This is a genomic window from Yoonia sp. SWMV100, assembly GCF_056108365.1.
Window position 1 is genome coordinate 1 of record NZ_JBWBAQ010000008.1, and the last position, 88,262, is coordinate 88,262.

Below are 88,262 nucleotides of genomic sequence, written 5' to 3' on the forward strand. Positions count from 1 at the left end.
ATGTTCTATAACCCGAAACGCAAACATGCCAGAAACGGTATGCTGTCGCCCGTCGACTTTGAAAATAGACAGCATAATGCGAACCAAGAAGGTGTCTAGGAAACTAGGGGCTATTCAGAGAAAAGTACTTTTTCCACGCCCAGGAGGAGCCCAAAGAACCGTGACGCCATCGTCATTGACTGCCCGAGAAAAGAAATCGTCGGAAAAGCTCTCGTCCGGCACGCGGTAGTCTTTTGGCACAGTGAAATCTTGGAGAAGGGGCGTAGCTCTTTCTGGAGAAAAAGCTTGCTGGAGATGAACGTAACGGATACGCCCGTCAGGTCCCGGCCAATTTTTTTGCGTCGCCCAAAGTTGGAGCTGCTTCTGGAATAATGCCCAGCCAGCGCTGTCCGTGTCAGATGCTATACGCGCCCAGAGGGTCGCTTCAAAGTCCTCAAGTATGGGCTGTGAGTGAATGAAGTCAAAGTATTTAAAGAACTTTTGAGCGGCTGTAGCCGACCCGAGTTGCGCAACGACCCGCGAACGAATTGGCGAGGGAATTTTTGAATAATTGACGCGACTGCCCTTAAGGGACTTAGAAAATTCCGAATCCGGTTTTCTATCTGTCATCAGACGAGCATTCGCCAGAAGACCCTCATCCAAAATCTTCAAGACCGGCTCAGCCCAGTGCTGAAGGAAAGACTTTCCTTTGGGTTTCGCGTCTAAGAGCCATTCCCAATCAAGGGCTGTTTTTGGGTTTTCCGGATCGACCGCAAACTTGACCTGCGTAACTTCGAGCCGGCCATCAGCTAGGCACGCAACCACGTCATCCACGGCCCGGAATGAAGGGTCGGATGCTTCTACCTGGACCCACGAATATTTTTTGGGGTTGCGATAGAAATCAAGCAGGGTCTCGGCGGCAGCCAAGTCCTGGTATGCGAAGCCAACTCTTGTGATTGCGGTTGGTTTGTAGTTGTGACCCATGCCTCATGCTCTCTGATCTGGGTCTTGTTCCAACGCCCAGCATATTTGACTAATTGCATAGATCTCGGCCGCATTCCAAGACAACAGACTATTCTCTCGCATGTGGCCCTAGAACTAAGACCAGTCATGCGCCTTGTTGTTCAAGGATGAATGGTATGGTGAAGGGTCGATCAGGCGTCGCGGTCGTTAAGGGTGGAATTCGGGAAGTCGCTAAGGGTGTAAGCTAAATTGGCCAAAAACTGTTATGGGCCGCAAAACTACATAAAGACGGCCTAGCCAGTTGCAGCACAGTTCAGCTTTACGGGTAGATAGGCGGGTACCGCATAAATACTAATAAACAACTGTTACAAATAAGGGACTTTTGGCGGAGAGACAGGGATTCGAACCCTGGGAACGCTTGCACGCTCAACGGTTTTCGAGACCGCCCCGTTCGACCACTCCGGCACCTCTCCGTGGGGTGGTGCGGGCCTCGTAATATGCGGTTGGCACGGGCGCAAGGGGGATTTCGACCTTGCCGCAATTTTAAGTGGGCCGGATTTTGCTGTCAGCCGCTTGGACGGCTTGGAATTTTGATATTGCGGCGTATGGTGCACGTGGAAAATCAATATTGAGGAGTTTGCAGTGTTCAAATTGAAAGCTGCCATCGTCACATGCGCCTTGCTTGCGGGATGTGATCAAACCCCACCGATTGTGGTTGAAGACAACCTGCCGATGGATGATCCGCGCCAGGCGTCATTGGTCGTCAGCGAGTGCGCGATTTATTACGCCGCTGTCGCTAAGTTGGCGCGTGATGGCGATGCCCCGATTGGCAACCCCACAAAGGATTGCCCTGTGTCTGCACAATCCCGTTCGGCGGACATCAATCCGATGGTCAGTGTCCCGCCCGTAACGCCCGGATACCCGCAGACGCTGTACCAGCGGATGATCGCACGCGGTATTCCATCGGCGATGGCAGATGATATTGCGAAGTCAAAAGCGTTCTGGGATCTGGTCGCGCAACGCGACTCGGCTTACGCGACATTCTGATCAAGAGGATACCGGTTTGGGGTGGCGTGTGACGGTGCAGCTAGGCATAGACCATCAACGCCACCACCAATGCGTCGGGGCTGTTTTGATATAGCGCAAGATCCGAGCGCAGTTGGATAAACCGGGCAGGGCGGTCAGCGGCAGGGACACCGGCGATATCCATTGCATGTGACAAAGTTGGCCCGCCTTCATTGGCGATATCCATCAGTATGGCAGTGTAGTTCGTTTTTACAAACACCTCGACCGCGCCGCGCCGTTGGTTATAAGCCGCATTGCCAAACCCGGTGCTCAGGGCTGAAAACGGCAGCAAGGCGGGGTTGCCCAAGTGATTTGCCTCGGTGCTACACCCGCCAAGCAGGCATAGGGCAATCATGATACATCGCATTGGCTGTTCTCCCTTATTTTGGGTTGACATATAACGGTATTGGTCAGATAAGCCGCCATCCGCACAAGGGTTTTGTGCGCGTGTATGCGAAATGACGCCCAGATGGGCGCGCTGTTCACAGGCGGCAATTGCCACTAACGCCGGTTTTCCGGGGCCTCAGAGACGCGAAAAACGAAGGAAGATCATATGTTTGCGGTTTTGAAAACCGGCGGCAAGCAGTACAAAGTCGCCTCTGGCGATGTGCTCCGCGTCGAAAAGCTGGCAGCTGCTGCTGGCGAAACTATCCAATTCAACGAAATTCTGATGGTTGGCTCCACTGTGGGCGCACCTTTGGTTGAAGGCGCAGGCGTACAAGCCGAAGTCATCGACCAGATCAAAGGTCCAAAGACGATCAATTTCGTAAAGCGTCGCCGTAAGCACGGTTCGCAGCGCAAGAAAGGCCACCGTCAAAACCTGACACTGGTCCGTATCGGCGATATCCTGGAAACAGGCGCAGATAAATCCGGCGTAAAAGCTGCTGTAAACGGGTCTGCACCTGTGACGGCTGCTGCACCCGCTGCGAAGCCTGCGAAAAAATCTGCTGCGCCAACTGCCGCTGCTGGTGGTGACGATTTGACAAAAATCAGTGGTGTTGGTCCCGTGATCGTGAAAAAGTTGCACGCGCTTGGCGTCACAACATTTGCGCAGATCGCAGCATGGACACCTGAACAAGTGGCTGACATGGACGAAAAGCTTTCGTTCAAAGGCCGCATTGATCGCGACGAGTGGCTGAAGCAAGCCGCTGAACTCGCTCAAAGCTAAGGAGAGACACCAATGGCACACAAAAAAGCAGGCGGTTCATCCCGTAACGGACGCGACTCAGCTGGTCGTCGTCTTGGCGTGAAAAAATTCGGTGGCGAAGTTGTCATTCCTGGCAACATCATCATGCGCCAGCGCGGCACAAAAATGTGGCCGGGCATGGGCGTTGGCATGGGCAAGGATCACACGATCTTTGCAACCATTGAAGGCAACGTACAGTTCCACACCGGCCTGAAAGGCCGCACCTTTATTTCGGTTCTGCCAGTGGCGGAGGCCGCTGAATAAGCCGAATACCTCAGGTGATGACATTTAGGGGATCGGCAACAGCCGGTCCCTTTTTTTGTTCATACGAATGCTACTTTATCGCGCTAAGCGATCGGCATGCGGTCATGTTTTCGAGGAGGGAAACAATGATTCACGATGAGATTACGATACAGCCCACGATCAAAGCAGACCGCTTTGTTTTGCGTCCTTGCCGCAAGTCCGACGCAGGTCTGATTGCCATGTACGCCGCAGACGAGCGTGTCGCCCGCGGCACACGCTCTATTCCACACCCCCTGCCGCCCGGTACAATCGAAGCGATGATCGTGCGTGCGGGACAACATGACCGCACAGAGGATATATGGGTCATTGATGGATCAGAGCATGGTCACGTGGAGGCATTAGGCCTGATCAGTCTCGAGCGTATGGACCGTAACCAGTCCGAGATTTTCTATTGGATCGCGCCCGCATTCTGGAATACCGGCATCGCGTCCGAGGCGGTGACCGCACTGATTGCCGCAAATCCGCATCAGGCTGACAGCATTTTTGCCGAGGTGTTTCAGGACAATCCCGGTTCGGCCCGGGTACTGACCAACTGTGGTTTTGCATATTTGGGCGATGCCGAAGCATATTCTGTCGCGCGAAATGCGACAGTGCCCACGTGGACGTATACCTTGAAGATCGCAAAGTAGTGCCGTGTCGGCCGGGTGATCTGCAAACGGAGTGAAGAATTTGGTGTGGCGTTTTGTGTTCGTTTGCGCGCTATACGTGATGCATTTACAGTCGGTGCAGGCTCAGCCGGTGGCGAACGCGCACACGGATCGCGCCGTTGTCTTTGATATTGATGGGACGCTGACGCCAAATGTCTTTGCAATTTGGCTTGCGCGCCACAATGCAGCCGCGTCTGTGCAACGCTACGCCGATGCAGGGTTCGAAATCATTTACCTCAGTGCGCGGGTACGGATGTTTCAAGCGGGCGTCGATGATTGGTTAACCGAGAACGGGTTTCCGCAGGGACATCTGCACCTTGCTGTTACCGATGCAGCCCAGGATGCACCGGCGCAATTCAAGGCGGATGTTCTGAATGCATATCGTGCGCGGGGCTGGACGATTGCTGCGGCTTACGGTGATTCCACTTTGGATTTTGAAGCCTACGCGCGCGCAGGGATACCTGCTGATCATGTGTTTGCTTTGCGCCGCGCATTCCACGGATCGTGCAAAACCGGAGACTGGCAGGGATGCTATGCGACGTGGGTCGACCTGCAACCGATGATTAATGGTATTATCGCGACGGCTGGTCAGTGAGGGGGCTATGTTGGAAACCTTAAAGACACGCCGGCTCACGCTGCGCCCGGTTGGGCCAGAGGACGCCGCTGTTATCACGCATGCCGTCAATAACCTTGCTGTCAGCCAGTGGCTGACGCAGGTTCCATACCCCTATACACCAGCAGACGCTGCGTGGTTCATCGCGGAAAATGTCGCGGGACGGATGCACGCGCGGCTGATATGGGAACAGGATCGGTTCATCGGCGCCATCGGCATCGACGGCGAACTTGGGTATTGGCTGTCCGAAGATGCGTGGGGCGCAGGATATGCGACCGAAGCCGCAATGGCAGTGGTCAGCGATTTCTTTGCGCATACGGATGCAGACGGGCTGTTTGCGCGACATCATACAGAAAACAAAGCGTCTTGTAACGTTCTGAATAAATTAGGATTCATTGATATTTCTGCGGTGACGCTTTATAGCAGGGCTCTGAACAAAGACATGGCCGGGCGGTTGGTTCATCTGACACGGTCGGCTTGAGAGGCACTAACCAATGGATGATATCACATATCGCAGCTTGCGCCCGCAAGACGCCGATGCCTTGCATGGGCTTGTCAGCGACTGGGATGTGGTGCGCCAGCTTGGCAGTTGGCCTTGGCCGCCGCAGCGCGCGTTCACCCAATCGCGTTGCAAGACATATGCAGGCAATGGATTTGTCTGGGGTATCTTTGCAAAAGACCTGATCGGGACGGTTGCCATCACCGAAGGCGAATTGGGGTATTCTTTGGTGCGTGCACAGTGGGGTAAAGGTATTGTGACCTATATCGCTGGTGTTGCGATCGACCATGGCTTTCGCGACCCGGCGCGCCAATCAATCACCGCCAGCATTTGGTCGGATAATGCCGGATCACGCAAAGTGCTGACCAAACTTGGTTTTCTTATGGACCGTGTCGGGACAGAGCACGCGCTGGCGCGGGGCGCGCCGACAGAAACGATTTATTATTCGCTCACGCGTGCCGCATGGCACCGCTTGAGAACCGGCGCACAATAGACTATCGCCACATTTGAACAGCGCGGAAAGCAAAAGCTATGAAATTTCTTGATCTCGCCAAGGTCTACATCCGGTCCGGTGCCGGTGGTGGTGGCTGCATTTCTTTTCGGCGCGAAAAGTTCATTGAATACGGCGGCCCTGATGGTGGCGACGGCGGTCATGGCGGTGACGTTATTGTCGAAGCAGTCGATGGCCTGAACACATTGATCGATTTCCGCTATCAGCAACACTTTTATGCCGGGAATGGCCAGCATGGCATGGGCAGTCAGCGCACCGGAAAAGACGGTGAAGACAAGGTTTTGCGCGTCCCCGTCGGGACGGAAATCATCGATGAAGACGAAGAAACCATTATCGCTGATTTGACCGAGGTCGGCCAGCGGATCGTGATTGCCAAGGGCGGCAACGGAGGCTGGGGCAACCTGCATTTCAAAACCGCCACCAATCAGGCGCCGCGACGGTCCAACCCCGGACAAGAAGCGATCGAGCGCACAATTTGGCTGCGCCTGAAACTGATTGCCGATGTGGGTTTGCTGGGCATGCCAAACGCGGGAAAATCGACGTTTCTGGCAGCGACTTCGAACGCCCGGCCCAAAGTCGCGGATTACCCGTTTACCACGCTTGTGCCAAACCTTGGCGTGGTTGGCATTGACGAGGTCGAGTTTGTGGTTGCCGATATTCCGGGCCTCATTGAAGGCGCGTCCGAAGGGCGCGGGTTGGGTGACATGTTTCTTGGCCACGTAGAGCGCTGCGCTGTGTTGCTGCATCTGGTTGATGGAACCTCCGGCGATCCGGCCAACGACGTTGAGGTGATCATTGGCGAACTTGAGGCCTATGGCGGCGAACTCGCGGACAAGCCACGCATCACTGTGTTGAATAAAATCGATGCCTTGGACGAAGAGGAACGCGCGTTCCTGAAGGCCGAGTTGGAGGCCGTGGCCGTCGGACCGGTCATGATCATGTCCGGCGTCACCGGCGAGGGCGTGCCGGATGTGCTGCGCGCACTGCGTGCCGAAATCGACGACAATCGCCTGCGCCACCGCACAGCAGCGGAGGAAGCCGAGGGGGACGCTACATGGCAACCCTGATCGACGCAAAACGGCTTGTTGTTAAAATCGGATCAGCACTGTTGGTGGACGCAAAAACCGGCACGCTGCGGCAGGATTGGTTGACGTCGCTTGCCGCTGATGTCGCCCGCATCCGGGCGCGCGGCACCGATGTTGTGCTGGTGTCATCGGGGTCAATCGCGCTGGGGCGCGGCGTCTTGGGGCTGCCCGCTGCGGCCTTGCCGTTGGAACAATCGCAAGCGGCTGCCGCTGTCGGGCAAATTCGTCTGGCCCGCGCCTACGAAGAGGCATTAGCGCCGCACGGGATTATCGCGGGGCAAGTCCTTGTGACGCTTGAAGATTCTCACGACCGTCGCCGGTATTTGAATAGCCGCGCCACGATGGAAACCATGTTGACCATGGGCGTCACCCCGATCGTAAACGAGAACGACACCGTCGCCACCGATGAGATACGCTATGGCGACAATGACCGGCTGGCCGCGCAGGTTGCGGTGACGACGGGTGCAGACCAATTGATTTTATTATCGGATGTTGACGGGCTTTATACCGCTAATCCGCGGATTGATAATACCGCACAACACCTTGCTAATGTTGCAAAAATCACGCCAGAGATCGAAGCGATGGCAGGGGATGTTGGTTCCAGCCTGTCGAAAGGCGGAATGGTCACCAAGATTATGGCGGCTCGTATGGCGACCGAAGCAGGCTGTGCGATGGCCATTGCTATTGGCACCGAAAACAATCCGCTGTTGGCGTTGGAAAACGGGGCGCGGGCAACGTGGTTTGCCGCGCAAACAGACCCTCAGGTTGCGCGCAAGCGCTGGATCGGGTCAATGAAGCCTGGTGGCAAAGTCACGATCGACGATGGCGCACGGGCGGCGCTTGAACGTGGCAACAGTTTGCTGCCTGCTGGCGTCACGCAGATTTCGGGTCATTTCGGCCGCGGGGATGTTGTGGCGATTGTTGACGCAAAAGGCGTGCAGCTGGGGCAGGGTCTTGCCCGCTATACCAGCGCCGAGGCACGCGAAATTATGGGCAAACGGACCGCTGATATCGCCGCAGTCTTGGGCTACGAAGCCCGTGCCGCACTTATTCACCGCGATGACATGGCGCACTAGCCAGGAAGATGAAACGATGAATGATACATTAGACATCACTGCAATGATGGACGAAATCGGTCGGACCGCCCGCGCGGCAGCCACTGTTCTTGCGACAGCCAGTTCCGAGCGTAAACATGCGGCCTTGATCGGCGCCGCAGATGCAATTTGGGAAAACCGCCAACAAATTATCGACGCCAACGCCGAAGATCAGGTTTACGGAGAAGAAAAGGGACTGAGCCCGGCGATGATGGACCGGCTCATTCTGACCGAGGAGCGTGTGCGCGCAATAGCCGAAGGTTTGCGCAATGTTGCAGCGCAAACTGATCCTGTGGGCGCCTTGATGACCGAATGGGACATGCCATCGGGGATCAATATTCGCCGCGTTCGCACGCCTTTGGGTGTGATTGGCGTGATTTATGAAAGCCGGCCGAATGTGACGGCCGATGCGGGCGCGCTGTGCCTGCAATCGGGCAATGCCGTTATTTTGCGCGGCGGATCAGAAAGTTTTCATTCGTCAATGGCGATCCATAAGTGCTTGCAAACAGGCCTAAAGCAAGCGGGGCTTCCTGCTGGTGCGATCCAGCTTGTGCCGACACGCGACCGCGCAGCCGTATCCGCCATGCTGACTGCGACCGATTATATTGACGTAATCGTGCCCCGTGGCGGCAAAGGGCTGGTTGGGTTGGTGCAACGCGAGGCCCGCGTGCCCGTTTTCGCGCACCTTGAGGGTATTTGTCACATCTATGTCGGGGCAACGGCAGACCCTGCTATGGCGCTTGAGATTGTGTTGAACGCAAAGACCCGGCGCACGGGCATTTGTGGCGCGATGGAATGCTTGCTGATCGATTGGCGTTTTTATACGCAACATGGCGCCATCTTGGTTGATGCCTTAATCAAGGCGGGCGTCGAAGTCCGCGCCGACGGCGAACTGGCGCAAATCGCGGGGACGGTTCCCGCGAACCCGGACGATTTTGGCAAAGAGTTTCTGGATATGATCTGCGCGGCCAAACTGGTTGACGGGGTGGATGCGGCAATTGATCATATTCGCACGTTCGGGTCGAACCATACCGATGCGATCATCACCGCAGATGACCAAGCTGCTGATCACTTCTTTAAGGAACTTGATAGTGCAATTTTGATGCGAAATGCGTCGACCCAGTTTGCTGATGGTGGCGAATTTGGGATGGGCGCCGAAATCGGGATTGCGACCGGAAAACTGCATGCACGCGGCCCGGTCGGTGCCGAGCAACTTACCAGTTTCAAATATCTTGTCACTGGCAATGGCGCCGTGCGGACCTAAAATTGCGCGGTTAGGGTGGTGTCGGTTGCTGAAAAAACCAGTTGCCGACCTGCCTCTGCCAAGGCGGCGGGCAACAGGGCAAATTGTACGTTCGCGGCGGTGTGCGTAAAATCGCTATCTGACCCGTGCAATGTCCCCCAAAGGGCGGGATTAACGTTGATACGTGATGCTTTCGCGGAAAAATGCCATGTGCTGTCAGTTTGCGCAATGTTCATTGTCCCGCCGACGGGCAACGCGGTTTCAAAGCAGAGCAAAGTCAGCAGTGCAGCGCGGACCAAATCGCGCGGTTGGTCACCAACGATCTGCCAGCCGTAATCATTACGCCCCCCGTGCGCGACGTCACTTAATATGCTTTGTATTTCCGATTGACTGACGCTTTGACTGGGGGCTGCGGCACCAAAGGCAATGCGAAACAAACGGATGCGCGCATTGGCATTTTGAACAGAGTCCGCAATAAGCGCCATTTCAGGCGTATCTGCACCATGCGTCAGCCCAAGAAGTTCGACCCCATTGCCGATAGCGCCGATTGGGCTGATAAGATCATGACATATACGCGAACCCACCAAAGCGGCCAAATTAGGGTGCATAATGAAAACTCCGATACAAGGGACTTGATATGATTGGGATAAACGCGATTCTAGAGCCGGGCATGTTTGTAAGGCACCCGACCCAGCCTGACTGGGGCGATGGGCAGGTACAATCCACTGCCAACGGAAAAATTACCGTGAACTTTCGTGAGGCAGGGAAGGTGGTCATTGATGGGTCACAGCTCGCTTTGGTTCTGATTGATCGTTAACCGTATGTTAGCCACTAGATCTAGCGCCTGAATGGTTGTCAAAGTGTTAACGCCAAAGTAAATGTCCCCACCCAAGATCAGGTCAGTCAAAGCAATTTATGTCGCATCACACGCCACAGTTCGCAGTCGATCTTGCGCGGTCGCAACACGATATCCGGTCTGCGCAACACCTGCGCTACCGAGTTTTTGTTCAAGAACTTGGCGGGGGCGGGGATTTGGTCGATGACGATAGCCAGCTAGAGCGTGACCGCTTTGATGACCATGCCGCACATTTATTGCTACGCGACCTGACGCGACCTGACGACGATCAGGTCGTTGGTGTTTACCGGATCATGACGCAGGATCACGCAGACAGTGCGGGTCAATTTTACTGTGCAGATGAATTCGACCTGTCCATTTTAACCTGTAGCAACAAGCGCCTGCTGGAATTGGGGCGCTCTTGTTTGCATGCCGATTATCGCGGCGGCGCTGGGATGATGTATCTTTGGTCGGGCTTATCCGACTATGTCGCTGCCCACAAAATTGATGTGATGTTTGGCGCGGCATCCTTTCATGGCACGGATACCACAGGGCTGGCGGGTCCGCTGAGCCTGTTATATCACCGCCACCTTGCACCGCCCGCGCTGCGTGTCACAGCCCGCGGCCCCGCAACTGTGCCAATGAACGTCGTGCCAGAAAATGAAATTGACCGCATTGCCGCGATGCGTGACACCCCATCGTTGATCAAAGCCTATTTGCGGTTGGGCGGGTGCGTCGGGGACAGAGCGTATGTCGATCACACCTTTAATACCACCGATGTCTGCATGATTTTGGCGGCCGACGCCGTTTCATCGCTGCAACGGGGTATTTACAGTCGGGGCCCCGGCCGTGGCTGAGCCCTGGACCAGTGATGACCTGCCGCCTGCGACGTCGTTTGGCGCGACAGATTGGTTGCGCATCATTTGCAGGGCAGTGCCTTTGGTCATTGTGCTGTTTGGTGGTTTGCTGGTTCTTTTGCTGATACGTTTGCTGGAACGCCCGCTCTATGGGCTGCGTCGGCCGGTGACCCCGTTTATCGTGCAATACGTCAGTCGCGGTGCTCTTTTTCTAGTGGGCCTGCGGTTTCACACCGTCGGCTGTCCGATGCGCTCAGGTGGCGCCATTGTTGCAAACCACGCATCCTGGTTGGATATTTTTGCGCTGAACGCCCGCAAGCGGATCTATTTTGTTGCAAAATCAGAGGTCAGCGGCTGGGCTGGCATCGGCTTTTTGGCGCGCGCGGCAGGAACCTTGTTTATCAGGCGCGACCCGCGCGCGGCGCGTGAACATATCGCATTGTTCAAAAGCCGCCTTGCTGTGGGGGATCGGTTGCTGTTTTTTCCAGAAGGCACATCGACCGATGGACGACGGGTCCTTCCGTTTAAGCCCACATTATTTGCTGCATTTCTTGACCCTGCATTGCGCGATTCGATTGCGATTCAACCGGTCAGCGTCGTTTACCACGCGCCCGCAGGGGCGGATCCCAGATTTTATGGTTGGTGGGGCGATATGGAATTCGCGCCACATTTACTGACCATACTGGCCGCAAAACGGCAGGGCGGCGTTACGGTGATTTATCACCCCCCCGTGCAGGCCGCCGCGTTCACCGACCGTAAGGTGCTGGCCAAAAGGTTGGAAAACACGGTCCGGTCCGGCTTAGCCGACCATTGCGGTGCGCAGATCGCCTAAGGTCTTGGCAGGGTCGTCGGTACGCCAGATTTCGTCGCCGATTCCGAAAAAATCCACATGCGGTGCAAGCGTGCGGATAAGATCAATATCAAGAGCGCCCTCTGCAACCACAGGCACTTCGATCATCATCGACCACCATTCAAAAAGGTCCAATCCCGCTTGCTGGCCTGTGCCCAAAGGCGTCTTTCCGGCCGGGCCAAAGCTGACATAATCTGCGCCCAATTCGCCCGCGGTCATCCCGTCGTGGCTGGAATTGCCACAAAAAGTGCCGACAATCGCATCTTCGCCCAGATCTTTGCGGACTTTTTTGACGGACCGCGCGGCATCCAGCAGGTGCACACCATCAAGCCCCAGTCGCTCGACCATCTGTACATGGCTTTCGATGACCAGAGCCACATCGCGGGCATGTGTGATTTCGCGCAGCGCGTCAGCCGCTTTGGCGATGCGGGTGTCGTCTTTGCTGCCAAGCGCTAGGCGCACGCAACCGACCTCTGTGGTGTCAAGACAGGCCGACAGCAGGTCAGGGTAGGTCGATAAATCAAACTCTGACGGGGTGATCAAATAAATCTGTGGATGGTCAAGGGCGTCGGTCATGAGATATTCCAAATTGCGTCAGCGTTGTGCGCGTTCTAACGATGTTTTCTGGGCTTGGCTATGGCGCGGCGGCGACCGTTCCTTGCTTTGGCTGCGCGACCAGCGTATCACGCCAGCCGATATCAAAGGAAGCCCCATGCCCAGTCCCGACCCACAGCCGACGTTTGTTTTGATCCGCCCGCAAATGGGCGAAAACATTGGGGCGGCCGCAAGGGCGATGTGGAATTTTGGGCTGGACCGGATGCGGATCGTGGACCCGCGCGATGGATGGCCAAACCAGAAAGCCGTCGCAATGGCGAGCGGTGCAGGCCGGTTGCTGGATGAAGCGCAGTTATTTGACACGACACCGGCGGCGATTGGCGATTGTGATTTTGTTTATGCCACCACCGCACGCCCGCGCGATTTGACCAAACCTGTCTTTACCCCGCAAGCCGCAATGGCAGATGCGCGCGCGCGCATCGCGGCTGGTGGCCGGGTTGCTGTGATGTTCGGACCCGAGCGGGCAGGGATGGAAAACGACGATATTGCACGCGCCAATGCGATTATTTCTGTGCCTGTGAACCCAGAGTTCGCGTCGCTGAACCTTGCGCAATGCGTTTTATTGACAGGGTATGAATGGCGCCGCGAAACCGTTCCAGCCGTGCCGACGATGGTTGCGGCAGTAGAGCAGTGGGCCGAGCAGGTCGAGATCGAAAAGCTGAGCGATCATTACGAACAGCGGCTGGACGAAGCGGGTTTCTTTTTCCCCGAACACAAGGCCGCAAATATGAAGATCAACCTGCGCAACCTGTGGTCGCGCATGCCGATGACGCGCGCGGATGTGCAAATGTTGCATGGGATTATGCGGCAAATGGTACGCTGGAAAGACCGCAGCTAGGGTGGATCAATAGCGACCTTACGGTGCCTTGCGTCACACTGCCGCTTGTAGTGACGTGGGTGTCGCCCTAGGTTTCAGCCAAGCAAGTTTCGGAGACGATAATGACAACAAAGCGTTCAATTTTTCAAGAGGTTGGTGACACCCCAAAGCAGGTCGCTGCGCCCGGTGCAATTGATCGCGCAGGCCATCGTTCGCGTGGTGTGATCCGCGGGTGGCTGTTTGGTCTGCTGGCCATGATCGTTGTGATGATTGCCGTCGGGGGTCTGACCCGCCTGACCGACAGCGGTTTGGCGATCACCGAATGGAAACCCGTCACAGGCGCGATGCCGCCATTGGATGATGCTGCTTGGGCGGCAGAGTTTACGAAATATCAGGCGATTCCAGAATACCAGCTTCAAAACAAAGGCATGACGCTTTCCGAGTTCAAATCCATCTATTGGTGGGAATGGGGCCATAGGCAGCTTGGACGTTTGATCGGCGTTATTTGGGCGGTTGGATTTGTCGCGTTTTTGGCGCTGCGTAAGGTTCCCGCCGGGTGGACCGGGCGGCTGTTCACGATTGGCGTTCTGATTGGGGTGCAGGGCGCCATCGGCTGGTGGATGGTCTCGTCGGGTTTGGGGGGGGCGATGCTGGATGTGGCATCCTATCGGTTGGCGACCCACCTTGGCCTTGCTTTTATTCTGTTGGGCCTGATCGGGTGGTATGCCTTCCGGCTTGGCAGGACGCAGGCGGACTTGTTGCAAGCGCGCCGCAATGCTGATCGCGGGTTGATGCGGCTTGCGTCGGTGTTGGTCGTTCTGACCTTTGTCCAAATCATGTTGGGTGCGCTTGTTGCAGGGATTGACGCGGGGCGTGGTTATCCGGATTGGCCGCTTATGGCGGGGGGATTTCTACCGCCGAACCCGCTTGATATCACGCCAATCTGGCGCAATTTCTTTGAAAACGACGGGTTGGTGCAGTTTATGCACCGTATGGCAGGCTATACGTTGTTTGCTTATGGGCTGTTCGTGTTCTTGCGCGCCCGCAAATCCGCAAACCGCAAAATCAAGGCCGCGTTTCATGGCGTGATGGGCATGATGACGCTGCAAATGGTTCTGGGTATCGTCACGGTGATTTATTCCGCACCTTGGCATATCGCGATTGTGCATCAGTTTGGCGCGGTTGTGCTGTGGCTTTTGCTGTTGCGCGCCCGTTTCCAAACCCAATACCCCATTTCACAATCTGTCCGAGGCTGACCCATGACCGCATATCAAGAGCTGATGCAATTCCAACGCGAAACAGAGGCTTTGGCCCAGATCGCGGGCCGTTTGGGGTGGGATCAGGAAACCATGATGCCCGAGGGCGCGACGGCGCAACGCGCAGAGGAACATGGTGCCATGGCCAATATCTTGCACGCGCGCCGGATCGATCCGCGTGTCGGCGACTGGCTGCAAAAGGCCGAGGCTGCGGACGACGTCGCCGCTGCCAACCTGCGCCATATCAAACGCAGTTACGAACGCACCGCCAAGGTTCCTGCCGAACTTGCTGCTGAACTTGCAAAAACCACGTCGCTGGCCCACCGGATTTGGGCGCAGGCCCGCGCCGACGAAGATGTAGCCGCATTTTTGCCGATCCTGCAAAAGGTGGTGGACCTGCGCAAACAAGAGGCAAAGGCCGTGGCAGGCAACGCCGAACCCTATGATGCGCTGCTCGATGATTACGAACCGGGGGCAACGGGTGCGTCACTGGGCGCGATGTTTGATGCGTTGCGTCCGCGATTGGTTGCGTTACGCGCCGCGATATTGGACAGTGCTGCGCCTGCGCCGTTATCGGGCACCTTTGACGAGGCAGGACAGCTGGCGATTTCAACCAAGCTCGCGCAGGCGTTCGGGTATGATATGACCCACGGCCGGATCGACAAAGCCGTGCATCCGTTTTCGTCCGGCTCTGGCCTGGATGTGCGCATCACAACCCGGACAAACCTCAGCGATCCTTTCAACTGTTTTTATTCGACGATCCACGAGGTCGGCCATGCCGCCTATGAGCAGGGTATCGACCGCCAGCATCTGCTGACGCCGCTAGGGGCAGGGGTGTCGATGGGCGTCCACGAAAGCCAAAGCCGGATATACGAAAACCAATTGGGCCGTAGTCGCCCGTTTACGGGCTGGCTGTACGGGCAGATGCGGGATGCGTTTGGTGATTTTGGCATTGCGGACGAGGATGCATTTTATGCGACCGTAAACCGGGTCAATAACGGTTTCATCCGCACGGAAGCCGACGAGGTGCAATACAACCTGCATGTTTTGCTGCGCTTTGACTTGGAACGCGCACTGATTTCGGGCGATCTCGCTGTGGGTGACCTTGAGGCGGCGTGGAATGATCGCTTTGCTTCTGATTTTGGCTATGCCGTTGATAAGCCGTCAAACGGCGTGTTGCAGGATGTGCATTGGTCCGAGGGGCTGTTTGGCTATTTCCCGACATATACGCTTGGCAATGTGTATGCGGGCTGCCTGCATGACGCGCTGCGCAAGGCGGTGCCGGATCTGGATGCGGGGCTGGCGCGTGGCGATACCACAGGCGCCACCGGTTGGTTGCGCGAGAACTTGCAGCAATTTGGTGGGTTGCGCACGCCGGTTGATACAATTTCGCATGCGACGGGTACATTACCGACAGAATTGCCATTGCTGGACTATTTGGAACGCAAGTTTGGTGACATCTACGGATTGTAACCATTGGCCGAAAAAAAGGGCCGGATCAAATCCGGCCCAGTCAGGAAGATACAAACCGATTTAGGTTTGCCAGAAAGGCTTGGCGGCTTCTGACCTGGCAGTCGTCGCATCCAAGCCAATATCATTCAAAAGATGTGGGCTGATGTGTTTCAGGTGGCGTCGCGTGGTGCGGCGCATATCCCATTCGGTCACGGCCACGGCAAACCGTACCGCAAGGCGTGCCAAAATCGGCATACCAGAGTGGGGACGAAGCGCGGCGATCTGCGCCGCTGGGAGCGCGTGTGACATGGAATATTCCTTGAATTGTATTGACACAATATAGCGGTGTGCTATGCCATATCGATACAATGTGATTTCAATAAGGTCTACAAAATGATTGTAACCGATACAATTTGGCAGCCAAATCTTCCTGACAGCACGTTGCCGAAATATCAGGCGCTTGCTGACGCTATCCGTGAGGCGATTGTAGCGGGAAAATTGACACCGGGCGAAAAATTGCCGCCGGTGCGCGATCTTGCCTACCGTGTAAGCGTCACACCGGGCACCGTTGCGCGCGCGTACAAAGAACTTATTGATGAGCGGTTTTTGAACGCGGGCGTCGGGCGCGGGACGTTTGTTGCGGATGTTGCCACCAGCCGGGTGCGCAGTATGCCCGCTACGGCTGCCTTTTTTGATCCGTCACTGGAACGGGACGGCCAAGCGCATTTGCTAAGCCCGAAGATGCCTGATGTGGGGCAGGCTGCGTTGATCAGGCAAATTTTACACGAACTGGCTGATGTCACGCCTGCGGATATGCTCTTGCGCTATCCATCACGGTTAACGGACCTTCCGGCGCGCGCAGCCTTTGCGGCAACGATTGATCCGGCGCAGGTTGGCGCGTTTACAGCAGAAGATGTTGTGACATCCCACGGTGGCCAAAATGCGATTCTCATGATTTTACAAAGCGTGCTGCATGGCGCAAATCCTGTCATTGCGGTCGACGAACTGAGCTATGGCGGGTTTCGATCTGCTGCCGTTTTATGCCGTGCAGAGGTGGTTGGTATCCCGTGGGACGACGAGGGGCCGGACCCCGTCGCACTTGAGGCAATGATCAAGGAACACGGCGTTCAAGTGTTTTGCACCTCGGCCGAGGTATGCAATCCCACAGCGATACAAACGACGCCCGCACGGCGTCGCCAAATCGCGCAGATCGCGGAACGCCACAATGTGCATGTGGTCGATGATGATTGCTATCGCCTGATGGATACCCCGCGTTTGGGTCCCAGCTACCGCGCGCTTTTGCCGACATTGGGTTGGTATCTGACGTCACCGTCGAAATCGATCACATCGGCGCTGCGAATAGGGTTTGCGATTGCGCCCGAAGGTTGGGTGACGGTCCTGGCGCGAACGGCAACTTTTACATCATTTGGGGTCACCCGTTTGGTGACGGACCTTTACGCAGCACTGATGCAACACCCGGAAATTGGCGCGGTTGTTGACCGCACCAAAGCGCGCATACGCCAGGATATCGAAGCAGCAGTGCAGATGCTGGAAGGCTACAACCTGCGCTCTGCCGACTATGTGCCTTTCTTATGGCTGGAACTGCCGATGGGCTGGCGGGCAGGAGAATTTTGTCAAGCGGCCGAAACAGCAGGTGTTTTGATCAAGTCGGCCGAAGACTTTGCCCTGCGAGAGAGCAGATCGGTCCACGCAGTGCGGATTGCTGTCAACGGTCTGGTGCCGCATTCCCAATTTGTGGAGGCAATTGGGCGCCTGCGTGATCTTTTGGCGCACCCGCCAGAGAGAATTTCGATCTGACAATGGGGTATTTTAATACCTATTTTGTAAGTTATTGATTTTGCTTGCTTTATACATGTGCGCCGCGCTTGACTGTAGGTTGCGCCCCTATATAACGCCCCAATCCGAATGACTGTGGCCGCGCGCCACCCCAAACCATTGGTGAGATATGAAAACCTTTACCGCTACCCCAGCGGATATCGACAAGAAATGGATCCTGATTGACGCTGAAGGCGTTATTCTGGGCCGTCTTGCGTCGATCATCGCGATGCGCTTGCGTGGCAAGCACAAACCATCCTTCACGCCGCACATGGATATGGGCGACAACGTGATTGTCATCAACTGTGAAAAAGTACAGATGACCGGCAAAAAACGTGAAGAAATGTACTACTGGCACACAGGCCACCCCGGCGGGATCAAAGAAAAGACCAAAGCCGACATCTTGGAAGGTGCGCACCCCGAGCGCGTCGTGATGAAAGCCGTTGAGCGTATGTTGCCTGGTGGCAAACTGTCCCGCCAGCAAATGACTCACCTGCGCGTTTTTGCAGGCACAGAGCATGGCATGGAAGCTCAAAAGCCCGAAGTTCTGGATGTTAAGTCCATGAACAAAAAGAACACGAGGACTGCATAATGGCTGATCAAGTGAATTCTCTCGAAGAGCTGGGTCAAGTTGCAACCGGTCAAGAGGCCGTTGTTGCTGTTGCCGCCCCGCGTGAACCTGTCCGTGACGCGCTTGGTCGTGCTTATGCGACTGGTAAGCGTAAGGATGCGGTTGCCCGTGTATGGATCAAACCAGGTTCCGGCAAAGTTGTCGTGAACGGGAAAGAGATGGCCGTTTATTTTGCACGCCCCGTGCTGCAAATGATCCTGCGTCAGCCGTTTCAGGTCGCTGGTGTTGATGGTCAGTTCGACGTGATGGCAACGGTTGCTGGTGGCGGTTTGTCTGGTCAAGCGGGTGCTGTGAAGCACGGCGTTTCCAAAGCCCTGCAACTGTACGATCCAACCCTGCGCGCAGCATTGAAAGCTGCCGGCTTCCTGACACGCGACAGCCGCGTTGTTGAACGGAAGAAATACGGTAAAGCAAAAGCGCGTAAGAGCTTCCAGTTCTCCAAGCGTTAATCGCCGGGTATTGTTTAAAAAGAGGGCGGTCCATTGGGCCGCCCTTTTTGCATTGAACGGGTGCGTCATACGCGTAAACCTTTACCTGAAACCGAGGGTCCAAAATGTATATGCCTGCGCACTTTGAAGAAACCGATGCCGTCGCGGTTCAGGGGCTTATCGCGGCTTTTCCTTTGGCGACGGTTGTCGTGCATGCAGATCATGGGTTGGTCGCGAACCATTTTCCATTATTGGCCACATCTGCGGACATTTTGATCGGTCATTTGGCGATCGCAAATGATTTGCACCGATTGGTTGCTGACGGGACTGACGTTTTGGCGATATTTCAAGGTAATGATGCCTATATTTCGCCCAATTGGTATCCATCCAAGGCCGCGACACATAAGGCTGTCCCCACCTGGAACTACAGCACTGTTCATCTGCACGGTAAAATCAGCTTTCAGCATGACGAAAAGTCAAAGATTGCTGCTGTTGGCCGCCTGACCCAAAGGTTCGAGCGTGAAACGAATGGCGCCGATGGATGGCGCATGGCTGACGCACCGACCGATTATATGGCGACCATGCTTGCCAATATTGTGGCATTTAAGATCGAAGTGACGCGCGTATTGGCGAAATCAAAGCTGAGCCAGAATCGGGAGGATGCGGATTTTGGCGGCGTTGCCAACGCTTTGGATCAAAATGGAAATAAAGATATGGCACAACGGATGCGCGCACTGCGACGGGATACATAACCTGCCACAATTTCCCGCATTCGCCGCCATAGTATGCGATTGCTGTGCGACATCCACACTTTGGTTATTGATCTTTCCCGTCAGTCGGTGAATTCATACCATATGTGGCGAAAAATGATCTCTTCTGAAAATGGGCGCGGGCTTTTGATGGTAAGCCCGCCTTTTCTTTATGCGTTGATCATGATGGCTGTCCCATTGGCGGCAATTTTCATGTTCAGCTTCTGGACGCAGAACTTTATGGACGTTGATACAACGTTCACGCTCAACAACTACCGCAAGATCATTGAAGAACCGATTTACGCGGCATTGTTAAAGCGGTCGCTTTTCGTTTCTGGGTCGGTGACGTTGGTGACGGTGTTACTTGCATTTCCAGTCGCATATTTTGTGTCTTTTCATGTGCGCCCTGACCGCAAATCGCTGTGGCTCTTCCTCATCACAATTCCCTTTTGGACGTCCTATTTGATCCGGGTTTTTCTATGGAAAGTGATCTTGGGATATAACGGTGTGATTAACACGGGGTTGATGAACCTTGGGATCATCGACGAACCACTGACGTTTATTCTGTATAACGTGAACGCGGTGATCATCACGTTGGCGCATGCCTTTGCGCCGTTTGCGATCCTGCCGATCTTTGTTGCGCTTGAAAAAATTGACAGGTCTTTGCTTGAGGCATCGCAGGATCTGGGCGAAAGCAAATTCATGACATTTATCCGCGTCACCTTGCCGTTATCGATGCCCGGCTTGGTGGGGGCAGTACTGATTGTGTTCATCCCGACGATTGGTGATTACGTAACCCCCGAACTGATGGGCGGTGCCGGCGGCAAGTTGATCGCCAACATGATTCAAACGCAATTTTTGGCACTGAATAATGCCCCCTTGGGTGCGGCACTGGCGATTGTCGCGATGCTTAGCGTCACAGCCATTAGCCTGATTTTCGTGCTGTTGAACCGCCGTTGGCTGAAGGGCCGATCATGAGCTTACGCATTTACGCGATTACCTATCTTGTGTTTTTGTATGCACCCATCGTGCTGTTGCCGATTTTTGCGTTTAACGATGCGACGATTATTGCGTTTCCGCTGAAAGGATTCACGACCGAGTGGTTCACAGAGTTGGCCGCCAATAGATCGCTGCATGCCGCCGTCAAAAACTCGCTTTTTATTGCTGTGGTGACGGCGTTGACATCCACGCTGCTCGGCGTTTGCGCTGCGCGGGCAGGGGCGATGTACCGGTTTCAATTCAAGGCAGGCATTATGGGCTTTATCATGCTGCCGCTGGTCCTGCCCGAAATTATTGTGGCCGTATCATTGCTGGTGGTCGTTGTTCAGTTTCTTGATCTTGGGTTGTCCAACTGGACGATTATCGCCGCGCACATCCTGATTTGTACGCCATTCTGCATCGCAATCCTGAACGGCGCATTTCAAAACCTTGACCCGTCCATGGAAGAGGCCGCGATGGACCTAGGAGAAAGCAGGTTTTCCGCCTTTCGCCTTGTGACATTGCCGCTGGTGATGCCGGGGATCATTTCGAGCATGCTGATTGCGTTCACCATCTCGTTGGATGAATTCATCATCGCGTTCTTTTTGTCTGGCGCCAGCCCGACGATGCCCGTCTATATCTGGGGCTTGCTACGCTTTCCGGCATCGCTGCCGATTGTGATGGCGCTTGGGACTATTCTCGTGGCGCTGTCCATTGTTCTTTTGACTATTGCAGAGCTTTTACGTCGCCGTGGCTTGGCCCGGGCGGGTGTGAAAGACAAAGGGGGCTTTCTGTGACAGCTTTGATCACGCTCACCGGGGTAAATAAGTATTACGCCGACTATCACGCACTGCGCGATATCAACCTGACAATCAACGAAGGCGAATTCTTTTCGCTGCTTGGTCCGTCTGGCTGCGGAAAGACGACGTTACTGCGCACCATTGCCGGGTTTGAAAGCGTGTCGGACGGGGTTGTGATGATTGGCGGCAAGGACATGAACAATGTCCCCGCGAACTTGCGGCCAACAAATATGGTGTTTCAGTCCTACGCAATTTTTCCGCATCTGACCGTGGGCGAAAACGTCGCATTCGGGCTGCGTAAGCGGTCGGATCTGAATAAGCAGGCGGTGAAAACACTGGTGGATGACGCATTGAATATGGTTGGCCTTGATGGTTATGCCAAACGCGCGTCACATGCGTTGTCAGGCGGGCAACGCCAGCGTGTCGCGCTTGCCCGCGCACTCATCCTCAAGCCCAAGGTGCTGTTGTTAGACGAGCCGCTATCGGCGCTGGACAAAAAAATGCGTGAACAGATGCAGGTGGAATTGATCCGTTTGCAGCGTCACGTCGGCATTACCTTTATCTTGGTCACGCACGACCAAGAAGAGGCGCTGGTGATGTCCGACCGGATTGCGGTGATGTTTGAAGGCGAGATCGGGCAGTTGGCGGACCCGGAAACGCTGTATCGGCGTCCAAATTCGCGCCGTGTCGCAGATTTTATCGGCAAAATGAACTTTCTCGATGCGGATGTGACCGCCGTTGGCGATATCATCGACGTTACCGTCGCAGGCCTTGGCCCGCTCAAGATTTCGTCCGAGCAAGCGCCCGACCTGATGCAAGTGGGGGGCGCGGTCGCGGGCATCCGTCCGGAAACGCTGGGTATTTTGTTCGACGGGGAAACGACCGACCGAAAGCTGGCCGATGGCGTCGTCGACGAGGTCGTTTATTACGGCGACATGACATATTATGATGTGCGCGTGGACGGCATTGCAAAGCCGCTGAATATCGCGATGAAGAACCTGATTGGACGCCCCGTTTTGGATGTGGGGACCAAAACCAAAGTTATCTGGGACGAGCGGTCTTTGGTGCTGTTGAAATAATCTGTTCTAGTTCAATGCAAATGCATATCGGATCGCGATTGTTTCCAACCCGGGGTTAACATCGTTTGTGTCTGCATTTGAACGGTGATCGTACAATACTGACAGTGTAGCACCGTTATCAAAGGTATATCCGCCACCCACGGCAGACCGAAATTGCAGGTTGCCGCCCAAATCAGGGCCATCGCCACGGGCATAAAGTCCGGGCATGACAGAGGCTTCGAAAAAGAACGGGCCTTCGCTGATCCGCCGACTTGTCCATTTTGCACCTGCACCAACCCATGTCGCACCTTCGACGGTGACTGACGCGGCAAATGTGGGTTGGAACGGGCCATATTGACGGTTCATGTCATAGCCGACATAGATTTCTTCGCTGATGTGGTCTTCTTGGAAAATCACATTTGCAGCTTGTAATGACACGCGTGCGACGGCGTCACCCTGCTGTAGACAACCCCCGCTGCGGCAATCATTTACCCCCATATCTGTGAGGCTGGTAATCAGAAAAATCAGCGCAAGTGTGCCGTCCATCGTTTATCCTTCGCTATCGGGCGCGATCAGACCAAGACCGCGCAAATATATGCCAATTCCGCTTTCCAGCAGGTCCTCGGACGCGAATGGGCTTTTTGATCCAGGGTTACCCCGAGAAAAAAGTTCGACCACGCCATGCGACATCGCCCAGATATGGGCGCTGAACATCTGCGGCGGCGGGCGCCTGTCAGCTGGAATATGTTGGCTCAGCTCCTCGGCCGCTTTTTCCAGAACGCCCATCGCGGCGGTTGCCACAGCATGGAGTTCCGGCGTGCGATTGGTTGAAATGCCGGATTCAAACATCGCGATATAGTGGCCCGGATAGTCGCGGGCAAATGTCAGATACGCACTCCCCGTGGCCTCAAATGCAGCAAGCGCCGAAGGAAGACCACTGGTATAAGCGGTTTCCATCGCCTCGCCGAACATTTCATAGCCTTGGTGGGCAGCAGCCGCAATGAGATCCTCGCGCCCTTCAAAGTGGCGGTAAACGGCGGCGGGTGTTACCCCTGCTTCCCGCGCAGCTTCGGAAAGCGTAAAACCGGTTGGCCCACGTTTTTCGATCAGCGACAGGCAGCCGTCGATCAGCGCCTCGCGCAAATTGCCATGATGATAGCCGCGTTTAGTCATGCCAAAGATCGGGGCCGCCCACAATTCTCGGATCGACCGCGCCCAGCGCGTCGGCGTCTTTGTGGGTGTAATCCAGCTGGGTCAGAATAAACCGAAGAGCTTCGACCCGTGTGCGTCTTTCGTCGTCAGACCGCACGATAGTCCAGGGCGCCGCGGTGCTATGCGTGCGGGTGACTGTTTCAGAAATCGCTGCCGAATATGCGTCCCATCTTGCCAGTCCGCCGACATCGATCGGGCTGAGCTTCCATTGTTTCAATGCGTCCTTTTCCCGGTCCAAGAAACGCCTGAGTTGGGATGCTTGCCCGACATTGAGCCAGATTTTAATCAGCGTGATTCCTTCATCAACCAGCATTTGTTCAAATGGGGGCACCTGACTGAACCAGCGTTCGCGTTGCGCGGGCGTGCAGAACCCGAACACATGTTCGACAACGCCACGGTTATACCAGCTGCGGTCAAAAATGGTCATTTGTCCTCTGGCTGGCAGATGCGCAATATAGCGCTGGAAATACCATTGCGCGGCCTCTGTTTCGGTCGGCTTTGACAGCGCGACAACATTTGCAACGCGCGGGTTCAGATTTTCGCGAAACCGTTTGATAGTGCCGCCTTTGCCAGCGGCGTCGCGCCCTTCAAAAACGATGGCGATACGTTGGCCAGTATCACGCACCCATGCTTGCATGCGGACCAGTTCGACCTGAAGTGCCGCAAGCGTGTCTTCGTAGATGTCTTTATCCAGACGCTGCGTATACGGGTAATGGGGGTTAAGAATATCCGATTTGGACGCCCCCTTTATTTGCTGCCTGACATGTTCTGGGGCGTCTTCCAGAAAATAGCGGCTAATCTCGCCATCAAAGGGTAATTCCATCTGTTCTCTCCCGATCGTCCTGCGCGGTTACTATGGGGGGCTGCGCCCGCTAGTGCAATCCGGCGCGCACCGCTGCGCGTTCTATTGCTGCAATCACGTCATCAGGATTGGTTTGTTGTGGCATATGACCCACGCCCGGTAGCGGGACCAGATTTGCCGTCGGCGCGATCTTGATCACCTCTTCGGCATGAATATGAATGGGCACCGTGGTGTCTGCTGTCCCGTGAACGATCTCGATCGGCAGTACCAGTTCCGGGTAACGCGCCGAAAGCGTCACCACATGCGGGCGGAGCGTATTCACCTGTCTCGCGTTCGCGCGAAAACTGTCTGGTCGCAGGGTCAGCCCCGCACCGATATAATCGACATAGCCCGGCGGTGCAGGTTGGGGTGTAAACGTATCGGCAACCCGATCATTCACGAGCGTGCGTGGGACAAATGCTGAAATCAACGGGACAGCGACGGCGCCGCCAATGGCACTGCCACTGACCGTATAGAACCGCCCCAGATCACCGGGCCACGGCATGGTCACGCCGGAAACTGACACAATGGCCACAGGGTTAGCCACGCTTGGGGTGTCAAGCGCCTCAACAGCCCAAGCATAAGTCACGATGCCGCCATAGCTGTGCCCCAAGATGATCGGGTTTTGGATTCCCAATTCTTCGGCAGCGCGGCGCAACAGACGCGCCTGATCCTGCGGACTGTCACCTTGCGTTGATGTGGGGGCCGTGGGGACGCCCGGCACCTGATCGGTATAGCCTAACCCAGGCCGATCAAATGCAGTGACCGTGTAGCGTTCGGTCAACTGATCCATCAATGAAAAAGTAAACTCGCGCAGGTTGCCACCGGCGCCGTGCAAAAGAATCAAATCGGGGCCTTTGCCGCGCTGCACGTAATGCACGCGCGCGTCGTCGACGGTGACAAAATCGCCCAACGGCGGGAATTTCGTCTCGGCAAGGTCACTGCGATACTGGGCTCCACAGCCCGTCAGCGCAGCACCAAAGCCAAGAATAAGCGTTGCTAGCTTAAGCGTCTTGCGTCCCAATTTTTTCCAACTCGTATGGTGTGGTCTGATAAATCTGATTGATCCAGTTACCATATAGAAGGTGGGCGTGGCTTTTCCACCGATTGAGCGGATGTTTCGTCGGGTCATCGTCGGGGTAGTAATTGACGGGGACGTCAATAGCTGTCCCCGCGGCAATATCGCGGTCGTATTCTTGCTTGAGTGTGCCGCTGTCATATTCGAAGTGGTTAAAGATATAGAGTGCGCGGTGCGCACGGTCCTCGACCAAGCAGGGCCCGGTTTCGTCGCTGGTGATCAGTGTTTTCAGTCCGGTGGCCGCATCGATTTCATCTTGGCGCATTTCTGTCCAACGACTGACGGGTACCACGCAATCATCCGAAAACCCCATGAGGTATGGCGATGTGTCTTCGGTCAGGTGGTGGCGATAGCAGCCGAACAGCTTGTGATCCAAGAGGTGCTTTTGCACGCCGTGAAAATAGTTGATCATCGCCATCCCACCCCAGCAGACCCCGAAAGTGGAATGCACATGGGTTTGGGTCCACTTAAAGACCTCGGTCAGTTCCTGCCAATAGGTCACATCAGTGAAGGGCAGATGTTCGATCGGCGCGCCGGTAATGATCAGCCCGTCAAACTTGCGATCCCGCACCTCGCTAAAGGGCACATAGAATTCTTCCATATGCTCGGCGGCGGTATTTTTCGTTTGATGCTCGGTCATCCGGATCAGGGTCAGCTCGATTTGTAGCGGGGTCGCCCCGATGAGCCGCGCAAACTGGTTTTCGGTCTGGATTTTCTTGGGCATCAGATTCAAAAGCGCAATCCGCAACGGGCGGATATCCTGAATGGCGGCTTGCTCCTCTGCCATGACCATGACCCCTTCGCGTGATAACACGTCAAAGGCGGGCAGGGCGGATGGCAATTTTATCGGCATGGATTTCGTCCTAAGCAACAAGGAGTTAGAAATAGGGGTGTTACCCGCGCATCTCAAGTGCCTGAGCGATCATGTTTACAAAGCCATCTGAGTCTTTGACTGCAGAAACGGCATCCATAGGCACGGTCAGGCCCCAACGATCAGCCATCGCCTTGTAGCGCGGCTGACGGTGCGCCAACGCCTTTGCAAAGGCCCAGCGGATAAACGTATCGGGGTCAACTTTGTCAGGCGCCACATTGAATTCGGCCAGATACGCATTCCACGTGTCCAGCAAAAATACCGGATCATATGACATCGGTTTGGGTTCACGGTCAAAACGGCGCACCAGTTCGGCGGTGTGATCATCAGACCCTTCAATCCAAACCATGAGCGTTTTGGACGCAAGGTCGGCCATGATGGGGTCGTTGGGGTCAGTCACATCCACCCATTCGCAGATCGACCCGCCCGTATCGCAGATGAAATGCGGGTATTGGTACAGATCATAAGACCGTTCAATAAAATGTCCTGTGTCGTGCAACGCCGCAATTTCTGCGCGCTGAAACTGATCCTGCCTGCGGGTATATTCGTCCCACGGCAGTCCACCACGGTCCGGATCACCCGGTTTACCCAAGTAAGACGACATCGGCTTAAGGTCATTAAAAGAGATGTTCGACCCGATATAGATGCTGTCAGAGCGCAAGAGATCGCGCAGGAACGGCACCTTCATCGCTTCGCGTTTGGCGTTATCGGCAATAAGTTCACCCATGTATCGGGTACCAATGCGGTAATCGATAGAATAGTGAAACCAATCACCTTGTTCACGCAACATGGACGACAGATAGGTTTTGCCCAAGCCTGACATAGCAAAGAGCAAAACGCGTTTTTGCGGGGCGTCACGCCACTCGGATGCAGAATTATAAATCATGTCGCTTGCGTAAAGCTGTCACAAAAGATGTGCCAGCAGATTTTAACCCTAACAAACGAATTTGTCGGATTCGTTCACGGCGCGGATCACTGATTCAACCGGCTTGGTGACTATATCACCGACAGTGCCGTTTGATTCTTGTAGGAACCGATCTGAAACCGCACTTATGGAGGCGCCTCATGGCCTATACTGAAAAATTTCAATCCCTCGCTGACGCCGCCCGTGCACAGGTCGACGAAGTTGCTGCGCAGGATGTTGATGCATTGATTGCCGCCGGCGCCGTGGCGTTAGATATTCGTGATAAAGAAGAACATGACGCTGGCCATATTCCCGGGGCCATCAACATCAGCCGTGGCAAGCTTGAGATGAATGTCGAAGGTGTGATCAGTGACTTGGATACAACGATCTTGTGCTACTGCAATGCGTACAATCGCGGCGCTTTGTCTGCGGCAACACTGCGGGAAATGGGTTATAAGAACGCCAAATTCATCGCAGGCGGGCTAGGTGCGTATCGCAAGCTTGAGACGAAATAACCGCTGAGATCGCGCGATACGCCGCTTTTATCGTGGATTACGCCCTGTGGAACAGGGGGCCCATTCCGGTCATGCCGGACGGGTTCCCGCGTGTTAAACCTGCGGTTCAGGCGCCACGCCAGATCCAGCCTCCGCCTAGCACCCGCGTACTATCTGGGTCATAGAACACGCAGGCTTGCCCCGGAGATACGCCTTGTTCGGCAACCAGCAGTTCGACTTCGGCTTCAGTCGCCGAGATAGGGCGCAAAATTGCGTCTGTGGGCGGGCGTGTTGACCGCACACGTACCATAATATGGCGCTCTTTCATATCCGTGAAGGCGCCATCGCCAAGCCAGTTCACTTCGCGGATCGGCACGCGGCGTGTCGCCAGCATTTCCTTCGGGCCAACGACGACATGCCTGTTGTCCACATCCAGTTTCACCACATAAAGAGGATCGGCAAGCCCGCCAATGCCAAGCCCGCGCCGCTGACCAATGGTGTAATAGATCACGCCTTTATGGCTGCCTAACACAGTGCCGTTGGTGTCGACGATGTCGCCCGGCTCGGCTGATCCTGGACGCAATTTTTCGATCAGTTTGGCGTAGTTACCATCGGGTACAAAACAGATGTCCTGGCTGTCGGGCTTGTCTGCAACGCTTAGCCCGTATTTAGTAGCCAATGCGCGTGTTTCATCCTTGGATTTCAGGTGCCCCAACGGGAAGCGCAAATAATCCAATTGGTCCTGTGTGGTCGAGAACAAAAAATAGCTTTGATCGCGATTGCCGTCAGCGGCGGCATGCAGTTCTGCACGGTCCGCACCCACTTTGCGTTGGATATAGTGACCTGTCGCCATACAATCCGCGTCCAGATCTTTGGCCGTTTCCAACAGGTCCTTGAACTTGACCCGTTCGTTGCAGCGAATGCACGGCACAGGGGTGGCGCCGGCAAGATAGCTGTCGGCGAATTCATCAATCACAGCTTCGCGGAACGTGTTTTCATAATCGAGAACATAGTGAGGAAAGCCCATTTCTTCGGCGACGCGACGCGCATCGTGAATATCGCGACCGGCGCAGCAGGCCCCTTTTTTCGCGAGCGCTGCCCCGTGATCATAAAGTTGTAGGGTTACGCCCACGACGTCATAGCCTTCTTCAGCCAATTGTGCGGCCACCACCGAACTATCGACACCGCCCGACATGGCGACGACCACGCGCGTTTGCGCTGGGGGCTTGGCAAAGCCAAGCGAGTTGAGTGTCGAATCAAGTGACATAGCTGGTTCCAGACGTATCATGTTTAATGTGAAATATAGGAAAATGCGACGTACTCTCAAGGGCGCGCTATACCTCTCGTTAAGTGATTGCCCTGATAACTGCCTCCGGGAGCATACGCAAAGGGGTGCATTATGTATTTACGAAAAGTTGAGGGACCACGTTCGGTCACGCTGAGCGATGGGACAGTGATGACGCGCGCGGATCTTCCAAGCGCGAAAACAAGGCGTTGGGTCGCATCACGCAAGGCCGCGGTTGTGCGCGCTGTGTCCGCTGGATTGATCCTTCGCAAAGAGGCCCTGGAGCGGTACGCCCTGTCGGAGGAGGAGTTTTCCGAATGGGAAAACGCGGTATCTCAACATGGTGTCGCAGCTTTAAAAGCAACAGCCCTACAAAAATATAGACAACCGTGACGGGAAACGGCATATTTACTTACGTTGGTAACGGGTGGTTAACCTTTATTTGGCTAGGTTAACAAGACAACGAAAGATAACGGAGAACCCGGATGCGTGTACTGCTGGTTGAAGACGATCCCACTACATCAAAAAGCATTGAATTGATGCTGACCCATGCGAACCTGAACGTCTATGCAACCGACCTTGGGGAGGAAGGGATCGATCTTGCCAAACTTTATGACTATGATTTGATCCTGCTTGATCTCAATTTGCCCGATATGAATGGTCACGAGGTGCTGCGACAGCTGCGTTTGAGCCGCATTGACACGCCAATTTTAATTCTTTCGGGCGATGATGGGACAGAAAGCAAAATCAAGGGTTTTGGGTTCGGGGCGGACGACTATTTAACAAAACCTTTTCATCGCGAAGAACTGGTCGCAAGAATTCATGCCATCATCCGGCGTTCAAAAGGACATGCCCAATCGATTATTAAAACCGGGCAAATTTCAGTCAACCTTGACGCAAAAACTGTAGATGTTGCTAGCAATACTGTTCACCTCACTGGAAAAGAATACCAGATGCTTGAACTGCTGAGCCTGCGCAAGGGTACGACGCTGACAAAGGAAATGTTTCTAAACCACCTGTACGGCGGAATGGATGAACCAGAGCTTAAGATCATTGACGTGTTCATTTGCAAATTACGCAAAAAACTGAGCGAGGCGACCGCTGGCGACAACTATATTGAAACGGTTTGGGGCCGTGGTTATGTGTTGCGTGATCCCGAACCAGTGACGAGCTATGACAAGATTGCCATTGGGGCATAACCATTTATCGTGCCACTGCGCGTAGATACGTCGCTTCATCGTATGCCCTCTGGACCTCTCGCTTAGGCTTGCCTAAGAATTGCACAGGGTGTCAGCCATAGCTGATGACCTGCGTTATGGGGACAAAAGTGGCACAGAAAATGCATATCCAGCACGGTATTACGGGACATTTGTCGGTTGGGGACCTCAGCAAGGCGCAGGCGGCGAACGAACTGGCTTGGCTGGCTAGCCAGATCAAGGCCGCGAACGATGCATATCACCGCGATGATGCGCCCGAGATGTCTGATGCTGACTATGACGCGCTCAAGCGTCGCAATGCAGCATTAGAGGCGGCATTTCCCGAGCTGAAGCGCGAAGATAGCCCAAGCGACCAAATTGGCGGCGCGCTGGCTGAAGGCTTTGGGAAAGTGCAGCACGCCGTTCGGATGTTGTCGCTCGGGAATGCGTTTGACGACGAAGATATTTTTGAATTCGATGCGCGCATCCGCAAATACCTTGGCATGTCAAAGAGTGCCCAGCTTTTGTACACAGCCGAGCCAAAGATCGACGGTCTTTCGCTGTCTGTGCGTTATGAAAAAGGTATCTTGGTTCAGGCCGCGACGCGAGGTGACGGCGAAGTCGGTGAAAACGTGACTGCAAACGCGCGCACGATTACTGATATCCCCCAAAAAATTACCAATGCACCAGAGATCCTTGAAGTGCGTGGCGAAGTTTATATGAGCCATGATGACTTTGCCGCGCTTAACATACGGCAGACCGACAAGGGTGGAAAGTTGTTTGCAAACCCACGCAATGCCGCGGCAGGGTCGTTGCGACAGCTGGACGCCGCGATTACCAAGGCGCGACCGCTCCGGTTCTTTGCCTACGCGTGGGGCGATATGTCGGCACCGCTGGGCGATACGCAGTCGGGTTCAATGCAGCAATTGAAAAGTTTTGGTTTTTCGATCAACGACTTGACGGTGAAATGCAGTGGGCCAGCGGAAATGATTTCGCACTACCGCAACATAGAATCCCAACGTGCCCTTCTGGGATACGATATTGATGGTGTCGTCTACAAAGTCGACGATTTGGACTTGCAACGCCGCTTGGGGTTTCGGTCCACCACGCCTCGCTGGGCGATTGCGCATAAATTTCCTGCGGAACTGGCATGGACGACGATAGAAGCCATCGACATTCAGGTGGGGCGCACTGGCGCACTATCGCCGGTTGCGCGGTTGTCGCCGATCACGGTCGGCGGCGTTGTCGTGTCAAACGCGACTTTGCACAATGAGGACTATATTCAGGGGCGCGACGGAGACGGGAACCCGATCAGGGGTGGACGCGATATACGGGTCGGCGATTGGGTACAGGTGTACCGTGCCGGCGACGTCATCCCGAAGGTCAATGATATCGACCTATCACGTCGCCCCAATAACGCCGTACCCTTCGCATTTCCCCATACCTGCCCAATCTGCGGGTCTGATGCAATCCGCGAAGCAGGCGATGCTGTGCGTCGTTGCACCGGCGGGATGATTTGCGCGGCGCAAGCCATTGAAAAATTGAAACATTTTGTGTCCAGAGGTGCCTTTGATATCGAAGGGCTTGGCGCAAAGCAAATCGAACAATTTTACGCAGACGACTGGATCAAAACGCCGGCTGATATCTTTACGTTGCGTGATAGGTTTGGGACAGGGTTACAGCAGCTAAAAAACCGGGACGGATGGGGTGAAAAAAGCGCGAATAACCTTTTTGATGCCATTGATAAAAAACGTAAAATCGGATTGGCGCGTTTGATATTTTCTTTGGGCATTCGCCATGTCGGTGAAAGCTCTGCCGCGCTTTTGGCGAACTATTATACATCATGGGATGCCTTTGAGGTGGCGATGACAAAGGCCAAAATCGGCAGCGGTCCCGAATGGGACGCATTGCTGAACATTGACGGCGTGGGCGCGGTCATGGCAACGTCTTTGATCACGGCCATGCAGCAAGATGCAGAGCGCGCGTCGATTGATAAGCTGGTGGCGCACCTCGACGTCCAAGACGCCGTTGCACTGGTGAGCGATAGCCCGGTTTCTGGCAAAACTGTCGTTTTCACAGGTACACTGGAAAAAATGACCCGGGCCGAAGCAAAAAGCCGGGCCGAGGCTTTGGGCGCCAAAGTATCCGGGTCGGTCAGCGCGAAAACGGATATTCTGGTCGCAGGTCCGGGCGCTGGATCAAAGGCAAAAAAAGCGGCTGAACTCGGCGTCGCGACAATGGACGAAGATGGCTGGTTGGCCTTGATTGGCGGCGCATGAGCAGCCGGCCAGAGGTTTTATTTCCGCTGTTTGGCGCACTGACGAAATTGGATGGCGTCGGGCCCAAAACGGCGCAAATCCTCGAGGCCGCAGGGGTCGCGCGCCCGCGCGACCTGATCATGACATTGCCAATATCGGGTGTCGACCGCCACCGCCGTGCGTCGATCCGCGATGTAAGTGCACCTGCCGTTGCAACTGTCGAAGTGACGGTGGGGGAACATTATCCGCCATCGACCCGCGGGCGGCCATACCGCGTGCAGGTCAGCGATGCGCAAACGACGTTTCAGTTGATATTTTTTCATGCCCGCGCGGACTATTTGCAAAAACTCCTTCCGACAGGGCAAAAGCGTGTAGTTTCGGGCAAAGTCGAGATATTTGATAGCATCGCGCAGATGGTCCATCCTGATCATGTTGTTACGATTGACGACGCGGATGATATCCCCGCGTTCGAACCCGTTTATCCGTTGCATGCCGGGATCAGCCAGAAACTGATGTATCGTGCAACGCGCGCTGGTCTTGAAATGGCGCCGGATTTGCCTGAATGGATTGATGCAGCGCTGAAAAGTCGTGAAGGTTGGCCTGACTGGGCATCGGCGTTGCAGGCTGCGCATTGCCCACAATCGACAACGGATTTGTCGCCGCATTCACCTGCGCGGCTGCGTCTGGCCTATGACGAATTGATGGCGCATCAGTTAACGCTCGCTTTGGCGCGTGCTGTGTCGCGTCGCGCAAAAGGTCGCCCGTCCAAGGCATCAGGTGCGCTATCAGCCAAGGTTTTGGCAGCTTTGCCGTATCAGCCAACGGGCGCGCAGACGCGCGCAGTTGCGGAAATAAATGCGGATTTGGCGTCTTCGTTCCGTATGAACAGGTTGCTTCAGGGGGATGTGGGTGCCGGCAAAACGCTGGTCGCATTTCTGGCATTGCTATCGGTCGTCGAAGCCGGCGGGCAGGGCGTGATGATGGCGCCAACGGAAATTCTGGCCCGCCAACACTATGAGGCGTTACAGCCTTTGGCGGCAACTGCCGGTATCACGTTGGAGGTTCTGACCGGACGTGACAAAGGTGCCGAGAGGGCCGCAAAGCTGAACGCCTTGTCGTTGGGCGAAATCGGCATCTTGGTCGGCACCCATGCAGTATTCCAAAAAGACATCGTATTCAATGACTTGCGCCTTGCTGTGATTGATGAACAGCACCGCTTTGGGGTTGCGCAGCGCATGGAGCTGGGCGCGAAGGGGCGCGCGACGGACGTTTTGGTCATGACCGCCACGCCAATCCCACGGTCGCTTGCCCTTGCGCAATATGGCGACATGGATGTGTCAATCTTGGACGAAAAACCCCCGGGGCGTACACCTGTCCAAACCGCGCTTGTGTCAACATCACGTATGGATGAGGTGGTTGAGAAATTGCGCCACGCCGTGGCAGAGGGGCGGCAGGCCTACTGGGTCTGTCCCTTGGTCGAAGAAAGCGAGTTCGTCGATATGACCGCTGCAGAAGAGCGGTTCAAGCAGTTGCGCGCGGCCTTGGGCGAAGGCGTGGTTGGTTTGGTGCATGGCCAAATGCCCCTAGCGGAAAAAGATGCTGCGATGGCGCGATTTGTGGCAGGCGAAACCAAGGTGCTGGTTGCAACAACCGTGATTGAAGTCGGGGTCAATGTCCCCAACGCGTCCATCATGATGGTAGAGCGCGCTGAAAGCTTTGGTTTGGCACAGTTGCACCAACTGCGCGGCCGCGTTGGGCGCGGATCAACGGCGTCAACCTGTTTGCTCCTTTATCAGGCACCACTCAGCGAGACCGGTCGTCGCCGGCTTGAAATTTTGCGTGAAACCGAAGACGGCTTTCGGATTTCCGAAGAGGATCTGGCGATGCGGGGCGCAGGCGATGTGATTGGAACCGCGCAATCTGGGATTCCGCGATTTCGGATCGCTGATCTTGAACGCCAGGCCGCGTTAATGGCTTTGGCGCAAAGCGATGCACGCAAGTTGTTGCATGACGACCCAAAACTTGAAACTGCGCGCGGGCAGGCGGCCCGCACACTGCTTTGGCTCATGGAACAAGATAAAGCAATTCGTTTAATTTCAGTGGGTTAATTATTTTGTTCTCAAATGTTCTTAAAAAGTTCTTTACAGGTGGTTAATGGTGTGAGAACAAAGTAGCAACAGAACAAAGGAGCAACACCATGGCCAAGGAATTAAAAGAGATTATCGTCCGGTCCCGTGACACGATCTTGGCTGATGCGCTTGGTGTTGTTGCTCTGATGGTGATGTTGTTTGTTGGACTGTCTTTGCCTGGACTTGTCTGACGTGCCCCGCGTGGCGCGGGTTCAACCAGCGTTATTGCCCTGTCCCACCTTGGTAATAAATGCGACCTGCCTCTTTGATGTCCTGACCGGGGTTTTGCCTCCTCCGATGGAACCTGAAAATTGAACCCGTGCCGCGTATCCTGCCGCCGCCATCCTGTCCCGGATGTGCGGCGGTTTTTTTATGCCTGCGTATTCAGTCCCGCCAGTGCGTCCAACGTGGCATCAAAAGCCAGCAAGATCGACGCATGCCGGTTTTTATAGTCTTTGGCAGGTTGCAGCACCTCAAGCCCTTCGAACGGGGCCGATGGTACCGGGCCGTCCTCCTTCAGCATGGCAAACAGCTGGTCGCGTCCCGCCTGCACGGCGTCAGGGCGCAGACCAACGATATTTGCACCAATGACGGCCGCCGCGGCTTGTCCCAGCGCGCAGGCTTTGACGTCTTGCCCGTAGTCGCTGATGATGCCGTCGGTCAGGGCGACATCCACCGTCACGGTCGACCCACAAAGCGGGGCGCGTTTTTTGGCGGTGGCGGTCGCATTCGTCAGCCGTGAAGTCCGCGGCATATCAGCAGCCAGCGCCAGAATCCGACTGGAATAGAGTTTGATCATGTCGGTTTCTGCTGTCATCTTATTTGCCCTTTTGCATCGTCCCCCCTAGATAGGGCGCAGACAATAAGATGCAAAGGGTTTTGCCATGACATTTGATCCGGCAAGTTTGAAATATAACGACGCGGGGCTGATCGCTGCGATTGCCCAAGACAGCACATCAGGCGAAGTGTTGATGATGGCATGGATGAACGCGGACGCCGTCGCACGAACCTTGGAAACGGGGCGCGTGACCTATTGGTCGCGTTCGCGACAGGAAATCTGGATCAAGGGCGAAACCAGTGGCCATATCCAAGAACTGGTTGATTTCAAGATCGATTGCGACCGTGATTGCGTGTTGGTGACGGTCAAGCAAACGGGTGCCGCCTGTCATACCGGCCGCCGCACTTGCTTTTATACCGATGTGAAGGACGGCGCCGAGATTGTGACACAGGATCCATTGACCGACTAGACCGTACCCCGCACCGGCGTATCCTTAGCTAATTGCTGCGGGAAGCCCGACCAATCTGCGAATGTCGTTTGGCGAAAGCCCTTCGGCGCGATATTTGCCAAGCGCTTTGGACCTGTCGATTTTGGCAAGCCTTTTGCCCGCGGCATCGGTAATCAGGTCATGGTGATGATAGTACGGGGTTGGCCAGCCCATCACGGTCTGGATCAAGACGTGCAACGGCGTCAACGCCCAAAGGTCCATCCCGCGCACCACATGCGTGATATTCTGCAGCATGTCGTCATGCGTGCACGCCAGATGATAGGCCGGATCGCCGCTGTCTTTGCGTCGCAATACGGGGTCCCCCAAGGTCTGGCGCAGACTATCCGGATCGACATCATGCCACAGATGTTGATCAATGAACCGCATCGGGGCGTTAATTTGCGCCAGTGCTGCATCAATATTCAGGCGCAGCGCGTCCGTGGCACTTGCGTCTGTTACCGCGCGGTGGCGGCAGGTGCCCGGATAAACCAAGCCCTCAGCGCCAGTTTGCGCACCTGCGGCGGCAATGTCGGCACGGGTGCAGCTGCATGGGTAAATCAGGTCTCTCGCCGCGAGTTTTGAAAGAACAGTTTGGTAGTCGCCGTTATGCTCTGATTGCCGCCGCACCGGGGTTGGCCAATGCAGCCCAAGCCATGTCAGATCCTCGTAAATCGTGGCCTCGTGGGATGCACGGGCGCGGGTGCTGTCTGTATCTTCAATCCTCAGCAACGCTGTGCCGCCCAGCGTCGCCGCCATTTCCCATACGGTGAAAGCCGAAAACGCATGCCCCAAATGTAGCGGACCCGTGGGTGACGGGGCAAAGCGCGTGATCATTTCGCCGATTGTGCTAACCAGTTTTGCCAGTCAGCTTTGGCGCGGTCAGTGTACGCCTTATAGCGGTCCTTGCGTCCGCGACGCCCGCCCTTGACCCCATCAAGCGGCGGAAAAAGACCAAAATTGACGTTCATCGGTTGAAATGTCTTTGCCTCTGCGCCGCCGGTGATGTGCGTGACAAGCGCGCCCATGGCGGTGGTATTTGGCACTGGGGGTAACACTTTGTCCGTCAATTCCGCGACGGCCAAACGGCCCGCCAGCAGGCCCATTGCAGCGGATTCGACGTATCCTTCGACGCCGGTGATCTGTCCCGCAAAACGGACATTCGGGCGTGATTTCAGGCGCATCTGCGCGTCCAACAGTGTCGGGGAATTGATGAACGTATTACGATGAATCCCGCCAAGCCGCGCAAATTCAGCATTCTCTAGCCCGGGAATCATTTTGAAAACAGACTTTTGCGCGCCATACTTCATCTTTGTTTGGAAGCCGACGATATTGTAAAGCGTTCCCAACGCGTTGTCGCGTCGCAACTGGACGACAGCATGGGCTTTGTTTTGCGGGTCATGGGCATTGGTCAGGCCAACGGGCTTCATCGGGCCGAACCGCAGGGTTTCGCGGCCACGTTCGGCCATCACTTCGATCGGCAAACAACCATCGAAGTAACCTGCTGTTTCGCCTTCTTTGAATTCTGTTTTTTCGGCTGCCAGCAACGCATCGATAAAGGCTTCATACTGGTCCTTGGTCATCGGGCAGTTGAGGTATGCGGTCTGCTCTGCGACGGTTTCACCCTTGTCATAACGCGACTGCATCCAAGCAACGTCCATATCGACGCTTTCATGGTAAACGATCGGCGCAATCGCATCGAAAAAAGCAAGCGACTCGGCGCTGGTTTCTTCCTGGATCGCGGCCGCCAGCGCACCCGACGTCAATGGGCCGGTCGCGATGATCCACTGGCCGTCCTTCGGCAGGGCGGTTATTTCATCGTAAGATACGGTAATATTGGGATGTGCTGTCAGCGCCTCGGTCACGCTTTGTGCAAAGGGGTCGCGATCAACCGCAAGCGCGCCACCTGCGGGCAAGCGGTGTTTATAAGCGGTCTGCATGATCAATCCGTTTGCTTGCAGCATTTCCCAATGCAGCAGGCCCACAGCATTTTGTTCGCTATCATCCGACCGAAAAGAGTTAGAGCAGACCATTTCACCCAAATTTCCGGTGCGATGGGCAAATGTTTCGACTTTGGGGCGCATTTCGTGAATGACAACCTGAACGCCCGCATTCGCGGCCTGCCATGCTGCCTCTGATCCGGCCATACCGCCGCCGATGATATTGAGTATTTTTTCCATGGCCGAGATGTAGAGCGGTGACTGCAAAATGAAAAGCCCCGGGATGATCCCGGGGCTTTCATTTGAAACGCGTATGCGTGTTATTCGGCGGCTGGTTCTGCTGTGCTGTCGTCTTCATCGCCCTGATCTGCGATCCAAGCGACGCTTACGACGGTTTCACCTTTGCCCGTATCAAACACCTTCACGCCACCAGCGCCGCGTGACCGGAACGAGATGCCTTCAACCGGCACCCTGATCGACTGTCCGGTCGAGGTGACAAGCATGATCTGGTCGGCCATTTCGACGGGGAACGATGTCACCAGTGGCCCGCCGCGCATTGCCTTGTCCATCGCGGCCACACCCATGCCACCGCGTCCGCGGATCGGGTAATCGTGGCTGGACGACAGTTTACCGGACCCTTTCGCCGTAATGGTCAAGATCAGGTTTTCGGCCGCCGACATTTCAGCATAGCGTTCTGGGCTGATTGCGCCGGGTGCGGTGTCTTCGTCGTCGTCGTTTTCGGCGTCATCGGCCAGACCGGCCATTGCACGGCGCATTTTCAGATATGCGGCGCGTTCTTCGGCTTCGGCGCGGAAGTGGCGGATGATCGACATTGACACGACCTTGTCGTCGCCTTGCAGACGGATACCGCGCACCCCGACAGACGCCCGCGAGTTAAACACACGCACATCGGTGGCAGGAAAGCGGATCGCGCGGCCTGAATCAGTGATCAACATGACATCGTCATCATTGGATGCGATGCGGGCGTTGATCAGGATCGTGTCCGCATGTTCGTCTTCGAACTTCATCGCGATCTTGCCGTTGCGCATCACATTTGTGAAGTCTGACAGCTTGTTACGGCGCACAGTTCCAGCAGAGGTTGCAAAGACGACTTGCAGGTCGTCCCATTCTTCCTCGGGACGATCAACCGGCATAATGGCGGCAATCGACACGCCCGGCACGATCGGCAGAATGTTCACAATCGCCTTGCCTTTGGCGGTGCGGCTGCCAAGCGGCAAGCGCCATGTTTTCAGTTTATAAACCATCCCATCCGTTGTGAAGAACAGCAATTGGGTGTGGGTATTGGCGACAAAAAGCGTTGTAACAACGTCTTCGTCTTTGGTCGCCATCGACGACAGACCTTTGCCGCCGCGCCGTTGCGCGCGGAAATCAGCAAGAGCGGTCCGTTTGATATAACCGCCTGATGTCACCGTCACGACCATGTCTTCACGCTCGATCAGGTCTTCGTCGTCCATATCGGCCGCCCAATCGACGATCTCGGTCCGACGTGGGACTGCGAACAGGCTGCGGACTTCGTGCAGCTCATCGCGGATAATTTGCATGATCCGATCGCGCGAGCCCAGAATTTCAAGGTATTCACGGATCTTGCCGGCCAGTTCTTGCAATTCGTCGGTGACTTCGGTGACGCCAAGCTGCGTCAAACGCTGTAGGCGCAAATCAAGGATCGCACGGGCTTGGGTTTCCGACAGGTTATAGGTGCCATCGTCATTGGCGGTGTGGGTCGGATCGTCGATCAGTTTGATATATTCAAGGATACTGGCGGCCTGCCATTTGCGTGTCATCAACCGATCACGTGCCGTCGCCGCATCCGCAGAAGAGCGGATGGTGGCAACGATTTCGTCGATATTTGTGACGGCCACGGCCAGACCACACAGAACATGGGCGCGTTCGCGGGCTTTGCGCAATTCAAACGCGGTGCGGCGGGCCACGACCTCTTCACGGAAATCGACAAAGGCGACAAGGAAGGCGCGCAGCGTCAATTGTTCGGGCTTACCGCCATTCAGCGCGAGCATGTTACAGCCGAAATAGGTTTGCATCGGCGTAAAGCGGAAGAGCTGGTTCAAAACCACCTCTGCGGTGGAATCGCGCTTCATCTCGATCACCACGCGCACGCCATTCCGGTCGGATTCGTCCTGCACGTGGGCGATACCTTCGATGCGTTTGTCGCGCGCAGCTTCGGCGATCCGGTCGATCATGGTCGCCTTGTTCACCTGGTAAGGGATCTCGTCGATCACAACGGCATAGCGGTCTTTGCGCAGTTCTTCGATATGGGTCTTGGCACGCACGATCACCGAACCACGACCTTCAAGGTAGGCTTTGCGCGCGCCTGCGCGGCCAAGGATCACACCGCCTGTCGGGAAATCGGGGGCAGGTATGTACTCGATCATCTCTTCGCTGGTCATATCGGGGTTGTCGATCAACGCGAGCGTGGCGTCGATCACTTCGCCCAGATTATGCGGCGGGATGTTTGTCGCCATACCAACAGCAATACCGCCAGCACCATTGACCAGCATATTGGGGAAACGGGCAGGCAGAACCGACGGTTCACGTTCCTTGCCGTCATAGTTGTCCATGAAATCGACGGTGTCCTTCAACAGGTCTTCCGTCATATATTTCGCGACTTTGCCCAAACGGGATTCCGTGTACCGCATCGCGGCGGCGCCATCACCGTCCATGGACCCAAAGTTGCCTTGGCCATCAATCAGTGGCAGCGACATCGAAAAACCTTGCGCCATACGGACAAGGGCCTCGTAGATCGCGCTATCACCGTGCGGGTGATAAGACCCCATCACGTCGCCCACGGATTTCGCGGACTTACGGTACGATTTATCGGCCGTAATGCCCTTTTCATACATCGAATAGATGATCCGGCGGTGCACCGGTTTCAACCCGTCTCGCAGATCGGGGATTGCCCGGCTGACGATCACGCTCATTGCGTAATCCAGATAGCTGGTTTTCAGTTCGTGTTCGATGGTGACTTGCGGGCCGTCATACACATAGCGTGCCGGCACATTTTTGTCATCATCCTCAGGGGTTTCTGGAGTATCGTTCACGTGGACCGCCTGTTGTTATTTTTACTGCTAGATATTGCTCACGCTACCTTATCAGACACTTGATATAGGGTGCAATGGAAGATGCAGATTTGGGGCGGTCTGGCTGAAAACCTATTGTCACTTCACCCGGCGCATCTGTCGCAGGATGATGACGATGACCAACACATTAATGGCGCTGAGCAGCAAAAGCATGGTACCGCCTTTGATCCACCAATCGCCCATCTGATAGATGACGCGTTCGGTGCAATATCTAGACTAGCGCGCGCGCTTGATCATCCCAAACAGGTCACGCGGGTCGTCGGGGTCCGCGATCAGGTCAATATCAACGTAATACGGCGTGTCTTTGATCTGCGTATGAACATACCGCAAGGCGCTGAAATCTTCGATTGCGAACCCGACGCCGTCAAATAATGTCACCTCGGCTGCTGACGTCCGCCCTGCGGCCTGACCCGTCATCACGTGCCACAATTCTGTCACCGGGTGATCCGCAGGCATTTGCTGAATTTCGCCTTCGATCCGGGTTTGTGGTGGATATTCGACAAAGGTGGTCGCGCGCGCAACGATATCGCGGTGCAATTCGGTTTTGCCGGGGCAGTCGCCGCCAATCGCGTTAATATGGACGCCTGCGCCGACCATGTTGTCGGTCAGGATTGTTTGGGCTTCTTTGTCCGCGGTGGCGACAGTGATGACGTCCGCACCCTCGATTGCGTCTTCGGGTGATGCACATTTGGTGATCTGTATCCCAAGCCCCGCAAGGTTGCGCGCACATTTTTCGGTTGCGGTGGGGTCTATATCGTAAAGCCGAATGTTTTCGATGCCACAGACCGCCTTGATCGCGAGACACTGGAATTCGGACTGCGCCCCGTTTCCGATCATCGCCATGGTTTTTGCATCCTTGCGCGCAAGATGCTTGGTCGCAACGGCCGACATGGCACCGGTGCGCAACGCCGTTAGGACGGTCATTTCTGAAAAAAGCACCGGATACCCTGTGTAAACATCGGACAGCACCCCAAAGGCGGTTACCGTTTGCAGGCCTTCTTTCATGTTTTTCGGGTGGCCGTTGACGTATTTGAACCCGTAAAACGTACCATCCGAGGTTGGCATCAGCTCAATCACGCCGACGTCTGAATGGCTGCCGACGCGTGGCGTTTTGTCGAACCGGTCCCAGCGCGCAAAATCTGTCTCGATCTCGGCCGCGAGGTCGGCCAAAAATTGTTCGATGCCAATATGATGCACAAGCCGCATCATATTATCGACGCTGACAAAGGGCACCAGGGCCCGCGCAGATGCTTTCATGCTCATTTAAAGCTCCGGGTGGGGCGGTCAAACACACGACGCCCCAAAAGTGATGCCGTCAAATCAACCATCAGATTTGCCGTTTGGCCGCGGTCATCCAGAAACGGATTGAGTTCAACCAGATCAAGTGACGTCACGAGTTCTGAATCCGACAGCATTTCCATGACAAGATGGCCTTCGCGCACAGTGGCGCCACCCGGAACGGTGGTCCCTACAGCGGGCGCAACAGATGGATCCAGAAAATCCACATCCAACGACACATGCAGCATCCCATTCACAGCCGCGACCTTGTTGAGAAAAATCTGCAATGGCGCGCGAATGCCTTCTTCGTCGATGCGCCGCATGTCGACGCACATGACATCGCCGTCATCCAGTACCGCATGTTCGGCAGCATCGACAGATCGCAGGCCGATCATACAGATATTGGCCGGATCGACGCGCACGGGCAGGGGCGGATAGGCGTCAAAGCCCGGGCGCCCGGTCACATACCCCACAGGCGTCCCGTGCAAATTGCCACTATCGGTGGTGTCAGGCGTATGAATGTCGCTGTGCGCATCCAGCCAAAGCGCAAAGAACGGGCGGTTTTGCGTCTGGGCATGCGCGGCCATCCCGGCAACGGTGCCCGCCGCCAGCGCGTGATCCCCGCCCAAAAAGATCGGCATGCCCCGCGGTGCGGCGTCGATTGCAGCCGCCATGAGCGTTTGTGTCCAACCGACATTTTCGGCAAGCTGGTACACCAGCGGATTGCGCGGTGCGGCCACGTCGACCTGTGCGGGGGACAGGTTGCCCATGTCTTCGACTGTGTGGCCAAGGGCGGTAATCGCCTCAGAAAGTCCAGCGGTACGGTATGCGTCGGGGCCCATGAGACACCCGCGACGGCGTTTTCCGCAGTCCACAGGTGCCCCAATCAATATGCAGTGTTTTTGTGTCATCCTGTGACTATTGGCCAAAACAGCGGGTGGTGATAGCCAGCATTTTGTGCAAAATGGAACCAAATTGCGCAGATTGGATGTATGTAATGGACGAATTGGATGGTCAGCTCATTGGTGCATTGCGGCGGAACGGGCGGGCGTCGCTCTCTGAACTGGCGGCCTTGTTGGGGGTGACTCGCAGTACGGTGCGCGTGCGACTGGACCGGCTTGTCGCGGGTGGTGAAATCGCGGGCTTTACTGTCCAGACGCGGTCTGACTTGCGGCCTGATGCCGTGCGCGGGCTGATGATGTTAGAAATCGCGGGTCGCGGTGCCGAAAAGACGATGCGCAGCCTGACGCAAATGCCGCAGGTTCAGATGGTCCATTCCACCAACGGTACGTGGGATTTGATCGCGGAAATCGGCACTGCCACGCTGGAAGAATTTGACCAGGCGCTGTTTGCGATCCGCCGCTTGGACGGTGTCACGCGGAGCGAGACAAGCCTGCTTTTGTCGTCGCGCCGCTAAGGACCACCGCATAGATCCAGAACCCGACAAGAATAAAGGAAAGCAGGGCGTTCCAGCTGGGCATAGACAGGGTGAACAACTCCCATGATACCTGATCGCACATGATGACCTTTGGGCCTGCGACTGACAGCATATCGGCGCCACCCAACCCATCAAGGCTGCCGTTTCCGGTGCAACTGGTCGGGCCATCCCACCAGTCACGTTCCACGCCGGTATGGAAAACGCCTAACGCGCCTGTCGTGGCTGCGGCCAATGCCCCCAACACAGGCAAAAGCCGGCCACGGATTTTCCACGCCAACACGCCGATCACAATGGCGATCACATGCGGCCAGCGTTGCCATAGGCACATCGCGCAGGGGGGATAGCCAGCAAGCTGAAAGATAAATGCGCCAGCCAGCAAAGCAGCAGAACCACCAGCGGCCAATAGGATCATCAGATTTCGTGTCATAAAAGCCCCACCAGTGCGAATCCTCCGACAAGAAGAACGCAAAAAAGAATAAACATCAGCCCCAAACGGCGCTCGATGAAGTCGCGGATCGGCGCGCCGAATTTCCACAGCAGCGCCGCGACCAAAAAGAACCGCAAGCTGCGCGCGATAATCGCGAAAATTACAAAAATCGGAAATGACAGCTGCGTGACCCCGGATGCAATGGTGATGACCTTGAACGGAAACGGCGTGACGCCTGCGATCAACACGGCCAATGGCCCCCATTCGTTGTATTGCAACGCAAATACATCGAAAGAATCAGCTTTCCCGTAGAAGTCCAGGATCGGGCGGCCGACTGTCTCGAACAGGCCATAACCAATGTAGTAGCCCAACATCGCCCCCAAGACAGAGGCAACCATCGCCACAAACGCAATCAAAAATGCGCGGGATGGGCGGGCAATGATCATCGGGATCATCAGGACATCGGGCGGAATCGGAAAGAACGACGATTCCATAAACGCAATGACAGCAAGCGCCCAAAGCGCATAGCGCGATTGGGCCAAAGACAGTGTCCAAGCATAAAGAGCACGCAACATTGCGGAACCTTCCTGTATTTTCCCGCGTTAGGCCACGCTTGCGTGCGCGGGTCAAGCTTGTGCGTTTAAATTGGGCGCGTAAGATAGAGCAACCAAACGGAGATCACATCATGAAATGGCAAGGGCGGCGCGGCAGCGGCAATATTGAAGATCGGCGGCGCAGTAGTGGTGGCCGTGGGGCAGGTGGCATTACCGGCGTTGGCGCTGTCGTCGTGCTATTGGTTGGCTGGTATTTCGGCGTTGATGTCAGCCAGTTCGTGAATTTGGATGGCACAGGGCAGGGATCCGCACAAACTGCAACGATCACACCCGCTGATGAACGCGCAGCGCAATTCGTTTCGGTGACCCTCGCTGACACAGAAGAAGTCTGGACAGATATTTTCCGCACGCAGGTCGGGCAGCGCTATGTCCCGCCCACGTTGGTGTTATTCAAAGACCAAACGCAATCCGCCTGTGGCGGTGCAAATGCGGCATCCGGCCCGTTTTATTGCCCGCCCGAGAAAAAGGCGTTTCTGGATACTGCATTTTTCACGATCCTCGAAGACCGTCTTGGTGCGGGAGGCGACTTTGCAGCGGCCTATGTGGTTGCGCATGAAATTGCGCACCACGTACAAAACGAACTGGGTATTTTAAGCCAAGCAAATCAACTGCGGTCGCGGGTGTCCGAGGCCGAATCCAACGCGATTTCCGTGCGGATCGAACTGCAGGCAGATTGTTACTCCGGTATTTGGGCGCAAGCGGCCGAAGAAAAATTTGGCAGCATCGAACGCGGAGACATCGCCGAGGCAATGAACGCGGCACGGCAAATTGGCGACGACACCTTGCAACGCAATGCCGGTCAGCGGGTGCAACCGCACACATTCACCCACGGCACAAGCGAACAACGCCAACGCTGGTTTGCGCGCGGCTTTGACAGCGGAAATCTGACAGATTGCGATACGTTTTCCGCAGCCCAACTTTAACTCTAAAAAATTGAAAACGGGCGATTGACGTTGTCCGTTCTCCTGTTTAGGAGAAGCGCACTGGCCGATGTGGCGGAATGGTAGACGCAGGGGATTCAAAATCCCCCGGTGGTAACATCGTGAGAGTTCGAGTCTCTCCATCGGCACCAGTATTCACAAAGAGACACTGTATAAGTGTGTTATTTGTAAGGGAAAGACCCGGATGTCCGAGGGCGCCCTGTCAGGTTTGGCAAACGATGCCGCCACCTGCGTTGAATTTTTGCATCATCAGCTATAGCATAAATCAAACCACCTTTTGGCGTGTCAGCCATTGATAGACCTTACTATTGGATAGGTTGTATTCGCGTCTTGATCAGAGCTTATGTAAGTTGCGTTATCACTGAACCGAATTGCCCAGATTTAGACAAAAAGTTCGCGCTTTTGTATGAAATGGTAAAATCAGTCGTAACTGCAGAACGGTAAAAGTGAATGTATCAACGCATTTTACATATGTAATCTTTTATCTTAGTAACGATAGCTGGTGACAAAAGCAGATGGACATGGAACGAAACATAAGCGCCAAGCCACACGTTAGGGGTTGCACACAGCGGCAATTGTTAAGTGTGATGGTGTCGCCGTGTTTCACGCCGGGCACAGCAATCGCGACCCCGAAGGGCGAAAAAAACGTCGAGACACTGAAGATTGGTGACCGCGTGTTGACGCGCGATAATGGTATTCGCCACGTCAGTTGGGTCGGGCACAAAACACTGTCTGCTGCTGATCTGAAAGCGTCGCCCGAACTTCGTCCCATCTATATTCCCGCTGGCGCCTTGGGGCAGGGGTTGCCAGAACGCGACATTGAATTGTCCCCCTACCACCGTGTTCTTGTGGTGTCTGAACTGGCGCAGGTCTATTTTGAGCAGGCAGAGGTTTTGGTCTACGCAAAGGATTTGACGCGTCTTGATGGCATCAAGGTCAGCGCCCCCAAAGACACCACCTACATTCACTTTATGTGTGAACACCACGAGATCGTGTTGTCGAACGGGATGTGGACCGAAACATTCCAGCCCGGCGATTATTCGCTGCGCGGGGTCGACGACGAACAGCGCCAGGAATTGTTCCGCCTCTTTCCAGAGTTGGCGACGATGGAAGGGCTAAAGCAATATCGTGCGGCCCGTAAAACCCTTCAGAACAAAGAAGCGCGGGTCTTGTTCAAGTCGTAGTGGCTGACCGCCACGCCGCCCATTCTTCTGGTGTGTCCAAATCAAGCAAGGCTTGCGGCCCTAGCGGCACGTGCCAGGTGTGACCGCTATGACGTGTGACAATCCCGCGTGCCCCAGTGTCGCCGGACAGATTTGCGAATTCGGATCGCAGGCTGGCATCAAAGATGACGGGGTGTCCGGGCTTGCCATTTCCTGTGGTCGCTTGCCAGATTTTAAGATCTGGGTGGGATTGCCGCGCGCCCATCACTGCTGCCATATCCGCCGCCGCCATGTCGACCAGATCGGCAGGAATGACCATGAATGCATCACATGCGGGCAACTGCTGGACTGACGAACGCAAGGTTTCGCCAAGGCCAAGTGCTGCGTGTTGCACCCTTAAAATCTGCACGTCGAGGTCACGTATCAACGCGGTGCGCAGCGTATCTGACGCAGGTAAAGCCACGAATACAGTGGCCCCTGTGGCCAGCGCACGCAGACACTGAAGACGCAACAGCGGCAAATCGTTCACGGTCTCAAATAATTTGTCGCGTCCGCGCATCCGCGATGACTGACCGGCGGCTAAAATCAATATCGGGCAATCTGTCGTGGGGGTTCTAGTCATCTATCTTTTCTGTGCTAGGTCATGTCACAAAGTCTGCACCCAAACGGGACGACAATCTAGCGCCGATACAGGATACACTGCATGCAAAGACTGAACAAACTTCCCGTAACGCTTGTCACTCTTGGGCGGCGCTTGCGGGCGGCATCGCGCAACCTTTGGACGCGGGTAACGCTGATTTCAGGGCTTGGGCTGCTGGCGGTCGGAATGGCCAAGTTTCTTGGCCCCTTCATTCCCGACGGGTTTGCGCAAGTTGTGGGTGCTGACTCTGTCACAAGTCTGCTGACGATCATCGCGAATGCGATGTTGGCGGTGACCACATTTTCACTAAGCGTCATGGTGGCTATTCACCGGTCGGTGTCCAGCCAGTGGACACCACGCGCCCATCTGATGTTGCTGCGCGACACGCCGACACAGACAGTGCTGGCGACCTTCATCGGGGCCTATATCTTTGCGCTTACGTCGTTGATATTGCTGTCGACCCCGTTTTTTGGCGAGGCGGAGGTCGTTGTTTTATTTGGCATGACGCTGTTGGTTATCGCGCTGATTGTTGCGATGATTTTAAGATGGATCGCACATCTTCAGACGTGGGGAAGCCTGTCGCAGACAGCAGAAACGATCGAAGCCGCCGCTGCGCGCGTGTTGCAACAACGGGCGCAGCGCCCATGTCACGGATGTCAGGCGCTGACCGCGAACACTGTTATTCCGGTTGATGCGCGCAATCTTCTGGCGCCGTCCACAGGATATATCCGTGAAATTTTGTTCGAAAAGATTGAAAATGTTGCGGCCTCGGGGCACGCGCAAATCTATTTTATCGCGCCGATTGGTCGCTTTGTGCACCAGGGTGATGTGATCGGTCACATTGCCGGCGGCGATCCGTTGCTGGCGAACCAGACGCTGCAATGGGTTACCATCGGTCCGTCGCGCAGCCCCGACCACGATGCGAGGTTCTGCCTGATCATGCTAAGCGAAATGGGATCAAAAGCCTTGTCTCCCGGCATTAATGACGCTGGCACGGCGATTGATGTGATCGGTCGTTTGGCACGGTTACTCGAAGAATTCACGCCTGACAATGAACACCACGCGGGCGCAGATTACACCCACATCTGGACGCCTGCGTTGACGGCTGATGATTTGATTTCGGATGCATTTGCGGCGATCGCCCGCGACGGGGCACATTTGGCAGAGGTCCAGATCATTCTACAAAAACGCCTGCGCGGCATCGCGCGGCACGCCCATCCTGAAATGGTCACCGCCGTGACCACATTTTTGCAAGACGCGCTGCACATTGCCAATGACGCTATTGCCGGCGAGGCGGATCGCACGCGTCTTGCTTCGGAAATTGGATTTGCCCGTAAGCAGGTAAATCCAGACACCATCAGGGAATGACGCGGGTGTATTTTGCACCTTCAAGTGTGGCGCCCAGCCGCAGACCTGTCTGGGCAAACACAACGGCAATCACGGGTGACATCGATGTTGTTGTTTCGGCCCGCAGCATATCGCTTTGATCGTTGATGGCGTATTCGATATCCGCACCTGCGGCCCATCCGGGTGACTGGCGGAACTCCATCAGTGCCTCTTGGGTCATGAAAAACAGGACGTGGCTGAACTGCTGTGCGCCGATTTGCAGGCCCGCGCTACCAGATGCCATCGCGTAATAGTCGACCGTTGACGGCCCAATGCGCAGCGCACCACGCCCGAACGACCCACCAAGCCCCAGGCCGACTTCGGTAATCAATGGCATTACCAACATACCCGATGACCGGCTGGCCAAATCTTGTGTGCCGGGAAAACGCGCATACATTGCGTTAAGGGTCGTATCAACCCGCGCGTCAATTGTTGCCGCGCCATTGCTGCCAATCCCGTTACTACATGCCGCGAGTGTGGATGTTGCCAATGCGCCAAGGGTAAAGCTGCGCCGTGTGTATCTGCTCATCTTAGGTCCGCCTTATTTGCCTGTGCTGAGGCTTTGTCGCCTCTTATGGGCGCAACTATAGGCGTCGAACGCGACCCTGTCACGCACAAGGTTGCGTATCGGCGGTGCAGCGCACGCTGGCGGATCAATGTCCCGTTTGATCTGCAAAGTCACCCGAATTGGGGCAGGTCGGGGCGATCACTGTTCGTTGGGCAACGCGGGTGTCATCAGGGGACCCTGCGGTTTCGCAACTTGGATATTTGGGATGTTGCCTCGCGGATCGAAACCGTCCGAAAAATATCCCGCATCATCAGCACATCCGATTTTGTGCCGTGCCAGATCCCCTGTTTTGCGGCCTTTGACGGGCTGGCCACTTTGGGCAGTTTGACGACCGCGATACGGTGCGTCGCACCAAGCAAGAGCCGGTTAAGAAACACTTCAAAGCCGAACTTTGGCAAGGTGTCGAATGCAGACATATGCGGCACCAACATGTCGTAAGGTAGCGCACGTTCCCCCGAGATATAGTCCAATCCGATGGCACGCCACACCCACGGTGAATTGCCGCGCAGTGAGATCGACGCGATTGCTTTGCCGATCATGACCGGCGCGATAAGGGCAGAAACATCGTCTGGTGTCAGCCCCGTCAAATCGGCATCCAGCAGCAAGACGTGACTGGTGGTAATACCGCGAAGTCCGAAGCCCAATGCGCCTGTTTTGCCCAAATTGCCCGCTGTCCGCAAAACGGTGACGTCAAAGTTCTGCGCGACTGCGGCGGTCCCATCCGTCGACCCGTCGTCAATGACAATGATCTGCTGGACATCCGGATGGCCCACCACCGCGCCCAACACATACCCGATCCGGGGTGCTTCGTTATAGGCTGGTATCACGCAGGTGAATGTTGGATGTGTCACGGTGACATGCTCCGTTTGCGCCACGAAAACCAGATCAAACCCGCAAGCCCCGCAACACCGACAAGAACAACGCCGCCTGTTGAAATCCAGTCGGCAATCGTTTCATGTGCGCTGCCAAAGGCATAGCCAATGGCAAGTAAAACCAGCGTTTTAGGGATCGTGCCGATTAGGTTGAATTGCAAAAAACGCCAAAACGACATTCTTGCCGCACCAGCTGCCACAAGAACAGGAAGACCAGCGGCATGTGTCCACTTGGCAGCCAACAGAACACGCCCGCCGCGATTGTGAAAGATATCCAACAGGATCGCCATTTTATCTGGCAAAAGACCCATCCTGATGCGCCAACGCGGCGATATGCGCCCCAAAACCCCGCGCCCCACACCATAAAGCAGGCCGTCCCCCGCTAAATCGGCAAGAACAACAACGACAAATACGCTTGGCAGGCTCAATAACCCTTGGCTTGCCAACCATGCAGCAATGACAGTGACAATCGGCCCTTCCACGATGGCGATGGGTGCAAGGATCAAAAGCCCGAAGGATGTAATCAGCGCGGTGATGTCGAAAGATCCTGTCATTCCGGCACAGCCATCGTGGTGCCGCGCCACGCGATCCCGCGCTTGGCGAATGTACCAACCCAAATTGCGGGCATCATCAGATCCCGTAGCGGAAGAGCCGCAATTGCCATGCCCCCAAACGGCCAGCCTGCAAGGCGCATCAGAACCATTTCAGGCACATACCAAAGTATTAAAAACGCCAGTGTCCAAAAAGGTGCCAACCCGATCAGTCCGGCAGCCATCGCAAAAAGAACCGATGCAAAGACCGCGCCATTGATGAATTCGACCCCAAAAATCAACGGGAAACCATCGCGCCGCACCCGGCTCCAGCGCATCTGCCGGTCCCAGACCTGCGCAATACTGCGCTGTCCGATCGGTTGCGCGAACGGCAGCCGGGTGAGCTGCACGCTTTTGCCCAGCCCACGCACAATTTTTGTTGATGTGACGTCTTCGGCAAGGTGGCGGCCCAACGCCTGCACACCACCGGCATTTTCCAGCATGGCGCGGTTCCAAAAAAGCGTTTTCCCTTGCGCATAACCGTGACCAACACTGTCGGACGCGAACTGTAGGCGCGCCTGATTGCTATTCAGAAACGCGCATTCCAAATGACCGCCAAAGCCTTTGGGCCGGATTCCCGTGGGCGGGCTTGAAACGAGGCCAGTCTGTGGCGTCCATGCGGCCACCAATTGACTAAGATAATCGGGGGGCAACAGCAGGTTGCTGTCAGACAGACAAATCCAGTCGGCATCGGCGGCGTGCCAGCCTTTCCAGATATTATTAAGCTTCGGGTTGCCGGTGATGTGATCAAGGCCGATCAGCAGCTTTGCGCGCACACCGGGATTTTGTGCAATCAGGCCACGCACAACCGGCACCGCGGCATCACCTTCTGTGGGCGCGCAAAAGATAATCTCGTAATCTGGATAATTTTGCGCGAACGAACTGGCCAAGGTTTCGGCGTCGAATTGGTCAAGGCCGCAAACGGGGCGCACAAGACTGATCCGCGGCTGGCCTATGGTGGTTGGCTGTGCGGGGCGTTTGTAAAGCCGCGATAGGAAAAGGCCGGTCGTCACATACTGCGCCGCCAGCAAAACAATCGACACCAAGAACAAGAGAATGACGATCATCGTGTTTATCCTTCCATTACGTAATCTGCGACATCTTCGCCGACTGCTGAAGTTGCGTAAAACGCGCGTCCCCCAACCAGACCTAATTGACCTGAATAACTTTCTGATAGCGCCGTAAAACTATCAACCCAATCGCCACAATTGGCGTAGGTTAACCCGTGCCGGTTATGCAGCGCCGCGCGGTGGTAATGGCCGCAAATCACGCCATCGTATCCAGCGTGCTTTGCCTGATTGACCAGTTTCACCTCGTGCAGCCGGTGCGCGTGCAGCGCCCAATTCGACACCGCCATCAGCGTTTCGATTGGGGTGCGTTTGCCATTGTCCGACTGTCGCAGGCGTTTATTCAGCAACCGCAGATACCGGTCTGTCCAACTGCCCATGCGTGTCAACATCTGTGACCGCCCGATGCGACTGTCGGCTTCGTCGCCGTGAACGACCAGATATAGCGAACCATCAGCGGCTTTGTGATGGAATTGTTTGACTGCGGGAAACGGAAACAGGCCAGTTGCCGCAATCACCTGCGCGTCGGGGTCATGATTGCCCGTAACATACACCACCTTTGCGCCTTCGTGAAAACGGGTGCGCAAATGGTCGATAACTGCGTGTTCATCTGCACCCCATTGGACCGGTCCCGGTTGCCAAAGGTCCAAGATATCACCAACCAACACATAAGTATCCGCGCGCGTCGACTGGAGCAATTCAAGCACCAAATCTGCCCGCGCACCGATGGCGCCAAGATGCAGGTCAGACAGAAACAACGTTCGGCACGACGTCACGCGGTTGCGTTGCTGATTGGAAAACGGGTCCCAGCGGTCCCTTGATCGTTGTGACGGGTATGCGCGAAGCCGCAATTTTTCGTGTGCAAACATCTTTGGAACAGAGACTGCTTTGGGTCCGAAGCGGCTGAGTATATACATTGTCATTACCTCACTTGATCCATATTGCTTTGCCCATACGGATACCGAGGTATGGGCGAAGTGATGCAATCTCATGACAGCGACCGTATAAATTTATAAATATCGGCAATTGATACAGATCAGTCCCAGCGTGACAGCACAGCGCCGGTCAGGTGACCTGACCGATCAGGCGGCACTGATCCACTGCGCCGCAGTGGTCACGTTAATCGTCGCGCACACAATTTCATGCGCGCCAACGGGATCGTTGGCACGGATCGCAGGGCGCATAACGGTTTCTACTGTGCCAATATCCGTGCAGCGGCTGGTGCAAAATAGGTCAAGATGCCGTCGCAGCCCGCGCGTTTAAACGCAAGGAGGCTTTCCATCATGACCTTGTCACCGTCGAGCCACCCGTTTTGGGCGGCTGCCTGCAACATCGCGTATTCCCCAGAGACCTGATAGGCAAATGTCGGCGCGCCAAAGGTGTCTTTGACTCGTCGACAGATGTCCAGATAGGGCATGCCGGGTTTGACCATGACCATATCGGCACCCTCTGCCAGGTCGCGTTGAACAAGGCGCAGCGCTTCGTCGCTGTTGCCCGGGTCCATTTGATAGGTTTTTTTGTCACCTGTGAGCGCGGCAGAAGCCCCAACCGCGTCGCGGAACGGCCCGTAAAACGCCGACGCATATTTGGCCGCGTAACTCAGGATGCTGACGTTGACGTATTTTTCTGCCTCGAGCGCGGTGCGGATTGCCCCGATCCGCCCGTCCATCATATCAGAGGGGCCCAAGATATCAGCGCCGGCCGCGGCCTGCGCGAGCGCCATCTTCACCAGCGCCGCGACGGTGCGGTCGTTCACAATTTCGCCGTTTTCAACAAACCCATCGTGACCATTGATGTTATAGGGATCAAGCGCGATGTCGGTCATGACGGCAATATCGGGGGCGGCGTCTTTGATGGCGCGGATGGCTTGGTTCGTCAGGTTGTCGGGGTCCCATGCCATGGCGCAATCTTCGGTCCGCTCTGCCATGCCAGTGTAAGGGAAGATACAAATCGCAGGGATACCAAGGCTTTGCGCTTCGATTGCGGCTTTGGCGATCCGGTCCACGGTTTTGCGGGTGACGCCCGGCATTGATGCTATCGGTGTTTCATCATCCGTGCCAGCCATGACAAAAACCGGCCAGATCAGGTCATCCACCGTCAAAGTGTTCTGACGGGTCAGCGCACGCAAACTGGGCGTTTGACGTGTCCGGCGCAGGCGTGTGGCCGGAAAGGGGGCAACGGTCGGTGTCATGGTAGCGCCTTTCAAAATACCCATTCTTCAAACCATGGATTTTAGGGCATCACAAGGCTGGGCATTGCACATTCAGGTCGCTAAGGTCTGGAAGAATAATTCTTATCCACGGAATGTTACCGTTGAGCCTGCACCAAACTCTGTTTCAAATCATCAGTCTGAACACATTTTCGAACATCTGGTACTGGTTCGTCGTGGGCATCACCTGGGCGATCGCAAGCTATTGGATTGTGGGGGTGCCGTTTGACATGGTTTTGCGCGCCCGACGACAAGAAATAGCCGCCGAGCAAGATTTAGACCAGTGGGTGCGGATCAGCGCCCGGCGCATCCAACATCTGACCACTGTGGGTGGGGTGGCTTTGATGGGACTGGTTTCATTCGCCCTGAGCGCGAATGCGATGATCGCGTTTTATTACGGGTCGGAAATCGCCAAAGGGGTGTTTTTTCTGGCGTTCCCAATGACCATCGTTGGTATTTTCAACATCCGTTTGGCGCAGCGGTTCGTGGCCGATCAGCCGCAGGGCGTGGCGTTGGCGCACACCTTGCTACGTTGGCGGTTTTTCGTGCAAATTCTCGGGATGGTGTCCGTTTTTATTTCCGCCATGTACGGTATGTATTTCAATCTCTCGCTGCCTGTCGGTTACTGAGCAGTTGACACCCTCGCGGTGCGGAGTAGTTCAATCGCCATGTCACATCAAAACCATATCACCGTTTGCGGCGCCCCCGAGGGGTTTGATGCCCAACTTGTTCTGAATGAACTGTCCAAGGGACAGCCGGTTATGCACGTCGCGCGCGACGACAAACGACTGGCTGAAATGCAGTCCGCGCTTGCATTTTTTGCGCCCGGGACGCCTGTGTTCGTGTTTCCGGCTTGGGACTGTTTGCCCTATGACCGGGTGTCGCCCAATGCAGACGTATCGGCGGCGCGGATGGCAACGCTTGCCGCGCTGGTGCATGGGATGCCGGAAAAGTTCGTGCTGCTGACATCTTTGGCTGCCGTGACCCAGCGCGTGCCTGCGCGGTCATTGCTGCGCGAGGCCGCGTTCAAGGCCCGGGTTGGTAGCCGCATCGACGAAGAAGCGTTGCGTAACTTCTTAGTTCGTATGGGTTTTACGCAAAGCCCTACAGTGATGGAACCCGGCGATTATGCCGTGCGTGGTGGCATTATTGACATCTTTCCGCCCGGGGAAAGCGGCCCGATCCGGTTGGATTTGTTTGGTGACGTGCTGGACGGTGCGCGCCGGTTTGATCCGGCCACGCAACGTACCACCGAAAAGCTGACCGACATTGAACTGGCGCCCGTGTCAGAGGTGATCTTGGACGAGGCGGCCATTACCCGGTTTCGGCAAAACTACCGCATTGCTTTTGGCGCGGCGGGGACGGATGATCCGCTATACGAGGCCGTCAGCGCGGGCCGCAAACATGCCGGAATCGAACACTGGCTTGGTTTTTTCCAAGACGATCTGGAAACACTGTTTGATTATCTGCCACGGGCAACTGTGACGCTGGACGATCAGATTGGCCCGTCACGTGTCGCCCGCTGGGACAGTATCGCGGACCAGTACGGGACCCGGATGCACGCGCTGACGCAAAAAAACCGGATGGACAGCGTCTATAAGCCTGCAAAACCCGAGCTGTTGTATCTGAATGATGCAGCATGGGACGCGGCTGTTGCCGACCGGCGTGTGCTGCAATTTTCGCCGCTGAAACAGGCCACAGGGTTGGGGGTCGTGGATGCAGGCGGGCGGATTGGTCGCAACTTTGCGCCCGAACGCCAGCAGGAAAATATTAACCTTTTCAGTTCTTTAGTTGACCACATTCAGGCCCGGTCTTCGCATGGTCCGGTGGTGATCGCATCCTATTCTGATGGTGCGCGCGAACGGCTTGAAGGGTTGATCGCGGACGAAGGCATTCACGAAACCATCCTGATCAAGGATTTCAGCAGGGTCGGAAAATCCGGCGTGCATTTGGTGGTTTGGCCACTGGATCACGGGTTCGAAGCGCCGGGCATGACGGTGATTTCCGAACAGGATGTGCTGGGCGACCGGTTGATCCGCCAGACCAAACGCAAACGCCGCGCCGAGAATTTTCTAAGTGAAGCCAACAGCCTGACCCCCGGCGATCTGGTGGTCCATGTTGACCATGGTGTCGGACGGTTCATCGGCATGGAGGTTGTCACCGCGCTGGGGGCAGCGCACGAATGCATTCTGCTCGAATATGCAGAGCAATCAAAGCTTTACCTGCCGGTCGAGAATATCGAACTTCTGTCCAAATATGGCCATGACACGGGACTGTTGGACAAATTGGGCGGTGGCGCTTGGCAGGCCAAAAAAGCCAAACTCAAAGAACGTATTCGCCAGATTGCAGAGCGGCTGATCCGCGTTGCGGCAGAACGCGAATTGCGCACAGCACCAGCGATGGACCCGCCAGATGTTATTTGGGATCAATTCCTTGCGCGGTTTCCTTATGTTGAAACCGATGACCAGTTGGCGGCAATTGCGGATGTGTTGGAAGACCTGGCCGCAGGCAAACCGATGGATCGCCTGATTTGTGGCGACGTCGGTTTTGGCAAGACCGAGGTGGCAATCAGGGCGGCGTTTGTTGCGGCGATGTCGGGCGTGCAGGTGGCGATTATTGCCCCCACAACGTTGCTCGCGCGCCAGCATTATCAAAGCTTCGCCGAACGCTTCCGCGGGTTTCCCGTCAATGTGCGCCCGCTGTCGCGGTTTGTGTCAGCGCGTGATGCCGCGCTGACCCGCGACGGGATTACTAAGGGCACAGTGGATATCGTCATAGGCACCCACGCGCTGCTGGCAAAGGGTGTGCGTTTCAAAAACCTTGGCTTGTTAGTGATTGATGAAGAACAGAAATTCGGGGTTCAGCATAAGGAACGATTAAAGCAACTGCGCACCGATGTGCATGTGCTGACGCTGACAGCGACACCGATTCCGCGAACGCTGCAACTGTCGTTGTCTGGCGTGCGCGATCTGTCCATCATTGGCACGCCACCGATCGACCGTCTGGCGATCCGCACCTATGTCAGCGAATTTGATACGGTCACCGTCCGCGAGGCGCTGCTGCGGGAACACTATCGCGGCGGGCAGTCGTTTATTGTTGTGCCACGCATTTCGGATATGCCCGAAATGGAAGAATTCTTGAAGGTAGAGATGCCAGAGGTGACGTATATCTCGGCCACCGGACAGATGGCGGCGGGGGAATTGGACGACCGGATGAATGCGTTTTATGACGGCAAATATGATGTGTTGCTGGCGACAACAATTGTTGAATCCGGTCTTGATATTCCGACCGCCAACACGATGATTGTCTGGCGCGCCGATATGTTTGGCCTGTCGCAGCTCTACCAAATTCGTGGGCGCGTGGGCCGGTCCAAGACCCGCGCTTATGCTTACCTGACCACCAAACCACGGCAAAAGCTGACAGACGCCGCGCAAAAGCGTTTGCGCGTGCTGGGGTCGATTGACAGCCTTGGGGCGGGGTTCACGTTGGCCAGTCAGGATTTGGATATTCGTGGCGCGGGCAATTTGCTAGGCGAGGAACAGTCGGGGCAAATGCGCGAAGTAGGATACGAGCTGTATCAGCAGATGTTGGAAGATCAGATCGCGGCGATCCGGTCCGGCGCGGCTGAAGGTATCATTGACGATGGGCAATGGGCGCCGCAGATCAATCTGGGCGTGCCAGTGATGATCCCGGAATCCTATGTGCCGGATCTGGACGTGCGGCTGGGGCTTTATCGTCGCCTGTCAGAGCTGTCGACCAAGGTCGAATTAGAGGGGTTTGCGGCCGAGCTGATCGACCGGTTTGGCACACTGCCGCGTGAGGTGAACACGCTGATGTTGGTGGTGCGGATCAAGGCGATGTGCAAACGTGCGGGGATTGCCAAACTGGATGCGGGCCCGAAAGGTGCGACAATTCAGTTCCACAACGACAAGTTTGCGTCGCCACAGGGCTTGGTTGAATTTGTGCATGCCCAGAAGGGCCAAGCGCGGATCAAGGACAATAAAATCATCGTGCTGAACGACTGGTCCAAGGAGCGCGACAAGATTCAGGGCGCATTTAACCTTGCCCGCGAGTTGGCGCAAAAGCTGGCAGACGAAAAGAAAAAGGCCGGGTAAACCCGGCCTTTGATTCGAGTATTTCAGACAAAGCGAGGGGTTATGCCTCGCCTGGGCGTTTGATCAATGTGGTCAGCCAGAGTGCGAGGCTTGCGCAGACCAGCGCGCCAAGCGCCATCGGCATCGGGGTGCCATCGAACATCAAGGCGATAGGGGCCGCAATCAGCACGGCGCCGACAGTGGCCACAGCCGCAATCACCGAGGCCGCGAGGCCCGCGATATGACCCATTTCTTCCATCGCAAGGGCGTTCAAGTTCCCGATCGTCAGACCCGCCTGAAAAAAGTTGCCGGTCACCCACAACACGTAAACACCAAAACTGAGCCAGTAGGGGCCGTCGATCATTGTGATCGCGATCATCAGGAGCGTAAGCCCGATTTGGGCGGTGTACATGGCCTTGATGATCGCCCGCATCCCCAGCCGCACCACCAGTCGCGCATTGAGAACACTGGCTGTTGACGCAAAGATGGCAATGCCGCCAAACCACAGATGAAACACATCGCCTTGGCCAAAGGTTTGGTCAAAGACCTGCTGCGTTGACGAAATTACGGTGAATAGCATCGCAAATGTCAGGGTCTGCACCAAGATCGACAGGCGCGCCGTGCGGTGCGCAAACATTTCGCGTACCGCCGCGATCAGCGCGGTGATGCTCAGCGGGCGCCGTTTTTCGGCGGGGAGTGTTTCGGGTTGGCGCATCACCAACCAGATGACCGTGATGGTCGAAAACAACACGAATGCAGCAAAAATAGCCCGCCATCCAAAAGCGACGATGATGTAATGACCGATCGTGGGTGCCAGCGCAGGGACCACTGAAAACACCACCATCACAAATGACATGATCCGCGCCATATCGCGACCACTGTATAGGTCACGCACCAGCGCCATCGCGACGACGCGAGGGCCTGCTGCGCCGAGGCCTTGGATCACGCGGGCGATCAACATCACCTCTAGACTTTGGGCGAACCAGGCGATCGCACAGGCGACCACGTAAATGATTGCGCCGCCAACCATCACGGGCTTGCGCCCGAAGGCGTCTGACAAAGGTCCGGTGAACAACGTCCCGACCCCCATTCCCAGCACAAAGCTGGTGATGATCAGTTGCGCGCGGTTAAGGTCAAGCGGGGTAAGGTCGCGGCCAATTTGGGGCAGCGCGGGCAGCATTGCGTCGATGGAAAAAGCAACGGTCGCGGCCAACATTGCCATCAAGGCAATGAATTCAGTCTGAGGAAGGCGTTTCATAAGGGGGTTCCAGCAAAAAAGACAAACGATCTGCTGTTTCAGACAGCAGACACAGGATTCGAGGTGCAGGAACCCCTAGGGCGCGAGCGCCACCTGATGCCTGTCGTTATTATGCCATGCTGGCTGCGGTTGGCGCATCACAGATCGCCGGTTTCCCGCATCACGTCGCGGATCACATTGGCCCAAACCTCGGGCGGCTGTGCGCCGGGGACCGCGTGTTTATGGGCAACAATAAAAGTTGGCACCGCATTCACGCCCATTTTGCGGCTATGGGCGTCGCGGGCCCGAATATCGTCGGCGTCCGCCGCTGACGCGAGCAGTTTTGTCACCATGGCCGCATCCATTTCCGCGGTATCGGCAATGTCGGCCAAGACCTCGTGACTGCCGATATCGCGCCCTTCGACAAAATACGCCTTGAACAGCAAATCCACGACATATGATTGGCGCTGCTCAATACCTGCCCAATGAATAAGGCGGTGTGCGTCGATCGTGTTGGGCGTGACCTGCATGGCGTCAAAGTTGATGACAGCCCCTGCTTTTTGTGCGGCGTCAGCGACCGGTGCATAGGCTTTGATCGCGGCGTCTTTGCCGCCGAATTTGGTTTCCAGATAGGTGCGCCGGTCCATGCCGCCAGCGGGCATATCAGGGTTCAGCTGAAACGGGTGCCATTCAATAACGAATGGGTGATCGGGAACATCACGCAGCGCCGCGTCCAGATTGGTTTTGCCGATATAACACCATGGGCAGATCGGGTCGGAAATGATGTCGAGTTTGACCATAGTGGGGCTCCTGATGTGTGGTTTTGGCGCGGCGACGCCCAAGACTAACCCGAAAGGTCATAGCATGTTCCTGTCCGAGGACCAGAGCAGAAGTCGTGCGGAAATGCACAGCGAAATCTGTGCTGTTGCAACGGATCATAACGCCCATTATGACCTGGATATGTCTGAACCTGACCCTAAAAACCTGATCCGCGTGGCCCATGAAAACGGGGATAACACGATTGCGCAACCGCTGGATTTGGGCGCGCGGGTGCGCGAATTGCGCAAGGCCCGCGATTGGACGCTTGAACAGGCGGCCCAGCAGGCGGGCCTCGCGCGATCGACCCTGTCCAAAATCGAGAACGGGCAGATGTCGCCAACCTATGACGCGCTTAAGAAATTGGCGGTGGGATTAGAGATTTCAGTCCCGCAACTGTTTACGCCGCCATCCAAGGGGCAGGTGAACGGTCGGATGGCGGTGACGCGCAATGGTGATGAGGGCACGAAAATCACCACCACCTATGAGCACGCGATGCTGGCAGAGGCGTTAACGACCAAAAAGATGCTGCCATACCGCGCCCGCATTCGTGCCCGCAAAATGGAAGATTTTGACGGCTGGGTCCGACACGACGGCGAAGAATTTTTGTATGTGCTGACGGGACATATCCGGCTTTACACAGAATTTTACGAGCCGATCGAACTGAAACGTGGTGACAGTGCCTATTACGATGCGGCGATGGGCCATAATGTTGTGTCACTTAGCCCTGAGGATGCGACAATCTTGTGGGTGACATCGCTGACCTGACGCGTTGGGTCTAGGTCTGGCGCTGAAACAGCCACGGCAGGATTAGCGCGCCGATGCCAACCCCGATCAGCTGCATCACGATGAACATCGGGATATGCGCGGGGTTGATCCCTGCAAATGTATCGCTGAAACCGCGCGCGATCGTGACGGCCGGGTTAGCGAAACTGGTTGATGATGTAAACCAATAGGCCCCTGTGATATAAAGCGCGACCAACGTTGGCACGGCATCCGGTTTTGATTTGATCCCGCCAAAGATGACAAAGAGCAAGCCGAAGGTTGCCAGAATTTCAGAAAACCATTGTGCGGCTCCGGTCCGGTCTGTGGTCGCGACCTGCATGATGGGCAGGTCAAACATCATATGCGCCGCCCAGACGCCCAGCAAACCGCCGAAAATCTGCGCCATAACGTAGGCGCCCGCATCCGTCAGGGTGATTTCGCGGCGCAGCACAAAGGCCAGCGTGACGGCGGGGTTAAAGTGCGCCCCTGAAATCGGCCCAAGCGTGGTGATAATCGCGTAAAGGATGCACCCCGTTGCAATCGCGTTGGCCAAAAGCGCAATCGCGACATTTCCCCCCGATAGGGTATCGCCCATAATACCAGATCCGATCACACCGACCAATAGAAACGCGGTGCCAAGGGTTTCGGCAAAATATTTATGCATGACGGGCCTTTAAGACTGACGTGGGTTCGGCCCCGCCTAAGGATCGATTGTAACAAATCCATGACGGCGGGGCCGGGGGGTTAGTCTTCGGAATACCACCAAACGTCAGGTTGCCAACCCGGCCAGTCGCCAAAGATCGGCATGGTGTCAGGAAAGTGCAGATTTTTCGAATGCGCGATCCGGCTGATGTTCCATTGGTAAATCGGGATCACATAGCGCCCGGCAGTCAGCGTCCGATCAAGCGCTTTGACGGCTGCGACAAAGTCGTCCTGGCTTTCTGACGTAAGCAAGCGACCGATCATCGCGTCGACTGCGGGCGATTGCACGCCCATCAAATTCCGCCCGCCGGGTTCGTTGGCATATTCGGACCCGTAATAGGTGTATTGTTCATTGCCGGGCGACAGCGACGATGACCGCTGGAAATAGGTCATGTCAAAGTCGTAGGCGTCGGTGCGTTCTTTGTATTGTGCGCTGTCGGTCATGGTCACTGTCGCGTTTACCCCAATCCGTTTCAGCGATTCCATATACATGTCGATGATCGATTGATTTTCGGCGCCGCCCTGTTGCAGCAATATTTCAAAGGTGAAAACTGTGCCGTCGGTGTCTTTTAGAACCCCGTCTTGGACTGTCCAACCCGCAGCGGCCAGTTGTTCAAGCGCGGCCGCGGTGCCGGCACGGTTACGTTCGCTACCGTCCGCAACAGGCAGGCTGTAGCCATCCAGCGTACCGGGGATTAGATCAGCAGCAAAGGGTTCCAGAAATTCGCGCACCCGGCCAGTGGCCGCATCGTGCGACATCGCCAGCGGCGAGTTCGACCAATACGATGTAATGCGCGGCTGTGCCGAACCGGTCATTGTTTCATTGATAAATTCAAAGTTGAAAATTTGAATCATCGCGTCGCGCACCCGCCAATCGGCAAACTGCGGTTTACGGGTATTCATGACAAACCCCGTCATCCCTGATGGGCGTTCATGCGGCAGTACAGACAAGACGACATCGCCGTTCTGGACGGCAGGAAAGTTATACTGACTTTCCCAACGGGCGACGTTGGTTTCACGGTTCGAATTTACTTCGCCGACTTTGAACGCTTCGAATGCGGCGGTCTCATCGCCAAAGAATTCAAGCCGGACTTCGTCGATGTTGTTGGTACCCACGCGGAATGGTACATCGTTCCCCCAATAATCCGGGTTCCGCCGCAATGACACAAAGCGGCCCGCCTCAAAACTGTCGATCACATAAGGGGCCGACGTGATCGGCACGATCTCGGTGGTGCTTTCTGCGAAATCGACGCCGTCCCACTGGGCCTTTTTCAAAATCGGGCGCATTCCGGCCAGCAAAACCAATTCGCGGTCGTCCGTATTAAACGTCAGCCGCATAGACCGTTCCCCGGTTTGTTCCATGCTGGCAACTTTGGTCCAGAAGCCCAGATAGCGGGGGTGGCCGATGGTGCCCAAGGTTTCATAGGACCACATTGCATCTTCGATCGTCACCGGGCTGCCGTCCGAGAATGTCGCGCCTTCACGCAGGGTAAATTCAACCCATTCACGATTCGGCCCGGTTTCGACCGATTCGGCTAAAACACCGTAAAGTGTGAAAGGTTCATCGAGGCTGCGGCCCATAAAGCTTTCGCCGACGAAGTAGCGCAATTGCCACGGAACGGACCCTTTGCGGATGAACGGGTTCAAGCTGTCAAAGCTGCCGATCTCTGCGGTGGTGATGTGCCCGCCCGATGGCGCTGTCGGGTTCACGTAAGGCATAGACGCAAAATCCGGTGGTAGTGCCGGATCACCATACATAGCTATGCCATGTTGCGGCTCGGCGATGGCGAACGTGCCTGCCGAAACAAATGCCGCGACGGCGGTAAGCCCGCGCCAGCGGCGATGAAAATGCGATGTCATATGATGTGCCCCGTTATGATTATTTTGTGTGTCGTCTTTCATCGTAAAGCGGCTTTTCAGTCTTTTCAAACTTTTAGCTTGGAGCCGCGCAGATGATTGCTTATAAAGGTGTTACTGCTCGATAGGTTTCTTGCCTGTATGAAACCTGCCTCAATAACTTTACGCCCGCCTTGTGCGGGCGTTTTTTTATTGGCGATGAACACTGATAGTGGCCTTTGCAGTTGCAGCATGTACAGTGAGTCGCAAAGCAACTGTTGGGAGCGAAGTTCATGTCACTTTCGGGAAAAACTGCCGTTATCACCGGGTCAAATTCAGGGATCGGGCTGGGTGTGGCCCGCGAATTGGCCAAAGCCGGGGCCAATGTGGTGATCAATTCATTCACCGATACGTCCGAAGACCACGCATTGGCCGCTGAAATAGCAGACGTCTGCGGTGTTGACGCGAAATATGTGCAGGCGGATATGTCCAATGGCGATGATTGCCGTCGGTTAATTGTTGCTGCCGGGGGTTGCGATATTTTGATCAACAATGCGGGCATTCAACACGTTTCGCCGATCGAGTCGTTTTCCCCCGCCAAGTGGGATGCGATTATCGCGATCAACCTCAGTTCGGCGTTTCACACCACCGCAGCCGCCGTCACGGGTATGCGCGAACGCGGTTGGGGACGGATCATCAATATCGCCTCAGCGCATGGTTTGACCGCATCCCCGTATAAATCGGCCTATGTCGCGGCGAAACACGGGATTGTCGGGTTAACCAAAACTGTCGGGCTTGAAACCGCGCAAGACCCGATCACCTGCAACGCCATTTGCCCCGGTTATGTCCTGACCCCCTTGGTCGAGGCCCAAATCCCCGACACGATGAAAGAATATGGGATGTCGCGCGAGGATGTGATCAAAAAGGTTCTCTTGGAACGGCAGCCATCGAAAGAATTTGCAACGGTGGAACAACTCGGGGGTACTGCGGTTTTCTTGTGTTCTGACGCGGCGACGCAGATCACCGGCACAACAATCAGCGTTGATGGCGGCTGGACCGCGCTGTGAAACGCATAAACCTTGCCCTGCAGGGGGGCGGGGCGCATGGTGCGTTCACGTGGGGTGTGCTGAACCGCTTGCTGCAGGAAGATGATATCGAGATCGCGGCCATTTCAGGGACCTCTGCGGGGGCGCTGAATGCCGCCGCTCTCAAGTCGGGCTTGGTCGAAGGCGGCCGCCAAGGAGCGATTGATAATCTGGCATGGCTGTGGGGGCAGGTGGGGGCAATCACCGACCCGCGTCTGACCGCGTGGGTGTCGTCACTGGGGTCGACTGCGCATCTATGGGCAAAGGCGATCGAATATTCGCCGGCCTATGCCGCCTTTGATTTCACCACGCGTATGATGTCGCCCTATGCTTATGGACCTGCTGCGCGTAACCCGTTGGAAAAAATCGTTAACCGGTTTCATTATGACACGATTTGTACCCAAGCCGGGCCAGAATTGCATATTTGCGCAACCAACGTCCGGTCCGGGAAAATTCGTGTATTCACGGGTGATGAAATATCGACAGATGTCATTATGGCATCGGCCTGCTTGCCAAGCCTGTTTCAAGCTGTTGAATTTACCGACCCGCAAACGGGCAAAACCGAAGCATTTTGGGACGGTGGATACACCGGAAATCCCGCTCTTTTTCCATTGTTTGACAAACACTTACCGGACGATATTCTGATCGTAAATATCAATCCGCTTTACCGTAATGACCTGCCTATGGATGTCCAGTCGATCCAAAACAGGGTAAACGAAATCAGCTTTAACAGCAGCCTGTTGCGGGAATTGCGCGCAATCGATTTTGTGGCACGGTTGATTTCAGACGGTGTGATGCCGCAGGGTGCCATGAAAAAGGTACTGGTGCATATGATTGCGGATGATCAGTTGATGAACACGCTCAGCGTTGCAACAAAGACGATCCCGACCCCTGTGGTTTTGGGGCGTCTGCGCGAGGCAGGAGAGGCGGGTGCCGACGCCTTTTTACAAAAGCACAAAGCAGATCTGAATGAACGCGCAACAGTGAACCTGACGGATATGTTCAGCTAAGCAGCTTAACCGCCAAGGCCCACATCACCAGACCAATCAGCACGTCCAGCACGCGCCAAGCTTTGGCAGATTGCGTGATCGGTGCCAGCAGCCGCGCACCGTAGCCAAGGCTAAAGAAAAATACGAATGACGCGATGATGGCACCGACGCCAAAGGCGATCTTTTGCGCGGCGTCCACATATTGAACAGAAATGGCACCAATCAGCCCCAAGGTATCAAGGTAGACGTGGGGATTCAGCCATGTCAGCGCGGCTGCGGTGGCCAGCGTCGCCCAAAGTCCTGATGATTTTCCAGCGATTTGCAGTGCGTATTCGCCCAGATATGCAGCCCAAAGCCGCATCGCGCCATAGACAATCAAGAACGCCGCGCCACCCCACGTCATTATTCGGGGCAACAGCGGATAGAGGTCAACGACCGCCCCAAATCCGAAAACACCCGCTGCGATCAGCAATGCATCAGAGCCCGCACACAGCAGACACAGCCAAAACACGTGATTGCGCGCCAAACCCTGCCGCAACACAAACGCATTTTGCGCACCGATTGCCAAAATCAGGCTAAATCCGGTGGCAAAGCCCGTCAGGCTTGCGCCGAACATCAGGGTTGGTCCGCGATCGATTCTGTCGCCGCTTTCGGATAGACAAGCCCTGCGGAAATCACCAGCTTGGCCGCGTCTTCGACTGTCATGTCCAATATCCTGACTTCGCTAAGCGGTAGAAACAGCAAAAAGCCCGATGTCGGGTTTGGCGTTGTGGGCAGAAAGACGGTGACGATCTGTTCGCCGTTGCTGAGCTTTTCGGCGATCTCGCCTTTGGCATTGGTCGACACAAACGCAATGGCCCATATTCCGGGGCGCGGGTATTCAACCAAACATGCCTTGTCGAACGAGGTATCGCGTTGGGAAAACACTGTTTCCGCAAGCTGTTTGGCTGCGTTATAGACGGATCGGATAACCGGCATCCGGTCAACATACCGTTCGCCAAACCGAATAAACGACCGCCCCATCAGCCCCTTGCCAATCCAGCCCACCAGAACGGTAAAGATCAGAAAGATAAACACGCCAATGCCGCGGACATTGACGGTGATTTCATTGGGTGGTGTGCGGCCGAGCAAGCGGTTTACCAACTGTTCTGGTTGGTAGGCGTCCGGCACAAACGGCCACACCCAGCTGTCGATCCAACCGACGACCGTCCAGATCAGCCACAGCGTCAAGCCGATCGGCGCGACAATAATCAGCCCTGCCAGAAAATTCCGGCGGAGACCCGACAGAATTCCGGATTTATGCCGGCGTTTACTGTCGTCAGGTGCGGGTGCGGTCATCAATTATTCTTTCAAAAAACACTCGCCTACATTTAGGCGCGCACAGAACCCGTCACAACCATCGCATCAGTTGTTTTCGCCCACTTGCCCCATCGCGATGGCGATTTGTGCCGCCAAACGGGCGTTATTACGTACCAGTGCTATATTTGCGGTCAATGACCGCCCGTCGGTCAGTTCAAAAATACGCCCCAGCAAGAACGGGGTCACGGCCTTGGCGTTGATATTTTGTGCCTCGGCTTCGGCCAATGCTTGGGAAATGATCGGGGCCAGTTCACCCGCCGGAATTTGATCTGCCTGTGGAATCGGGTTTGTCACCAATTGCCCACCCTTTAGCCCCATCGCGGTGCGCATCAGTTGCGCGCGCGCAATATCTGCGGCGCTGTCCATCCGCAGCGGTGCGGGCATGTTCGATTGCGCTGACCAGAATGCGGGCAATGTGTCTTGGCGATACGCGATCACGGGTACACCCAGCGTTTCCAGCACTTCGAATGTTTTGGGCAGGTCCAATATTGCCTTGGCGCCCGCAGCGACGACCGTCACTGCCGTCTGCGCCAGTTCATGCAGGTCTGCGGAAATATCAAAGCTGTCTTCTGCACCACGGTGCACGCCGCCGATACCGCCCGTTGCAAAGACGTGAATGCCCGCCATCTGTGCCGCGATCATGGTTGCGGCCACGGTCGTGGCACCGGTGCCGCCGGTTGCCATACAGGCCGCCATATCAGCCCGCGACAGTTTTGCGACGTTTTCTGCCTGTCCAAGGCTGTCGAGCTGGTCCGCCTCGAGACCGATGTGCAAAACGCCGTTCATGACAGCGATTGTGGCGGGGGTCGCGCCTGCGCTGCGAATATCGTCTTCGACCAAACGCGCGGTTTCAACGTTCTGCGGAAACGGCATGCCGTGGGTGATGATTGTGCTTTCCAAGGCCACAATCGCGGTGCCAGCGGCACGGGCACTGGCCACTTCGGCGCTATAGGTGATGTTCATCATAGGGGTGTTTCTCCGGATACGTAGGTCGCCGCGGCGTTCAGTGCGCGGGTCAATGCGGCGGGTCGGTCCATGCCTTGGGCTTCGGACACGATATGCGCCGCCATAAAAGTATCGCCTGCGCCGGTAACGCGTGTCACCATAACAGCAGGCGGGGTTTGGGTAATAATGTCGCCAAGCGTCCCTTCGGACGCGGATTTCCCGCCATCCGTGACCAAAACGCGGTGTGCACCGCGTGCAATCAAGCCCGCAGCGGCAGTGGTGCTATCGTCAAAGCGGGTTTGGCAAAGCAATCCCGCCTCTTCAAGGTTTACGTAAAGCGTTGCGGATGGATGCCCAAGAAGCGCAAGCAACCTTTCCGCCTTGCCCGGAGACGCGGGCGCCACGCGCAGGTCAGCGGATTTGAACAGGGGCGATGTCGCGATGGTTTGCAGCAATTCTTCGGTTAAATTCCCATCCAGTGCGACGGTGCCAACATAAGGCGCCTCGGCGGTGCCAAGCGCACCGTTTGCCAGCGGGCGCAGGATTTTTTCACCCGACGCCTCAAGGGAATGCGCGTCGGCGATGGCCGCGATCAGACCATTTGCGCCCTCTATCGCCATATAGACATCCGTAGGCAGGTCTTCGGAGCGATAGATATGATCACAGATCATGCCCATCCGCACAGCGTCATTGACCAGTTCGTCACCTTCGGGATCGCGCCCGATCGACGTCAATAATGCCGGGGTCATCCCGAACCGGCGCAGCGTCATGGCGATGTTCATCGCGACGCCGCCGGGCAGGCGGGTGATACGCCCGGGTACGTCTGATCCCACGCGCATCGAACTCGCCGTGCGCCCGATCACGTCCCACAGGACGGATCCAATACAAAGAATGTCAGGTTGCTGTGTCATTTGCCCGTTCTGACCGAGGCGCAAGAAATGCGCAAGCGACAGGTTACTGTCCTGCCGTTACCATTTGCCTGATCTTGACCGCCTTTTCAAAGTGGTCAAGTTGATGGGTTTCGATCCACCAGCGGGCTGCCTCCATTAACAGTGCGGGATTATCGTTGCGGTTTGCGAAGAACGCGTAAAAAGACAGCCCAACCGTTTCGCCCTTTTGGACAATTTTCTGATTGCACACCGCGATGATTTTTTGGCGCAGACCATCCCTCATTCAGGGACCGCAAAGGTCAGGTTAGCCCATAAGGTTTCCCAGACCGCCCCTGTTTCTTCTTGCAGCACTGCGGCCGGTTCGCGCAACACAACCGCGTCAACCATATAGCTGTTGCCGGTGGCGACAGGAAACGTGGCGATCCCGTCAGAATCCGTGCGGTAAAAAGCCACGCTCACGTCGCCCGCGGGGGTCTTCTCAAAGACCTCGATCTGGGTTTCGGCACGCACATCTTGGCGATAAAATAGCTGGATCTTGAACCCGCCAGACAGATCGTCGGTATAGGGATTAGTAAGCGCAACAATTTCCGTCTCAAGCCCGGTGCGGCTGTCGGCACCGATGCTGTTGCCGACACCAATCAGAGTTTTGGAATAGCGCGAATAGACTTCTTCAAAACCCGCTTCGGGTAGCCCGCGTTCGCGGTGGCGCGTCAGGACATCGCCCAAATCCTTGTGATCAACAAAGCTTTGAAACTTTTCCCAAGCTGCATAATCGACCGTTGCGTTGACCGCTTGATAGGCGACAACATTCAACCCTTCGGCCAAGGCAGGCTGATGAAGGGCAGGCCGGTCACCTGCACGACCTTCGACATTTGCGGTCATGTCTCCGGCGAAGACGGCAAACCGTGTAAACCTTTGCGGAAAATACACTAATTTTGTGCCCCCAAAGTCCTGACCATTGACAACGTCAGCCTCAAGGCTACCCTCAACGGGAATTTGATAGGTCGTGGGCTCTAGCCAAAACTCGTGGGCCGCCGCAGGCACAGCCAAGACCGAAAAGAGAAGAGCAAAAATGCGCATAGGTGTTTCCTTATCTAACATGGCAAGGGTCGTTTTCCACGCCGTGATGTCAAGCGTGATCACGTTCATTGTGATGACAAATGCAGTGCACGCCCACGAGGTCTTTCCCAGCATTCTGAATTTACGGGCGGCTGACGGGCAGATCATGATCGAAATCGACGTCAACGCCGAGGCTATACTGGCAGGCGTCGACCTAAGCGCGATCGAGGATACGGATCAGGCGGACAACGCCAGCGATTATGACAGCTTGCGCGCAATGGCACCGCAAGAGATTGCCGACAGGTTTGACGCCTATTTTCCGACGTTTTTGGAAAACCTGACTGTTCTTGCCGATGGTGAACCGATTGCGCTGCGGGATAATGGAACCCTTGTTGATCCCGCCGAAAACGAAGGCGCGCCGCGCAACACGCTGCTGAGTTTGGTCGGAACCTACCCGGCTGGCGCCGAAGCGCTGCAAATCGGGTGGGCCGCACAATATGGTACGTTGATTGTGCGCCAGAATGATATCGCCAATGCCCCCTACACAGGGACGCTGGCCGGCGGAGAAGTCTCTGACCCGTTTTTGATCGATGGCGGTTCAGCGCAAACAGGCTGGCAGGTATTTGGCAGCTATATTCCGATCGGTTTTGACCACATCGTGCCAAAAGGGCTGGATCATATCCTGTTCGTCCTTGGCCTGTTTTTCCTGTCCGCCCGTGTACGGCCGTTGCTGACCCAGGTTTCGCTGTTCACGCTGGCACATACGCTGACGTTGGCGCTTGCGGCTTTGGGGTATGTCGTGCTGCCCGGCAGCATCGTGGAACCGCTGATCGCGGCGTCCATCGTTTTTGTCGCGGTCGAAAATATCTTTGCAAAGGGACTAAGCCCATGGCGCCCCTTTGTCGTCTTTGGCTTTGGGTTGCTGCATGGTCTGGGGTTTGCATCGGTGCTGGCCGAATTCGGGCTACCTGAAAACGCCTTCATACCCGCGCTTATCGGCTTTAACATCGGTGTCGAGCTGGGCCAACTTGCGGTGATCGCCGTCATGTTCCTGTGTGTCTGGCAGGCGCTGCGTGTTGACAGAGGTAAAAACGAGGTGGGACAGGGCTATGCTGTTTATGCCGTGCTATTCGCCATCGCCGCTGTCTTGGCCGTGATGAATCCAGTTGCATTGCAAAGCCTGATCGAAGGTCCGGTTTGGCTGTTCGCCGCACCGCTGGCGATGGTGTTTCTATTAAGCGCGGTATCGATCCATTTCCGTGATCATCTGGACGCGTACCGACGCATCGTGGCTGTTCCTGCGTCCGTCGCAATCGCCGCAGTCGGGGCCTACTGGTTCGTCGAAAGGGTGTTTCTTTGAACGTCCTGCTCGTTTTGTACGAAATACGCGTGCCGCAGGCGACCAAAAGGGTTGCATCCGGTCCCAAGCCAAGTTAAAGCGCACGCACTTAATCCCGCAGGCGGGGGCGGGTCCGATGGGGAGAAATCCCAAAGGATCCACCGGTTGGACATCCGTCTAATCCCCCGCTGAGGTAGAAACCGGAAAAGGAAAAAAGACATGGCTCTTCCTGAGTTCTCCATGCGCCAACTGCTTGAAGCAGGCGTACACTTTGGTCACCAGACCGCCCGCTGGAACCCGAAAATGGGTCAGTACATCTACGGTTCGCGCAACGGCATCCACATCATGGATCTGACACAGACTGTTCCAATGCTGGATCAGGCGCTGCAAGTCATCCGTGACACCGTCGCCAAAGGCGGCCGCATTCTTTTTGTTGGCACCAAGCGTCAGGCTGCAAAGCCTATCATGGAAGCCGCAGAGAAATCCGCACAGTTTTACATGAACCACCGTTGGCTCGGCGGCACGCTGACCAACTGGCAGACTGTTTCGCAGTCGATCAACCGCCTGAAGGCGATTGACGAAGCTTCTGCAAACGGTTTCGCTGGCCTGACCAAGAAAGAGCGTCTTGGCATGGAACGCGAGCAAGGCAAACTTGAAGCATCCCTTGGCGGTATTCGCGAAATGGGCGGCGTGCCTGACCTGATCTTCATCATCGACGTGAACAAAGAAGACCTGGCCATCCTTGAAGCCAAAAAGCTGGGCATCCCGGTTGTGGCTGTTGTGGATACCAACTGTTCACCAGACGGTATCGACTATGTGATCCCAGGGAACGACGACGCGGCACGCGCCATCGCTTTGTACCTTGATCTTGCAGCACGCGCAGCGCTGGACGGTATGTCCGCGCAGCTGGGTGCGGCTGGTGTTGATATGGGCGCCATGGAAGAATTCGCTGAAGAAGTTGTTGCTGAAGAAGCTGCAGCTAACTAAGCGTCACAAAATAGTCGGGTAGGGGGCCTATGTCCCCACCCGCAGATATATGAATTCCGCTTAAGGAGAAGTAACATGGCAATCACCGCTGCAATGGTGAAGGACCTGCGCGACAGCACTGGCGCAGGCATGATGGACGCGAAAAAAGCGCTGACCGAAACAGACGGCGATATGGAAGCTGCGGTCGATTGGCTGCGCACCAAAGGTTTGGCCAAAGCTGCCAAAAAATCTGGCCGTACTGCTGCTGAAGGTTTGGTTGCTGTCGCGGTTTCCGCTGGCAAAGGCGTCGCTGTCGAAGTGAACTCTGAAACCGACTTTGTTGCGAAAAACGCAGACTTCCAGAAAATGGTTGCAAGCGTCGCAAATGCAGCACTGGGTGTATCCGATCTGGACGCATTGAAAGCAGCTGATTTGGGCGGCAAAACCGTTGAACAGACTGTAACGGATGCAGTGGCTGTGATCGGTGAACACATGTCAGTGCGCCGTATGGCTGTCCTGGAAGGCACATCGGTTGTATCATACGTACACAACGCCGCTGCCACAGATATGGGTAACATCGGTGTTCTGGTTGCGTTGAATGGCGACAACGACGCGTTTGGCCGTCAGGTCGCAATGCACATCGCCGCTGTCAACCCTGCGTCCCTGTCCGAGGCTGATCTTGATCCGGCTGTAGTCGAGAAAGAAAAGCAAGTTCAGATCGACATCGCGCGTGAATCTGGCAAACCAGACGCTGTGATCGAAAAGATGATCGTTGGCCGTATGCAGAAATTCATGGCTGAAGTCACATTGCTGAACCAGCAGTTTGTGGTGAACCCAGATCTGACCGTGGCGCAGGCCGCCAAAGAAGCTGGCGTTGAAATCACTGGCTACGCCCGCCTTGAAGTCGGTGACGGCATTGAAGTTGAAAAAGAAGATTTCGCAGCCGAAGTTGCGAAACTGAAAGGCTAATCGCCAACTCAGTGAGTTTTAAAAGCGCGTCAGATGTTCTGACGCGCTTTTTTTTTGTAAAAAAACATCTTTTAATTGTGGTGCTGTCATTAATATCTATTCTAAGCTGTTTTTGATTTTCTGTGAGCAAGGGGCAGCATGATGACGATGATCACAAGGACAGACACTGACAATTCCTATGCATGGGACACGATTACGACATGGTATGATGAGATGGGTGAAATCCTAGAACGTTCAACCACCTACGATAATGGCGTCGTGAAGGACCAGTCGTTCGCATCCGGCGTAATTACCGCGGCATCCCAAAATGACGTGTTGAATGTCTTTGATTGGGATACGATCGTGTTCAAATATGATGAAGATGGCGATGTTTTGGAAAAAACAACCGCTTATGACGATGGCACAACAAATATGGCCATCTATCAGGATAATGTGTTAGCCGGGCGAATTGTGCTTGATGCACAAGACGGGTCAGGCGGCGTCCACGACTGGAATGCAAAAATGTTCGCTTACGCGCCTGATGGGTCAGTCATGATATCAGCCACGGAATATGACGACGGTGATGAGCTTTTTATCATCTATGCCGAAGGCGAAAAACAAACCAGCATCGGCGTTGATAACGATGACAGCGACCCATGGTTAATGCATGTGACCGAATATGGCGGCGTGGCGCCTGTGACCACATATTACGATAACGTCGCAGACATTCCTGACCCCTATCTCGAGTATCTGGGGATGATGGTTGGTTAAAATCGCAGCGGCACCGTGCTCGGGAAAAGACACGGTGCCGCAATGATAACAGGCGCGACCACTTCGGGACAAGGACGCACATCTATCATGGTACTGGCGTCAACGGGCAAACCCGTGACACCAGCGTCCGGATAACCGGCACAGGTACAGAGCCTTGTAATCGCAAGGGTTAACAACCTGCTGCTCCTAGGCCTAAGGCCACCACTCACGGAACATGTGTAGGATGGCAAATGACGCAGCGTCACGAAAGTCAGGGAAACCTGACCTTACGCAGGTTTGTTAGTTTTTTACCCAAAGTCATATGCAATTTCATTGCGCTATACCTCGGCATCGACAACGAACATCTGATTGTAAAATGCAGCCTTTAGAACGGCCTGGGCTGTTGTTTCCACATCCAGCGCCTCACGCGCGAGGCGGAGGTGTTTTTCGACTGTTGCGGGCGTCAAGCCAAGCAAAACAGCAATGTCTTGGGTTGTCTTTCCGTCACCGACCCATTGCAAAACTTCGCGTTGGCGTTTGGTCAGGTGGCGGTCACCAGAATAGGGTAGGGTCAACAGCTTAAGGTGCATGACGTTGTTCATCACAATAATCGATTCACCATGTTGCGCCCAGACTTGTTCCACCGCGTCTTGGCTGACGCCGGGGCGCGCGGTCAGGGCGATCGCCCCTTTGGTCCGTTCCGAAATGGACCTGAAGCTGATGGTATACCCGGCCGTCACTTGCATAGAGCGGTTAAAGTCCATGACCCGCTTTTCACTTGGCGTCAGGTTTTCAATCCGGCTCATATCCATCATCCAACGCCAGCTACACGCGCCGTTATTGGCCAGCGCCCATTTGATCATCGGCGCGTGATAGTAATACCCTTCATCAAAGAATACTTTCATGTATTCCGGGCTTTGCGTCGATAGCAGTACCCAATCTTGCGGATCACCCAAAGAGCTGGATGTGCGGTAACGGGTGAACCCGTACATCACGCGGTCAAATCCGAACTGGTCCATCTTATGGGTATGAAGTCGCCAGAGTTCCTCGACCGTTTGCGCATTGGTAAGTTGCGTCAGGTGATCGACGAAATCTCTCATACGGGGTCACCCACATATGTCATCATGGCATCCATCGCGAGCGGGTAGCCGTCCGCGCCAAACCCGCAAATTTGGCCCACACAAACCTTTGAAATATAGGATGTTTGCCGAAATGCCTCGCGGGCGTGAATGTTCGACAGGTGCAGTTCAATGACCGGCAGCATGATGCTGGCGATGGCATCCATCAGCGCAACTGACGTGTGGGTATACGCACCGGCATTCAAAATCACACCGACATGTTTTCCACGCGCAGCATGCAGCAAGTCGATCATGACACCTTCGTGATTGGTCTGGGCAAATTCGACCCCGATGTTCAGGGTTTTTGCCTTGGCCACACACATGTCTTCGACATCTTGCAACGTCGTTGTCCCATAAATTTCTGGCTGACGGGTCCCCAGCAGATTCAGGTTAGGGCCATTCAAGATCAATACAGAGCGTTTCATTTCGTTCGTTTAACACCTTTAGCGTGATGATCAAAAGAGAATTATACCAATAAGGTCGCCATCCCAAGCCGCCCTTAAAAACCTTATTCTGGCCGCATCAAGATCACGCCGGGATCACGCGCCAATCTTGAGATGTCTTGTGCGTAGAGGTTGGCCAGATGTCGATGTTCCCATGCGGTCCACGGATCGAAGCGGGCGTTTTTTGCGTTTGTGGGAAACTGGCCGTGCAACAGATCAATATGTTCAACGGCGGTCGCGATCCCTTGTGACAATATCAGATTTTGAATGTCTTGCATGGCGCGGGCGCTGGCAGCCGACGATATTGGCGGCGCTTTCGCACGTTTGAATTTACCTAGGTTTACATCTGGTCCGACAAGGTTGCGTAAAACCTGTGCCTGCATGTCCGGGCGTTCGCAAAAATCTTCAAATCGCCAAACATAGATTTTAGCGCTGCTAAACGCGCGCATGATTTCATCAATAAGGCCGTTCCAATCAAGCAGGCTCGTCATCACCTGATCCACCATTTCACGCGGAAAAATGACCGATTTTGTGCTGGGCTTGAGCGACCGTATGTAATCCACATAGGCTGACGCAAAAAAGTCGGCATAGTTGCGCACGGCCACGTGGACCTCGCGGACGGGAAAGGGGATTTCCTGCGCAACAACCCCCATAAAGCTATCTCCCGTACGGTAAAGCGCACCGCGCTTGGCGTAATGTCCGCGGTGCCCGGCAAGGTTTTCGTCGCTTAAAATAAGCCGCTGCGGACGCTCTTTTTGAACAGGTTTGAAAAAGCGCTGCGTCAGGTCACGCAGCGCCGCATCATTCAGCGCGCTCTTTTTCCGCTTTCCTGCCTGGACTGCGCTGCTGCGCTGACACGGAAGTATCAGATTTTTGCGGGTGTCCCTTTGGTCAACGTAAAGCACGCCTTGCTTGGCAAGATATCCTTGGTTGCGCTGCAAAGTGTCCTGCAGATAGGCGGACTCTGTCCAGTGAAACCCACCGTGAATAATGGTGTATGGTTCATGCATTGCTGACGCCAAAAATCATTGTTGTGACCGCTTGTAGGCGCGGTAGCTGGTTCTGGCGGCGCGTGCCATGCGGTCGCGACCTTTTTCCGCATAGTACTTTTGCAGCGATCCAACGTACCACGGCAGATCACGACGACCACGATACAGACTGTAAAAAAGGCGCGGTGTGATTTCACCGAACAAACCTTCGTACATCAGCGGCTTAAGAGCATCGATCTTGCGCAGGAACACCGCTGACTTGTGGCTTGAAAACCAACACTTATACGGTGTTACGTTTGGCCCCACGATACGTTCATAATGCTTCAGATCCGGTTCAAAGTAGGGATCGAAAAACACACTGACGGGGCCGCAGTTATCCAAATTTCCCTGTGCATCGCTCAGGGGCAGGGTCCAATCCTGCCGCCGCCCGATCCAATAGCGTTCTTCCCAAGGCACCAATGCCGGATCAAGGGTGGTTTGCGGGTTAAACGCAAGCACATGTGCACCCGGCACCAGGGACGCAAACACAAGCGCAGCAAAGGCACCCATTGACGAGCCCGCAAAGACCACGCGATCGTACCCTTTGAAAAAGCCGCCATCGGCAAGCTGCTGCATGCGCGCAATCAGCTGCGGGTCACGATACCAGACCTTGCCGTGCGCAAAGACGCCCAAATGCGAAATATGCTGGTCAAGCGCGAATTTAAACGCCCACGGACTGCGCGACGGACTATCGTCATTCACGTTGGACAGGTTGTCAAATGTCACCAAAAGAACGGGACGCAACCGTTTGACAAACATCAATGAATGGCGGCTATTCTTTTCCACAAACCCTTCGCCTGTTCCGGCTGGGGACAGTTCGGGAAACCAGATTGGCGGCGCGATCATGGCATCCTGCGCGGCCTCTGCAATCGTATCCAGGCTGTCGTCCGTGTCAGTGTCTGTCTCGGTGTCGCTCATGGTGCCTCGGCCAAGGTATGGGGTTGGTGTTGTAACTATCGTTTTCTGCGGCGTATGAAAACCGCTCCTTTATGGTATGTATTACTAAACTGTACAAAACTGCCTTGACAGCATCGGCCAGTCAGCAAAAAACGTCCTAAGCCGTAAAAGGGATTAAACCGATGAAAATTGCTGTTGCAGGACTGGGTTATGTCGGATTGTCCAACGCAGTGTTACTGGCGCAGCACCATCAGGTCATCGCGATCGACATTGATGCAACGCGGGTGGCGCAAGTGAACGCACGTCAGCCATCTATTGATGATGATGATATTGCGGATTTTTTGGCCAACAAAGACCTGAACCTTTCGGCGACAACCGATCCTGTTGCGGGCTATGCTGACGCGGACTTTGTGATCATTGCCACACCCACAAATTACGATGCGCGCACCAATCATTTCGACACATCCAGCGTCGAGGCCGTCGCGCGTCTTGCGGCACAATTGGCACCAACGGCGACAATCATTATAAAATCTACCGTGCCTGTCGGTTTCACAAAAGGACTGCGCGCAGATTTGTCCGCCGACAACATTATCTTTTCGCCCGAATTTTTGCGCGAAGGGCGGGCGCTTTATGACAACTTGCACCCATCCCGCATCGTTGTCGGGGACCATTCTGATGCTGCCCGTCGCTTTGCAGATCTCTTGGTTGAAGGTGCCGTCAAAAAGGACATGCCAGTTCTGTTCACCAACGCAACAGAGGCGGAAGCTATCAAGCTGTTTTCAAACACATTTCTTGCTTTGCGTGTCGCGTATTTCAACGAATTGGACAGCTACGCGATTGCCCACGGCCTGAACTCGCGCGAGGTGATTGATGGCGTGAGCCTCGACCCGCGGGTGGGTGCGCATTACAATAACCCGTCCTTTGGGTATGGCGGCTATTGTCTGCCAAAAGACACCAAGCAGCTATTGGCCAACTACGACCAGGTGCCGCAAAATATCATTGGTGCGATCGTCGAATCCAACCGGACTCGCAAGGATTTCATCGCAGATCAGATCATTGCAATGCGCCCGAAAATTGTCGGTATCTACCGGCTGGTGATGAAGTCAGGATCGACCAACTTTCGCGACAGCTCGATCCAAGGGATCATGAAACGCATCAAGGCCAAGGGCATTGAATGTATCGTCTATGAACCGGTGCTGGAAGAAGACCATTTCTTTCATAGCCGCGTGGTTGATGATCTGAACGCCTTTAAATCCGAAGCCGATTTGATCCTTGCCAACCGGTTGTCGCCTGATATCGCCGACGTGTCGGGCAAGGTGTATTCCCGCGATCTGTTCGAGGTAGACTGATGGCACGCAACAAAGTTCTGGTCACGGGTGCCGCAGGATTTATCGGCTTTCACCTGTCGCAGTTGTTGCTTGACGAAGGGTTTGATGTCGTCGGACTGGATAGTCATAACGACTATTATGACCCCAGCCTGAAAGCGGCGCGCGAAGCGCAGTTGTTGGCAAGGGATGGATACATCGGCATTCAGGGCAGGGTGGAAGACCCTGGTTTGCTTATGCAATTGTTTCAGACCCACCAATTTGATGCGGTCGTACATTTGGCCGCCCAAGCTGGCGTGCGCTATTCCATCGACAATCCACGCGCGTATACACAGGCAAACCTGATGGGCACGTTTGAACTGCTTGAGGCAGCGCGCGCATTTCCACCCAAACATTTGCTGCTGGCGTCGACCAGTTCGGTCTATGGCGCCAACACCAAGATGCCGTACCGCGAAACCGATCAGGTTGACCACCAGATGTCGTATTACGCGGCGACCAAAAAAGCCACCGAAGCAATGGCGCACAGCTATTCGCATCTGTTTGATCTGCCAGTCACGATGTTTCGGTTCTTTACCGTCTATGGCCCGTGGGGTCGGCCCGATATGGCACCGTATCTGTTCACCAGCGCAATTATGTCCAACCAGCCGATCAAAGTTTTCAATCATGGCGAAATGAAGCGCGATTTTACCTTTGTGCTGGATCTGGTGCGCGGTATCCGGTTGTTGATTGACGCCGTACCTGTGCGTCCAACCGACGGGATCGTGGACGAAGGCGATAGCCTGTCACCAGTGGCACCGTGGCGTGTGGTCAACGTGGGCAATGGTGATAGCGTGCAGCTGCGCGACTTTATCGGCGCGATTGAACGCGCATCCAACCACACAGCCGTCAAACAGATGTACCCGATGCAACCAGGTGACGTGCCAGCAACATGGGCGGATAATTCACTCTTGCGCAGGCTGACAGGCTATGCGCCAGAAACCAATGTCGACGACGGTGTGGCGCAATATGTTGCATGGCATCGCGCGTACTACGGCGTGTAAGTCATTGAAATTGTACGTATAGTTTACCCGTATATATTACATAATACTGATTATGCGCCAAATACATATATAGCTGCAAAGCTGTCGGAATGGCTATATAATGAGACTGAATTATTGGGACTGTGAATGCAGTCTTATCAAAGGTCTAGGTTGTTAGCTGTATTCATAGTTTTTCGGTCAAATCTTGGTAGTTCCTTGCTGATGTCACGCCGCAAGGTAGCGCTTTGCGTTACACGTATAACGAAGAACAGCTGATCCAATTAATTGAAGATTCCGGTTCGTTGATGATAGCAACTGCGCTTTGGTGCTGCGGTGCAAACCCCTGCCGCATAATGGACGCTATCGGCCCAAAGCCGACCTTCGAGGTTTGCACTAATGCTGCGAGGAAGCAATGTGCTCGATTGATATTGATCTGCGAAGCAGACGCAGTTGTACTCATTTGAAATGGCTAACAACATGACCGCAAGGCGCAACCATACCTTGCATAACAGGGGAGGTTAGCATTTATTGGGTTTAGAAAATTTTTAGGTAATTGATATGACAATTAAGGCAATAAAAGACCCCATACACGGCTTCATTGAGTTCGAGGGGGATTTTGAGAATGGACTCAGGCAACTTCTCGACGATCCTTTCTTCTTGCGCCTTCGTAAAGTCAAACAGCTGGGATTTTCCGACCACATATTTCCTTCAGCGACACATACTAGGTTCTCCCATTCCTTGGGGGTGTACTGTGTCGCGCGAAGAATGCTCGCGATTGTCGAACCTAATGCAGGTCCAGATGAATGGAGTAAAAAAGGAAAAGCATGCCTAGCGGCAGCCCTACTTCATGATATCGGGCATGGGATGTTTAGCCACGCTTTTGAGGGAGCAATGGAGAATTTCCTTAAAGAAGCCAAGCTGTCTGGTGGGCAGGATATTGCGCTTCGTGCCGCTGTGAACCACGAGAAGATAAGCGAGCGGATTATCATGGAATCTTCCGTTGCTGACACTCTTAAAGTCATTGGAGGCACAGATTTCCCCAAGCTCGTTTCCGATATCGTTCGCGGGAAGGATAAAACTTGTATTTATACTTCCATTGTTTCGAGCCAACTGGACGCAGACAGGCTCGATTATATCTTGAGGGACCCATATTTTGCGGGGGTTTCTTCGGGTCGAATAGATATTGATTGGATAATTAAGAACCTTCGATACTCTGATGTTGGGAATCTTTTATATTTTGATACAAAGGCTTACATCTCTATGGAGCAATTTGCCGTTAGCCTTTTCCAGCTTTATCCAACAATATACCTGCACAAGAAAACTCGCGCTTTAGAACATATGTTCTCTAAAATGCTGTGTCGTATTTTTGAGCTGATTTCAGATAACAGGTCGTCCGATGCAGGCATATCTAGCAGTCACCCGTTTGTGAAATTTTTCAGCGACCCTTCAAGTCTTGATAGCTCTCTCTTACTCGACGACACGGTACTGTGGGGGAGCATGTATCAGTTTAGAAGCTGTGACGACAGAAGAGTTAAAGACCTAGCAATTGCAATTTCAAATCGCAAAATATACAAGATGGTTGACCTTTGGCGGCTTGCTGATGAGTTATACTCCGAGCTTGGACTGGAGAATAAGTATACTGCTAAGAGTCGTGTTGAAATTCTTAATGATATCTGTCCGATGGCATTTGAAAAATTATGTGATAAACACTCGGGTTGGGAAGCACATCTGTTCTACGACAATTACTCCAGAAAAGTCTATTCTCCGGCCTCCAGCGGTGAAGGCAGCCCCCAGCAAATCAACATTAAGATTGGTGAAAAATTTGTAGACATATTCGACATGTCTCCAATTGTTGCAAGCTCGGCGAGCTTCCACATCCATCGTCTATACTTCGATCCCGATAGTTTTACAGAGGTTACGGAACTAAACAACTCCCTAAGAGAAACGCTCAGGGACGCGCTATTCAAGCTGAAGTTTCCCGAAGATAAGGCTATCGCTTCGTCATGAAATTTAAATCCCGCAACCTCAGATCAATTGCGAATATGGTAATCGGCGACAGCGACCACTTTCCTTATCGGTCTAGCTTCTACATTACGCAGTTTTTTGAAGAGTGTGATCTAGAATTCGTTCACGACGGTTCAACACGAGTAATTTGGACATCTGAGCGATTGTCCGAATTACTCGAAGATCCGCAACCTGCTGCGTTTCATCTACCTGCTAGGTTTTTAATTGTTCTCCGAAACTTATTGGATCAGAGAGAAGCAGAGGATAACGATCCAGGACGACAACTAGCATTGGACTCCCTAAACCAACCACTCATGCGTGAAGGGTTCGAAGCGTATTTCGATGAAGATCGTATACTTCAGGCACGGCATATAGGTAGTAAGACTGTTTCTGCAGCGACGAACCCCCACCGACCATTAACTCCGAAGGAAGCCGAGCGTAAGGAGTTACTAAATTCTTACCTCGATGGGTGCAGTGAAGACGAGTTGATTGAAGAAATTTTACTTCCGTTATTTAGGCAGCAGGGCTTTCATAGAATATCGGCCGCAGGTCATTCAGATAAAGCGCTTGAATACGGGAAGGACGTATGGATGCGGTTTGTCCTCCCTACACAGCATGTTCTATACTTTGGAATACAGGCCAAGAAAGGCAAGCTTGATTCAGCCGGCGCGACCAAAGGGTCAAATGCGAATGTTGCCGAAATTTATAACCAAGTATTAATGATGCTGGGACACGAAATATTCGATCCAGAAACAAACAAGAAGGCCTTAGTTGACCACGCGTTCATAATTGTTGGCGGAACAATTACAAAACAAGCCAAAAACTGGCTCGGCGGGAAGCTTGATGCTTCAAAGCGTAGTCAAATCTTATTTATGGATCGAGACGATATTATGGACCTATACGTGACATTGAATGTTCCGCTGCCGCATGGAGCATTGCCGAAAGAGGCAACGGATATTGACGAAATCCCTTTCTGATTGGCGATCCTCTAGGGAACAGTCCAAGTTGTTGACTTGCAGTATGCAGTTGCAGCGAATGTCAGCTTCCCGCCCAAATTAATACCACTTTGCTGGAAACCTAAGCAGCAAACGGTCCAGCTCTGCATTTTGCTCAGGTTCCAGGTCAGCACGTAATTCTTGGAATGTAGGGTCCCTACCCCATCGGCATTGTTTTAGACCCTTGATCGTGAACAGGTTTACACGAGACTTGAGCAATGCTGCGATAAGGCCGTGGGCTTTTCGTTGAACAGCAATGGATGACGCTCGGTAAGGTCGTTCCATCAATCTAATGTTCCGAGGGTTCGGTCGAGCCGGAAACGCTGCGCTGGCAAACAAGTCTATCGGCGAACGCAAACCGTCACGTGACTTTATGAGTATGTTGGCAAACGCGAAGGCAAAGTCATGAAATTCGCTTTTGTCTTTCTTTTTTGACCGTTGTCTCAGACTGGCCTCAAGCGCCCTTTCAAAATTGATCGCGTTGTTCCATGCCGCATTGACGCGTTTGTCACGGCCGACCTCCTTTGCAGTGACTGCGGACATATCTGGAAGCCCGAGCTGGTTAGCATAGAGTGAACCGCACTGACTACACGCCAATGCAACAAGGCCGCTTCGGACAACAAACGACATCCCAGCTTGGCGGTCATTGCAGTTGAGACAATACGTCGTCATCGGTCTTCGATGGGTGTGGCAAAATGTTCGCGGTATCATCCGCCAGGACAACCTCAGGAACTGATGATCGCCTTCGAGCTGATCGGTCAATAAACAGCGCGGGCACCATGCATATGAAGGGTGTTTGCCGAAATCGTCACCATCCGTGTTGTTGCCCCCTGCCCGTCTGAGCCATTTGCTGTGAATATCCTTTTTTGTTCCCGGTAGCGTGAGTAGCGATAATCTTCGCTTCACCGGATCCAGCGCATCATTCAAAGCGATCAGAAAGTCGCCTTGATCCAGCGCATCGAGGTCGTCCGGAAACTGAACAGATTTTTGAAATAGCTCTTGGGGAAATATCTGACGAAGGTACGTCTGTGTGTCCATAGAATTCATCGCCGCTGCCCGACGTACGAAAGATATCAGGCTTTCCATTTGAAACGGCGTCACGTTCATGATGGCAAATCCTGATCACGAAAACTTATCCATGTATCAAAGTCCAAACGCTCGCTACCTGAAACGATGGCGAAAATTGCAAGGCTCGTTAGCGTCTGCATCACTTCACGGCAAATCCCGTGGGTTTTCGTGATCAGCGATTTGCGAAACTTGGGATCGTGCGAGAGCGTACCGCCGTCCTTGTTCGGACACCAACGTTCGAATGCTTCCAGAAATTCTATGAAGTCGTCATCGTGCGGCGTCCACGCTCGGTATTGCAGGTGAACAGACCTACCTAGGGTCTGCTCATCTTCCATTGCCCAACGCCAAATTCGAGGCGCACCAGTAAGAACCACTCTGATGTCATATTTGGAAATGAGGTGGTGGACGAAATTTTGATAAGCCACCATCTGGTGTTTTTTAAAGCTGTAGGTGCGGTGAAAATCTTCCAGAATGACCAATCGGGTTTTTATCTGATCAAGAAGGGTGAGTGTTCGCCTCAGCGACATAATGCGAACGGTCGGTCCAAAGCCAGGTATCGCGAGTGACACGCGCATTTCATCACAAAAGTCGATGATGTCACCGCTTGGCTGGATTTCTTCGTTCACCACTGGAACCACAGGGCGGCCAGTTCGCTGTTCAGTGAATGATGGATTCTGGGCAACGAAGTTCGCCAGCAGTTTCGACAATCCCATACCGGGCGGTGCGGTCAGAAAAACAAGCTTTCTATCGGCGTCCTTAGGTTCACGGACAAGGAGGTTCAGATACTCTCGTAGGTCCCTCTGAACAGACGTATCGAGGAAAACACCTGTCCGTAGGTAATCAATCCTCTGGGGAACAGACGCCTCTGACATATCCGGAAAATGTTGTGTGTACTCCCTACTCATGATTTCCACCCCGTTCCGAAAACCGTTGCGAGCGCAGGACATGACGTATATCCTGACCTGAGGGCATTGCAGCCGATTTGGTGACAGTTGTGGCTCGCTTCAGCCGTTGGGCTTCGCGCAGAACACCTTTTTGGTATTCGTGTGCCATAGCCGGATCCGGAGCATTCAGATTTCGGTTAAGACGTGCGTCACGACTCCGGCGAAGTTCAAGCCAATCGTCTAGCGAAAGCGGATCAGACGGAAAGTGTTCACTCTTGGCATCGAAATAAACTTTATCATCGGCGCTGACATGAACGGTACGAATATCGGTTGGATCGAACTTAAGCGTGACGTGTGTGACGCCACAGTCCTTCATTTTCTGAAGATGTGTGGACCGGTAAAACATGCCAGAAAATTCGACGCCCTCTCGCTGGATTCTGCGGTTCTCAAAGGGGAGAAAATCAAGGCGAAATCGGTCAGGGTCTTGGGGCAGTCGCGGGCAGGTGTCTCGACTTTTCCAACTAAGGTTCCAAGCATTGATCGGCGATGTTTGCAGTTTACCTTTCTTGCGATGAATCTGAACATCGAGGATGTAATCTAGCAGTAGTTTTTCGACATCTCGGAGCGTCAGCGTTGCGTCTTTTTCAGGTTTATATGTGCCTTTCGCCTCTACGCTGGAAAATGTCGTGCCAGGAAGTTTTTGCACGAACCGCTGGTATGTTCCGATGCAGCGCTCAACGTGACCGCCCAGATGTGGTTGTGCGATTGGGCGAAAGACATGCTCAACACCGTAGAGTTCTAAGCCGCGGTTAAAGGCTTTTGACTTAAGGTCTGTGCCGTTGTCGCTACTGATCGTGAGCGGTAAGCCACAAGCAGGCCAAGCGTGTCGAATGCCCAGTGAAGCTAGATATTCGGCCTTTGGGAAAACAGACCGCTGAAACGCCATCATGAGGTTTAGCGCGGACGGTGCATTCATTGTCAGGAAAATGCCGGTAGGCATTCCGGTAGCTAAGTCCAAAAGTACAGTCAGATATGGTCTTCCAATGCACTCTCGTGTCACGGGATCAACGACCATAACATCGAGCAGCGTGTGATCGATCTGAACCACGGCAAGCGGGTCCCGTACAACGTTTCTCCCCTTTATGATTTGGAACTTCTGACGCGCCGCTTGCCCGCCATTTCGCCGTCTTTCGACAAACCGATCCTGCATGAGCCTAATGCGGTTCTTCAGCACATCTTCGCTAATGGTTGTTAGCCCCTGCCCCGCCAATTCTATGTTGGCTGCTTCGAGAGCGCCCTGAACCGAAATTTTGTTGCGAGTGAGGTACGTACCGCGAAGAACACGGTCGATAATTGTCTCATGCTGGCTACTGAGCCCAACACTCATGAATTTTCGGCCGGGCTTTGCGCGTCTCAATATGCTGGCGCTGTCGTCAAGTCTCGCTTTCTGTAAATACCGATAAGCCGTCGCTCTTGAACATTCGTGCGTGCAGCAGAAATCTTGTAAGGCACCTCGCGTTTGAAAGCCCTTATCTAGGAACGGCGCAAGGTCGCGCCGCAGTGCAAATGCTCGCTCCCATTCCCGCTCGTTACGGGCAATGTCTTTTCCGGACATAATCTTCTCCTTGATAACAAGGCACAGCAACAGGCCCGATAGAGCGAGTGTTAGCCTTGACTTTACGTTTGGATTGGAGATGATCAGAGTGACTGGATTGAAAGGTCACTCGATCATCTGAAAGCCTATGCGTTGGTGCGCATGGGCTTTCGTTTTTATGGGGTTAGGTCATGTGCCATCTCCTTGCCCTTGATATCGGTCAGGCCAAAGCTGTGCTGGAGTGGTGCAAAGACGCTGTGCTATCAAAGCCTCAATCCTTCGGGACCGACGCGCGCCTTTTGCGACATCTGTGACGGCTGTATGTGACACTCCGGTCTCGCGTGCGATAGACCTGAAGGAAATTCCAGCAGCCTTCAAAGCTAGCTTTAACTTTTCATAAGCGTCCAACATTTCAGCCCCAATGCACACATGAGTTGTATTGGAAGCTGCCAGTGAAAATATGTCAAGCTATTGATATTAAAATACAATATTACAATATTGTGGATGGATTGTAATATCGTCCCTGCCTGTTTGATCCGTAATCGACCTGATCATATCAAATTTTGGTATGGCAGTGTTTGGTTGGGGGGTACTTTAGGGTACGCTTTAAAGTTACCTTTTAAAGTGACACGAATTACTGTCACAAATGGGTGGCCGACTGAGGTTTGTGACAGTATCATAGTCCTACCCACCCCAATGTGACGGAAATAACATGCCTCGTATCGGATATGCTCGGGTCAGCACGGCCAACCAAGATCTCGGTATTCAAACAACCAAGCTCAAGAAAGCTGGCTGTGAGATTGTTCGTTCTGAGACCGGTTCTGGTGCATCACGTGATGGACGTGCCGAGCTAGAGACTATCTTGGAGTTCTTGCGCGAGGGCGATGAATTGGTCGTCCAACGACTCGACCGGCTTGGTCGATCTACGCGGGATGTACTGAATTTAATTCACGAATTGGATACTAAGGGTGCCTCACTTCGCATCTTGGAACCTGAGGTCACGACTGCGGGAGATTTGGGCCGAATGGTTGTAACTGTGCTCGGTATGGTAGCCGACATGGAATTGAAGTTCATCCGCGATAGACAGCGTGCGGGAATCGACGCCGCGAAAGACAGAGGCGTTTATCGAGGTAGACAAAAGCGTGTGGACGACAAAAAAATACGAGAACTTGCTAAGGACGGTCATTCGAAAGCTCAGATCGCGCGCGACCTCGGCGTTTCCCGTATGACTGTATATCGTGCCCTCGACCCGCGTGTTATTCGCGAAGATACCTAAGAAATCAAACGTGGTATCATAGTACGCTCCAACTACGGCTATTCGGTGCGTTCAGGCGTTTACTCTTTGGGGCAGTCTCGAACCGATCGAACGTGATGGTTAGGTGGTTTGACCGCGTTTTCAGCGTCACGTTGGAATTCTGTTTCTTCCGCCAGTTTGAACATGGCAGCAGGCTCGAGTTCACCTTTAGCAATCGCTAATGCTTCTTTCGCACCTCTAATAAGGCTATCGCCGAATTCCGTCATATCCACCTACCTGCTTTTTCGCACCTAGTGGATACCATGCATTTTCGGTCTTGTCTGCCCTACATGACAAGCGCTTCGGACTGCGTTCCCAATCCCAAAGGTGAAGTTTTGCATGGGGATCTTGCCACAATCTTAAATCAACAAAGTCAACGACTCGGCCGAAACACGAAAGCTGCCGTAAAAGCGGTCCTTTTCGCGGCACTCAACCATAAGCCGCCGTTCGGGCAGCGCGCAGCGAAAGAGGAAAAAGAGCCCAATTGATCGATGCTGCAACCTGCATGAATGTCTGCTCAGCTTTCGGATTTCTATCAGAACAATCACACAATTGTCATAATTTTCTACCTTAAAGCATGTGTTGGTATGAGAGGAAGTACATGAGTACTGTTCTTTATTTTGTCGTCGTCATCGCCGCATTTTTTGCAGTTGTTCACCTGTTGGATCGGTTTGTCTGGCAACCAAA

94 protein-coding genes and 2 tRNA genes are annotated in these 88,262 nt (G+C 54.7%); 49 read left to right on the forward strand and 47 right to left on the reverse strand.

All coding sequences use genetic code 11. The features are described 5' to 3' along the window. Positions 1-114: 114 nt before the first annotated feature. The gene (locus ACXJGX_RS15390) at positions 115-906 is read right to left on the reverse strand and encodes a hypothetical protein (protein ID WP_474783273.1); all 792 of its coding nucleotides are present in this window, start codon (positions 904-906) and stop codon (positions 115-117) included. Positions 907-1,325: 419 nt separating this feature from the next. After that, positions 1,326-1,415, reverse strand: a tRNA-Ser gene (locus ACXJGX_RS15395). A gap of 169 nt (positions 1,416-1,584) precedes the next feature. Between ACXJGX_RS15395 and ACXJGX_RS15400 the strand changes: the two genes are divergently transcribed. Continuing rightward, positions 1,585-1,989: a hypothetical protein gene (locus ACXJGX_RS15400; RefSeq protein ID WP_474783276.1), complete on the forward strand. Its 405-nt coding sequence runs from the start codon at positions 1,585-1,587 to the stop codon at positions 1,987-1,989. 40 nt (positions 1,990-2,029) lie between these two features. Here ACXJGX_RS15400 and ACXJGX_RS15405 read toward each other — a convergent pair whose 3' ends face one another. Next, the gene (locus ACXJGX_RS15405) at positions 2,030-2,374 is read right to left on the reverse strand and encodes a hypothetical protein (protein WP_474783278.1); all 345 of its coding nucleotides are present in this window, start codon (positions 2,372-2,374) and stop codon (positions 2,030-2,032) included. Positions 2,375-2,560: 186 nt separating this feature from the next. Here ACXJGX_RS15405 and ACXJGX_RS15410 point away from each other — a divergent pair, with 186 nt between their 5' ends. The 9 genes from ACXJGX_RS15410 (at position 2,561) to ACXJGX_RS15450 (ending at position 9,209) form a co-directional block, all read left to right on the forward strand. Then, positions 2,561-3,175: a 50S ribosomal protein L21 gene (locus ACXJGX_RS15410; protein WP_474783280.1), complete on the forward strand. Its 615-nt coding sequence runs from the start codon at positions 2,561-2,563 to the stop codon at positions 3,173-3,175. 12 nt (positions 3,176-3,187) lie between these two features. After that, positions 3,188-3,457, forward strand: coding sequence for a 50S ribosomal protein L27 (rpmA, locus tag ACXJGX_RS15415; protein ID WP_474783282.1), 270 nt, complete (start codon positions 3,188-3,190; stop codon positions 3,455-3,457). A 125-nt stretch (positions 3,458-3,582) separates the two neighbouring features. Then, a complete protein-coding gene (locus ACXJGX_RS15420; protein ID WP_474783284.1) occupies positions 3,583-4,125 on the forward strand; it encodes a GNAT family N-acetyltransferase in 543 nt (180 codons plus the stop codon). A 31-nt stretch (positions 4,126-4,156) separates the two neighbouring features. Then, the gene (locus tag ACXJGX_RS15425; RefSeq protein ID WP_474783286.1) at positions 4,157-4,738 is read left to right on the forward strand and encodes an LNS2 domain-containing protein; all 582 of its coding nucleotides are present in this window, start codon (positions 4,157-4,159) and stop codon (positions 4,736-4,738) included. A 7-nt stretch (positions 4,739-4,745) separates the two neighbouring features. Next, positions 4,746-5,237 carry a GNAT family N-acetyltransferase gene (locus ACXJGX_RS15430; protein ID WP_474783288.1) on the forward strand — a complete coding sequence of 164 codons (492 nt, stop codon included), beginning with the start codon at positions 4,746-4,748 and terminating at the stop codon, positions 5,235-5,237. 13 nt (positions 5,238-5,250) lie between these two features. Continuing rightward, the gene (locus tag ACXJGX_RS15435) at positions 5,251-5,748 is read left to right on the forward strand and encodes a GNAT family N-acetyltransferase (protein ID WP_474783290.1); all 498 of its coding nucleotides are present in this window, start codon (positions 5,251-5,253) and stop codon (positions 5,746-5,748) included. A 38-nt stretch (positions 5,749-5,786) separates the two neighbouring features. Further along, entirely contained in the window at positions 5,787-6,833 is a 1,047-nt protein-coding gene (gene obgE, locus ACXJGX_RS15440) for a GTPase ObgE (protein WP_474783292.1), read from the forward strand. Continuing rightward, positions 6,821-7,927, forward strand: coding sequence for a glutamate 5-kinase (proB, locus tag ACXJGX_RS15445; RefSeq protein ID WP_474783294.1), 1,107 nt, complete (start codon positions 6,821-6,823; stop codon positions 7,925-7,927). Before obgE ends, proB begins: the two co-directional genes overlap by 13 nt. A 16-nt stretch (positions 7,928-7,943) precedes the next feature. Continuing rightward, positions 7,944-9,209, forward strand: a complete 1,266-nt coding sequence (locus ACXJGX_RS15450; RefSeq protein WP_474783296.1) for a glutamate-5-semialdehyde dehydrogenase — start codon at positions 7,944-7,946, stop codon at positions 9,207-9,209. Here ACXJGX_RS15450 and ACXJGX_RS15455 read toward each other — a convergent pair. Further along, positions 9,206-9,796: a histidine phosphotransferase family protein gene (locus ACXJGX_RS15455; protein WP_474783298.1), complete on the reverse strand. Its 591-nt coding sequence runs from the start codon at positions 9,794-9,796 to the stop codon at positions 9,206-9,208. The genes ACXJGX_RS15450 and ACXJGX_RS15455 overlap by 4 nt on opposite strands. A 29-nt stretch (positions 9,797-9,825) precedes the next feature. On the opposite strand from ACXJGX_RS15455, the gene ACXJGX_RS15460 reads away from it, so the two are divergent. From ACXJGX_RS15460 to olsA, 3 genes are all read left to right on the forward strand, one after another. After that, complete coding sequence (locus ACXJGX_RS15460) at positions 9,826-10,005, forward strand: DUF3553 domain-containing protein (RefSeq protein WP_474783300.1); 180 nt, start codon at positions 9,826-9,828, stop codon at positions 10,003-10,005. Positions 10,006-10,103: 98 nt separating this feature from the next. After that, on the forward strand, positions 10,104-10,880 hold the full coding sequence (gene olsB, locus ACXJGX_RS15465) for an L-ornithine N(alpha)-acyltransferase (RefSeq protein WP_474783302.1): 777 nt from the start codon (positions 10,104-10,106) through the stop codon (positions 10,878-10,880). Further along, positions 10,873-11,712, forward strand: coding sequence for a lyso-ornithine lipid O-acyltransferase (gene olsA / locus ACXJGX_RS15470; protein WP_474783304.1), 840 nt, complete (start codon positions 10,873-10,875; stop codon positions 11,710-11,712). The genes olsB and olsA overlap by 8 nt, the downstream gene beginning before the upstream one ends. Here olsA and ACXJGX_RS15475 read toward each other — a convergent pair. Beyond that, on the reverse strand, positions 11,680-12,306 hold the full coding sequence (locus ACXJGX_RS15475; protein WP_474783306.1) for a thiamine phosphate synthase: 627 nt from the start codon (positions 12,304-12,306) through the stop codon (positions 11,680-11,682). The genes olsA and ACXJGX_RS15475 overlap by 33 nt on opposite strands. 136 nt (positions 12,307-12,442) lie before the next feature. Here ACXJGX_RS15475 and ACXJGX_RS15480 point away from each other — a divergent pair, with 136 nt between their 5' ends. From ACXJGX_RS15480 to ACXJGX_RS15490, 3 genes are all read left to right on the forward strand, one after another. Next, complete coding sequence (locus ACXJGX_RS15480; RefSeq protein ID WP_474783453.1) at positions 12,443-13,183, forward strand: RNA methyltransferase; 741 nt, start codon at positions 12,443-12,445, stop codon at positions 13,181-13,183. A 101-nt stretch (positions 13,184-13,284) separates the two neighbouring features. After that, entirely contained in the window at positions 13,285-14,418 is a 1,134-nt protein-coding gene (ctaA, locus tag ACXJGX_RS15485) for a heme A synthase (RefSeq protein WP_474783308.1), read from the forward strand. Between the two features lie 3 nt (positions 14,419-14,421). Beyond that, complete coding sequence (locus ACXJGX_RS15490; RefSeq protein ID WP_474783310.1) at positions 14,422-15,891, forward strand: carboxypeptidase M32; 1,470 nt, start codon at positions 14,422-14,424, stop codon at positions 15,889-15,891. 60 nt (positions 15,892-15,951) lie between these two features. Here ACXJGX_RS15490 and ACXJGX_RS15495 read toward each other — a convergent pair whose 3' ends face one another. After that, positions 15,952-16,179, reverse strand: coding sequence for a DUF1127 domain-containing protein (locus ACXJGX_RS15495; RefSeq protein WP_474783312.1), 228 nt, complete (start codon positions 16,177-16,179; stop codon positions 15,952-15,954). An 84-nt stretch (positions 16,180-16,263) separates the two neighbouring features. On the opposite strand from ACXJGX_RS15495, the gene ACXJGX_RS15500 reads away from it, so the two are divergent. From ACXJGX_RS15500 to ACXJGX_RS15530, 7 genes are all read left to right on the forward strand, one after another. Beyond that, a complete protein-coding gene (locus ACXJGX_RS15500; RefSeq protein ID WP_474783314.1) occupies positions 16,264-17,688 on the forward strand; it encodes an aminotransferase-like domain-containing protein in 1,425 nt (474 codons plus the stop codon). A gap of 148 nt (positions 17,689-17,836) precedes the next feature. Then, complete coding sequence (rplM, locus tag ACXJGX_RS15505) at positions 17,837-18,298, forward strand: 50S ribosomal protein L13 (protein WP_474783316.1); 462 nt, start codon at positions 17,837-17,839, stop codon at positions 18,296-18,298. Next, positions 18,298-18,786 (forward strand): 30S ribosomal protein S9, encoded by a 489-nt coding sequence (gene rpsI, locus ACXJGX_RS15510; RefSeq protein WP_474783318.1) that lies wholly within the window; start codon positions 18,298-18,300, stop codon positions 18,784-18,786. Before rplM ends, rpsI begins: the two co-directional genes overlap by 1 nt. 104 nt (positions 18,787-18,890) lie before the next feature. Next, positions 18,891-19,517 carry an FMN-binding negative transcriptional regulator gene (locus ACXJGX_RS15515; protein WP_474783320.1) on the forward strand — a complete coding sequence of 209 codons (627 nt, stop codon included), beginning with the start codon at positions 18,891-18,893 and terminating at the stop codon, positions 19,515-19,517. Between the two features lie 114 nt (positions 19,518-19,631). Further along, a complete protein-coding gene (locus ACXJGX_RS15520; RefSeq protein WP_474783322.1) occupies positions 19,632-20,492 on the forward strand; it encodes an ABC transporter permease in 861 nt (286 codons plus the stop codon). Next, the gene (locus ACXJGX_RS15525) at positions 20,489-21,289 is read left to right on the forward strand and encodes an ABC transporter permease (RefSeq protein WP_474783324.1); all 801 of its coding nucleotides are present in this window, start codon (positions 20,489-20,491) and stop codon (positions 21,287-21,289) included. Before ACXJGX_RS15520 ends, ACXJGX_RS15525 begins: the two co-directional genes overlap by 4 nt. After that, on the forward strand, positions 21,286-22,371 hold the full coding sequence (locus ACXJGX_RS15530) for an ABC transporter ATP-binding protein (RefSeq protein WP_474783326.1): 1,086 nt from the start codon (positions 21,286-21,288) through the stop codon (positions 22,369-22,371). The genes ACXJGX_RS15525 and ACXJGX_RS15530 overlap by 4 nt, the downstream gene beginning before the upstream one ends. A 6-nt stretch (positions 22,372-22,377) precedes the next feature. On the opposite strand, the gene ACXJGX_RS15535 is transcribed toward ACXJGX_RS15530, so the two are convergent. The 6 genes from ACXJGX_RS15535 to ACXJGX_RS15560 are packed head-to-tail and all read right to left on the reverse strand — an operon-like array spanning position 22,378 to position 27,238. Next, positions 22,378-22,896 carry an acyloxyacyl hydrolase gene (locus ACXJGX_RS15535; protein WP_474783328.1) on the reverse strand — a complete coding sequence of 173 codons (519 nt, stop codon included), beginning with the start codon at positions 22,894-22,896 and terminating at the stop codon, positions 22,378-22,380. A gap of 3 nt (positions 22,897-22,899) precedes the next feature. Continuing rightward, positions 22,900-23,523 (reverse strand): TetR/AcrR family transcriptional regulator, encoded by a 624-nt coding sequence (locus ACXJGX_RS15540; protein WP_474783330.1) that lies wholly within the window; start codon positions 23,521-23,523, stop codon positions 22,900-22,902. Beyond that, the gene (gene ppk2 / locus ACXJGX_RS15545) at positions 23,516-24,385 is read right to left on the reverse strand and encodes a polyphosphate kinase 2 (RefSeq protein WP_474783332.1); all 870 of its coding nucleotides are present in this window, start codon (positions 24,383-24,385) and stop codon (positions 23,516-23,518) included. The genes ACXJGX_RS15540 and ppk2 overlap by 8 nt, the downstream gene beginning before the upstream one ends. A gap of 49 nt (positions 24,386-24,434) precedes the next feature. Next, positions 24,435-25,427, reverse strand: coding sequence for an alpha/beta fold hydrolase (locus ACXJGX_RS15550; protein WP_474783334.1), 993 nt, complete (start codon positions 25,425-25,427; stop codon positions 24,435-24,437). Next, positions 25,408-26,334, reverse strand: a complete 927-nt coding sequence (metA, locus tag ACXJGX_RS15555; protein ID WP_474783336.1) for a homoserine O-acetyltransferase MetA — start codon at positions 26,332-26,334, stop codon at positions 25,408-25,410. Before metA ends, ACXJGX_RS15550 begins: the two co-directional genes overlap by 20 nt. A gap of 40 nt (positions 26,335-26,374) precedes the next feature. After that, positions 26,375-27,238 (reverse strand): ATPase, encoded by an 864-nt coding sequence (locus tag ACXJGX_RS15560; protein ID WP_474783338.1) that lies wholly within the window; start codon positions 27,236-27,238, stop codon positions 26,375-26,377. A gap of 179 nt (positions 27,239-27,417) precedes the next feature. Between ACXJGX_RS15560 and ACXJGX_RS15565 the strand changes: the two genes are divergently transcribed. Then, positions 27,418-27,771, forward strand: a complete 354-nt coding sequence (locus ACXJGX_RS15565) for a rhodanese-like domain-containing protein (RefSeq protein WP_474783340.1) — start codon at positions 27,418-27,420, stop codon at positions 27,769-27,771. Positions 27,772-27,877: 106 nt separating this feature from the next. Here the strand turns inward: ACXJGX_RS15565 and mnmA are convergent, their stop codons facing one another. Continuing rightward, the gene (gene mnmA, locus ACXJGX_RS15570) at positions 27,878-29,017 is read right to left on the reverse strand and encodes a tRNA 2-thiouridine(34) synthase MnmA (RefSeq protein WP_474783341.1); all 1,140 of its coding nucleotides are present in this window, start codon (positions 29,015-29,017) and stop codon (positions 27,878-27,880) included. Between the two features lie 132 nt (positions 29,018-29,149). Here mnmA and sciP point away from each other — a divergent pair, with 132 nt between their 5' ends. The 5 genes from sciP to ACXJGX_RS15595 all read left to right on the forward strand — a co-directional run bounded on the left by sciP (position 29,150) and on the right by ACXJGX_RS15595 (position 34,809). Further along, positions 29,150-29,428 carry a CtrA inhibitor SciP gene (sciP, locus tag ACXJGX_RS15575; RefSeq protein ID WP_474783343.1) on the forward strand — a complete coding sequence of 93 codons (279 nt, stop codon included), beginning with the start codon at positions 29,150-29,152 and terminating at the stop codon, positions 29,426-29,428. Between the two features lie 92 nt (positions 29,429-29,520). After that, the gene (gene ctrA / locus ACXJGX_RS15580) at positions 29,521-30,234 is read left to right on the forward strand and encodes a response regulator transcription factor CtrA (RefSeq protein WP_474783345.1); all 714 of its coding nucleotides are present in this window, start codon (positions 29,521-29,523) and stop codon (positions 30,232-30,234) included. Between the two features lie 140 nt (positions 30,235-30,374). Next, a complete protein-coding gene (gene ligA / locus ACXJGX_RS15585; RefSeq protein ID WP_474783455.1) occupies positions 30,375-32,510 on the forward strand; it encodes an NAD-dependent DNA ligase LigA in 2,136 nt (711 codons plus the stop codon). Next, positions 32,507-34,597, forward strand: a complete 2,091-nt coding sequence (gene recG / locus ACXJGX_RS15590) for an ATP-dependent DNA helicase RecG (RefSeq protein ID WP_474783347.1) — start codon at positions 32,507-32,509, stop codon at positions 34,595-34,597. The genes ligA and recG overlap by 4 nt, the downstream gene beginning before the upstream one ends. A gap of 89 nt (positions 34,598-34,686) precedes the next feature. Further along, positions 34,687-34,809: a hypothetical protein gene (locus ACXJGX_RS15595; protein WP_474783349.1), complete on the forward strand. Its 123-nt coding sequence runs from the start codon at positions 34,687-34,689 to the stop codon at positions 34,807-34,809. A gap of 179 nt (positions 34,810-34,988) precedes the next feature. On the opposite strand, the gene ACXJGX_RS15600 is transcribed toward ACXJGX_RS15595, so the two are convergent. Then, on the reverse strand, positions 34,989-35,435 hold the full coding sequence (locus ACXJGX_RS15600; protein WP_474783351.1) for an iron-sulfur cluster assembly scaffold protein: 447 nt from the start codon (positions 35,433-35,435) through the stop codon (positions 34,989-34,991). A gap of 67 nt (positions 35,436-35,502) precedes the next feature. On the opposite strand from ACXJGX_RS15600, the gene hisI reads away from it, so the two are divergent. Next, entirely contained in the window at positions 35,503-35,865 is a 363-nt protein-coding gene (gene hisI / locus ACXJGX_RS15605) for a phosphoribosyl-AMP cyclohydrolase (RefSeq protein ID WP_474783353.1), read from the forward strand. A 24-nt stretch (positions 35,866-35,889) separates the two neighbouring features. On the opposite strand, the gene gluQRS is transcribed toward hisI, so the two are convergent. The 5 genes from gluQRS to rocF all read right to left on the reverse strand — a co-directional run bounded on the left by gluQRS (position 35,890) and on the right by rocF (position 43,122). Continuing rightward, complete coding sequence (gene gluQRS, locus ACXJGX_RS15610; RefSeq protein WP_474783355.1) at positions 35,890-36,717, reverse strand: tRNA glutamyl-Q(34) synthetase GluQRS; 828 nt, start codon at positions 36,715-36,717, stop codon at positions 35,890-35,892. After that, positions 36,714-38,060, reverse strand: a complete 1,347-nt coding sequence (trmFO, locus tag ACXJGX_RS15615) for a methylenetetrahydrofolate--tRNA-(uracil(54)-C(5))-methyltransferase (FADH(2)-oxidizing) TrmFO (protein WP_474783457.1) — start codon at positions 38,058-38,060, stop codon at positions 36,714-36,716. Before trmFO ends, gluQRS begins: the two co-directional genes overlap by 4 nt. A gap of 80 nt (positions 38,061-38,140) precedes the next feature. Continuing rightward, entirely contained in the window at positions 38,141-40,894 is a 2,754-nt protein-coding gene (gene gyrA / locus ACXJGX_RS15620; protein ID WP_474783357.1) for a DNA gyrase subunit A, read from the reverse strand. Between the two features lie 255 nt (positions 40,895-41,149). After that, positions 41,150-42,196, reverse strand: coding sequence for an ornithine cyclodeaminase (locus ACXJGX_RS15625; protein WP_474783359.1), 1,047 nt, complete (start codon positions 42,194-42,196; stop codon positions 41,150-41,152). Next, positions 42,193-43,122 (reverse strand): arginase, encoded by a 930-nt coding sequence (gene rocF, locus ACXJGX_RS15630; RefSeq protein ID WP_474783361.1) that lies wholly within the window; start codon positions 43,120-43,122, stop codon positions 42,193-42,195. The genes ACXJGX_RS15625 and rocF overlap by 4 nt, the downstream gene beginning before the upstream one ends. Before the next feature lie 86 nt (positions 43,123-43,208). Here rocF and ACXJGX_RS15635 point away from each other — a divergent pair, with 86 nt between their 5' ends. Continuing rightward, positions 43,209-43,628 (forward strand): Lrp/AsnC family transcriptional regulator, encoded by a 420-nt coding sequence (locus tag ACXJGX_RS15635; protein WP_474783363.1) that lies wholly within the window; start codon positions 43,209-43,211, stop codon positions 43,626-43,628. Here the strand turns inward: ACXJGX_RS15635 and ACXJGX_RS15640 are convergent. Beyond that, positions 43,585-44,076 carry a disulfide bond formation protein B gene (locus ACXJGX_RS15640; protein ID WP_474783365.1) on the reverse strand — a complete coding sequence of 164 codons (492 nt, stop codon included), beginning with the start codon at positions 44,074-44,076 and terminating at the stop codon, positions 43,585-43,587. The two genes, ACXJGX_RS15635 and ACXJGX_RS15640, sit on opposite strands and share 44 nt — an antisense overlap. Beyond that, the gene (locus ACXJGX_RS15645) at positions 44,073-44,651 is read right to left on the reverse strand and encodes a YqaA family protein (RefSeq protein ID WP_474783367.1); all 579 of its coding nucleotides are present in this window, start codon (positions 44,649-44,651) and stop codon (positions 44,073-44,075) included. The genes ACXJGX_RS15640 and ACXJGX_RS15645 overlap by 4 nt, the downstream gene beginning before the upstream one ends. 110 nt (positions 44,652-44,761) lie before the next feature. Here ACXJGX_RS15645 and ypfJ point away from each other — a divergent pair, with 110 nt between their 5' ends. The 3 genes from ypfJ to ACXJGX_RS15660 all read left to right on the forward strand — a co-directional run bounded on the left by ypfJ (position 44,762) and on the right by ACXJGX_RS15660 (position 46,815). Continuing rightward, the gene (gene ypfJ, locus ACXJGX_RS15650) at positions 44,762-45,613 is read left to right on the forward strand and encodes a KPN_02809 family neutral zinc metallopeptidase (RefSeq protein ID WP_474783369.1); all 852 of its coding nucleotides are present in this window, start codon (positions 44,762-44,764) and stop codon (positions 45,611-45,613) included. Between the two features lie 63 nt (positions 45,614-45,676). Then, a tRNA-Leu gene (locus tag ACXJGX_RS15655) sits at positions 45,677-45,762 on the forward strand. 456 nt (positions 45,763-46,218) lie between these two features. Next, positions 46,219-46,815, forward strand: a complete 597-nt coding sequence (locus ACXJGX_RS15660) for a Hint domain-containing protein (RefSeq protein WP_474783371.1) — start codon at positions 46,219-46,221, stop codon at positions 46,813-46,815. On the opposite strand, the gene ACXJGX_RS15665 is transcribed toward ACXJGX_RS15660, so the two are convergent. Beyond that, complete coding sequence (locus tag ACXJGX_RS15665; RefSeq protein WP_474783373.1) at positions 46,805-47,416, reverse strand: nucleotidyltransferase family protein; 612 nt, start codon at positions 47,414-47,416, stop codon at positions 46,805-46,807. The two genes, ACXJGX_RS15660 and ACXJGX_RS15665, sit on opposite strands and share 11 nt — an antisense overlap. 81 nt (positions 47,417-47,497) lie before the next feature. Here ACXJGX_RS15665 and ACXJGX_RS15670 point away from each other — a divergent pair, with 81 nt between their 5' ends. After that, positions 47,498-48,802, forward strand: a complete 1,305-nt coding sequence (locus ACXJGX_RS15670; protein ID WP_474783375.1) for a DUF2254 domain-containing protein — start codon at positions 47,498-47,500, stop codon at positions 48,800-48,802. On the opposite strand, the gene ACXJGX_RS15675 is transcribed toward ACXJGX_RS15670, so the two are convergent. The 6 genes from ACXJGX_RS15675 to hemB form a co-directional block, all read right to left on the reverse strand. Further along, positions 48,792-49,349 (reverse strand): lipid-binding SYLF domain-containing protein, encoded by a 558-nt coding sequence (locus tag ACXJGX_RS15675; protein WP_474783377.1) that lies wholly within the window; start codon positions 49,347-49,349, stop codon positions 48,792-48,794. The genes ACXJGX_RS15670 and ACXJGX_RS15675 overlap by 11 nt on opposite strands. 206 nt (positions 49,350-49,555) lie before the next feature. Beyond that, positions 49,556-50,239: a glycosyltransferase family 2 protein gene (locus ACXJGX_RS15680; RefSeq protein ID WP_474783379.1), complete on the reverse strand. Its 684-nt coding sequence runs from the start codon at positions 50,237-50,239 to the stop codon at positions 49,556-49,558. Further along, on the reverse strand, positions 50,236-50,814 hold the full coding sequence (locus ACXJGX_RS15685; RefSeq protein WP_474783381.1) for a DedA family protein: 579 nt from the start codon (positions 50,812-50,814) through the stop codon (positions 50,236-50,238). The genes ACXJGX_RS15680 and ACXJGX_RS15685 overlap by 4 nt, the downstream gene beginning before the upstream one ends. Then, entirely contained in the window at positions 50,811-51,917 is a 1,107-nt protein-coding gene (locus ACXJGX_RS15690) for a ceramide glucosyltransferase (protein ID WP_474783383.1), read from the reverse strand. Before ACXJGX_RS15690 ends, ACXJGX_RS15685 begins: the two co-directional genes overlap by 4 nt. A gap of 5 nt (positions 51,918-51,922) precedes the next feature. Beyond that, on the reverse strand, positions 51,923-52,840 hold the full coding sequence (locus tag ACXJGX_RS15695; protein WP_474783385.1) for a UDP-2,3-diacylglucosamine diphosphatase: 918 nt from the start codon (positions 52,838-52,840) through the stop codon (positions 51,923-51,925). A gap of 269 nt (positions 52,841-53,109) precedes the next feature. Then, a complete protein-coding gene (gene hemB / locus ACXJGX_RS15700) occupies positions 53,110-54,108 on the reverse strand; it encodes a porphobilinogen synthase (protein ID WP_474783387.1) in 999 nt (332 codons plus the stop codon). 122 nt (positions 54,109-54,230) lie between these two features. Here hemB and ACXJGX_RS15705 point away from each other — a divergent pair, with 122 nt between their 5' ends. Together ACXJGX_RS15705 and mfd are read left to right on the forward strand one after the other, a co-directional pair. After that, positions 54,231-54,755, forward strand: a complete 525-nt coding sequence (locus tag ACXJGX_RS15705) for a hypothetical protein (protein WP_474783389.1) — start codon at positions 54,231-54,233, stop codon at positions 54,753-54,755. A gap of 39 nt (positions 54,756-54,794) precedes the next feature. Further along, positions 54,795-58,241, forward strand: a complete 3,447-nt coding sequence (gene mfd, locus ACXJGX_RS15710) for a transcription-repair coupling factor (RefSeq protein ID WP_474783391.1) — start codon at positions 54,795-54,797, stop codon at positions 58,239-58,241. A 40-nt stretch (positions 58,242-58,281) separates the two neighbouring features. On the opposite strand, the gene ACXJGX_RS15715 is transcribed toward mfd, so the two are convergent. Next, entirely contained in the window at positions 58,282-59,478 is a 1,197-nt protein-coding gene (locus tag ACXJGX_RS15715) for a multidrug effflux MFS transporter (protein ID WP_474783393.1), read from the reverse strand. 137 nt (positions 59,479-59,615) lie between these two features. After that, positions 59,616-60,257, reverse strand: a complete 642-nt coding sequence (locus tag ACXJGX_RS15720) for a DsbA family oxidoreductase (protein ID WP_474783395.1) — start codon at positions 60,255-60,257, stop codon at positions 59,616-59,618. Between the two features lie 160 nt (positions 60,258-60,417). Between ACXJGX_RS15720 and ACXJGX_RS15725 the strand changes: the two genes are divergently transcribed. Next, positions 60,418-61,041 carry a helix-turn-helix domain-containing protein gene (locus ACXJGX_RS15725; protein WP_474783397.1) on the forward strand — a complete coding sequence of 208 codons (624 nt, stop codon included), beginning with the start codon at positions 60,418-60,420 and terminating at the stop codon, positions 61,039-61,041. Between the two features lie 10 nt (positions 61,042-61,051). Here ACXJGX_RS15725 and ACXJGX_RS15730 read toward each other — a convergent pair whose 3' ends face one another. After that, positions 61,052-61,702 (reverse strand): aquaporin, encoded by a 651-nt coding sequence (locus ACXJGX_RS15730; RefSeq protein WP_474783399.1) that lies wholly within the window; start codon positions 61,700-61,702, stop codon positions 61,052-61,054. An 80-nt stretch (positions 61,703-61,782) separates the two neighbouring features. Then, positions 61,783-63,600: an extracellular solute-binding protein gene (locus ACXJGX_RS15735; protein ID WP_474783459.1), complete on the reverse strand. Its 1,818-nt coding sequence runs from the start codon at positions 63,598-63,600 to the stop codon at positions 61,783-61,785. 269 nt (positions 63,601-63,869) lie between these two features. Here ACXJGX_RS15735 and ACXJGX_RS15740 point away from each other — a divergent pair, with 269 nt between their 5' ends. Together ACXJGX_RS15740 and ACXJGX_RS15745 are read left to right on the forward strand one after the other, a co-directional pair. After that, complete coding sequence (locus ACXJGX_RS15740; RefSeq protein WP_474783401.1) at positions 63,870-64,643, forward strand: 3-hydroxybutyrate dehydrogenase; 774 nt, start codon at positions 63,870-63,872, stop codon at positions 64,641-64,643. Then, positions 64,640-65,671: a patatin-like phospholipase family protein gene (locus ACXJGX_RS15745; protein ID WP_474783403.1), complete on the forward strand. Its 1,032-nt coding sequence runs from the start codon at positions 64,640-64,642 to the stop codon at positions 65,669-65,671. The genes ACXJGX_RS15740 and ACXJGX_RS15745 overlap by 4 nt, the downstream gene beginning before the upstream one ends. Here the strand turns inward: ACXJGX_RS15745 and ACXJGX_RS15750 are convergent. The 6 genes from ACXJGX_RS15750 to ACXJGX_RS15775 form a co-directional block, all read right to left on the reverse strand. After that, positions 65,664-66,266, reverse strand: a complete 603-nt coding sequence (locus ACXJGX_RS15750; protein WP_474783405.1) for a LysE/ArgO family amino acid transporter — start codon at positions 66,264-66,266, stop codon at positions 65,664-65,666. The genes ACXJGX_RS15745 and ACXJGX_RS15750 overlap by 8 nt on opposite strands. After that, complete coding sequence (locus ACXJGX_RS15755; protein WP_474783407.1) at positions 66,266-66,988, reverse strand: DUF502 domain-containing protein; 723 nt, start codon at positions 66,986-66,988, stop codon at positions 66,266-66,268. The genes ACXJGX_RS15750 and ACXJGX_RS15755 overlap by 1 nt, the downstream gene beginning before the upstream one ends. A gap of 66 nt (positions 66,989-67,054) precedes the next feature. Then, a complete protein-coding gene (locus ACXJGX_RS15760; RefSeq protein WP_474783409.1) occupies positions 67,055-67,975 on the reverse strand; it encodes a pseudouridine-5'-phosphate glycosidase in 921 nt (306 codons plus the stop codon). Beyond that, complete coding sequence (locus tag ACXJGX_RS15765; protein WP_474783411.1) at positions 67,972-68,865, reverse strand: PfkB family carbohydrate kinase; 894 nt, start codon at positions 68,863-68,865, stop codon at positions 67,972-67,974. The genes ACXJGX_RS15760 and ACXJGX_RS15765 overlap by 4 nt, the downstream gene beginning before the upstream one ends. 43 nt (positions 68,866-68,908) lie before the next feature. Next, positions 68,909-69,127 carry a DUF6500 family protein gene (locus ACXJGX_RS15770; RefSeq protein ID WP_474783413.1) on the reverse strand — a complete coding sequence of 73 codons (219 nt, stop codon included), beginning with the start codon at positions 69,125-69,127 and terminating at the stop codon, positions 68,909-68,911. Continuing rightward, positions 69,124-69,924, reverse strand: coding sequence for a DUF4198 domain-containing protein (locus tag ACXJGX_RS15775; RefSeq protein WP_474783415.1), 801 nt, complete (start codon positions 69,922-69,924; stop codon positions 69,124-69,126). The genes ACXJGX_RS15770 and ACXJGX_RS15775 overlap by 4 nt, the downstream gene beginning before the upstream one ends. A gap of 19 nt (positions 69,925-69,943) precedes the next feature. On the opposite strand from ACXJGX_RS15775, the gene ACXJGX_RS15780 reads away from it, so the two are divergent. The 4 genes from ACXJGX_RS15780 (at position 69,944) to ACXJGX_RS15795 (ending at position 73,927) form a co-directional block, all read left to right on the forward strand. Further along, positions 69,944-71,263, forward strand: a complete 1,320-nt coding sequence (locus ACXJGX_RS15780; RefSeq protein WP_474783417.1) for a HupE/UreJ family protein — start codon at positions 69,944-69,946, stop codon at positions 71,261-71,263. Between the two features lie 198 nt (positions 71,264-71,461). Further along, complete coding sequence (gene rpsB, locus ACXJGX_RS15785; protein WP_474783419.1) at positions 71,462-72,229, forward strand: 30S ribosomal protein S2; 768 nt, start codon at positions 71,462-71,464, stop codon at positions 72,227-72,229. Between the two features lie 75 nt (positions 72,230-72,304). Continuing rightward, positions 72,305-73,177: a translation elongation factor Ts gene (gene tsf, locus ACXJGX_RS15790; protein WP_474783421.1), complete on the forward strand. Its 873-nt coding sequence runs from the start codon at positions 72,305-72,307 to the stop codon at positions 73,175-73,177. A 138-nt stretch (positions 73,178-73,315) separates the two neighbouring features. After that, positions 73,316-73,927 carry a hypothetical protein gene (locus tag ACXJGX_RS15795; protein ID WP_474783423.1) on the forward strand — a complete coding sequence of 204 codons (612 nt, stop codon included), beginning with the start codon at positions 73,316-73,318 and terminating at the stop codon, positions 73,925-73,927. A 317-nt stretch (positions 73,928-74,244) separates the two neighbouring features. On the opposite strand, the gene ACXJGX_RS15800 is transcribed toward ACXJGX_RS15795, so the two are convergent. The 4 genes from ACXJGX_RS15800 to ACXJGX_RS15815 all read right to left on the reverse strand — a co-directional run bounded on the left by ACXJGX_RS15800 (position 74,245) and on the right by ACXJGX_RS15815 (position 77,413). Beyond that, complete coding sequence (locus tag ACXJGX_RS15800; protein ID WP_474783425.1) at positions 74,245-75,006, reverse strand: LuxR family transcriptional regulator; 762 nt, start codon at positions 75,004-75,006, stop codon at positions 74,245-74,247. Then, entirely contained in the window at positions 75,003-75,449 is a 447-nt protein-coding gene (gene aroQ / locus ACXJGX_RS15805) for a type II 3-dehydroquinate dehydratase (RefSeq protein WP_474783427.1), read from the reverse strand. Before aroQ ends, ACXJGX_RS15800 begins: the two co-directional genes overlap by 4 nt. An 83-nt stretch (positions 75,450-75,532) precedes the next feature. After that, on the reverse strand, positions 75,533-76,477 hold the full coding sequence (locus tag ACXJGX_RS15810; protein ID WP_474783429.1) for a hypothetical protein: 945 nt from the start codon (positions 76,475-76,477) through the stop codon (positions 75,533-75,535). Between the two features lie 15 nt (positions 76,478-76,492). Then, a complete protein-coding gene (locus tag ACXJGX_RS15815) occupies positions 76,493-77,413 on the reverse strand; it encodes a hypothetical protein (protein ID WP_474783431.1) in 921 nt (306 codons plus the stop codon). Positions 77,414-77,574: 161 nt separating this feature from the next. Between ACXJGX_RS15815 and ACXJGX_RS15820 the strand changes: the two genes are divergently transcribed. The 4 genes from ACXJGX_RS15820 (at position 77,575) to ACXJGX_RS15835 (ending at position 82,717) form a co-directional block, all read left to right on the forward strand. After that, positions 77,575-78,741 carry a nucleotide sugar dehydrogenase gene (locus tag ACXJGX_RS15820; RefSeq protein WP_474783433.1) on the forward strand — a complete coding sequence of 389 codons (1,167 nt, stop codon included), beginning with the start codon at positions 77,575-77,577 and terminating at the stop codon, positions 78,739-78,741. Further along, positions 78,741-79,757: an SDR family NAD(P)-dependent oxidoreductase gene (locus tag ACXJGX_RS15825; protein WP_474783435.1), complete on the forward strand. Its 1,017-nt coding sequence runs from the start codon at positions 78,741-78,743 to the stop codon at positions 79,755-79,757. The genes ACXJGX_RS15820 and ACXJGX_RS15825 overlap by 1 nt, the downstream gene beginning before the upstream one ends. A 537-nt stretch (positions 79,758-80,294) precedes the next feature. Next, positions 80,295-81,743, forward strand: a complete 1,449-nt coding sequence (locus ACXJGX_RS15830; RefSeq protein WP_474783437.1) for an HD domain-containing protein — start codon at positions 80,295-80,297, stop codon at positions 81,741-81,743. Then, a complete protein-coding gene (locus tag ACXJGX_RS15835; RefSeq protein ID WP_474783439.1) occupies positions 81,740-82,717 on the forward strand; it encodes a hypothetical protein in 978 nt (325 codons plus the stop codon). Before ACXJGX_RS15830 ends, ACXJGX_RS15835 begins: the two co-directional genes overlap by 4 nt. A 78-nt stretch (positions 82,718-82,795) precedes the next feature. On the opposite strand, the gene ACXJGX_RS15840 is transcribed toward ACXJGX_RS15835, so the two are convergent. The 4 genes from ACXJGX_RS15840 to ACXJGX_RS15855 form a co-directional block, all read right to left on the reverse strand. After that, on the reverse strand, positions 82,796-83,842 hold the full coding sequence (locus tag ACXJGX_RS15840) for a TniQ family protein (RefSeq protein ID WP_474783441.1): 1,047 nt from the start codon (positions 83,840-83,842) through the stop codon (positions 82,796-82,798). Further along, on the reverse strand, positions 83,839-84,750 hold the full coding sequence (locus ACXJGX_RS15845) for a TniB family NTP-binding protein (protein WP_474783443.1): 912 nt from the start codon (positions 84,748-84,750) through the stop codon (positions 83,839-83,841). Before ACXJGX_RS15845 ends, ACXJGX_RS15840 begins: the two co-directional genes overlap by 4 nt. Beyond that, complete coding sequence (locus ACXJGX_RS15850) at positions 84,701-86,302, reverse strand: transposase (RefSeq protein ID WP_474783445.1); 1,602 nt, start codon at positions 86,300-86,302, stop codon at positions 84,701-84,703. The genes ACXJGX_RS15845 and ACXJGX_RS15850 overlap by 50 nt, the downstream gene beginning before the upstream one ends. A gap of 168 nt (positions 86,303-86,470) precedes the next feature. Beyond that, positions 86,471-86,692, reverse strand: coding sequence for a helix-turn-helix domain-containing protein (locus ACXJGX_RS15855; RefSeq protein ID WP_474783447.1), 222 nt, complete (start codon positions 86,690-86,692; stop codon positions 86,471-86,473). 301 nt (positions 86,693-86,993) lie between these two features. Between ACXJGX_RS15855 and ACXJGX_RS15860 the strand changes: the two genes are divergently transcribed. Beyond that, entirely contained in the window at positions 86,994-87,557 is a 564-nt protein-coding gene (locus ACXJGX_RS15860) for a recombinase family protein (RefSeq protein ID WP_474783449.1), read from the forward strand. Positions 87,558-87,616: 59 nt separating this feature from the next. Here ACXJGX_RS15860 and ACXJGX_RS15865 read toward each other — a convergent pair whose 3' ends face one another. Beyond that, positions 87,617-87,802 carry a hypothetical protein gene (locus tag ACXJGX_RS15865; RefSeq protein WP_474783451.1) on the reverse strand — a complete coding sequence of 62 codons (186 nt, stop codon included), beginning with the start codon at positions 87,800-87,802 and terminating at the stop codon, positions 87,617-87,619. Positions 87,803-88,262 lie beyond the last annotated feature (460 nt).

What these genes read in the sequence shown, in the direction of transcription:
- ACXJGX_RS15600 (WP_474783351.1), bottom strand. Translation starts at nt 35,435, where the DNA reads ATGACAGCAGAAACCGACATGATCAAACTCTATTCCAGTCGGATTCTG.
- ACXJGX_RS15660 (WP_474783371.1), top strand. Translation starts at nt 46,219, where the DNA reads ATGGTGTCGCCGTGTTTCACGCCGGGCACAGCAATCGCGACCCCGAAG.
- ACXJGX_RS15405 (WP_474783278.1), bottom strand. Translation starts at nt 2,374, where the DNA reads ATGCGATGTATCATGATTGCCCTATGCCTGCTTGGCGGGTGTAGCACC.
- ACXJGX_RS15665 (WP_474783373.1), bottom strand. Translation starts at nt 47,416, where the DNA reads ATGACTAGAACCCCCACGACAGATTGCCCGATATTGATTTTAGCCGCC.
- ACXJGX_RS15540 (WP_474783330.1), bottom strand. Translation starts at nt 23,523, where the DNA reads ATGACTAAACGCGGCTATCATCATGGCAATTTGCGCGAGGCGCTGATC.
- ACXJGX_RS15815 (WP_474783431.1), bottom strand. Translation starts at nt 77,413, where the DNA reads ATGAGCGACACCGAGACAGACACTGACACGGACGACAGCCTGGATACG.
- trmFO (WP_474783457.1), bottom strand. Translation starts at nt 38,060, where the DNA reads ATGGAAAAAATACTCAATATCATCGGCGGCGGTATGGCCGGATCAGAG.
- mfd (WP_474783391.1), top strand. Translation starts at nt 54,795, where the DNA reads ATGTCACATCAAAACCATATCACCGTTTGCGGCGCCCCCGAGGGGTTT.
- ACXJGX_RS15750 (WP_474783405.1), bottom strand. Translation starts at nt 66,266, where the DNA reads ATGTTCGGCGCAAGCCTGACGGGCTTTGCCACCGGATTTAGCCTGATT.
- aroQ (WP_474783427.1), bottom strand. Translation starts at nt 75,449, where the DNA reads ATGAAACGCTCTGTATTGATCTTGAATGGCCCTAACCTGAATCTGCTG.
- ACXJGX_RS15760 (WP_474783409.1), bottom strand. Translation starts at nt 67,975, where the DNA reads ATGATGAACATCACCTATAGCGCCGAAGTGGCCAGTGCCCGTGCCGCT.
- ACXJGX_RS15670 (WP_474783375.1), top strand. Translation starts at nt 47,498, where the DNA reads ATGCAAAGACTGAACAAACTTCCCGTAACGCTTGTCACTCTTGGGCGG.
- ACXJGX_RS15690 (WP_474783383.1), bottom strand. Translation starts at nt 51,917, where the DNA reads ATGATCGTCATTCTCTTGTTCTTGGTGTCGATTGTTTTGCTGGCGGCG.
- ACXJGX_RS15865 (WP_474783451.1), bottom strand. Translation starts at nt 87,802, where the DNA reads ATGACGGAATTCGGCGATAGCCTTATTAGAGGTGCGAAAGAAGCATTA.
- ACXJGX_RS15765 (WP_474783411.1), bottom strand. Translation starts at nt 68,865, where the DNA reads ATGACACAGCAACCTGACATTCTTTGTATTGGATCCGTCCTGTGGGAC.
- ACXJGX_RS15695 (WP_474783385.1), bottom strand. Translation starts at nt 52,840, where the DNA reads ATGACAATGTATATACTCAGCCGCTTCGGACCCAAAGCAGTCTCTGTT.
- ACXJGX_RS15775 (WP_474783415.1), bottom strand. Translation starts at nt 69,924, where the DNA reads ATGCGCATTTTTGCTCTTCTCTTTTCGGTCTTGGCTGTGCCTGCGGCG.
- ACXJGX_RS15515 (WP_474783320.1), top strand. Translation starts at nt 18,891, where the DNA reads ATGTATATGCCTGCGCACTTTGAAGAAACCGATGCCGTCGCGGTTCAG.
- ACXJGX_RS15645 (WP_474783367.1), bottom strand. Translation starts at nt 44,651, where the DNA reads ATGTTGCGTGCTCTTTATGCTTGGACACTGTCTTTGGCCCAATCGCGC.
- ACXJGX_RS15455 (WP_474783298.1), bottom strand. Translation starts at nt 9,796, where the DNA reads ATGCACCCTAATTTGGCCGCTTTGGTGGGTTCGCGTATATGTCATGAT.
- hemB (WP_474783387.1), bottom strand. Translation starts at nt 54,108, where the DNA reads ATGACACCGACCGTTGCCCCCTTTCCGGCCACACGCCTGCGCCGGACA.
- mnmA (WP_474783341.1), bottom strand. Translation starts at nt 29,017, where the DNA reads ATGTCACTTGATTCGACACTCAACTCGCTTGGCTTTGCCAAGCCCCCA.
- ACXJGX_RS15820 (WP_474783433.1), top strand. Translation starts at nt 77,575, where the DNA reads ATGAAAATTGCTGTTGCAGGACTGGGTTATGTCGGATTGTCCAACGCA.
- proB (WP_474783294.1), top strand. Translation starts at nt 6,821, where the DNA reads ATGGCAACCCTGATCGACGCAAAACGGCTTGTTGTTAAAATCGGATCA.
- ACXJGX_RS15860 (WP_474783449.1), top strand. Translation starts at nt 86,994, where the DNA reads ATGCCTCGTATCGGATATGCTCGGGTCAGCACGGCCAACCAAGATCTC.
- metA (WP_474783336.1), bottom strand. Translation starts at nt 26,334, where the DNA reads ATGCCGATAAAATTGCCATCCGCCCTGCCCGCCTTTGACGTGTTATCA.
- ACXJGX_RS15565 (WP_474783340.1), top strand. Translation starts at nt 27,418, where the DNA reads ATGGCCTATACTGAAAAATTTCAATCCCTCGCTGACGCCGCCCGTGCA.
- ACXJGX_RS15535 (WP_474783328.1), bottom strand. Translation starts at nt 22,896, where the DNA reads ATGGACGGCACACTTGCGCTGATTTTTCTGATTACCAGCCTCACAGAT.
- ACXJGX_RS15825 (WP_474783435.1), top strand. Translation starts at nt 78,741, where the DNA reads ATGGCACGCAACAAAGTTCTGGTCACGGGTGCCGCAGGATTTATCGGC.
- ACXJGX_RS15635 (WP_474783363.1), top strand. Translation starts at nt 43,209, where the DNA reads ATGGACGAATTGGATGGTCAGCTCATTGGTGCATTGCGGCGGAACGGG.
- ctrA (WP_474783345.1), top strand. Translation starts at nt 29,521, where the DNA reads ATGCGTGTACTGCTGGTTGAAGACGATCCCACTACATCAAAAAGCATT.
- ACXJGX_RS15845 (WP_474783443.1), bottom strand. Translation starts at nt 84,750, where the DNA reads ATGTCCTGCGCTCGCAACGGTTTTCGGAACGGGGTGGAAATCATGAGT.
- ctaA (WP_474783308.1), top strand. Translation starts at nt 13,285, where the DNA reads ATGACAACAAAGCGTTCAATTTTTCAAGAGGTTGGTGACACCCCAAAG.
- ACXJGX_RS15475 (WP_474783306.1), bottom strand. Translation starts at nt 12,306, where the DNA reads ATGACCGACGCCCTTGACCATCCACAGATTTATTTGATCACCCCGTCA.
- ACXJGX_RS15800 (WP_474783425.1), bottom strand. Translation starts at nt 75,006, where the DNA reads ATGAGAGATTTCGTCGATCACCTGACGCAACTTACCAATGCGCAAACG.
- olsB (WP_474783302.1), top strand. Translation starts at nt 10,104, where the DNA reads ATGTCGCATCACACGCCACAGTTCGCAGTCGATCTTGCGCGGTCGCAA.
- ACXJGX_RS15435 (WP_474783290.1), top strand. Translation starts at nt 5,251, where the DNA reads ATGGATGATATCACATATCGCAGCTTGCGCCCGCAAGACGCCGATGCC.
- tsf (WP_474783421.1), top strand. Translation starts at nt 72,305, where the DNA reads ATGGCAATCACCGCTGCAATGGTGAAGGACCTGCGCGACAGCACTGGC.
- ACXJGX_RS15490 (WP_474783310.1), top strand. Translation starts at nt 14,422, where the DNA reads ATGACCGCATATCAAGAGCTGATGCAATTCCAACGCGAAACAGAGGCT.
- ACXJGX_RS15780 (WP_474783417.1), top strand. Translation starts at nt 69,944, where the DNA reads ATGGCAAGGGTCGTTTTCCACGCCGTGATGTCAAGCGTGATCACGTTC.
- ACXJGX_RS15850 (WP_474783445.1), bottom strand. Translation starts at nt 86,302, where the DNA reads ATGTCCGGAAAAGACATTGCCCGTAACGAGCGGGAATGGGAGCGAGCA.
- ACXJGX_RS15835 (WP_474783439.1), top strand. Translation starts at nt 81,740, where the DNA reads ATGAAATTTAAATCCCGCAACCTCAGATCAATTGCGAATATGGTAATC.
- rpsI (WP_474783318.1), top strand. Translation starts at nt 18,298, where the DNA reads ATGGCTGATCAAGTGAATTCTCTCGAAGAGCTGGGTCAAGTTGCAACC.
- obgE (WP_474783292.1), top strand. Translation starts at nt 5,787, where the DNA reads ATGAAATTTCTTGATCTCGCCAAGGTCTACATCCGGTCCGGTGCCGGT.
- ACXJGX_RS15420 (WP_474783284.1), top strand. Translation starts at nt 3,583, where the DNA reads ATGATTCACGATGAGATTACGATACAGCCCACGATCAAAGCAGACCGC.
- ypfJ (WP_474783369.1), top strand. Translation starts at nt 44,762, where the DNA reads ATGAAATGGCAAGGGCGGCGCGGCAGCGGCAATATTGAAGATCGGCGG.
- ACXJGX_RS15730 (WP_474783399.1), bottom strand. Translation starts at nt 61,702, where the DNA reads ATGCATAAATATTTTGCCGAAACCCTTGGCACCGCGTTTCTATTGGTC.
- sciP (WP_474783343.1), top strand. Translation starts at nt 29,150, where the DNA reads ATGTATTTACGAAAAGTTGAGGGACCACGTTCGGTCACGCTGAGCGAT.
- hisI (WP_474783353.1), top strand. Translation starts at nt 35,503, where the DNA reads ATGACATTTGATCCGGCAAGTTTGAAATATAACGACGCGGGGCTGATC.
- ACXJGX_RS15675 (WP_474783377.1), bottom strand. Translation starts at nt 49,349, where the DNA reads ATGAGCAGATACACACGGCGCAGCTTTACCCTTGGCGCATTGGCAACA.
- ACXJGX_RS15500 (WP_474783314.1), top strand. Translation starts at nt 16,264, where the DNA reads ATGATTGTAACCGATACAATTTGGCAGCCAAATCTTCCTGACAGCACG.
- ACXJGX_RS15795 (WP_474783423.1), top strand. Translation starts at nt 73,316, where the DNA reads ATGATGACGATGATCACAAGGACAGACACTGACAATTCCTATGCATGG.
- rpmA (WP_474783282.1), top strand. Translation starts at nt 3,188, where the DNA reads ATGGCACACAAAAAAGCAGGCGGTTCATCCCGTAACGGACGCGACTCA.
- ACXJGX_RS15735 (WP_474783459.1), bottom strand. Translation starts at nt 63,600, where the DNA reads ATGACATCGCATTTTCATCGCCGCTGGCGCGGGCTTACCGCCGTCGCG.
- ACXJGX_RS15640 (WP_474783365.1), bottom strand. Translation starts at nt 44,076, where the DNA reads ATGACACGAAATCTGATGATCCTATTGGCCGCTGGTGGTTCTGCTGCT.
- ACXJGX_RS15720 (WP_474783395.1), bottom strand. Translation starts at nt 60,257, where the DNA reads ATGGTCAAACTCGACATCATTTCCGACCCGATCTGCCCATGGTGTTAT.
- rplM (WP_474783316.1), top strand. Translation starts at nt 17,837, where the DNA reads ATGAAAACCTTTACCGCTACCCCAGCGGATATCGACAAGAAATGGATC.
- ACXJGX_RS15715 (WP_474783393.1), bottom strand. Translation starts at nt 59,478, where the DNA reads ATGAAACGCCTTCCTCAGACTGAATTCATTGCCTTGATGGCAATGTTG.
- ACXJGX_RS15625 (WP_474783359.1), bottom strand. Translation starts at nt 42,196, where the DNA reads ATGAGCATGAAAGCATCTGCGCGGGCCCTGGTGCCCTTTGTCAGCGTC.
- rpsB (WP_474783419.1), top strand. Translation starts at nt 71,462, where the DNA reads ATGGCTCTTCCTGAGTTCTCCATGCGCCAACTGCTTGAAGCAGGCGTA.
- ACXJGX_RS15495 (WP_474783312.1), bottom strand. Translation starts at nt 16,179, where the DNA reads ATGTCACACGCGCTCCCAGCGGCGCAGATCGCCGCGCTTCGTCCCCAC.
- ACXJGX_RS15410 (WP_474783280.1), top strand. Translation starts at nt 2,561, where the DNA reads ATGTTTGCGGTTTTGAAAACCGGCGGCAAGCAGTACAAAGTCGCCTCT.
- ACXJGX_RS15740 (WP_474783401.1), top strand. Translation starts at nt 63,870, where the DNA reads ATGTCACTTTCGGGAAAAACTGCCGTTATCACCGGGTCAAATTCAGGG.
- gluQRS (WP_474783355.1), bottom strand. Translation starts at nt 36,717, where the DNA reads ATGATCACGCGCTTTGCCCCGTCACCCACGGGTCCGCTACATTTGGGG.
- recG (WP_474783347.1), top strand. Translation starts at nt 32,507, where the DNA reads ATGAGCAGCCGGCCAGAGGTTTTATTTCCGCTGTTTGGCGCACTGACG.
- ACXJGX_RS15830 (WP_474783437.1), top strand. Translation starts at nt 80,295, where the DNA reads ATGACAATTAAGGCAATAAAAGACCCCATACACGGCTTCATTGAGTTC.
- ACXJGX_RS15685 (WP_474783381.1), bottom strand. Translation starts at nt 50,814, where the DNA reads ATGACAGGATCTTTCGACATCACCGCGCTGATTACATCCTTCGGGCTT.
- ACXJGX_RS15430 (WP_474783288.1), top strand. Translation starts at nt 4,746, where the DNA reads ATGTTGGAAACCTTAAAGACACGCCGGCTCACGCTGCGCCCGGTTGGG.
- ACXJGX_RS15755 (WP_474783407.1), bottom strand. Translation starts at nt 66,988, where the DNA reads ATGACCGCACCCGCACCTGACGACAGTAAACGCCGGCATAAATCCGGA.
- rocF (WP_474783361.1), bottom strand. Translation starts at nt 43,122, where the DNA reads ATGACACAAAAACACTGCATATTGATTGGGGCACCTGTGGACTGCGGA.
- ACXJGX_RS15520 (WP_474783322.1), top strand. Translation starts at nt 19,632, where the DNA reads ATGATCTCTTCTGAAAATGGGCGCGGGCTTTTGATGGTAAGCCCGCCT.
- ACXJGX_RS15460 (WP_474783300.1), top strand. Translation starts at nt 9,826, where the DNA reads ATGATTGGGATAAACGCGATTCTAGAGCCGGGCATGTTTGTAAGGCAC.
- ACXJGX_RS15560 (WP_474783338.1), bottom strand. Translation starts at nt 27,238, where the DNA reads ATGATTTATAATTCTGCATCCGAGTGGCGTGACGCCCCGCAAAAACGC.
- ACXJGX_RS15840 (WP_474783441.1), bottom strand. Translation starts at nt 83,842, where the DNA reads ATGAACGTGACGCCGTTTCAAATGGAAAGCCTGATATCTTTCGTACGT.
- ppk2 (WP_474783332.1), bottom strand. Translation starts at nt 24,385, where the DNA reads ATGGAATTACCCTTTGATGGCGAGATTAGCCGCTATTTTCTGGAAGAC.
- ACXJGX_RS15855 (WP_474783447.1), bottom strand. Translation starts at nt 86,692, where the DNA reads ATGTTGGACGCTTATGAAAAGTTAAAGCTAGCTTTGAAGGCTGCTGGA.
- ACXJGX_RS15480 (WP_474783453.1), top strand. Translation starts at nt 12,443, where the DNA reads ATGCCCAGTCCCGACCCACAGCCGACGTTTGTTTTGATCCGCCCGCAA.
- ACXJGX_RS15525 (WP_474783324.1), top strand. Translation starts at nt 20,489, where the DNA reads ATGAGCTTACGCATTTACGCGATTACCTATCTTGTGTTTTTGTATGCA.
- ligA (WP_474783455.1), top strand. Translation starts at nt 30,375, where the DNA reads ATGCATATCCAGCACGGTATTACGGGACATTTGTCGGTTGGGGACCTC.
- ACXJGX_RS15770 (WP_474783413.1), bottom strand. Translation starts at nt 69,127, where the DNA reads ATGAGGGATGGTCTGCGCCAAAAAATCATCGCGGTGTGCAATCAGAAA.
- ACXJGX_RS15450 (WP_474783296.1), top strand. Translation starts at nt 7,944, where the DNA reads ATGAATGATACATTAGACATCACTGCAATGATGGACGAAATCGGTCGG.
- ACXJGX_RS15725 (WP_474783397.1), top strand. Translation starts at nt 60,418, where the DNA reads ATGTCTGAACCTGACCCTAAAAACCTGATCCGCGTGGCCCATGAAAAC.
- ACXJGX_RS15595 (WP_474783349.1), top strand. Translation starts at nt 34,687, where the DNA reads ATGGCCAAGGAATTAAAAGAGATTATCGTCCGGTCCCGTGACACGATC.
- ACXJGX_RS15810 (WP_474783429.1), bottom strand. Translation starts at nt 76,477, where the DNA reads ATGCATGAACCATACACCATTATTCACGGTGGGTTTCACTGGACAGAG.